The sequence below is a fragment of the Novosphingobium marinum genome (genome assembly GCF_013408095.1).
Lineage (GTDB): Bacteria > Pseudomonadota > Alphaproteobacteria > Sphingomonadales > Sphingomonadaceae > Novosphingobium > Novosphingobium marinum.
The window spans coordinates 222,181-333,515 of record NZ_JACBZF010000004.1; the positions used below are offsets into that span (position 1 = coordinate 222,181).

Consider the following 111,335-nt stretch of genomic DNA (forward strand, 5'->3'; position numbering starts at 1 on the left):
GTGCGCGTCGCGCAGGCGCGACAGCGCCTCGACCTCGATCGGGGTATGGCTGACGACCTTGAGCAAGGCCCTGTGGTCGTAGACGTCGCATTCGAGCGGCGCGACGTTGAAATCGCCGACGAGCAGCGTCGGCCGTTCGATCTCGCCAGCCCATCGGGTCATGCGGTCGAGGAAATCGAGCTTCTGGCCGAACTTGGGATTGACCTGCCGGTCGGGAACGTCGCCGCCGGCGGGGATGTAGACGTTCTCAAGGATCAGGCCCTGCCCCCTGCCGAGCAGTTCCACCCCGATGTGCCGGGCCTCGCCGTTGTCCTGCCAGTCGTGCTTCGAGAAATCGCGGAACGGGATGCGGCTTACCGTGGCCACGCCGTGATAGCCCTTTTGCCCGTGGACCGCGCGGTAGGTATAGCCCAGCGTCTCGAACGCCTCGTGCGGAAAATTCTTCTCGAGCGTCTTGATCTCCTGCAGGCACAGGACGTCGGGCTCGTGCTCGTCGACGAAGCGCGCGACCTGGTCGATGCGCAGACGGACCGAGTTGATGTTCCAGGAGGCGATCTTGACCATTCGGCGGCTTTAGGAGCGCCGCCCCCGGGCGGCAAGTCCGGCGGGATCGCCCGCACCGGGCAAAAGAAAACCCTCGTCCCGGGGGCAAGTGGGACGAGGGTTCCTTTGTGCGTTCGTCACGCGTTGTCAGAGCGGCCTACCAGGAGGCGCGGGCAACAGGGGGGAAACCCGCCTCAAAACCGCCCTGACAAGCCTCTATCTAAGACCCGGCCGATTGCTCCGGGGTGAACGGGATGGACAGGTTCGCCGCATTTCATCGCAATGGCGGAACACCCGTCGCCAGGACGTTCCGGGCCATCGACGAAATGCCTCAGCGCCTGACTCTCGGGCGCGGATCCTTCCAGCGGAAAGTGCTGTTGGGCACCGACACGCCGTAGCGGTGGTTCGAAAGCTTGATAGTCGTGCGCTTGTTCTGCGAATCGAGCGCGACCCAGCTTGCCAGGCGCAATCCGCCGGGAGCCGATCCGTCGCGAATGAAGATCAGGGTTATGACCCCGTATTCGGGGTGCTTTCGGTCGCGCACCTCGACGCTGATCACGTTCGGATTGCCGGTGGGGCGCAGCGTGCCGTATTTCGCGACGTCACGCCGCGGATCGAGCAGCGCGCCGAGCGGGCTGTTCTTGATCGGCCAGCGCTGGACCTGATTCACCTCGTAGTCGATCAGCGTCAGCGAACTGCCGTCGCCGACGATCAGCATCGGCACGCTTTCCTCGTACTGGAAGCGGATCCGACCGGGCTGCTTCATGGTCAGCACGCCGGAAACACGCTGCCCGCTGCGGTCGGTCTGGGTGAAGTCGGCCTTCAGCGTACTGATCGCACGCAGCGCACCGACGACCTCATCGAGCTTGCCCGATTCGGACTGGGCGACGGCGGGAGCCGGGGCAACAGCAATGGTGGCCGACACGCCAAGCGCGGCCAGTGCGACCGCGCTCGTGACTGTCCGGAAAGTGTTCGTAAAACGTTTCATGCTCGCGAAGCTAGTCGCGGTGGCTTGAACGCGCACTGAACTTACTTGATCTTGGCTTCCTTGAACTCGACATGCTTGCGCACGACGGGATCATACTTGCGGAAGGTCATCTTCTCGGTCTGGTTGCGCGGGTTCTTCTTCGTGACGTAGAAGAATCCGGTATCCGCAGTGGAAACCAGCCGGATCTTGACGGTTGCGGGCTTCGCCATGGCGCTATCCTAAACTCTCGAATTGCGGCCGATCCGCTGCTTTGCGTGCACCACGACCGGCAAATGCTCAAAAACGACGAGAGCGGCGAAAGCTCGCCGCCCCTTCAAGGCAGCGGCCCTTGCGGCAACGCGGTGCGAAAGTCAAGCATGGCGAGGCCCCGGCCCGCTCAGTCGAGCGGATAGGGCGCGATCGGTTCGACGATGTCGAATTCCTCGCGTGCCGGCTTTGCGCCAAGCTTGTCCATCTCGATCACCGCGGGCTCGACATATTCGTGCGGCAGCCGGTCGAGCAGGTCACGGACGAGGGTCAGCCGTCCGCGCTTCTGGTCGTTGAAATCGACGATGGTCCACGGCGCGTGCGGGGTGTGGGTCGCGGCCAGCATGGCCTCGCGCGCCCTGGTGTACTCGCGGTATTTCTCGCGCGCGGCGAGGTCCATCGGCGAAAGCTTCCAGCGCTTGAGCGGGTCGTTGAGGCGTTCCTCGAACCGCTCCTCCTGCTTTTCCTGGTCGCAGGCGAGCCAGTATTTGAGGAGAATCACGCCGTCGTCGGTAAGCTGCCGCTCGAACTGCGGAGCCTGCGAGAGGAACGACTGCACCTGCTCGTCGCTGGCGAAACCCATCACCTTTTCGACGCCGGCGCGGTTGTACCAGCTGCGGTCGAACAGCACGATCTCGCCGGCCGTGGGCAGGTGCTCGACATACCGCTGGAAGTACCACTGGCCGCGTTCGCGCTCGTCGGGTTTGCCCAGGGCGACGATGCGGCACATGCGCGGATTGAGATACCTGGAGATGGTCTTGATTACGCCGCCCTTGCCGGCGGTGTCGCGCCCCTCGAACAGCACGACGACGCGCGCGCCCGCAGTCACCACCCAGCGGGCCATGGCGACGAGCTCGCGCTCCATCGGTTCGAGCAGGTCCTCGTATCGGTCGCGCTTCAGCTTTCCCATACGGGCCATCCTAGCGCGCCGGATCGCCTAGAACCAGATCAGCAGTCCGATGCCCAGCAGCACGCGATAGACCACGAAGACGAGCATCGATGCGCGCTTCAGGAAATTCATCAGGAAGGCCATCGTCGCAAAGGCGGCGACGAACGTGAGCGCACCTGTCACGATGGCGTCCCACCGCATCTGTGCCGAAGCCTCGGCGAGGTCGAGCGCGGCGAGCAGACCCGCCCCCGCAACCGCCGGGATCGCCAGCAGGAAGGAAAAGCGCGCCGCCTCGACCCGGTGATAGCCGAGCGCGCGCGCCGCCGTCATCGTGATGCCCGAGCGGCTGGTGCCCGGAATGAGAGCCAGCGCCTGTGCCAGGCCGACGATGATCGCATCGCGCAGCGTCAGGTCCTCGTAGCGCTTTTCCTGCCGCCCGAACCTGTCCGCCGCGCCCAGCAGCAGCCCGTAGACGATGAGGTTGATTGCCACGAGATCTGTGATCCGGAAGCTCTCGAGCCAGCCGCCCAGCTTCAGGAAGAGACCGAAAGCGACCGCCGGGATCGTGCCGATCGCCACCCACCAGAACAGCCGCCGCTGTTCGGGCGCGGTGCCGATTCCGACGCTGGCGAAGCCGCCGCGCGCCAGCCCCCAGGCATCGCGCCAGAAGTAGATGACGATGGCCAGCAGCGATCCGATGTGCACCGCGACGTCGATCAGCGGACCCTGATCGGGCCAGCTGGTGACGTAGGGGATCAGGATCAGGTGGCCCGAGGAGGAAATCGGAAGGAACTCGGTGATTCCCTGGACCACCGCGATCAGCAATTGCTGGAGAAAGGTCATGTGCGCGAAGACGCCCCGCTGGTGTGTGCAAGGGCGCATCCGGCCATCCGGCCCCGCCCGGCGCGAATGCCTTCACGCCGGGCGATGGCAAGTCAAGCGGTGAGCGGCGAACCGCCCGCCTGAATCACCAGATCCGGACGCGCTCCTCGGGCGGGAGGTACAGTTCGTCCTCCGGCTTCACGCCGAAGGCCTCGTACCACTCGTCGAAGTTCCGCACGATGCCGTTGATCCGGTAGGGCGGCGGCGAGTGCGGGTCGGTGACGAGGTATTCGCGCGCCTTTTCCTCGCGAACCTTCGAGCGCCAGACCTGCGCCCACGCCATGAAGAAGCGCTGGTCGCCGGTATAGCCGTCGATCACCGGCGCTTCCTGGCCGTCGAGCGAGAGCTTGTAGGCGCGGTAGGCGAGGCTCAGCCCGCCGAGGTCGCCGATGTTCTCGCCCATTGTCAGGCTGCCGTTCACGCAGGTCTCGCCGTCGTCGAACGGGCAGTACTGGTCGTACTGCGCGCCGAGCCGGTCCTGCAGCTTCTCGAAGTTCGCCTTGTCCTGCTCGGTCCACCAGTTGCGCAGGTTGCCTTCGCCGTCGGACTTTGCGCCCTGGTCGTCGAAGCCGTGGCCCATCTCGTGCCCGATCACCGCGCCGATCGCGCCGTAGTTCACCGCCGGGTCCGCCGACAGGTTGAAGAACGGCGGCTGCAGGATCGCGGCCGGGAAGACGATCTCGTTGAAGGTCGGATTGTAGTAGGCATTCACCGTCTGCGGGAACATGAACCACTCGCTCCTGTCGACCGGGCCGCCGAGGCGGCTGATGCGATAGTCCATCTCCCAGCGCTCGGCCTCGAGCATGTTCGACAGCGGCGAGGTCGGGCTGATCGCAAGCCCCTCGTAGTCCTTGTAGGTATCGGGCTGGCCGATCTTGGGCGTGAACGCGGCCAGCTTGGCCTCGGCCTCGACGCGGGTATCGACGCCCATCCACGAGAGGTCCTGCAGGTTCGCGGCCATGGCAGTACGCAGGTTCTCGACGAGATCGTCCATCGCCTGCTGGTTCTCGGGCGGGAAGTAGCGTTCGGCGTAGATCTTGCCGAGTAGTTCGCCGATCTGGCCCTCGACCGCGTCGATCCCGCGTTTCCAGCGGGCGCGCTGCTCGGGCTGGCCGCTCAGCGTCTTGCCGAAGAACTCGAAATTGCGCTGATCGATCTCGCTCGGCAGGACCGACGCATGGTCCATGATGAAGTGCGCCGCAAGATAGGCATGCCAGGTGTTGACGTCGGTATCGCGGATCAGCTCGAGCGTTGCGGGCAGGCCGCCGCCGAATTTCGCCTCTGCCTCCGCCGCGTCGATCTCCGCCGCTTCGAATTCCTCGGCGGTCGGCGGAAGCTGCCGGACGATCGCGTACTGAGCGCCGTCCGCCCCCATCGTGTCGAGGAAGGTTTCCAGCATGCCCGCGCCGCCCAGCGAATCGAGATCGGCGCGCGCCACCTTGTTGTAGGTGAGGTCGCGGTTGCGCTGGGCGGTGCGGTCCCACATCTCCTGCGCCATGCGCGTTTCGAGCGACATGACCGCGCGCGCCGCGGTCAGGGAGTCCTGGTAGCCTGCCTTGCCGAGCACGAACGACAGGTAGTCGACGTACTTGGCGCGAATCTCGCGATAGCGCTCGCTGTCCTTGAGGTAATAGTCGCGGTCGGGAAGGCCGAGACCGCCCTGCGTGACGTAGAGAGCATAGATGTCGCTCTGCTTCGCATCGCCGTCGACCCATGCACCCACCGGGGACGCGAAGCCGGGCGTGGCGAAGATCTTCATCAGGTCTTCGGTGGTCTGCGTCGCATAGATCTTCTGGAGGTACGGATAGACCGGGCTTACGCCCTTGGCGTCGATCGCATCGGTATCCATGAAGGCGTTGTAGGCGTCGGCGATGCGCGCCTCGGCCGTGCCGGGAGCCGGGTTCGAGGCGACGAGTTCCTCGAGGATGCCGTGGATGCGCTCTTCCGAGAGGTCGCGCAGCGTGATGAATGCGCCGATCCGCGACTTGTCCGCCGGGATCTCGGTCACCTTGTTCCACTCGCCGTTGACGTACGCGTTGAAGTCGTCGCCGGGATCGACGCTCCGGTCGATCCATTGGGTCTGGACGCCGAAGCTCCCCCAGTCGCCGAGGTCGCCGACAGGGGCGGCGACGGCGGAGGCTTCGTCCTGCGCCAAGGCAGGCGAGACGGTCATGGAGAGGGCGAGGACGGGAAGAGCGGCAGATGCGGCCAGCCGGCCGAAGGTGAGACGCTGCATGTTTACTCCGTACAGGGCGCGCGAAGTGCGCCGGAAACCGGGCGATGCCCGCAATGTTGCGGAACCTAGGATGTTTTGTGGCGATTTAAAGGTGAATCGCTCTTCGGAAACGCCGCTTGCCGGGTACCCCAATCAATCCGCTGCAACCGCGCGCGGCGAATCGAACTGCAGGGCGGCAAGGCGCGCGTAGAGGCCGCCCGCATCGGCAAGGTGGTCGTGCGTGCCTTCCTCGACGATGCGGCCCTCGTCCATCACCACGATCCTGTCGGCCTTGCGCACGGTGGCGAGGCGGTGGGCGATGACGAGCGTCGTGCGATCCTGCATGAGCCGTTCGAGCGCATCCTGCACCAGCCGCTCGCTTTCGGCATCGAGCGCGCTCGTCGCCTCGTCGAGGAGCAGGATCGGCGCATCGCGCAGGAGAGCGCGGGCGATTGCGATGCGCTGGCGCTGGCCGCCCGAAAGGCGCGCGCCTTCCTCGCCGAGAAACGTGTCGAGGCCCTGCGGAAGCTCGCGCAGGAAGCGTTCGGCATTGGCTGCCTTCGCCGCTTCCCAGATCGCTTCGTCGCCTGCGTCCCAGTTGCCGTAGCGCAGGTTGTCGCGGGCAGACGCGGCGAAGAGAACACCTTCTTGCGGGACGAGGGCGATGCGACGGCGCACCTCCGCCGGATCGGCCGATTTCAGCGGAACGCCATCGACCTTCACCGAACCCGTGGCGGGATCGTAGAAGCGCTCGGCAAGCTGGAAAAGGGTCGATTTTCCCGCACCCGAGGGGCCGACGATGGCAACGGTCTCTCCCGGCTCGACGGCAAGCGTGAAGTCGGAAAGCGCCGCGACCTCCGGCCGGGTCGGATAGCGGAAGGATACCTTGTCGAAGGCGAGCTGGCCGCGCGGCGGTTCGGGCAGCGCGACCGGCCTTGCCGGCGGCGCGATCGCCGGGCGCTCGTTCAGAAGCTCATTGAGCCGCCCTGCCGCGCCAGCCCCGCGCACGAGGTTGCCGTAGACCTCGGTCAGCGATCCGAAGGATCCGGCAACGATGCCGCCGGTGATGACGAAAGCCGCGATGGTGCCGCCCGAGATGTCCCCCGCCGCGACGCCCAGCGCACCGCGCCACATGAGTAGCGTGATCGCGCCGAAGATCATGACGATAACGACCGCGGTCATCGCCGCGCGGATCGCGATCCTGCGCTTTGCCGTCTCGAAGCTGCGGCCCACGGCATCGGCGAACCGGCGGTTCTCGCGATCCTCCTGGTTGAAGGCCTGGACGATCCTCAGCCCCGCCAGCACTTCGGTCACGTTGGCGCCGATGTCGGCGATCCGGTCCTGGCTGGTGCGCGAAACGGTGCGCAGGCGCCGCCCGAACCAGGCAAGCGGGAGGATCACGACCGGAATGCCGACAACGAGGCCCAGCGTCAGCGTCGGCGCGAGCGCGAAGAGGTAGACGATACCGCCGATCGCCATGATCGAATTGCGCAGCGCGACCGAAACCGTGGTGCCGACGACCTGTTCGATGATCGCGGTATCGGCGGTCATTCGCGAGGAGATCTCCTTCGGGCTGTTCTCTTCGAAGAAGCTGGGCGACAGGCGCAGGAGGTTGTCCTGCACGGCGAGCCTGACGTCGGCCACCACGCGCTCGCCCAGCCAGGATACCGCATAGAAGCGCGTCGCCGTCCCGAGCCCGAGGACCACGACGATCATCAGCAGGTATTCGAACCATCGCCCGATGTCCTGCGGATCGCCCCCTTCGGCGAAGCCCCTGTCGATGACCAGCCGGAAGCCCGCCGGAATGGCCAGCGTCGCCAGCGCCGTGACGATCAGCGCGACGATGGCCAGCGTCAGCATCCCGGGGTAGGCGAGCGCCGCCTTCCAGATCATGCGCAGCGGGCCGAGATCGCGCTCCGAGGACTGCCCGGGAGCGTCCTCTTCCGACAATTCGGCCACGGAATTGCCTTCGGAAATTGCGTTCATGGCGCGCCCTTACAACGTGCGTCCCGCAAGGGAAAGTCGTGGCGACTTGCCATAATGACAGTTTCCGATACCCGCGCGGCTTGCTACATTGTGCATTGCACAATAGACTTTTCATCCCCACATTGCCGGGCATTTCCGAGAGTCGCGTTGCGGCGCAGCAGGAGGAGACGACATTGCTATATAACCTTTACGAACTGCAGCGCGCCTGGCTGAGCGGCGCGGCCGCATGGGCCTCGGTCGGTTCGGAAGTCCTTCAGAACCCGTCGCTGCCGTTCGGTTATACCGGTGTCGGACCGGTCATGGCGTCTGCGCTCGACGTGTTCGCCCATGCCTCCGTATCGCGCGGCAAGCCCTCTTTCGACATCGATACGGTCGAAGTCGACGGGAAAAACCACGCGGTCACCGAAGCGATCGTCAAACGCAAGCCGTTCGGCAACCTCCTGCGCTTCTCGCGCGAGGGACTGCCTGAAGACGCGCCGAAGCTGGTGATCGTCGCTCCGATGAGCGGGCACTACGCCACGCTCCTGCGCGGAACCGTGGAACGCATGGTCGAAAGCGCGGTCGTCTACATCACCGACTGGGCCGATGCGAAGATGGTCCCTTCGGAAGCGGGACGCTTCGACCTCGACGACTACATCGACTACGTTGTCGAGTTCCTCGAATTCGTCGGGCCGGGCGCGCACATGCTCGCCGTTTGCCAGCCTTCGGTGCCGGCGCTCGCGGCGACCGCGATCATGGCGAAGAACGACAACGCCTGCCGCCCGCTGACCCTCACCATGATGGGCGGCCCCATCGATACCCGCGAAGCGCCGACCAGCGTCAACGACCTTGCCATGCAGCGTCCGCTCGGCTGGTTCGAAAGCAACGTGATCGCCACCGTCCCGCTCGCCTATCCCGGCGCCGGAAGGCGTGTCTATCCGGGCTTCCTCCAGCTTGCCGGCTTCCTTTCGATGAATTTCGGAAGCCACCTCATGAGCCATTACGCCATGTTCAAGCATCTGGTGGAGGGCGACGGCGACAGCGCGGATGCGACCAAGGCGTTCTACGAGGAATACCGCAGCGTCTGCGACATGACAGCGGACTTCTACCTGCAGACGATCGAGCACGTCTTCCAGCGCCATTCGCTGCCCAGGGGCGAATTCGTCCATCGCGGCCAGCGCATCGATCTCGGAGACATCAAGGACACGGCGCTGCTGGCGATCGAGGGCGAACGCGACGACATCTCGGGCATCGGCCAGACCAAGGCATCGCTCCACCTCGCCCGCAATTTGCCCGAAGCGCGCAAGAAGTACTTCCTTGCCGAGGGCGTGGGTCACTACGGCATCTTCCACGGCTCCAAATGGCGCGGCATGATCGCGCCGGTCCTCGAAGGCTGGATGGACAATCACAATACCCGCGCCAAGCTGAAGGTCGTCGCCTGACGGGCCGCGCATCGCGGGTCTTTCAAAAAACTCCCGAGATTGCTATTTTGCGGGCATGACCGGGAGCATGAAACGCAGGGATTTCATCAGGGGCGGCGCCGCAGCGGCTGCCGCGCTCGTGCTGCCGGGCCGCGTCCTTGCAGCCGAAGCCACCGCGCTCGATCCCTACCAGCGGCGCATCATGGACATCGCCGCGCGCGAAAAGGATCGCGTCGCCGGGGACCTCTGGCGTACCGACGTCGTCGGAATAGCCGACTTCGGCCTGCCCTCGTGGGAACCGCGCCTTCACTTCGCGAACCTGGAGAACGGCAGCATCCGCTCGTTCCATACCGCGCACGGTCGCGGATCGGACCGCGAGCACGATGGCTGGCTCAAATCGTTCTCGAAGGAGCCGGGCTCGAACGCCACATCGCGCGGAGCCTACCTCACGTGCGAGTGGTATACAGGCAAGTACGGCACCTCGATCCGGCTCGAAGGACTCGATCAGAGCAACGATACCGCGCTCGAGCGCGCGATCGTGCTGCATTCGGCCTGGTACGTCGACAATTCGATGATCGACAAGTGGGGCAAGATCGGCCGCAGCGAAGGCTGCTTCGCGATGTCCGAAACCGATTTCAACGAAGCGCTCTGGCACCTTTCCGGAGGCCGGCTGCTCGTCGCCGACCGTATCGGCCGCGGGTGACGCTGGCCGCACTGGTGCTCGCCGCAGGGGCGGGCACGCGCTTCGGGGGAGACAAGCTCTCCGCCCCGTTCCTTGGCAAACCGCTTCTCCGGCATGCGATTCGCGCGGCGCGCGATGCGCCTGTCTCGTTCGTAGTCGTGGTGCATTCCCCGTCCCTGTCGCCGGGTGCCTGGCAAGGCGATCCGCCGGTCCACCCGCTCAAGGTCGCAAGCACCGCGCTGTCGGAGAGCCTGAAGGCAGGCGCGGCGGCAGCGGGCGAGGTCGAAGGGCTGTTCGTGTACCTCGGCGACATGCCGTTCGTGCCCGGCGATATCGGGCAGGCACTCGTGGCGAGCATCGGAGATGCCTTCGCTGCGCGCCCGTTCTTCCGGGGAAGGCCAGGGCACCCCGTGCTGCTTTCCAGGGCGGCATGCGCGGCAATGACGCTGCTCTCCGGAGACGAGGGCGCCGGTCGCCTGCTGCGCGGACGCGAAACGGTCGAACTGGAGTGGGACGACGAAGGCGTCTGCCTCGACGTCGATCGGCCGGAGGATATCGCGACGCTGGAAAAGCGGTTCAGGCGAGGGCCTGATCGCCCATGAGCAGCTTGCCCTCCTTCCACTTGTAGTCGAAGTGGCCAGCTCCGTCCTCGGCCTCTACCGAGTACTGGCGGATGCCCTTGAACCAGGGCTTGCGCTCCTCGTCGGTCGCCGAGCGGATGAACGAGTTGAACACGCGCGGGTCGTAGAAACGGAACAGCGAAACCGTTCCGTCGGGCAGCTTCGCCTGCATGAACTTGCGGAAATGCTTCTGCAGGTCCTCAAGCGAGAGCGAGGAGAGCAGCATCAGCCCCCAGTTGCCGCCCTTGCCATGCTCCTGCCAGGTTGCCAGCAGCGGCTCGTTCGGGTCGATGACAACAAGATAGGGCGCTACATCGGCGATCTGAGGGTCGAGATCGCCCTTGTACAGGCACATGTGCGCCCGGCAGCTGCGCACCAGCTGGCCAAGGCGCGGGTCCTGCGCGCAGTCGATGATCGCGTACCATTGCTGCGGAGCGTCGGCCACGGCGCTACCTGTTCTTCATGCACTGCTCGCAGAAGGGCTTGCCGTCCCGCGCAGCGCCGATCATCGCTTCGGCCATTTCCTTGGGATCGACGTCCCCGCCCTCGATCGGCATGTTGACCATCGTCATCGCGAAAGAACCGATGTCGGGTACCGAAACGCCGACCATGCCGATCAGCACGGTGAACGCGCCCATCATGATCGCTCCGCCGCACAGGGTGGGATCGCCCATGCGGGCTGCCGGGCGCTTGCCGACAAGCACCGTCGGCGAGCCGAAAACGATGGGAACCTGGGCCGGAACGCAGAACACGTTGTCGAGCATCCGCGCCTGCGGGCGCTTTTCGGTCAGCACCGTCACTTCGCAAGGGGGAGCGACGGGCGCGCCCGAAGGCAGGAGGGCGCAGATATGCGGATCGCCGATGCGTGCGGCTGGCTGGCTCATGACATTCCGGCCCTGTCCCGTGGAAGGTGCGGCGAAAAGACTACACCCATGCGGCGCATTCTACAACGCCGCAGCGCGCGGGCGTTCAGGCGCTGCCGGTCTGCCCGGCCAGCAGGGCGGGATCGATGCCCTCGGCCTGCCAGCAGGCGGTCCACCGGTCGAGCGGCGAGGTATCGTAGAGGATACCCTCGTGTCCTTCCGCCGCATACCAGCCGTGGCGGCGCATCTCGCTTTCGAGCTGACCCTCGCCCCAGCCGGCATAGCCGAGCGCGAATTGCCAGCGGCTAGGACCGCGCCCTTCGGCGATGGCCTTGAGCACGTCGAGCGACGCCGACAGCGCACCGAACGGCTTGACCTCGATAGTGTCGACCCCGCCCCAGTCGGTCGAATGCAGGATGAAGCCGCGTCCCGGCTCCACCGGGCCACCGTGCAGGACCTCGCGGTCCGGAGCATCGCCCGGATCGATCTCCAGCACTTCCAGCAATTCGTGAAAGCGCACGCCTTCGCGCAGGTGACCTATGCCGATGCCGAGCGCCCCGTGCTCGTCGTGCACGCACATCGCGATGACCGAGCGTTCGAAGCGGGGGTCGGCCATTCCGGGCATCGCCAGCAGGAGCCTGCCGGAAAGGTACTGCGCTTCGCTCATCGTACTTCCATTTAGGACGATGCGTTCGCGTCACAAGCTTGCGGTCTTTACGAATGCGCGTCGCAGCGACTATGCCGCCGTGCAAAACGGTGCCCGGAAGGGGCGCAGCGAGATTCTGCGGGAGAGAGCCGGAAGGCATGCAATCGATGAATTACAGGTACTTCACCGCGGTATCGCTGCTTGGCCTCGCCTGGATCGCGCAGCCCGCGCATGCACAGGATGCCGAGCCGCGCGAACCCATCGTCGTGACCGGCAAGGGCCTGCCCGACACGCCCGCGACCCCGGCCTACGGCACCCAGGTGCTCGAGCGCGAACAGGTCGTCTCGACAGGATCGGGCCGGATCGAGGACGTGCTGTCCTCCGTCGCCGGCTTCCAGCAGTTCCGCAGGTCCGACAGCCGGTCCTCGAACCCTTCGGCGCAGGGCGTGACACTGCGCGCGCTGGGCGGCAACGCCACTAGCCGCGCGCTCGTCCTGCTCGACGGCGTGCCGATGGCGCATCCCTTCTTCGGCTACATCCCGCTCAGCGCCCTCGTCCCCGAGCGCCTCGAAACGGTTCGCGTGACGCGCGGCGGCGGGTCGGGAGCGTTCGGAGCCGGTGCGGTCGCCGGCACCATCGAGCTGCTCAGCGCCGACGCCGAAACCATCGGTCCGCTTTCCGCATCGGCGCTGGTCAACGATCGCGGCGGGACCGAAGCGTCCGCCGTTGGATCGGCCAACCTCGGTCAGGGCTTCGTTGTCGCAGGCGTGCGCTGGGACCGGGGCGACGGCTTCTGGACCACGCCGCGCGCCGACCGGGTGCCGGCCAGCGCCCGCGCCGCGTTCGACAGCTGGTCGGCCTCGCTGCGCGCCGTCGCGCCGCTCAACGACACGGTCGAGCTCCAGGCCAACGCGCTGATCTTCGATGACGAGCGCACCCTGCGCTTCGAGGGCGCCGACTCGACTTCGACCGGGCAGGATGCGAGCATCCGGCTGGTCGGTCGCGGCGAATGGGCCTTCGATGCCCTCGCCTACGTCCAGGCGCGCAATTTCTCGAACGTGGTGATCAGCTCGACCCGCTTCGTGCGCGTGCTCGACCAGCGCAACACGCCTTCGACGGGCCTTGGCGGCAAGTTCGAGCTGCGTCCCCCGGTCGGCCCGGACCATGTCCTGCGCATCGGGGCGGACCTGCGGATATCGGACGGCGAATTGCGCGAGGACCCGTACAGCGCCTTCAGCGGCCAGCGCACCGCGCGCCGTTTCGCGGGCGGACGCAACACCGACCTCGGCTTTTTCATTGAGGACGACTGGACCGTCGGCGACCTCGTGCTGACGGCGGGCGCACGTGCCGACCGCTGGACCATCGAGGACGGATTCTACCGCGAATACGATGCCGACGACGCTCTCGCCATCGACGAGCGGTTCGCCGACCGGTCTGGTTGGGACGCCTCTTTCCGGGGCGGTGCGGTCTGGAACGCGGGAGGCGGCCTCTCGCTGCGCGCGGCGGCTTACAGCAACGTGCGACTTCCCACGCTCAACGAGCTTTACCGCCCCTTCGTCGTCTTCCCGGTCGTGACGAGGGCGAACGAGAACCTCGAGAACGAGGAATTGCGCGGGTTCGAGGCGGGAATCGATTTCGAACCTTCGGACAACGTCTCGCTTTCGCTCACCGCATTCGACAACGAGGTGAAGAACGCGGTCGCCAACGTCACCCTCGAACCGACGCTGCGGCAGCGGCGCAACGTCGATGCAATCCGTGCGCGCGGCCTCGAATTCGGAGCGAACCTTCGCTTCGGCACGGTGAGCCTCTACGGCTCGCTCGCCTGGACCGATGCCGAAGTGGAAGGCAGCGGCGCATCCGCCGCGCTTGACGGCATGCGTCCCTCGCAAGTGCCCGAGATCGCAGCGAGCGCCACGCTCGCCTGGACGCCTGCGCCCGACTGGCGGCTTGCGACCACGGTCAGGCATGTCGGCAAGCAGTTCGAGGACGACATGGAAACCGACGTCCTCCCGGCCGCGACGACCGTAGATGCTTATGCCGAGATTCCGCTGGCGCGCGGCATCAGCGTCGTCCTGCGCGGCGAGAACCTGACCGACGAGACGATCTTCACGCGCAACCAAGGCGGATCGATCGACCTGGGCGTGCCGCGCACCGTCTGGGCCGGATTGAAATTGCGTCTCGGCCGCTGAGGCGGGTATGCCGCAACAATGTCGCGCCTGACCGTCAACGAGCGTCCCGTCGCCTTCGACATGGACCCGCAGACACCCCTCCTGTGGGCATTGCGCGACGCGGCGAACCTGACCGGCACCAAATACGGCTGCGGAGTGGGCGATTGCGGCGCCTGCATGGTCCTCGTCGACGGGGAGGCGCTGCGCTCCTGCCTCATCACGATCGGCGAGGCTGAAGGCAGGTTCGTCACCACGATCGAGGGCCTTTCGCGCGACCGGTCGCATCCGGTGCAGCAGGCCCTGGTGGCAGAGCAGGCGATCCAGTGCGGTTTCTGCACCCCGGGCATTGCCATTGCAGCCGCCGCGCTCCTGGCGCGCAACGCCGATCCCGGCGAGGAGGAGATCGGCCAAGCCATCCCCAACCTGTGCCGCTGCGGGGTCTACCCCCGGCTCGTTCGCGCGATCCAGCGGGCCGGGCGCGTCATGCGCCGCGCCGAGACGATCAGCGCTGCCCCCGCGCCCGGCATAAGCCCCGACGACGCGGCCGAGGCCGTTCCGGCCCTGCGCACAAGCGAATGACCGATCCTGCCTGACGAAGGGAAAAGACGATGAAAGCCACGATCTGGCACAACCCGAAATGCGGTACCTCGCGCAAGACGCTCGCGATCCTCGAGGAAACGCCCGGCGTAGAGGTCAACGTCATCGAATACCTCAAGACTCCGCCGCCTGCCGAAAAGCTTGCGCAGCTTTACCGCGACGCCGGGATCGCGCCGCAGCAGGGGCTTCGCCTGCGTGGCACCGACGCAGAGGAACGCGGCCTGACGGAAGCGCAAGATGCCGTCGTTCTCGAAGCGATGTCGAACGAGCCGATCCTGATCGAGCGCCCGCTCGTCGAGACCGAGAAGGGCGTCCGCTTGTGCCGCCCGCAGGACAAGGTGCGCGAGATACTCTGACGCTTTCCTGACGGTCAGCTTGCATTGATGCGTCAAATTTGCGAACGCCCACGCTTCGCAACACCGATGCAGGCAAGGCAGGAACAGACCCGGGAATGACGAGCAGCGAGCTTGCAAGAGAACCGTTTTCGCGGCGGATGAAGACGCGGATGCGGCGGATGCTCGGCCCCTGGGGCGTGTTTTTCGAAGGTTTCGTGAAGAACCCCGTGATGGTCGGATCGGTGATCCCGTCCTCGCGCTTCACCATCGAGAAGATGCTCGGCCCCGTCAAATGGGACGAGTGCCAGCTGTTCGTCGAGTACGGACCCGGCGTGGGCACGTTCTGCCGTCCGATCCTCGACAGGCTGCGCCGCGACGGCATGCTGATCGTGATCGACACGAACCGGCTCTACATCGACTACCTCAACGCGACGATCAGCGACAGCCGTTTCGTCGCGATCCACGGCTCTGCCGCCGACGTCGAGGACATCGTTCGCGCGCACGGGCATACCCATGCCGACTACGTGCTGTCCGGCCTGCCCTTTTCGACCCTGCCCGAGGGGGTGGGCCCTGCCATCGCCGATGCCACGCACCGCGTGATCCGGCCAGGCGGGGCGTTCCTCGTCTACCAGTTCTCGGCCCGCGCGCGCGACTACATGGCGCGCAACTTCAAGCGCATCGATGAGGATTTCGTCGCGCTCAACGTGCCGCCGTGCAAGCTCTACTGGGGCTGGAAGGACACTCCGGGCGACGCCTGAGCCGGCGTCCCGGCCCTATTCGAACGGCCTGCTTTCCGCTTCGGGCGAAGGCCCGGCAAGCTGCCGGTGCGCCGCCGCGACGATCGCCACGAAATAGAGCGCCATGACCGCGCTGAGCGTGGCCGAGACCACGGTCGCGATGACTTCGCCGGTCACCTGTCCCACCAGGAGCGCGGCGATGATCCCGATGAACGCTGTCGCGATCAGGATCACCACTGTGAAGGCGACGGCGACGAGAGCGTAGAAAAGCCCGAGCCGCCAGCCGTTGCCCCTGGTCAGAAGCCACGAGCGCTTGAGCGCCTCGAGCGGATTGCGCTGCCCTTCGACAGCGATGACCGGGGCCACCAGCGAGGACTTGACCGCCGCATAGATCGCCACGCCCGCCACGACGACGAGCGCGACGCCCACGATCAGCGGAAGCCCGGTCGCGCCCGCCATGGCAAGCACGATCGCAGCGACGATCAGGATCCCGAGCCCCAGGATGATCTGGGCCAGGACATAGAATAGGAAATTGCCGAAGCCCGACTTGATCGCCTCGCCCACCGTTGGGCGGGCCTTGTCGGTCAGGAGAGTGAGCAGCGCCAGCGTACCCGCCGCCTGGAACAGCATGGCGAGTATCAGGAACGGTGAGGCAGACGCATAATAGCCGGTCATCATCGCCAGCATCGCTTCCTCGTCCATGCCCGCCGTCGGCTCGGGCGCGGGCAGGAGCAGGCCGAAGGCAAGGCCCGGCAGCAGATAGAACACGCCGGCCAGCGCCAGCAGGACGTCGCGGTTGGCGGAAATCGCCGTCGATGCCTGCTTCCAGGCCCGGTTGCTGTCGAACTTCATTACCCGCTCCTCCTCGCGCGGGGGCCTTGATAACCGCAGCGAATGGGGCCACGCAACGCGCCATGCACAGCGATTTGTCCGCAACCGTGGATTGGCCCTCCGAAATCGAACTGCGGCGCGAAACATCGCCGGTTCCCTACCGCGCCGCGCTCGACGAAATGACCGCGCGCAACGCGGCGATCGCCGCGGAAGAGGCGGGCGAACTGGTCTGGCTGCTCGAGCATCCGCCGGTCTATACCGCCGGCACCAGCGCGGCGGCGGGCGAACTGCTCGATCCGCGATTCGAGGTCGTCGAGGCGGGGCGCGGCGGGCGCTACACCTATCACGGCCCGGGTCAGCGCGTGGGTTATGTCCTGCTCGATCTCAGGCGGCGTGCCCGCGACGTGCGCGGGTTCGTGCACGCGCTGGAAGGCTGGGTGATCACGACGCTTGCGGATTTCGGCATCGAGGCGTTTCGCCGCGAGGGGCGCATCGGCATCTGGACTTTCGAGAAGGACGGCTCCGAAGCCAAGATCGGCGCTATCGGCGTTCGCATCCGGCGCTGGGTCACGATGCACGGCTTCTCGGTCAACCTCGACCCCGATCTGTCGCACTTCACCGGCATCGTGCCGTGCGGGATCGAGGAATACGGCGTTACCAGCCTTGCGCGGCTTGGTGTGAAGGTTGATCAGGCGGGCTGGGATCGGGCATTGCTGGGCCATGCCGGCGCATTTTTCGCCGCGCTCGATCGCCCGTGTCCGACGGAGGAGGTCCGATGAAGTCAGTTGCGCAACTTGCGATAACCGTGGCCCTGTTTACGGGGCTCTCCGCCTGCGAGGACCAGAAGGTGCCCGAACGGCAGGCGGGCGCGGGCGGCGAAATCCTCGAGCGCTCCGTCAGCGACGACATGCTGCCCTACGATACCGTCCGGTCGCAGCCGCCGCTGGTCAGTGAAGCGCCCGAAGACGATGCATCCGGAGACGCGGAAGCGGAAGCGGACGCGGAAGACGCCGGGGACTGAGGCGTCAGGCCGGTCGCAGGATGGGCGGGCGCCTTTGCGCCGCGCTCGCTTCGCCCAGCTCGATCAGGCCCTTGGCCACGCGAAGGCGAGACAGGTCGACCTCGCGGCGGTCCTTGGGGTAGGCGCCCGTCGGACCGTCGCCGTCGAGCGCGGACACCAGCCGTTGCGCTTCGGCGAGTTCATCGGCGCTTGGCGTGAAGGCTTCGTTGATCGCTGCGACCTGTTCGATGCGCGAGCACAGCATCCCGGTGAACCCGTCGCCGCGCGCCACCCTGGCGACCGCGAGCGCCTCGTCCGCGACTGCCGGATCGAGCCAGTCGAGCGCCGCCAGCCCGCATCCGTGCGCTGCAAGCAGGGTCTGCGCGCGGACGTAGCGAAAGGTATCGGCCCAGCCCGCGGCGGCATCGTAGGTGCGCGTCGCGCCGATCGATGCGCCGAGGCTCTCTGCGTCCCAGGCAAGCCCGGCAAGTCGCTGGTGATCGGCATCGAGGAACGCGGGAAGCGCAAGCGCCGCTCGCGGCGTATCGCCGACAAGGGCGACGATCTGCGTCGAGTTGGTCGCGATCTGCCCGCGCTGCTCGAATTCGTAGATTTCCGCGCCGATCTGGCGGATCGTGTTGGGCGAGGCAACGCCGGGAAGCAGGATGCCGTCGGGCGCGTTGCGCATCGCGGCGACAAGGTCTGGCCGCCATACGCTGGTATCGAGCGGATTGATTCGCACCCAGCGGCTGACGCGCTGTTCGGTCACCTGACGGCGGTGGGCGGCCAGCCACTCGCTCGCCAGTTCGCGCCCGCGCTGTTGCTCCGGGCCCTCAAGACCCGCGAGATCCAGCACGATGGCATCGGCTCCGCAGCCCACCGCATCGGCAAGTGAAGCCTCGCGGTTGGCCGGCACGACGAGCCAGGACCGGTTGTTCATAGTTGCGCGCCTTCCCCTTCGTTCGCAGTCGCGCGCCAGCCTAGCGGCGAAGGGTAAAGGAAGCGTGGCGTTCCGGTGAAATAGGGGCGCCAAAGGGCCGCGCCTAGAGCGCCTTCTCGTATATCGCGTATTCGCGGTTGATCGTGCTGTCGATGGTGTCGGCGATGGCGACCATCCCCTTGTTGTCGTCGAGGATCCAGCCGATTTCGCCGCGCTTGCCGTCGTAGCGCGTGATCGCCGCCTGCCGGATGTATTCGATCATCATGAAGGCCAGCTGGCTTGCAAGGCGCGAGGATTGCAGTTTCTTGCGCACGCCCATCAGCGGCACGCGCATGTCGGCGGGTCGCGGACGCCGCAGCCAGCGCAGAAGCTTGAGCCAGCCGAGCAGCGACGGGCGGCCATCGGCTCTCAGGATGCGCTTCTGTGCCTGGTTGAGGTCGGGCAGCGTCATCATGAACGCCACCGGCTCCCCTTCGTATTCGGCGATGCGGATGAGGTCGGGATGGACGAGCGGCTTCAGCTTCTTGCCGGTGTGCGCGATTTCCTCGTCGGTAAACGGCACGAACCCCCAGTTGTCCGCCCACGCATCGTTCAGGATGTCGCAAATGATCGCGGCGTCCCGGTCGAAGTGCCTCAGTTCGACCTCGCGGATCACGATCTTCGGGTTCTTCTCCCCCGAGGCGACGATGCGCCGGACGATCGGCGGGAATTCGGACCTGATGTCGAGTTCGTAGGTGTAGAGCGTCTTCACGCGTTCGTACCCCGCGCCCTCGACCCACGGCTGGTAGTGCGCGGGATGGTGGCCCATCATGACCATCGGCGCGTGGTCGTGCCCGCGCACCAGCAGGCCGGGCTCCTCCCAGACCGAAAGGTTCATCGGCGCCAGGACGCGAGTCATGCCTTCGTCGCGAAGCCACTGCTCGGCCCGGACGATGAGCGCGCGCGCCGTTTCCTCGTCCTCGGCCTCCATCGCGCCCCAGTTGCCGGTTCCCGGTCCCATGCCCTGCTCGGGTGGCTGGGCGAGCGCGATCTCGTCTATGTGAGCGGAAATCCGCCCCACCGTGCGTCCTCCCCGCCTTGCGAGGAAAAGCTGGCAGCGCGCATGTTCGAAGAACGGGTTCTTGCCGGGAGTGAACTTGGCAAGCTCCTCGATCCGCAAATTCGATACCCAGTTGGGATCCCCGGCATGCATGCGATAGGCAAGATCGACGAATTCGGCACGCGCGGCCTTGTCGGAAACGGGTTCGATGAATAGCTCGGCCGCGGCCACGTTCCTGCCTTTGTTCGGGTCTAGTTAAGTCGGGTTTCGCGAAATGCGGGCGGTCGAGACACCTTGTCAAGCGAACTCGCTTGCGCCAACGGCGCCCCGGCGAACGACCGACCACCCCGCAGCAACAGGGACTCGACCGGGACCACTTGTGGAATTGACGGCATGGCGATGCAGGAAACCTTGACCCGCGCACAGGGCACGAACGAACCGACGATCGCTCGGCCGGCCGCGAACCGCGTCGCGATCGAGGACGACAAGGCCATGCTGCGCGCAGCCGTCGAACTTACCCGCGACATTTCGGACGCGCGGCCCGCGATCTACTGGCCCGACATGCTCGGCTCGGCCTTCGTCGGCTATGCCGCGCTCGCAGGGGCGATCCTTGCAGAGGGAGCTGCGCTGACAGTCGTTTTCGCCGTGGTAGCCGTGCTCGCGCTGTACCGCGCCCTGCTGTTCATTCACGAACTGACGCACATCCATCGCGATGCGCTTCCCGGCTTCCGGTTCGCCTGGAACCTGCTCGTCGGGATCCCGCTCCTGACGCCCTCCTTCATGTACGAGAACGTGCATACGCTGCATCACGCGCGCACGCGCTACGGGACGCGGGAAGACCCGGAGTACCTCCCGCTCGCGCTGATGAAGTGGTGGTCGCTGCCGCTGTTCCTGGTGACGGCAATCCTCCTGCCGGTGGCGCTGCTGGTCCGCTCCGCCGTCCTCGTGCCGCTAGGAATCGTGCTGCCGCCTGTTCGCAGGCTGGTCTGGGAGCGGGCATCGGCGCTGGCGATCAATCCCGCCTTCCGCCGCCGCCTTCCGACAGGCGATTTCGGGCGAATGGTCTTCTGGCAGGAACTGGGGACGACGCTGTGGTCGTTCGCGCTCGTCGCCAGCATCTTCGTGATCGGCTGGATGCCGCTGGCCATCGCCTTCGGCATCATTTCCGCCGTCGCCGTGCTCAACCAGCTGCGCACTCTCGTTGCGCACCTGTGGGAGAACGAGGGCGAAGCGATGACGGTGACGGCCCAGTACCTCGATTCGGTCAACGTGCCCCCGCCCGGCGTGCTGCCTTTCCTGTGGGCGCCCGTCGGCCTTCGTTACCACGCGCTGCACCACCTGCTGCCCAGCATGCCCTATCATTCGCTGGGCGAGGCGCATCGCCGGCTTTCGGCGCACCTCGGCATGGAGACGACTTACGCGCGGGCAAGCCATCCAGGGCTGCTCCACCTGATCGGGAGGATCGCGCGCAGCACGATGCGCCCTCGCTGAGCGACCTTATTCCTCGGTCCGCACGAGCACGGTCTCGCCGACCAGCGCGAACAGCAGGAACGGCGCCCAGGCCGCGATGAGTGGAGGGTATCCGCCGAAGTTGCCCATGGCGAGCGCGGCGTTGTCGACGACGAAATAGGCGAAGCCGAGCGCCATGCCGATGATCGCGCGAACGAGCAGCTGTCCCGATCGCGCCAGCCCGAAAGCGGCGATCGCTCCCAGCAGAGGCATGAGCATGGCCGAGAGCGGCCCGGAGATCTTGTGCCACCATGCCGCTTCGAGCTGCGTCGTGCGGCGACCGGCGGCCTGCAACGCCTCGATCGAGCGCGACAGTTCCATCAGGTTCTGCGAATCGGCATCGACCGAGCTGATCGCGATCTGCGAGGGCTCTACGTCCTCTGCAAGCACCAGAGTGCCGGCCTCGCGCGTGGTGGTCTCGCGCACGTCGAAGGCGGTCGCGTTGTCGAGCCGCCAGCCGGGATTGGCGAAGGTCGCCGAATCGGCACGAATCTGCTCGACGATCGTTCCGCCGGCGTCGCGGCGATAGTAGGTGACGCCCTGCATGCGCATCGCGTTGCCGCTCCCGGACAGGGATGCGGCCAGCATGATGTTGCCCCCGTCGCGCAAGTAGACGTTGCTCCGCACGCCCGAATCCTCGGGCACGGGTCCGTAGTCGACCGCCTGCCACGCGTCGAGGGTGGCGGTGGCACGCGTCACGATCCTTTCGTTGAAGACGAAGCTGGCGAGCGAGACCAGCGCCGCCGTGAGCAGCAGCGGCGCGAGCACCTGGTGCGCGGACAGCCCCGCCGCCTTCATCGAGATGACCTCGCTGTTCTGGTTGAGCGTCGCCAGCGTGATAATCGTTGCCAGCAGCACCGAGTAGGGCAGGAATCGGGCGACGAGCTGCGGCACGCGCAGGCCGGCATACGTCCACAGCTGCGCATCGCCGTTGCCTTCTGCGGCAAGGATCTTGCCGCTCTCGCCCAGCAGGTCGAGCATCATGAGGATCAGCACGAGCATCACCAGCACCGCCAGGATGCGGGTGATGAAAAGGCGCGCCAGATAGAACGTCAGTGTCTTCGACGGGAAGAATTCGAGGTGCATGCGCGTCCTTCAGCTCACGCGGGTTGCGGATCGGGCAGGCCCGGCACGCGATGGCGCTTGAGCAGCTTCTTGACGCGCTTGGCGACGTCGGCGGCGAATTTCTCGAGCCAGCCGATCGCCTGACCGCCGGGCACGTAGGCGACACGATAGTACATCCACAGGATCAGCGCTGCGAAGACGAAGAACGGCCCCCACAGCGCCACGATCGGGTTGATCAGTCCCAGCGCCGCCACGGCTTCGCCGTACTGGTTTATCTTGTGATAGGCGACGACGAGCACGATCGAGACGAACAGCCCCAGCGCGGACGTCGATCGCTTGGGCGGAATGGCAAGCGCCACCGCAAGCAGCGGGAGCAGCAGCATCATGACCACTTCGACCATGCGGTAATTGAAGGCCGCCTGGCTGGACACGCGCGCCTCCTCCGGAGCTGCCGGGCTCCAGCCGATCCTGAGCAGTTCGGGCAGGATGTATTCGCGATCCTTGCCTCCGCGTTCGCGAAAGCGTTCGATCGTGGGCAGGTCGATGGGAAGGTCGTGACGCGTGAAGCTGAGGACCCGCGGATCGCCGCCGGTCGTGTCCTGGACGATCTGCCCGTCGAGCAGGCGCAGGATGATCGTGTCGGGTGAACCCTCCAGCGCCAGGAACTGCCCTTCGCGCGCCGAAATGGAAAGCACCTGACCCTTGTCGTTCGCAACGCGCGCGAAGATTCCGATGAGGCGCGAGCCCCCTTCGCGGCTCTCCTCGATCCGGAGGCCCATGCGGTCCTGCAGCGTGGTGAACTCGCCGACCTTGATCGACGCGCCGAGGGCACCGGACCGGAGTTCGAACTGGAGCTGCTCGTAATAGTACCGCGAAAGCGGCTGCATGTAGCCGACGATCGCGAAATTGAGAGCCGCCAGCAGCACCGTGATGATGAACGGCACGCGCAGGAGCCGGGTGTAGCTGAGCCCCACGGCGCGCATCACGTCGAGCTCGCTCGACGTCGCCAGCTTGCGGAAGGCGATAAGGATGCCGAGCATCAGGCCAAGGGGGATGGCGAGGCTGGCGTATTCGGGCAGCAGGTTCGCCAGCATCTTGAAAACGACGCCGATCGGCCCGCCCTCGGTCGCCACGAAGTCGAAGAGGCGGAGCATCTTGTCGAGAATGAGCAGCGATGCCGCGATCACGAACACGCCCAGCATCGGCATGAGCACCAGCCGGAAAATGTAGCGGTCGATGGCGGTAAGGAATTTCAAGCGGCCTGCCTGCTCGTAGCGGTCGTGCGATCCGGTTCGGCCGGACCTTCAACGCCGCCTTATCCCGCCCGAACCCCTGTGGGCAAGCCTAGGACGTGAAACGTGACGTTCGCCAGGTCGGCGCTTCGCCGCCGGAAAGGCACCGTGCGGATCAGGCCTTCTCCAGAGTGCACTGCAGCGGATGCTGGTTCTGCCGGGCGAAATCCATCACCTGATTCACCTTGGTCTCGGCTATTTCGTAGGGAAAGATGCCGCACACGCCCACACCCTTCTGGTGCACGTGGAGCATCACTCGTGTCGCCTGCTCGAGATCCATGTTGAAGAACCGCTTCAGGACCATCACGACGAATTCCATCGGTGTGTAATCGTCGTTGAGCATCAGCACCTTGAACTGGCTGGGCTTCTTCGGTTTCGCACGCGCCTTGGTAGCGATGCCGACCTGGCCCTGCCCGTCGTCTCCGTCACCCGGTCCCTCGCCTTCGCCCGCGTTGCGGACGGCGCGAAGCAGGGAATCATCAACGTTGCCGGTTGCTAGCATGTAACAAGAATATCGCATTGCGGGGGCACAGGACAAGCCGCTGGGGCTTCCAGCGGGCTCTAACGACGAACGGGCCGGACGGCAATGCCGCCCGGCCCGTGCTTGTCTGCCGGTCGCCGCAGTCATGGACGCGGCGACTATCGGGCGTTTCAGGCCGCGGTGCGGACCTTCTCGACCGCGAGGCTGACGCGGCTGGAGATCGGCGCCATGGTCTCGTTGACGAGCTTGAGCATCGCTTCGCTGTTGGCCGAGCTATAGGCAACGGCCTGGTCGAAGTTGCGCTTCATGATGTCGCTCTGGATCTTCATGAAGTCGGAGGGAGTCTTGGCCGAAGCCATTTCCTTGACGTCCGAGCTCATCGTTTCGAAAGCGGTGCGGCTTTCGGCGACGAGGTTGGTGCCCATGTCCTGCATGCCGGCGGCGAAGATCTTGCCCGATTCGACCATGGCTTCGACGTTGCCCTTGGCAAACTCGGTGTAGTCGCCGAGCATCGCGCTGCTCTTCTCGAAAGCTTCCTGCGCCTTCGACTGGGCTTCGGTCATGACTTTGCTCATGTTTTCGGAAAACTGCGGTGCCATCTGCATAGTGGTATCCTTAAGCGTGAAGTTGAACGGGGTTTTCGATGCGGTAACGGACTTCGGTGCCGGGGCCGTACTCTTGGCCGGCTCGACCTTCTTCTGAGGCGCGGGCGCGGCAGCGGGCTTTTCCGCAGCAACCGGTTTCGCGCTGGCCGCCGGCTTCGCAGCCGGGGTTTTCCTGGCCGGCTTGGCCGGAGCCTTGCGAGGCTTCGCAGCCTTCGGCGCCGCTTTGGCGCGGGCCGCGGGCTTCGCGGGAGCCTTGGCCGCCGCCTTCTTGGCAGCAGGCTTGGCCGCTGCCTTGGCAGGCTCGGCAGGCTTCGCTTCCGGCTCGGCCGTCTTCTCGACCGGCGTATCGGATGCAGCTTCCGAAGCTGCAGCGTATGCCTTCTCTGCCGAAGCTTCGGCCTTGTTGTCGTCTTTCTCGGCCATTCCCGAATGCCCTTTCGAAACTGCTTGAGCGTCAAGGGGCGAAAACACGTCTCACCCCGTATGCTGCAGTGCAATATAAGGCATGCCGGATGCGGGGTCAACCACTTTTTGTGCAGTGCAACAAAAGTGAAAAAGAAGCCACGCCGCAGTCGCGGGAATAGAGGTCCTCAGCGCGTCTTGACGTAGCGCCCCGGAGCGTCCTCGACCACCTTGTCGCCGCGCCCGCCAGGCTTGCGCTTGCCCCTGGCGTTCACTTCCGCCGGATCGTGGTCGCGCAGCCATGCCTCCCAGTGCGGCCACCAGCTGCCGGGATACTCGGTAGCGCCGGCGATGAAGTCGTCGAGCGAATCCGGGTTCGCGTCATTGACCCAGTACTGGTATTTCCCGGCGGCGGGCGGATTGACCACTCCCGCGATATGGCCGGACCCGGCCAGCAGGAAGGTCCACGGGCCGGAGAGGTACCGTGTCAGCTTCCACACGCTTTCGACCGGCGCGATATGGTCCTCGCGCCCGGCCTGGATGTAGCATGGCGTCTCGATCCGCCTGAGGTCGAGCGGCACGCCGCAGGCCTTCAGCGAATCGGGCACGACGAGCCGGTTGTCGCGGTAGAGATCGCGCAGGTACCTGCGGTGCCACTTGGCGGGCAGGTTGGTGACGTCGCCGTTCCAGTGCAGCAGGTCGAACGCGGTGGGCTCCTCGCCCATCAGGTAGTTCTTCGAGACGTAGTTCCAGAGAAGCTCGTTGCCGCGAAGCAGGTTGAACGTCGCGGCAAGATAGCGACCGTCGACGTAGCCGTCCTGCGCGAGCTGGCCGATCACTTCGATCGAGGCGTCGTCCACGAAGTTCTTGAGGTCGCCGGCATGCTCGAAATCGACCTGCGCGGTGAAGAAGGTCGCGCTCCTGACCTTGTCCGCCTCGCCCTTGCGGGCAAGGACGGCCAGAGTCGCGGCGAGCGTGGTTCCCGCCACGCAATAGCCGATCGTGTGCGCGGAGGGGACCTTCAGGCGTTCGCAGACCTTGTCGATCGCCTCGATCTGGGCGGCGATGTAATCGTCCCATTCGAGGTCCGCCATGCTCGCATCCGCCGACTTCCAGGAGACCATGAAAACGGTCAGCCCCTGATCGACGGCCCATTTGACGAAGCTTTTCCTGGGGACGAGATCGAGGATGTAGAACCGGTTGATCCACGGCGGAAAGATGACGAGCGGCGCCTCGAGCACCTTCTCCGTCGTCGGCGCGTACTGGATGAGCTGGAACAGCGGCGTCTCGTAAACCACCTTGCCGGGGGTCGCGGCGAGGTCCTTGCCCAGTTCGAAGGCCCTGGGATCCGAATGCGTCAGCTGGCCGCGCGTCAGGTCCGAAAGCAGGTTTTCAAGGCCCTTGACCAAGCTTTCGCCCTTCGTCTCGCGCACCCGCTCGAGGGCCACGGGATTGGTCAGCGGGAAGTTCGACGGGCTCAGCGCATCGAGCAGCATGCGTGTCGCGAAGACCATCTGCCGCTTCCTGGCAGGTTCGATCCCGTCGAGGTTCTCGGCGATCTGCTCGATGTTCTCGCTCAGCATCAGGTAAGCCTGGTGGACAATCGCGAAGAACGGATTTTCGCTCCAGCGCGGGTCCGAAAAGCGACGGTCCTTGCGCGGCAGCTCGGGCGCTTCGCCCCCCTTCTCCTCGGCGCGCGGGCCGATGCCGTACTGGCCGAGCACGGTCTCGAACAGCGCGAGCCCGTCCTCCCAGAGCTTCTTCTGCGTGTCGGGGTCGGACAGCGGCATCTGGCCGTACCAGCTGCTGTAGGTCGCGAACCATTTCGCCGGATCGGCATAGGGCGTCGGAGCCGCGCCGACCTTGCGCGCCTGCTCGGACTGGAAATCGATCAGCAGCTTCTGGAGCTTCTTGCCGGCCTCCGCCCACTGCGCGGCGTCGTCGGTATCCGGGACCGGGATTTCCGTGCCGGGCAGCAGCGCTTCCATCATCTGCCTCGTCGCATCCGACTGGCTCTTCAAGAGCCCCGTGAAAGCGTCGATCACCTCGTCGGGCTGCTGCTTGGGACGGTCTGCCATGTCGCTACATCTCCTAAGGCCCGATCGCGATCGCCGTACGGGCGGGCTGCGCGGCCTCGTGCTCGGCGGGCATCCTAGACCCGCACATCGCCCGTTTGCCAGACTCTCTTTATCGATTACAGGGGGCGCCGTGCGGCAATCTGGCCGCGCAACAGCAATGTCGAGAGGTCATGGAAGACGAGTTCTACCGCATCAAGCGCCTGCCGCCCTATGTCATCGCCGAAGTCAACGCGATGCGCCACGCGGCACGCCAGGCGGGTCGGGACATCATCGACCTCGGCATGGGCAACCCCGACCTGCCGCCGCCGCCGCACGTGATCGAGAAGCTGTGCGAAGTTGCGCAGAAGCCCGACGCGCATGGCTATTCGCAGTCGAAAGGCATCCCCGGCCTCAGGCGCGCGCAGGCGAACTACTACGGCCGCCGGTTCAACGTCGATCTCGATCCCGAAAGCGAAGTCGTCGTGACGATGGGGTCGAAGGAGGGCCTGGCGAGCCTTGCCACGGCGATCACCGCACCCGGCGATGTCGTGCTGGCCCCGAATCCCAGCTACCCGATCCACACCTTCGGCTTCATCATTGCCGGAGCGACCATCCGCTCGGTGCCGACGACGCCCGACGAGCACTACTGGGAATCGCTCGACCGCGCGGTGGCCTTCACGGTGCCGCGTCCATCGGTCCTGATCGTGAACTTCCCGTCGAACCCCACCGCCGAGACGGTCGACCTTGCCTTCTACGAACGGCTCGTCGCCTGGGCCAGGGAGAACCGGGTCTGGGTGCTTTCGGACCTCGCCTACTCCGAACTCTATTATGACGGATGCCCGACCCGCTCGATCCTCGAGGTTCCGGGGGCGAAGGACGTCGCGGTGGAATTCACCAGCATGTCAAAGACCTATTCGATGGCAGGCTGGCGCATTGGCTTTGCGGTAGGCAACCGCCGGATGATCTCCGCGCTGACGCGAGTGAAGAGCTATCTCGATTATGGCGCCTTCACCCCGGTACAGGCCGCCGCCTGCGCCGCGCTGAACGGTCCGCAGGACATCGTCGAGAAGAACCGGCAACTCTACCAGAAGCGGCGCGACGTGATGGTCGAGGCCTTCGGTCGCGCAGGGTGGGACATTCCCGCGCCCAAGGCATCGATGTTCGCCTGGGCGCCGCTGCCACCCGCCCTCAGGGAGATGGGAAGCCTCGAGTTCTCCAAGGAACTGCTGACCGAGGCCGAGGTCGCGGTCGCGCCTGGCGTCGGCTACGGCGAGGACGGCGAAGGCTTCGTGCGCATTGCGATGGTGGAGAACGAGCAGCGCCTCAGGCAGGCCGCGCGCAACGTCAAGCGCTACCTGGCCAGCAAGGGAGTGAACACCTCGCGGGACTGAGGTGACAAATCGTTTTGGAAGCGGCAACTTGAGCGTGTTTTCGGGCGGACGGGAAGACGATCCAATTGCGCCTTTTTCGCTGGCTGTCTCCGGGCGGGATTCCTGACTGCTACGACCTGCGCACCTGCGGCTGGAAACTCGAGCAGCGGCCCGGCCTGGCCCGCGCGGTTCCAGCACTGGCGCAGTTCGGAAACATCCCGCCGGCGCGTTGGATCGGGATCCTTGCTATGGCGAACGAGGCGCGACGCCATTCGATCATGCTCCTCGGCGTGCGAAGCGCGGCAGAGCGGGCAAGGATGCTCAGGCTCGGCTTCGGCGAAGTCGTCGGCGAGGCCATCGCCCTTCCCGAACTGGAAGCACGCGCGATGCGTCTGGGCGAAGCGATGGCGATGCTGCCTCCCCGCCGCACGATCGGCCCGCTGATGCTCGACCTGATGGCGCGCGAGGCGTTCCTGGACGATCGTCCGCTCGCCCTGCATCCGCGCGAATTCGAATTGCTCTGGCGATTGGGCGAGGAAGCGGGCGGCGCGGTCTCGAGGTCTGCGCTGCTCAGGGACGTATGGCGCCTCGAATTCGTGCCGGAGACCAACAGCCTTGCCGTCCACGTCTCGCGCTTGCGGTCCAAGCTCGAGGCGGTCGGCCTCGGAGCGATGGTGGAAACCGTTCCCGGCGGATATGCCGTTCGTCCTGCCTTCGAAAACAGTCGCGAGAGTGCGGTGCCGCTTTCCCGCGCAGGCGATCCGGGCGACCATTTGATTTCCGCGCCGATCGTCCGCGAGGGTCGCCGGATTGATTAGGTGCCGTCGCTCCGGCGTGAGAGCGCGGCGAGATCTGCGGGTGTGTTGACGTTCGCAACGGCTGCACCTTCCACCAGCCGCGCGTCGACCAGTTCGGCGAAACGCAGCATCGAATGACGCTCGCCGGGATCGGACAGCAGCGCCTCCACTACGGAGACGGCATCGACCGGCCAGAGGCCGATGACAGGCTGGCTGGCGAAGCATGCGGGTGCGGGTCCGAGGGCTTCCGGCAGGTTTTCGGGAAGCCCGACCGAATCGACCCCGCAGGTCAGAACCAGATCGTATCCCTCGTCCCGCGCAAGCCGCAGCGCCGCCGCAATGCCGGCCAGCGGCCCCATGTCGGGGCGGGGCCAGTCGGGAATGGTCGGTGCCGGGGCGGTCGGGCGCCCGGCCACGACGACATATTCGCACCAGCCCGAAAGCGCGTCGACGGCGCGGGCCAGCAGCGTGTGCCCCTCGTGCTCGGCCAGCGCCTTGTCGCTGCCGAAGCGTGTCGAGCCACCGCCTGCGAGGACCGCTCCCAACATCATGCCACAACCTCGCCCGGCATCGTCCGGGGGCACGGGTTTGCGGCAAGCCGCCGAATCCGATTGCGCGGGCCACAAACCATTGTTAGGGCCGCCTTCCCACGCGAATACGCCCGGACGGCCCGATGGCGGAGTGGTGACGCAGCGGACTGCAAATCCGTATACGCCGGTTCGATTCCGGCTCGGGCCTCCATCCTGTTCGTCCGGCAGCTCAAGGCTTCATCAGCACCCTGCCGAAGGGATGGCCCTCGGCGACGAAGGTATGCGCCTCGCGCACCTGCGAGAGCGGGAACTCGCGTTCGACCGGCATCTGCAGCTCGCCCGAGGCGACCTTGGACGTGAGATCTGCCAGCATGTCGCGCACCCGCGTCGTGTGCATGTCGCGACCGAACGATATGCCGTTCACGCGCATCGCCTTCCTGATGAGCTCGAAGAAGTTGAAGGTCGGCAACGTGCCCTCGGCGGCGCCGATCACCTGGTACCGGCCATGCGGTCGCAGCGCTTCGACCAGCTTGTCCTTGCCGCGCCCGCCCGCGAGGTCGAGCACCATGTCGACGCCCTTGCCGCCCGTGATCTCCCTGCAGCGTTCGGCGATGTCCTCGCTCGTATAGTCGATGCCGTGGTGGAGGCCGAAGGGCTCGATGCGCGCGAGGCGGTCCTTGCCCGATGCCGTGCCGATGACCGTCGCGCCCGCCTTCGCGGCAAGCTGCACCGCCGAAAGCCCGACACCGCCTGCAGCGCCCTGCACCAGCACGGTCTCGCCCGGCGCGACGTCGCCGTACTCGAACAGCGAATCGTGCGCGGTGCCGAACGGCACGGGGATCGTCGATGCCAGCCGCAGGTCGATGCCATCGGGCACGGCGTAGGCATAGTGCTCGGGAACCGCGAACAGTTCGGCGTGGCTGCCGTTCCAGTCGAACGCCATGACCCTGTCGCCCACGGCGAAGCGCGAAACTTCCGCACCGACCGCCTCGACGATGCCCGCCGCCTGATACCCCGGCACGAAAGGCTTCGTCCTCGGCGGAACGTGAATGCGGTTGAGCAGGTCGCCGCCCTCGATCGAGATCCACTCGACCCGCACGAGCACGGTCTTCGCGCCGACTTCCGGATCGGGCAGGTCTCCGTACTCGAGCACTTCGGGGCCGCCGTTCTCGGTATACCAGGCTGCTTTCATCGGGTCTTTCCGCCTCTCGTTCCGGATGGGACTTTGCGGCACCGGGCGGTGCCGATCGGGAACGCATACGACAGCGCGGACTGCTGCGGGTCAACCACCAATGCAACGAGGCGGACCGCTGGGGGAGCGGTCCGCCTCATGCTGCGGCGGTCACTTCGGGGGAAAGTGGCGGGAGATCAGCCGCCGCGGCGAACGTTGTCGATAACCTGCGCCATCTGGCTCTTGGCCTTGATCGAGGCGGCCTTGTAGCACTTCACCGATTCGGCAGAACGAAGGCGCGATCCGATGCGGGGCTCGTCGTAGCGGCAGGCCTCGCGAGCTGCGTCGTCCATGCGCTTTTCCAGTTCGACCTGGCCGGATACCGAGTTGAGGTCGAGATCGTCGTAGCGCACTTCGACGTCCTTGGCGAAGGCGGTGCCGGTGGTGAGAGCCATGCCCAGGGCGGCGGCGATTGCGAAAGTGGTCTTCATGGTGTCTTCCTCCTCATCTTGCGTTGGTGGCCGTCTTGGCCGTTGCGATGAGTGTGTTCTGACAGGAACGGTCGCCGGTCTCACCTCGTCTTCGATTGCCGCGCGATTACGCTCGACCGGCGCTGGTCGTTTCTGACGAACGACTTCGAACCTCGACGAACGACTTACCCGATACGACGAGCGTCGAGCCGATTACTGTGCGCGGAGGACTAGAGCGACGAACCGCCGTCGACGACGAATTCCGCCCCGGTCGCGAAGGCCGATTCGTCGCTGGCAAGGTAGAGGCAGATCGCCGCGATCTCGTCCGGCTTGCCGATCCGACCGACCGGGTGACCCCGCACCCATTCGTCGAACAGCGCCTCGGGCTCGTCGGACTGGGCCATGACCTTGTCGAGTATCGGTGTGTGAATCACCCCGGGGTGCACCGAATTGCAACGCATGCCGTAACCCTGGCGCGCATAGTGAAGCGCGATCGATTTCGTCATGTGCGCAACACCCGCCTTCGCTGCGTTGTAGCCCGCCAGGTAGTGCGAGGCCTTGATGCTGGCCATCGAGGCGATGTTGATCACCGAACCGCCGGTTCGCTTCATCAGCGGAATGACGTGCTTGCAGCCGAGGAATACGCCGACGAGATCGATGTCGAGCATGTGTCGGAACGCCTCGACATCAAGGTCCTCGACCGAACCGACCGTGGTGATCCCTGCGCAGTTGACGAGGACGTCGACCCGCCCGTGACGCTCACCGACCGCGCCGAAAGCGTCGATCCAGTCCTGCTCCTTCGTGACGTCGAGACCGAGCGCGCTGGCCGCCGCGCCGATTTCGGTGGCCAGCGTGCCTGCCCCCTCCTCGTCGATGTCGGCGAGCACCACCGTGGCGCCCTCCGCTGCGAAGCCCTTGGCAATCGCGGCGCCGAGTCCTGATGCCGCCCCTGTCACCAGTGCCGTCTTGCCTTCGATCCTGCCCGCCACGTTCGCATTCTCCTCGTTGAGCCCGGACGGCACTCAAGCCGTTCGCCCGCACGGGAACCACCTGCCCAAAACGCCAGTCCTCGCCGGATCGCGCGCACCGCGGCCGCGCCTCACCAAACCCCTTGCACCGGTGCCCGCCCGCCGGTAAAGGCCGCCACCTGCCCGGCGCAGGCCGCTTTAGCTCAGTTGGTAGAGCATCGCATTCGTAATGCGGGGGTCACAGGTTCGAGTCCTGTAAGCGGCACCATTTGCATCCCGTCATCATGTGAATTGCTTCGCGCACCTGCGGCCCCTAGGCTGCAGGCCATGAGTTTCGAGGTCATCTTCGCCATCGCATGGGCTGTCATTCTCGCCGGCGGGGGCGGGCTGCTGACGACGATCGACGAGTGGTACCACGACCTCGAGAAGCCGCGGTGGCAGCCGCCGGACTGGCTGTTCGGTCCGGCGTGGACGATCATCCTCGGCCTGGCCGCGTGGGCTTTCGTGCTGGCGTGGCGTGGCACTGTCAGCGAAAACGACCGGCAACTGCTGCTGACGCTCTACGGCGCGAACTTCGTCTTCCACTTCCTGTGGTCGCCGCTGTTCTTCAAGGCGCGGCGACCGGACTGGGCGCTTCTGGAAGTACCGTTCCTGTGGGTCTCGGTCCTGGCGATGTGCATCGGTATTCGGCAGTGGTCGGAGCTCGCCAGCTGGCTGATCGTGCCTTATCTGGCGTGGGTGAGTTTCGCCTCGATCCTCAACGCGCAGATCGTCCGGCTTAACAAGCCGTTTGCAAGGACGAGACCGTGATGCGGCGCGGCATCCGCCCGATGCGGTCGCCGGGCACGGCATTGCCCGCGCTTGCGCTCCTGTCTGCGTGCGCATCGCCGCCGGGAACCGTATCCACCGCTCACGAGGCGGAGCAGATAACGTCCCGGGCAGCGCAGGGACTTTCGTTTGCGCGCGAGCGCTGCGCGACCTGCCATGCGATCGAGCCGCTGCGCATCTCGCCCAACCCCGAGGCTCCGGCCTTTTCATCGATCGCCGGACGGGAGGGGCTGACCTACGAAACCCTGCAGGCGTTCCTCCAGGATTCGCACAACTATCCGGTCGCGATGGATTTCACCCTCGCCCCAGACCATGCCGAGGACCTGGCAGCCTACCTGCTGACATTGCGGGCCGACTGAGCGCGCTCAGCGCTTCCACAGCCAGTAGAGGATCGCGAGATTGACGAGCGGCGCCCCGACGCCGAGCGCGACCGAGACCAGGCCGAGCCTGTCTCCGATGATGTTCCACGGAAAACCGAGCGGCATCAGGAAGACACCGGCCAGCGGATCCTGCGCCTGTCCGAACCAGCCGAAGGTGCCGATCAGGAACAGCGCGAGCGCGAATACGTAAAGAGCAAAGAATCCCCAGAAGACCCACTTCATCGCGACAAGCCCCTTTGCTCGCAACACCCCTCACGACGCTAGGCCAAAGCCCGAATGCAATCAAATCGCGGAAGCCAACCTCGTCGCCGATATGTCATTCGCAAGAAATAACATTGCCCCGCGCATCCTGGTCGGGCACAAATTGGCTCGGAGGACGTTTACTAGCGGTCAGGCCTTAAGAGGAGGAACTTATGGGTTGGATTATTGCATTGATCGTAGGCGGTGTCGCCGGCTGGCTGGCCAGCATGGTCATGAACCGCGATGCCTCGATGGGAATTTTCTGGAATATCGTTGTCGGCTGCATCGGCTCGCTGATCGGCAACGCCGTCGCCGGACCGCTTCTCGGTATCAGCGGAAGCGTTCAGGAATTCTCTATCACCGGGCTCATCATCGCCTTCGTAGGCGCCGTGATCCTGCTCGGCATCGTGAACCTCGTCCAGCGCAAGCGCATTCGCTGACAGCCTGGAACAACGGACAGCAAGCTCCCGCCAGCTGCGAAGCCGGCGGGAGTTTTCTTATGGAGTGACCTCGGCGCCGGGCATCGGCCGCAGCAGGTCGTTTCCGTCCCAGCCTTTCGCCGCTTCGCGCACGAGCGAGAAAATGCCGAGGACGTCCTCGCGCCCCTCGATCATTTCGATGACCATGCCGTACTCCTTCCGGCAATCGACGTAAGAGAACGGGGTTCCGCCGGCCGACGTCGCAGTCGCAAGGGCGACCGGGTTGCCCAGCCGGGCCTCCGCTTCCTTCAGGTCGTCGACGACGACGCCGTAGTGGTGGAGTACGCAGCCGCCGGTCATCGCATGGCTGTAGGCCGAAGGCTTGTCGCTGTGCGGGCGGATGAATTCGATCTGCATCGGACCAAGCTGACCGACGACGAGGTCCATCGGCAGGTCCTGTGGTTCGCCGAGGTAGGTCCATTCGGGAAATTTCACGCCGGCAAGCATGAAAAACGGCCCCGCCCCCCATTCGCGATGCCATTTGGCGACGGCCGCCTCGATATCGTCGGTTACGTAGCAGATCTGGTCGATGTGGCCGATACCGGGCTGATCGTTGTTTCGCATGGTCTCTCCCGCTTTCCATCTGGCTTGAGCCAGCTTTCGCGCACACGTTATCCTATTGAGTGGATTCGTCCATCCCCGTCAGCACGAAGCGCTGCACGCGGCGGCCGGTGCCCACCTCGGTCGTGTACAGATTGCCCTCGGAATCGACATCGACGCTGTGCAGCCAGATGAACTGGCCGGGGTACCGCCCGTTGCGCCCGAACGAGCCGAGGATCTCGTGCGTTTCGCGAAGGAGGATCCAGACCTTTCCATTCATCATGTCGGCGACGTAGACGTACTTGCCGTCGGGTGAGAACGCCACGTCGGAGGCCGACCGCGTGCCGCCGGTCGACGGCGCGATCACGATGTCGCGCACGAACCGCACGCCTTCCGGCGTCTCCCGAAACAGTTGCAGGCGGTTGTTCCGCCGGTCGCACACGTACACGGTCTTGTCCGGCCCGCGCACGACGCAATGGACGATATCGCCGAAGCTGGTCGACTCAGGATCGGCGCCGCCGTCGCCGGTGGATGTCGCCTGGCTCTGGTCGAAGGCGCCCTCGCGCACCGGGGCTCGCGGTTCCGATCCGTATGCGCCCCAGGTCCGGACGAACGCCAGCGTGTCCTCGTCGAATTCGGCGATACGCTTGTTGATGTAGCCGTCGGCGACAAGGACGCTTTCGCCATCGTCGGAGATGTCGGCGGGGTTGCCGAGGCTGCGCTCGCTCATGTTACCCTCGGTCCGGCCGCGAACGCCGATCTGGCGGATGAATTCACCCCCGGCGGTAAAATTCAGGACGACGTGATCGTCGTCGCCGTTGCCGCCGATCCAGACCGTTTCTTCGTCGTCGACGTAGAGGCCGTGGACATTTGCCGGCCACTGGTTCTGCCCGTCGATTTCGGGTGCGAGCTCCGGGCCGCCCCAGGCAGAGATGAGGTTGCCGTCGCGATCAAAGCGCAGCACGTGCGGAGCGGGCCGGCAGCACGCGATGGTGATCGGCGGGTCGGCGGCAAGTCCCGTCGCCGTCGGATGGAGCGAATTCGGGCGGTGCAGGATCCAGACGGTATCCTGAGAATCGACGGCAAGGCCCGGGACCTGCCCGATGATCTGGTCGGGCGGCAGTTTCGGCCACGATGCGTCCGCCTTGAACACGGGAAGCGCATGGCCTTCCTTCAGCCGTTCGCGCTCCACGTCGACGAGTACATCGGCGAAAGCGGGAACGGGCGCGATTGCCAGCAGCGAGGCGAGCAGGAGGCTAGTTTTCATACGGGCAGGGTTACTCCGTCGAGCGTCAGGTCCTTAGGCCATCGATAACCTGCGGAAGCGCATCGGCATAGCGCCTTACGTCCTCGATATAGCCGGTGCTGACGCGCGAATGCCGCGTCCACTTTCCATACGCGCCGCGAATATGGATGCCACGGGCTGCCATTGCCGCGCGCACTGCCTCGGCATCAGGCACCTCGACGTAGACGAAGTTGGTCTGCGACGGCAGCGCGCGAAGCCCGCTTGCTGCCACGGCGGCAAGGATCATCTCCCGGCCTTCGCGAATGCGGGACAGCGAATGATACAGGAAAGCCTTATCGTCGTAGCTGGCGATCGCGGCGGCAAGCCCCGCCGAGTTTCCGCCGAAGCTCATCAGGCAGTTCCGGATGCGTTCGGCATTAAGCTCGCTCGTGATCGCGTACCCAACCCGCATCCCGGCCATCCCGTATATCTTCGAGAAGGTGCGACAGACGATCACGTCCTCGCCCGCCCGCACGAGGTCGACCATCGAATTGGCGGCAGGATCGTCGGTCAGTTCGTTATACGCCTCGTCGACAAGCAGCGTCGCCTGCGGTGTAACCCTGGCGGCGAAAGCGCGCATATCGGCGGCGTCGGTCAGCATGCCCGTCGGGTTGTTGGGGTTGCAGACATGGACGAGCGCGGTTCGTTCTTCGACGGCCGCGGCCATAGCGTCGAGATCCACGCCCATATGGGGGGCGAGCGGCACGCGGACGACCGTTGCGCCGAGGCGCTCGCCGTACTGAACGGTCGTATCCCAGAACAGGCCGGGGCAAAGGATCGATCCCTTGCGCCCCCAGGCGAGGGCGATGGCGGAGAGGATCTCGGTCGATCCCTCGCCCAGCACCACTTGCCTGGCAGAGACGCGGTGCCGCTCGGCGATCATCGCGGCGAGCCGGTCGAGACTGCGGTCGGCATAATAGCAACCCTGACCCGCGGTATCGGCAATGGCCCTGAGTGCCTCAGGCGCGGGACCATAGGGGTTCTCGTTGCGGTTTAGCTGCGCGATGCCGTGCGGCGGCCCGAAGTTCGCCGCGTCGCTCCACGATGCCTTCTCGGCGGCGGCGAGCCGTCCGGCCAGCGATAGAGCGCCGGCAGTCGCTGCGGTGCCGGACAGGAAGTGGCGACGATCAAGTGGCATCGGTTTTCCCCTTGGTGGTTCAGATCACTCCGGATTTCGCGATCATCGTCGCCCCCACGACGACGAGGTAGATTCCGAACACGCGCTTCAGCAGCGCCGGGCTGAGCCGGTGCGCCGCCGCCACGCCGAGCGGCGCGAAGAGTATGGCGGTGACGATCACCGCGAGGGCCGCGGGCAGATTGACATAGCCGAGCGATCCGAACGGCAGCCCCTGCTCGCCAAGCCCGATGACGACGAAGCCGATCACGCCGGGTACCGCGATCAGCGCGCCCATGCCCGACGCGGTGCCGATCGCGCGGTGGATCGGAGAGCCGCACATCGTCATCACCATCGTGGTGATCGTGCCCCCGCCGATGCCCAGCATGGCCGAGAAGAGGCCGAGGCCTCCCGCCAGCCCGGCGCGAACAGCACCGCCGGGCATCTCGGTCGCGACCGGCTTCACCTCGAAGCCCGGCATCAGGAAATGGATCGCCATGAGAAGCACTCCCGCCCCGAACACGCTGGCCAGCATCGCACTGGAAATCAGGTCGGCGATGGCGGCACCGCCGACGGTTCCGAGCACAACCCACGGTGCCCACGAGCGCAGCACCGAGGCGTCCACGGCCTCGCGCCGGGCATGAGCTAGGACCGAACGGAGCGAAGTGAAGATGATTGTCGCAAGCGAGGTGCCGACCGCAAGGTGGGCCAGCTGCTCGGACGGTGCGCCGATCAGCGGCAGCACCAGCATCAGCGCCGGTACGACCACGAAACCGCCGCCTATCCCGAACATCCCGCCCGCGAACCCGGCCCCTGCCCCGGCGGCAAGGAGCGCTGCGACGACGAGCGGAAGCGAAGTGTCCGGCATTGCGGGCATCACCCTATGACAACTTTCGGCTTTCGCGAACCGAAATGTTGCGGTGCAGCGACGAAGATCGGATCGTCGCGTCCGCGGCCTTGACCGTCGCCTCCCGCTTGCCCCGCCCTAGCCGTGCAGGCATTGCGAAGCCGGATCGCTAAAGGGAATTTGGAATGAAGCGGATCGATATCGAACCGGGATCGAGAAACGCCAGGATCGAAGGCGACGAGGCTACGCGCGTCGTCGGCACGAACGCGGACGAGACGGTGACGGTCGCGGCATCGGCGCACGGTGAATTCGATCCCTCGTTCAACCGCGGCGGCGACGAAATCGTGCTGGAGGGCGAGGCGGCCAGTTACGAAGGCCGCGTTGAAGGTTCGAACCTCGTCCTCGACAGCGCATCCGGCGGCGAAGTCAGCATCCCGTTCGGATCCTCCGGAACGCTACTGACTTTCGACGACGGTTCGCGGATCCTGCGGTTCGATGGCGAGGGCGTAAACCTGGGCAGCCAGCAAATGTCGGGCTTTCCCGCCGTTCTCGATTCGCTGGACGCGGCCCCGCCCTTGTCCTCAAGCGATATCCTGCTCGGATCGAATTCGACCGATTTCGGCTGAGGCCTAGCGGACCCCGGCCAGCGCCTTCTGCCGACGACGCTGGACTGAACTGCCGAGCCCGATCGCCTCGCGGTACTTGGCGACGGTTCGCCGCGCCAGGTCGAAGCCGCGCTCCTTCAGCATCTTGACGAGCGCATCGTCTGACAGGATCGCATCCGGCGCCTCGGCATCGATGAGCTGCCTGATCGCAGCCTTGACCGCTTCGGCGGATGCCGCGCCGTCGCCGCCCGACGACGCAACGCCCGAGGTGAAGAAGTACTTCAGCTCGAACGTCCCGCGCTCGCAGTTGAGGTACTTGTTCGAGGTGACGCGGCTGACCGTCGATTCGTGCATCTCGATCGCTTCCGCCACTGCCCGCAACGTCAGTGGCTTCAGGTGCGCGACGCCGTGCCGGAAGAAGCCATCCTGCTGGCGGACGATCTCGGTCGCGACCTTCAGGATCGTCTTCTGGCGCTGGTCGAGCGCCTTGATCAGCCAGTTCGCGTCCGCGAGCCTTTCGGAGAGCCACCCGCGCGACGACTTGTCGGCGCACGATCCCTTCAGTTCGACGTAGTAGCCGCGATTGACGATCAGCCGAGGCAGCGTCTCCTGGTTGAGCGCGATGTCCCAGCCGCCGTCGCTGCGCTGCTTCAGCAGGATGTCGGGCGTGACCGGCGCGCTCTCGCCCCCGCCATGGCGCAGGCCGGGCTTGGGATCGTACCCGCGCAGTTCCTGCAGCATGTCGGCGAAATCCTCGTCGTCGACGTCGCACATTCGCTTGAGCCGCGCGAACTCGCCGCGCGCGACGAGGTCGAGGTTCTCGATCAATCGCGCCATGCACGGATCGTAACGGTCGGCTTCCTGCGCCTGAAGCGCAAGGCACTCGGACAGTGACCGGGCGCCGACCCCTGTCGGATCGAGGCACTGCACGACGCGCAGGCCGGCCTCCACCTCGGCTTCCTCGATGCCGAGGTCTCCGGCGATGTCGGAGAGCGGCTGGGCAAGGTATCCCGCATCGTCGAGCTGCCCGATGATGAACGCCGCGACAGCGCGGGTGCGCATGTCCGCGCAGGCCGGCCCGAGCTGGGCCTCGAGATGTTCGGCAAGTGTTTCGCCGCCACTGCCGCGTTCCTCGATAGACGGACCGTCCTCGCCGTATCCGCCGGCCGCCACGATCGCTCCGCCCCAGTCACCTTGCGCCGCACCGTCGCCAGTATCGCGGTCGCGGTCGAGCGTCGCGGGATCGATGTCGAGCGGCTTGTCGTCGCCGCCCCGCCCTTCTCCCAGAAGCTGGTCGACCGGGGAATTCTCGAGCGTCGTCCGGCGTGCCTCGTCGCCCTCCCCCCGCGCATCGTCGGGCGTGTCGGCGGCGCCCAGTTCGAGCAACGGATTGGCGTCGAGCGCCTCGCCGATGAAAGTCTCGACCTCTAGATTTGACAGAGCCAGCAGCTTGATCGCCTGCTGCAGCTGCGGCGTCATCACCAGCGACTGGGTCTGCCTCAGGTCAAGGCGGGGGCCCAACGCCATGGCTCAGGCCTGCAGGCGGTCCCGCCTCACAGCGTGAACCCTTCACCGAGGTAGAGGCGGCGCACGTTCTCGTCCGCGACGAGGTCCGCCGGACTGCCCGCGAACAGCACCTGGCCGCCGTAGATGATGCAGGCGCGATCGACGATATCGAGCGTCTCGCGCACGTTGTGGTCGGTAATCAGCACGCCGATCCCGCGCGTCTTGAGGTCCTTCACGAGGTCGCGGATGTCGGCGATCGAAAGCGGGTCGATGCCGGCGAACGGCTCGTCGAGCAGCATGATCGAGGGCTTGGCGGCGAGCGCGCGCGCGATTTCGGCACGCCGCCGCTCGCCGCCCGAAAGTGCCATCGCCGGGCTCGCCCGCAAGCGGGTCAGCCCGAACTCGTCGAGGAGCCGTTCCAGTTCGGCTTCGCGCGTCGCCGAATCGGGCTCGTTGAGTTCAAGCACCGCACCGATGTTCTGTTCGACGGTGAGCCCGCGAAAGATCGAGGTTTCCTGCGGCAGGTAACCTAGCCCCAGGATCGCCCGGCGGTACATCGGCAGCCGGGTGATATCGATCCCGTCGAGAAGTATGCGGCCCGCATCCGGGCGCACGAGGCCCATGATCGAATAGAAGCAAGTGGTCTTGCCCGCGCCGTTCGGTCCGAGCAGTCCGAGCACTTCGCCCTTTGCGACCGAGAGCGAAATATCCGTAAGGACCGCCCGCTTGTCGTAGCTCTTTGCGATCGAGACGACTTCGAGCCCGGCCTCCGGCAGCGGCGGTGCGGCTTCGGCAGCGATCGCCTCGGGATCGGGCTCGGGCAGGCGTGTGGCGTCTGTCATCTGCCGCGCGGTTTACGCATCGGGGCCGGACGGGGCAAGACGCCAATTCTCCTGGAACGGATCGTTTGGCAAGATTCGTGCATGACCTGCATGGTCCGACCGTGGGGTGCGCCGGCTTGCAATTTGCTTAATCACCTTGCAGCGAATATGAACTATTGTTCTAAGGGAGACCACGGAGAGGAACGTGAAGGAATCCGCATGAACAAGGTATCGCAACGCGAAGACGCGACCGGCCGCACCGGCACTCGCCGCCTCGACTGGCGACGCAAGATGAGCGACAATATCGCCTACGGCCTGCTCGTCTACACCGCGTTGCAGATTTTCGTGACCGTTCACGCGCTCAAGACCGAAGGCGGCTCTCTGCTGCCCTATTTCGCCCTCGTCGTGCTGGTCGCCGGCATCATCCCGGCCTGCCGCTGGTTCGAAAAGCGCTGGAACCGGCTGAGCGACGACGAGGCGTCGGACCCGGCGCTCTCGTCCTATTTTCGCCGCGACCAGATCGCGGTGTGGCTGCTCGCCATCGGCCTGCCTTTCCTGTTCACCGCCCTGTTCAAGGGGCTTGCCGTCCTGTTCGCCTGATCCCGGCGACGCACCCGGCGTTGCCCCACGCTTCTTCAATGCCTAGATCGTCTCGCGAACGGTCTTGATGCGGCTGCGCGGCTCTCGCGCGGCGACGGGAGTACTCTATGCTCAGCCTCGATGATGCGCGCGAACGCGCGGCCTCGCTCGTCAAGCGCGCGCAGCGCGCCGGTGCCGACGCCGCCGACGCAGTGTACCAGGGCGATGCGGCAGAGAGCATCCAGATCCGGCTTGGCAAGCTCGAGGATGTCGAGCGTTCGGAGGGCGAGCATGTTTCGCTGCGCGTCTTTGTCGGCCAGCGCTCGGCCAGCATCGGCACGTCGGACCTGACCGACGCCGCGCTCGACGAACTGGCCGAACGGGCGGTCGCCATGGCGCGGGCGACACCGGTCGATACCTACGCCGGACTGGCTCCCGAAGAACTGCTCCTGCAGGGCGCGCCCCCCGAACTGGACCTCAGCGACCCCGGCGAACCTTCGCCCGAGACCTTGCGCGAAATGGCGGAGGCCTGCGAGGACGCGGCCCGCGCGGTTGCGGGCGTGACCAATTCCGAAGGCGGCGCGGCAAGCAGCGGGCGCGGCCGCGTGGCGCTGGCGACGAGCCACGGCTTCTGCAGCGGGTACGAGACGACGAGCCGCTCGCTCAGCGCATCGGTGGTCGCCGGCTCCGGCACGCGGATGCAGCGCGATTATGCCTGGCGGCGCGCGCGGCACGGTGCGGACCTGCTTTCGCCTGCCGAAATCGGCGAACTGGCCGGACGGCGCGCAGTGGCGCGGCTCGACCCGGGACGGCTCAAAAGCGGTCCGATGCCAGTGGTCCTCGACCCGCGCGTCGGCGGGACGATCATCGGGCACCTCGTAGGCGCGATGTCGGGCCTTTCGGCAGCGCGTCGCTCGACGTTCCTGCTCGATCGGCTCGAAGAGACACTTTTCGACACTTCGGTGGTGGTTGCCGACGAACCGCACCGCAAGCGCGGATTGCGGTCGCGTCCGTTCGATGGCGAGGGCCTCCCTACGACTGAGCGCAACCTGGTCGAGAACGGACGCGTGACCGGCTGGCTCATGGACAGCGCCGCCGCGAGGCAGCTGAACCTCCAGCCCACCGGCCACGCCGCCCGTGGCGGAAACGGCGCGCCCTCGGTTTCGGCGAGCAACGTCCATCTCGCCGCCGGGACGGCATCGCCCGCCGCACTGATGTCCGACATCGCAGACGGTGTCTATGTCTCCGAACTGTTCGGACACGGCGTCAACGGCGTGACCGGCGATTACAGCCGCGGGGCCTCGGGCTACCGCATCCGCAACGGCGAGATAGCGGAACCGGTCGCCGAATTCACGATCGCGGGCAACCTGCTCGGGATGTTCGGGGGGCTGACCCCCGCCGACGACCTCGAATGGCACCGCGCGATCAACGTCCCGACATTCCGCATCGACGGCATGACCGTCGCCGGAGACTGATCGCGACGGGCGATGCACGGAACCGGCCATTCAGCCAACCGTTCCGCACAGATGACCTGCATCTCGCGCTTGTGGCTGTGCCGGATCTGCGCCCTGCTCGCCCTGGCCGCATTCACGCCGGCCGTTTCCGCCCCGGTCCTGAACGAAGCGCCCGAACCGTCAGCCGCGCCGACGATCGCGGCCAGCGTCGCCGCCGGCGACGACGCGCAGATCGCCGAGCGGATACGCGGCATCTTCGCCGAGATCGAGAGCCTGCAGGACATCAGGGTTCGGGTTTCTTCGGGAGTCGTCACCCTTGCCGGCGCGGTACCCGGCGACGACATCGACCGGGCGGAAGCCATTGCCTCGCGCGTCACGGGCGTCGTGACGGTCCAGAACCAGCTTGAGCGCGACGTGGAGGTCGGTCGCAACCTCGACCCCGCGATCGGCGGGCTTTCGGAACGCTTCAACGGCGCCGTGCGCGCATTGCCCCTCGTCGCGGTCGCGATCCTGGTAGCGCTGGTCATAGCCGCATTCGGCTACCTCGTCGCCCGGTTGCCATGGTGGCGGCGGCTGAGCCCCAATGCATTCCTCACCGACCTTATCGGGACCGCGATCAGGACGCTCTTCATCGGCATCGGTATCGTCATCGCGCTCGACATCCTGGGAGCGACCGCCTTGCTGGGAGCAGTCCTGGGCGGCGCGGGCGTGATCGGCATCGCGCTCGGCTTCGCGATGCGCGACACGGTCGAGAACTACGTCGCATCGCTGATGCTGTCGGTGCGCCAGCCGTTCCGCGCGAACGACCATGTCGTGATCGACGAACTGGAAGGCCGCGTGATCCGCCTGACCAGCCGCGCGACGATCCTGATGACGCTGGACGGCAATCATTTGCGTATCCCGAACAGCACGGTCTTCAAGGCGGTCATCCTGAACTACACACGAAACCCGCAGCGGCGCTTCGAGTTCGATCTCGGCATCGATGCCGAGGATGATCCTAACGCGGCGCGCCACCTCGGTGTCGAAGTCCTGGGCAGCCTCGACTACGTGCTCGACGATCCGCCGCCGCTTGCCGTCGTGCAGGAAGTCGGCGATTCGAACATCGTCATTCGCTTCATGGGCTGGATCGACCAGCGAGACGCAGACTTCCTGAAGGCCAGGAGTCGGGCGATCCCGGCGGTGAAGTCGGCGCTCGAAGAAGCCGGGTTCGCGCTTCCCGAGCCGATCTACAGGCTCCGTTTCGACAGCGGTGCGGCGTTACCGCTCGAAACGCACGAAGCATCGGGCAAACCGCAGGCGGAGCCGCGCAAGCGCAAATCGGCACCGGTCGATGCCCCGAGAGACGTCGAGCCGGCCGACGAAATCGCCGCGATGGTCGAACGCGAGCGCCGGGCCGGAGCCGGGCGGGAAAAGGACCTGCTCGACCATGACCGGCCCGTCGAATAGCACTCGAAAGGCTCAGGCCGCGGCCTTGTCCTTCGCGCGGTCGATTGCCTCCACGACGATCCGGCGCGCCTCGTCCGCACCGCCCCAGGTGCCGATACGCACCCACTTCTCGTCCTCGAGATCCTTGTAGTGCGTGAAGAAGTGCTCGATCTGCTTGAACACGATTTCGGGCAGGTCGCCCTTCTCGCTCACCTTGGTGTAGTACGGGAACGTCGAATCCACCGGCACGCAGACCAGCTTTTCGTCGCCGCCATGCTCGTCCTCCAGGTTGAGGACCGCGATCGGGCGGGCGCGGACGACCGAACCCGGAACGAACGAGGAGCGGGCCACGACCAGCGCATCGAGCGGGTCGCCGTCGGGCGAGAGCGTATGCGGTACGAAGCCGTAGTTCGCCGGGTAGCGCATCGGGGTGTGCAGGATGCGATCGACGAAAAGCGCGCCCGACTCCTTGTCGAACTCGTACTTCACCGGCTCGCCGCCCACCGGTACCTCGATAATGACGTTCAGGCTCTCGGGAGGATTGTCGCCGATGGCGATCTTGTCGATACGCATGGTATGCCTTTGCATTGGGCACCCGGGGGATGCCTGATTGAAGGATCGCGCGCGCTTTAACCCCGGCAATGCTGCACCGCAACAGGAAGCTCCGCCGTTCGCCGCTCTTTTCCCGCGCCCGCAATGGGGCTAAGCGCGCCGGCCATGAGCAAGCCCGACAAGACACCCCAGGCAATCCGCGGAACGCAGGACATCTTCGGCGTCGAAGCAGAGGCCTTCGCACACGTCGTCGAGACATTCGAACGCGTACGACACCTGTATCGTTTCCGGCGCGTGGAAATGCCGGTGTTCGAAAAGACCGCCGTGTTCTCCCGATCGCTGGGCGAGACGACCGACGTCGTTTCCAAGGAAATGTACTCTTTCGAGGATCGCGGAGGCGAATCGCTGACGCTTCGGCCCGAGTTCACCGCCGGGATCGCGCGCGCCTTCCTGACCGGCGGCTGGCAACAGCACGCACCGCTCAAGGTGGCAACGCATGGCCCGCTGTTCCGCTACGAGCGCCCGCAGAAGGGCCGCTATCGCCAGTTCCACCAGATCGACGCCGAGATCATCGGCGCATCCGAACCGCAGGCCGACATCGAACTGCTCGTCATGGCGGACCAGATCCTGAACGAACTGGGCATCGCTGACGGCGTGACGCTCCAGCTCAACACGCTCGGCGATGCGGAAAGCCGCGAGGCTTGGCGCGCGGCGCTGGTCGAATACTTCTCCGCGCACCGCAGCGATCTGTCGGAGGATTCGCAGGACCGGCTCGATCGCAACCCCTTGCGCATCCTCGATTCGAAAGACCCGCGCGACAGGGCCTTCACCGCCGAGGCGCCGAAGATCGACGATTTCCTGTCGGGCGAGGCGCAGGACTTCTTCAGCAAGGTCACCGAAGGGCTCGACGCCGCCGGCGTCGCCTGGACGCGGATGGAATCGCTGGTGCGCGGGCTCGACTATTATCGCCACACCGCCTTCGAATTCGTCACCGACCGCCTCGGTGCTCAGGGCACCGTTCTGGGCGGAGGGCGTTACGATGGCCTGATCGAAGCGCTCGGCGGACCGCACACGCCTGCTGTCGGCTGGGCCGCCGGGATCGAGCGGCTGGCGATGCTGGTAAACGACGCCGGCATCGGGGTCGAACAGCGCCTCGAAATCGCGATCGCGGCAGAGAACCCTGACAGAGAAGCCGAAGCCGGAGCATTGGCCACAGCCATGCGGCGCGCGGGCTTTGCTACTGAGTTGTTCGCAACCGGCAGTCCCCGCAAGCGATACGACAAGGCAAAGAAGGCGGAACCGGCTGTATTGATCTCTCTGGATGTCAGAGAGGGCGTGCCAACCCACTCGTCGTCACTTCTTGACGAGAACTTCGGACGCGCAGACGAGGCTGCTCGGGTGTTCGATAGCTACAAGTTGACCTGAATGAACGTCTCCGACGAACGGCTTGACCAGATCGCGCACCGCTTCGCCGAGCTCGAGGCGCGGCTTGCCTCGGGAACGCTCGAGGGGGACGAGTTCGTTGCGGCCAGCCGCGACTATGCCGAGCTGGAGCCGGTTGCGCGAACCGCCGCCGAAGTGCGCGAAATGCGCGGCGAACTGGAAGCACTCGGCGCGATGCAGGACAGCGACCCGGAGATGCGCAAGCTGGCCGAGGAAGAGATCGCCCGCATCCGCGAAACTCTCCCCACCGCCGAAGAACGGCTCGCCATCGCGATGCTGCCGCGCGATGCCGCCGACGCGCGCCCCGCGATGCTCGAAATCCGCGCCGGCACCGGCGGCGACGAGGCCGCGCTGTTCGCATCCGACCTGTTCCGCATGTACGAACGCTTCGCCGCCGATCAGGGCTGGCGGGTGGAGGTGATCAGCGCCAGTGCTTCTGATATCGGCGGCTTCAAGGAGATCGTCGCGAACGTCTCGGGCCAGGGCGTCTTCGCCAGGCTCAAGTTCGAAAGCGGCGTGCACCGGGTTCAGCGCGTGCCCGTCACCGAAAGCGGCGGACGCATCCATACGAGCGCCGCGACCGTCGCCGTGCTTCCCGAACCAGACGAGGTCGATGTGCAGATCGACGACCAGGACCTGAAGATCGACATCTACCGGGCCTCTGGCGCGGGCGGGCAGCACGTCAACACGACCGATTCCGCCGTGCGCATCACGCACTTGCCCTCGGGCATCGTCGTCACCCAGCAGGACGAACGGTCGCAGCACAAGAACAAGTCCAAGGCCATGCAGGTCCTGCGCGCACGCCTTTACGAGAAGATGCGCGACGAGGCGCACGGCGCCGAGGCTGAGGCGCGCAAGGCGATGGTAGGTTCGGGCGACCGGTCGGAGCGCATTCGCACCTACAATTTCCCGCAGGGCCGGGTGACCGACCATCGCATCAACCTGACGCTGCATCGGCTGCCCGAGATCCTCGAGGGCCCGGGCCTGTCCGAACTCGTCGACGCGCTGACCGCCGAGGACCAGGCCAAGCGCCTCGCCGCGATGGATGGCTGACCGCACGGTAGCGACCGCGCTGCGCGACGCCGCCCTGCAACTGGGCGCAACCTGCGACACCGCGCGGCTCGATGCGGAACTGCTGATGGCGCACGCGCTGGGCGTTTCGCGCTCCGAGTTGCTCCTGCGCCATGTCCGGGAAGACGAGCCGCCCGGCTTCGCCGCGCTGGTCGAGCGGCGGCTTGGGCACGAGCCGGTTGCGTACATCGTCGGTCGGCAGGAATTCTACGGCCTTCCGTTCGAGGTCGCACGCGGCGTACTGATCCCGCGCGCTGACAGCGAAACGCTGGTCGAGGCGGCGCTGGCTGCCCGGCCGGATGCCAAACGCGTCCTCGATTGCGGCACCGGGTCGGGCGCGCTGCTGCTTGCCGTCCTAGCGAACCTGCCGGAAGCGGCGGGCGTCGGTATCGATCGCAGCGCGGATGCCCTTGCGATCGCGAAGCGCAACGCCGTGACGCTCGGACTGGCCGACAGGGCGCACTTCGTGCAGGCTGACTGGGAGGCAGCCGGATGGCGGCAGACCATCGGCGGCCCCTTCGACCTCGTCCTGGCCAATCCGCCCTACGTCGAAAGCGACGCCGACCTTGCGCGCTCGGTACGCGATCATGAGCCGGCGGAGGCCTTGTTTGCCGGACCGGAAGGCCTGGACGCCTACCGCGCCCTCGTCCCGCAGGTTCCTGGCCTGCTCGCGGCGGCGGGCCGCGCTTTCTTCGAGATCGGCGCTGCGCAGGCAACGCACGTCGGCAGGATCGCCGCCGATTCGGGACTTGACTGGCAAATCCATCGCGACCTCGGGGGACGCGACCGCGTCATCGAACTTTCGCACGCGGATTAAGTTTTTGCTTGGCAATCCGCTTTATCGTCCCTAAGCCTAAGGAGAAGCCAGCAGATGGATGGAATTTTTCCCATCGGGCGGCTTTCACTCCAGCATTTGCAGGCGGTCGTGGAAACCATCCGCGTACCCGACGCAGGTGTAGGGCCATGACGTGGGTGTGGCGTCGTGGCGGAGTGACATGCGACATGCCGCCGGAATGAACCGGCCGGGCAGTCTGGGGTTTTTGAGGAAATCATCCTTGAACAGCAATCGTGGAAATAACCGTCGGCGCGGCCGCGGTGGCAACCGTCAACAAGGCAACCAGCCGCAGAACCGGATCGACAGCCGGGCGCGCGGCAATGCCCCGCAGCTCCTCGACAAGTACAAGAAGCTTGCGCACGATGCGCACCTGAACGGCGATCGCGTACAGGAGGAATACTTCCTGCAGTTCGCGGACCACTATTTCCGGGTGATTGCCGACGGCAAGCAGCGCCAGGAAGAACAGCGCCAGCGCCGCGACGAGCGCCAGCAGTCGCAGGACGACAGCGACGACGACGGTAACGACGACCGTGGCGGTGGCAACCGCGGCGGTCGCGACGACGACGATCGCGACGACAACCGTTCGAGGCGCAAGGGCCGCGGCAACCGCTCGCGGCGCAACGACGACGACGACCGGTACGACGGTTCCGACGACAACGACGACGACGGCGATGGCGACGAGGATGACGAACGTTCGATCTTCGAGCCGGCAGAGAATCCGTTCGTTCGCGAGAAGAAGCCTTCGCGCGGGGGGACGAAGAGCGCCCGCAAGCCACGCCGCAAGTCTGACGACGAAGGCGAAGACAGCGGAAACGGCGACAAAGCCGGCCTCGATCCGTCGGCGCTTCCGCCCGCGATTTCCGACAAGGACGATGGCGAGGCCGAGGAAAAGCCCAAGCGCAAGCGCGCCACGCGCAAGACCAAGCCTTCCGACGACGCCGACGAGTCGCTGCAGACCGTGAACTGAAGGACTGGCAGGTTCCTGCCTGACGATAATCCGGCGATGCGGCGAGATTGCTTGCCATGCCTCGCCCGCGTGTCCAGAACCCGGCGCGCATGCTGACGATCCTGCAGACAGCCCGAAATGGGGTCGCGCGTCCCGCGTTCATGGCGCTTGCGCTTGGCGCCGTGGCGGCCTGCGGATTCCAGCCTCTCGCCATCTGGCCGCTGACGATACTGGCCGTTGCCGGCCTGATCGCATGCACGGCACGGGCACGCGGGACGGGCCATGCCTTCCTGATCGGCTGGGCTTTCGGGCTCGCCCACTTTTCGGTCGGCAACAACTGGATCGCGACCGCCTTTACCTACCAAGCGAACATGCCCACCTGGCTTGGCGGTGTCGCAGTCGTTCTGCTGTCGGTGTATCTGGCCGTTTACCCGGCGCTGGCCACTGCAGGCGCATGGCTGCTCGTCCACCGCCTTGGAGGTTCGGCCCGCGGCTGGCCTTTCGGAATCGCGCTGGCCGCGCTGTGGATCGTGACCGAGTGGCTGCGGGCGTGGATATTCACCGGTTTTGCCTGGAACCCGCTGGGTGTCGCGCTGCTCGGCCCATACGATGCGCAGGGACTGGCGCTGCTGCTTCCCTGGACCGGCACGTATGCGCTGTCCGGCGTGCTCGTGGTCATCGCCGAATTGCTGCGCCAGGCAGTGCTTTCGCTAACCGGCGGCGACAGGCGCAGGCGGCTCGCGCTTCTCATGGCGGCATCCGCCTCGGCTGCAGGACTCGGCGCACTGATGATCTTGCCCGCGCGATATCTGGAGCCGACCGAGGGCGCGATACGCTACACTCTCGTACAGCCCGACATCCGGCAGGAATTCATCAACGACGCACGCTTCTACGAGCGGAATTTCTGGAAGGTCGCACGCCTCAGTAGGCCGGAGAAGGAGGGCGAACGACGCGTGGTGCTATGGCCGGAATCGGGCATTCCCGACTATCTGCGCGAGGGGTACCCGCCGCATCTCTACCGCCAGTTCACTTTCGCCGGGGATCCCGCCGTTGCGCGTGAGCGTATCGGCAGGGTAGTCGGACCCTATGCGCTCGTCATGTCGGGCGTGGTAGACCTCGTCATGAGAAACGGCGACGACATCGCGGCGCGCAATACGGTCACCGCGATCGACTGGCGCGGCAACATCGTGGCCAGCTACTCCAAGGCGCACCTCGTCCCCTACGGCGAGTACCTCGCACTGCGCTGGCTGCTCGAGCCGCTGGGAGCGACACGCCTAGTTCCCGGCGCACTCGACTTCTGGGCCGGGCCGGGGCCGCTTACCTACGATCTCGGCGAGTACGGCCGCGTTGCGGTGCAGATCTGCTACGAAATCATCTTTTCGGGACAGGTCGTCGATCCGGAGCATCGGCCGGACTACATCTTCAATCCCTCCAACGACGGCTGGTTCGGAAGCTGGGGACCGCCGCAGCATCTGGCACAGGCGCGCCTTCGCGCCATCGAGGAGGGCCTCCCGGTGCTTCGCGCCACCACCACCGGCATCAGCGCCGTGATCGATGCCAACGGCATCGTACGCCACCATATCCCCCGTCACCGCGAAGGCAGGATTGATGGCCGCATCCCCCCGCCGCATGCTCCGACGCTGTTCGCACGCATCGGAAATGCGCTGCCGCTGGCGTGGGCCGTGCTGCTCCTGATGGGTTCGACGGTTGCGTTGCGCAGGCGCAAACGGTAGACGAGCACCTGACATAAAGATTCCTTTATATGACAGGATGAGCAATGCGCACCGATTATCTCTTCACGTCCGAAAGCGTCTCCGAAGGGCATCCGGACAAGGTTTCCGACCAGATTTCCGACGCAATCGTCGATCTGTTCCTGTCGAAGGATCCCGAAGCCCGCGTCGCGTGCGAAACGCTGACGACCACGGACCGCGTCGTTCTCGCCGGGGAAGTTCGCGGCAAGGGCATGATCGATACCGAGGGCAACTGGGAGCCTGGCGCGTTCGAGGAAATTGCCAATGTCGTGCGTAACGTGGTCAAGGACATCGGCTACGAGCAGACAGGCTTCCACTGGAAAAACCTGAAGTTCGAGAACCACCTGCACCCGCAGAGCGCCGACATCGCGCAGGGCGTCGATTCGGCTGGCAACAAGGACGAGGGCGCGGGCGACCAGGGCATCATGTTCGGCTATGCCAGCGACGAGACCGACGACCTGATGCCCGCGACTCTCGATTACAGCCACAAGATCCTGCACAAGATGGCCGCAGACCGCCACTCGGGCGCGGCGCCGTTCCTCGAACCCGACGCCAAGAGCCAGGTCACGCTGCGCTATCGCAATGGCAAGCCGGTCGCTGCGACGGCCATTGTCGTCTCCACGCAGCACGCCGTGGATTACTGCGAGCCCTGGCAGAAGGACGGGAAATCTGGCGGCGACACCGCGAAATACGCCGAGCTCCGCGAATACGTGAAGGGAGCGATCGCGTCCGTCATCCCGGCCGAACTGCTCAGCGACGAGACCGTCTACCACATCAACCCGACCGGCAAGTTCGAGATCGGCGGGCCGGACGGCGACGCGGGCCTCACCGGTCGCAAGATCATCGTCGATACCTATGGCGGTGCAGCACCGCACGGAGGTGGAGCGTTTTCGGGCAAGGACCCGACCAAGGTCGACCGCTCGGCCGCCTACGTCACTCGCTATATCGCGAAGAACATCGTGGCGGCAGGGCTCGCCCGGATGTGCACCATCCAGGTGTCCTACGCGATCGGCGTGTCCGAACCGCTCTCGCTCTACGTCGATACCAGCGGCACCGGGACCGTTCCCGACGAGAAGATCGAGGCGGCGATCTGGGCCGTCGCCAAGGCGCGCCTCGGCGGCCTGACCCCGCGCGGCATCCGTCTCGGCCTGGGCCTCAACAAGCCGATCTATCGGCGTTCGGCCGCTTACGGCCACTTCGGACGCACCACGGAAGGCGATTACTTCCCGTGGGAACGCACCGACCTCGTCGACGACCTGAAGGCCGCGATCAACTGAACCGTTCGGGAATCGGGTGACGCGAGGCAGCGTGCGGGTTAGGATGCTCGCGAAAACACACGGGAGAGCCTCCGCCATGTCACGTATCCGACTTCTCGAACTGTCCGAAATGGACCCCAAGATGGCGGACATCGCCGTCAACATGGAAAAGATGGTGGGTGACGGCACCGCGATGCGGGCCGTCGCGCACCGACCCGACATCGTCGAGGCCTTTGGCGAATTCTACTGGAAGCTCCAGATGGAAGGCCTGCTCGACCGCAAGCTGGTCGAGCTCGTGAGGCTCGCCATCGCCCAGATCAACCAGTGCGCCAACTGCCTGCAGTCGCGCTATCAGGATTCGATCGAGGAGGGCCTGACCGAGGAAATGATCGCCGCGCTTCCGCAAGCGCAGACATCCGACCTGTTTACCGAGCGCGAAAAGGCCGCGATCGAGTACGCGCAGAAAATGGCGTTCAATCATTTCGACGTCGGCGACGAGGACTTCACGCGCCTGCACCAACACTTCAGCGAGAAGGAAATCGTCGAGCTCTGCTTCGACGTGGCGCAATTCATCGGCATAGGCCGGATGTTCGCGGTCCTTGACGCGACCAACACCGCTTGCGCGATCCCGACCGCAGTGGCGGCCGAGTAGGATGGGCGAACGCGTCGGGCTGGCCAAGGCCGCCCTCTACTTCGATGCCACCAACGGGATCGACGCGGCGATTGATGCTGCGCAAGCGCAGGCCGACGAGCTTGCGGGCACCCTTCCCGGGGGCATAGCCCAACGACTGGCGCGCCGGGTCACCGACATGCCGCTCATCCCTCACCAGAAGGTGATGGCGGACAGTCCCAAGCCATTCGACATCGCCTACCAGCTGTCTTCGGAAAACGATGCCGATCGCGATGCGATGGTGCTTGCCGTCGCAGCGATGGCGGAAACGATCGCCGCTCATATCGACAAGGGTCATGCGGCCGTTCTCGTCGGGCGGGAGATCGCGATCACGCGGGGGGACGGTCCCATCTACAACATCATGCCGCTGCGGGCCCTGCCCGGCATGACCCACGACGAGTTCATGCACCACTGGTTCGATCGCCACGCGACGCTGGGCGAGGGTGTCGACGGCGTGCGATACCGCCAGAACCACGTCGACTATCCGCCTACCGAGGACCTCGCCGCACGGATCGGCCTTTCGTTCGAACCGATGGACGGCCTGACCGAGTCCTATTTCGACAGCGTCGATGCGGCGGTCGAAATCCTGTCGCAGGAAACGGTCGCCGTCGATGCGATCGAGGACGAAAGACGCTTCATCCATCACCCCCGGTCGCAGTTCGGCATCTACGAGACGGTGTGGCGGGCCTGACGGCCCGCCAGCGATCGGCTACTTCGCCAGTTCGGCCTCGATTGTCTGGACGAGCGCGGGATCGTCGGGCGCCACGGTCGGAGCGAAACGTGCTGCTACCGTACCGTCGCGCGCGATGACGAACTTCTCGAAGTTCCAGAGGACTTCGGGATCGAGGGTCGGAGCCATTCCGTACCCGCGCAGCTTTTCCCGGAAGCCGGCAGCATCGCCCTGCTTCAGGGGTTCGGCTTCGATCAGGGCGGCATAAAGCGGCTGCTTGCCCTCGCCGGTGACATCGGCCTTCGAGAACATCGGGAACGACACGCCGTAGTTCGCCGAACAGAATTCGGCGATCTCCTCGTTCGTCCCCGGCTCCTGCGCGCCGAAGTCGTTGGCTGGAAAGCCCAGCACTTCGAAGCCCTTGTCCTTGTACTGCCCGTAAAGCTTTTCGAGGCCTTCGTATTGCGGCGTAAGCCCGCATTGCGAAGCGACATTCACCACGAGCAGCACATTGCCCTTGTGATCGCCCAGGGTGTCGCCGGTCCCGTCGAGGCGGGTCAGCGGAATTTCGGTCATTTCGGTCATCGTCCTCTCCTTCAGCTTTCGTACCTGGCAGTCGTCTTCCCGGCGATTTCCTCGGCAGTGACGCCGGGAGCCATCTCGATCAGGCGGAAAGGCGAATCGTGGTCGGGCCGCTGGAACACGGCGAGATTCGTGATGATCATGTCGACGACGTTCGTCCCGGTCAGCGGAAGCGTGCATTCGGGAATGAACTTCGGACTTCCGTCCTTGGCGTTGTGATCCATGACGACGATGATCTTCTTGACCCCGGCGACGAGGTCCATGGCGCCGCCCATGCCCTTGATCATCTTGCCGGGAATCATCCAGTTCGCGATGTCGCCGTTCTCGGCCACCTCCATCGCGCCGAGGACGGTCAGGTCGATGTGACCGCCGCGGATCATCGAGAAGCTCGTCGCCGAATCGAAATAGGACGACTGCGGCAGCTGGCTGATGGTCTGCTTCCCGGCATTTATCAGGTCGGCATCCTCCTCGCCCTCGTAGGGGAACGGGCCGATGCCGAGCATGCCGTTTTCGGATTGCAGCGTGACCTCCATGCCGTCCGGGATGTGGTTGGCGACCAGCGTCGGAATGCCGATGCCCAGGTTCACGTAGAAACCGTCCTGCAATTCCTTCGCGGCGCGGGCGGCCATCTGGTTCCGGTCCCAGCCGGTACGTTCGGCGGACATCAGGCGGTCTCCCTTTCGCGGGTCGTGACGAATTCGATCTTCTTGTCGTAGGGCGCGCCCACGATCATGCGCTGGACGAATACGCCCGGCAGGTGGATGCAGTCGGGATCGAGCGAGCCTGTCGGCACGATTTCCTCCACCTCGACGACGCAGACCTTGCCGCAGGTGGCAGCAGGCACGTTGAAGTTGCGGGCGGTCTTGCGGAAGACGACGTTGCCCGTCTCGTCCGCCTTCCACGCCTTGACCAGCGACAGGTCGGCAAAGATCCCTCGCTCGAGGATATATTCCTCGCCGTCGAAGACCTTGGTCTCCTTGCCTTCGGCAACCTGCGTGCCGACACCTGTCTTGGTGTAGAAGCCCGGTATCCCGGCGCCGCCGGCGCGCATGCGCTCGGCCAGCGTACCCTGCGGGCAGAATTCGACCTCAAGTTCGCCTGCCAGGAACTGCCGTTCGAATTCCTTGTTCTCGCCGACATAGGAAGACAGCATCTTCCTTACCTGCCTGGTGCGCAGGAGCTTTCCGATGCCCTCGTTGTCGATACCGGCGTTGTTGGACGCGAAGGTCAGGTCCTTGACCCCGCTGTCGCGTACGGCGTCGAGCAGTCTTTCGGGGATGCCGCAGAGGCCGAAACCGCCGGCGGCGATCACGAGGCCGTCGCGCAACAGCCCGTCGAGCGCGGCAGTTGCGTCCGGGTAGAGTTTTTTCATGACTGGGAAGTCTCCCTGAGTGGCGAAAAGGAGCAGGTTGGCGAGACCTCTACCGCCTCTTGCACGAATTCGATAGGGGGCCGCTGCGGGCATGCACGAGGCCCCGCATCCGCAGGAACTTGATGTGCATCATGTGCATCGCAGTCCGAAAGTTTGATAAAAGAGCGCTGTCCCGCCTTTGAGGAGAATCACGATGCGCTCGATACTCGTTCATGCAGATCGCCATCCGGGCATGGAAAACCGGTTGGACACGGCGCTGTCGCTCGCCCGGTTCACGGGCGGCCATCTTACCGTGCTGATCGACACGCCGGTATCGCGCTACGTCGCGATGGACCCGATGGGCGGAAGCTATTTCGCCGCCGACGCGCTCGAAAAGGCGCTTGCCAACGACGATGCCGACGCCGCCGCCTTCGAAAAGCGGTTGTCGCATGACGACGTGCCGTTCGATCTGGTGCGCTCCGAATCGGAGCCGGTAGAGGCGCTCGCGCGCTGCGGGCGGCTTGCGGATGCGGTGGTAGTTTCGCGGTCGGCGGGACTGGCGGGCGAACTGGCGCTGGTCTCGCGCACTCCGGTGCTGTGCGTGCAGGACGACGAACCCTTGCGGTTCCCGCTGACCAGCGCTGCCATCGCATGGGACGGCGGCGACGAAGCCGCGCTTGCCCTGCGCTCGGCAATACCGATCCTCGGCTCGTGCGCTTCGGTCCATGTGCTGACAGTCGCCGAAAAGCCGGGCGGCTTTCCCGCGACGGACGCGGTCCGTTACCTGTCGCGATACGGGATCAAGGCCGAGCTCGACGAGATGGTTCGACGGGGCTCGACCGAGGAAACCCTTGCGGCGGCGGTCGGTCGCGCAGGAGCGGAACTGCTTGTCATGGGCGCTTTCGGCCACAGCCGCATGCGCGAATTCCTGTTCGGAGGAGTTACCCGCTATTTCCTCGAGGAACCCGACGGTCCGGCGCTGTTCCTCGCGCACTGACCCCTTCGCAGTCGCAATTCCGTTATAGTTCAACGAATTGGATGCGCCGCAGCATGATTCACGATTCAGGTTTCGTAATTCGACTTGAATCGGGCGGAAGATTTTTCAGAAAGCCATCCTACAAAGGGATATTCTGCGTCATTTCATCAGCTTAGGTCATGTAGATGCATTTATTGCAACCGGCGATGTTCATTTCGCACTTGCGAAATAAGTGGCTTTGGGCCATATCGAACCTGCCTTTCAGGCATCCTCTCCCAAACTTCCAAGGCCCGGCCGGCAACGACCGGGCCTTTTTTTGCGCAAGTGCATCGATGGGCTCGCCTCGCTCACTTGCGCGATGTCACTCCCTACGCCTCGCGGAACAAGACCAGCCGGTCAGGTTTGAATATCTGGACGGCAGTTCCTAGTTCCAGCCGGAGTGTCCTTCGCGCCGCGCGCAGGGCCGGCGCGCGAGAGGAGGGCGACGATGGCAGATGCACCGACCAAGACCGAAGACCGTTCGATAAGGCTGCAGGTTGCCGCCGCCCGGCAGGAGGAAAGCGGCCACGGCATCGCCCGCATGCCGAAATCGGCGATGGCAGCTCTCGGCGTGAGCGAAGGCGACACGCTGGAGATCGTCGGCAAGCAGAGCACCGTTGCGCAGGTCGTGGCAGCCTACCCGGAAGACGAGGGGCTGCAGGTGATTCGCCTCGACGGGCTGTTGCGCGGCAATGCCGAGGTCGGATCCGGCGAGCATGTCACCGTCAAGAAGGCCGAATCGCGCCCCGCACAGCGCGTGGTTTTCGCACCCGCCCACCGCCAGATGCGGCTCCAGGGTCCTTCGCAGGCCCTGAAGCGCAACTTCTTCGGCCGCCCGCTGGTCGCCGGAGACCTCGTTGCGACGCACGGACAGCAGCGCGTGCAGGACCTGCCGCCGCAGTTGTCGCGGATGTTCAATGTGCCCGCCTACGCGCTCACGCAGATCCGCCTTAACGTTGTCGCGACGACTCCCAAGGGCATCGTGCACATCGACGAGAACACGGAAGTCGAGATGCGCGAGGCGTTCGAGGAAGCGCAAGGGCCGCGTGCCGACATCAACTACGACGACGTCGGCGGGATGAGCGAGACCATCCGCCAGCTTCGCGAGATGGTGGAGCTGCCGCTGCGCTATCCCGAACTTTTCACCCGGCTCGGCGTGGATCCGCCCAAGGGCGTCCTGCTCCACGGCCCGCCGGGCACCGGCAAGACCCGGCTCGCACAGGCGGTCGCCAACGAAAGCGATGCCAATTTCGTCTCGATCAACGGTCCGGAGATCATGGGATCGGGCTATGGCGAGAGCGAAAAGGCGCTGCGCCAGGTGTTCGAGGAAGCGGACAAGTCGGCGCCCTCCATCATCTTCATCGACGAGATCGATTCGATCGCGCCCAAACGCCAGAACGTCCACGGAGAGGCGGAGAAGCGCCTCGTGGCGCAGCTCCTGACATTGATGGATGGTCTCAATGCCCGGTCGAACGTCGTCGTCATCGCCGCGACGAACCGCCCCGACGCGATCGACGAGGCACTCAGGCGGCCCGGTCGGTTCGATCGCGAGATCATCATCGGCGTGCCCGACGAAAGCGGCCGGCGCGAGATCCTGTCGATCCACACGCGCGGCATGCCCCTTGCCGACGACGTCGACCTCAAGGAACTGTCGCGCACGACTTATGGCTTTGTCGGCGCGGATATCGCCGCCCTCACGCGCGAAGCCGCGATCGAGGCGGTGCGGCGAATCATGCCCAAGCTCGATTTCGACGAGCGGACGATACCGGCCGAAGTCCTCGAAAGCCTTTCGGTCGGCCGCGACGATTTCGTCGAGGCCCTGAAGCGGGTGCAGCCTTCGGCGATGCGCGAGGTGATGGTCCAGATGCCCAACGTGGGCTGGGACGACATCGGCGGCCTCGGCGATGCGCAGTTGCGCCTCAAGGAAGGCGTCGAACTTCCGCTGAGGAACCCCGACGCGTTCCACCGCATGGGCATCCGGCCCGCCAAGGGCTTCCTGCTCTACGGTCCGCCGGGTACCGGCAAGACCCTGCTCGCCAAGGCCGTCGCCAAGGAAGCGGAAGCGAACTTCATCTCGATCAAGTCCTCGGACCTGCTTTCGAAGTGGTACGGCGAGAGCGAGCAGCAGATCGCCCGCCTGTTCGCGCGCGCGCGCCAGGTCGCGCCCTGCGTGGTGTTCATCGACGAGATCGATTCGCTCGTCCCCGCGCGCGGTTCGGGAGGCGGTGTGGGCGAGCCGCAAGTGACGGCAAGGGTGGTCAACACCATCCTAGCCGAAATGGACGGCATGGAGGAACTGCAGTCGATCGTCGTGATCGGCGCGACCAACCGCCCCACGCTCGTCGACTCGGCGCTGCTCAGGCCGGGCCGATTCGACGAACTCGTCTACGTCGGCACGCCCGACCTCGACGGGCGCGAGCATATCCTGAAGATCCATACCGAGCGCATGCCGCTGGCCGACGATGTCGACCTGCGCGACGTCGCGAAGCAGACCGAACGCTTTACCGGCGCGGACCTGGAAGATGTCGTACGGCGCGCGGGTCTTACCGCGATCCGGCGAGGCGGCGATGCGACCGTGCAGGTGTCGAAAGCCGATTTCACCGAGGCGCTCGAGGATTCGCGCGCGACGGTTACTGCCGAGATGGAGCGCGAGTACGAGAAGATGAAGGGCGAGCTCAAGAAGCGCGCGATGCAGGTCGAACCGATCGGATTCATCTCGCCGGGCATGCTCGAACCGACGCGCGAGAAGAAGCACGAGGACTGAGGGGCCGGGCGGTCAGCCCGCGGAGGCGGCCGCCCCCTCCGCTTCGATCCTCAGCGGCCCTGCCGGCTCGATCCGACGCCGCACGATGGCTTCGGGCAATTCACGACGCAGCCAGTCCATCATGCCTTCGCGGATGGCGCAGCGCAGGTCCCACAGGACGGAGGCATCCTTCGCGCTCATCAGCAGGCGCACCTGGATCGCGTCCGGGGTAGTGTCGGTCAGCTGCACGGCCTGCACGCGCTCGTCCCAGTTCGGGTTCCCGGTGACCTGTCGTTCGTACTCGGCGCGGATCGGCGCGAGATCGGTGGCGGGATCGAGATAGAGGAACACGGTTCCCAGAAGTTCCGAGCCGCGCTTGGTCCAGTTCTGGAATATCTCCTCGAGGAACTTGGTGGTCGGCACGATCAGCCGGCGCTCGTCCCAGACCTTGACGACCACGTAGGTGGTTCGGATATCCTCGATCTTGCCCCATTCACCGCCGATGATCACGACGTCGTCGATCGCGATGGGCTCGGTCAGCGCCATCTGGAGGCCGGCGATCAGCGACTTCAGCGCCGGTTGCGCCGCCGCGCCGACAGCAAGGCCCGCCAGACCCGCGGAGGCCACGAGCGTCACGCCGATCTCTCGCACGCCGGGAATCGACAGGAGCATCAGGCCGACGGTCACGAAAACGACCACGAAGCTGCCGATGCGGTTGAAGATTGCGAGGCGCGTGCGCCGCCTGCGTGCCTGCTGGTTGTCCGCAACGTCGATGTCCGCGCGCAATGCCATGGCATCGATGAATGCCTGCATCACTGCGAGCGCGATCCAGCCGACGAGCGCGGGCATCACGAAGCCTGCGACTTTCTGCCAGATGTCGTCGAGCATCGGGATTTCCCGCGCTGCGACTACAAGCGCCAGCGCGACGAGCGCCCACCGCGTCGGCCGGGCGAGGCGCCGCACGAGGATATTGTCCGAATCGCTCTCGCTGGCATGAGCGACGCGGCGCAGCACCCGGAAGACAACGTAGTGAACGGCAAGCGCGACCGCGATGGCGAGCGCGGCGACGACAAGTGCGATGATTGACTGGTGCAGCCAGTCGGGCCGGCTGCCCATCCATTCGGAAATCTGGTCGAACATGGCCCCTACCTTGGTGGGTATTCGCGGACCTTCAAGCACCCGTCCCGGCTTTATCCGGAATCAATGAGCCGCGCCCCAGCTCGTTCCCGACCCGATTTCTATTCCCATCGGCACGTCGATCCTGACCGAGGGCAGCGCCGCCTCGGCCATGACGCGCTCGATCACCGGACCCGCCGCCGCAACGTCGTTCTCCGGCAATTCGAAGACGAGTTCGTCGTGGACCTGCAGCAGCATGCGCACATGGCGCAGGCCGGCATCCTCGAGGGCCGGCCCCATCCGGACCATCGCGCGCTTGATGATGTCTGCGCTGGTCCCCTGGATCGGCGCGTTGATCGCCGCGCGTTCGGAACCCTGGCGCTCGGCCTGCCGCTTCGAGTTGATGCGCGGAAACCAGGTCTTCCGCCCGAACAGCGTCTCCGAGTAGCCGCAGCCGCGAACCTTCTCCAGTGTCGCCACGATATAGCGCTGGATGCCCGGAAAGCGCTCAAAATAGCGGTCTATCATCGCCTGCGCCTCGTCCGGTTCGACGCCAAGCCGTCCGGCAAGACCCCACCGGGAGATGCCATACAGAATGGCGAAGTTGATCGTCTTTGCTCGGGCTCGGGTATCGCGGTCCACGACCCCGAACATCTCGGTGGCGGTGCGTGCGTGGATGTCCTCGCCCGCGGCGAAAGCGTCTTTCAGCTCGGGCACGTCGGCCATGTGAGCGGCAAGCCGCAGCTCGATCTGGCTGTAATCGGCGGCGAGCAGCACGTTGCCGGCTTCCGAAACGAAACAATCGCGGATCTGGCGTCCGATCTCTGTGCGGATCGGGATGTTCTGAAGGTTCGGGTCGGTGGACGAAAGCCGGCCCGTCTGCGCGCCGACGAGCGAGTAGCTGGTGTGGACGCGCCCCGTATCGGGATTGATCGCGGCCTGGAGCGCCTCGGTATATGTCGAGCGAAGCTTGGAAAGCTGCCGCCAGTCGAGCACCTTGCCTGCCATCGCGACGCCCTGGGCGGCAAGGTCCTCGAGTACCGACTGGTCGGTGGAGTACTGGCCGCTCTTGCCCTTGCGTCCGCCCTTGTGGCCCATCCTGTCGAACAGGATCTCACCCAGCTGCTTGGGGCTGCCGATGGTGAAACTCTCGCCCGCCAGCCCGTGGATTTCGGCCTCGAGGGCACCGATTTCCTCGGCGAACTGCGCGGACAGCCCGGCCAGTTTTTCTCTATCGACGCGGATGCCGTGCCGCTCCATCGAGGCAACGACGGGGATCAGCGGCCGGTCGACGCGCTCGTAGATGCGGGTGCCGCCCTCGTCCGAAAGCCGGGGCTTCAGCACGCGATGCAGCCGCCAGGTCACTTCTGCGTCCTCGGCGGCGTAGCACGTGGCCCGGTCGAGCGCGACTTCGGCGAAGGAAATCGCCTTCTTGCCGGTGCCGCAGACATCCTTGAACGGAATGCACGAGTGGCCGAGGTGGCGCTCTGCCAGTTCGTCCATGCCATGCCCGCGCAGATTCTCGTCGCGCCCGGCATCGAGGCAGAAACTGACGATCATCGTATCGTCGACAGGGGCGACGGCGATCCCGTGCCGCGCAAGCACGTTGAGATCGTATTTCGCGTTCTGCCCGACCTTGAGCACCGTATCGCTTTCGAGAAGCGGCTTCAGCCGTTCGAGCGCCTTCTCGCGGTCGATCTGCTCGGGCTTTTCGGCGAACATGTCCGTCCCGCCGTGGCCAAGCGGGATGTAGCACGCATCGTTCGGCCCCAGCGCGAGGCTCACTCCGACAAGGTCGGCGCGCATCGCGTCGAGGGCGCTGGTCTCGGTATCGAACGCCACCAGCCGCGCGGCGAAGGCCCGCTCGATCCAGCGGTCGAGCGCTTCGAGGCTGGTGACGCATTCGTACGCACCGTGGTCGCAAGGCGGCATGTCGGGGAGCGGCTGGCGCGATGCGCCTTCCGCCGGAGCGGCGGCTTCCGTCTCCTGTTTCGCGGGAGAAAGTTCGGTGGTGCGGGCAGGACTGCCCGTTCCGGTATCGAGCCGCTTGCGCAGGCTGGTGAAGCCGTGCCTGTCGAGAAACGCGGCCAGCGGCCCGGGCGGAATCGCGTCGAGCTTCAGGTCGTCGAGCGCGACCGGCAACGGGCAATCCTCCTTGAGTGTGACGAGCACGCGGCTTAGCCTCGCCATGTCGGCGCCCTCGATCAGGCGCTCCTTCAGCTTCGACTTCTTCATGGCGGGCGCGGCGGCGAGCGCGCCTTCGAGGTCGCCATGTTCCTGGATCAGCTTGGTCGCGGTCTTCGGGCCGACACCGTAGATGCCGGGAATGTTGTCGACCGAATCGCCCATCAGCGCGAGCACGTCGCCGACAAGCTCGGGGGCCACGCCGAATTTCTCCTCGACCTCGGGAACGTCGATGCGCTGGTTCTTCATCGTGTCGAGCATGTCTATGCAGCCGCCCTCAACCCCGTCGTCGGGCTCGGCGCACTTGCCGACGAGCTGCATCAGGTCCTTGTCGGACGAGACAATCGTGACGTCCCATCCCTGCCGCGTCGCGGCCCGGGCATAGGATGCGATGATGTCGTCCGCCTCGACGTCGGGCTCTTCGATGCAGGGCAGCGAAAAAGCCCGCGTGGCATCGCGGATGAGCGGGAACTGCGGCACAAGGTCCTCGGGCGGTTCGGGGCGGTTCGCCTTGTACTCGGAATAGATCTCGTTGCGGAAAGACGTGCTGGCCTTGTCGAGGACCACCGCAAGGTGCGTCGGGCCATCGGCCTTGTGCAAGTCGTCGGCGAGCTTCCACAGCATCGTCGTATAACCGTAGACCGCTCCGACCGGCGTGCCTTCGGGATCGGTGAGCGGCGGAAGCCGGTGGTAGGCCCTGAAAATATAGGCCGATCCGTCGACCAGGTAGAGGTGCTGCTTGGTTGCCATCGCATTGCCGTAGCAACCGCCCGGCGCGGCGTCAGCAGCGATCTCCGTTTCGTGTGCCCGGAGCACGGAATCGCCTTGCGGATGACACATTTGGGGCATAACGCTGCCTTGCGAATGGCGCAGCGAGTCAAGCTGCGGCGCGACAAGCGCTTGCATAGACGGGCCAAGGCGATTATTTGACCGGTCGAAGTTTGCCATGGGCAGACTTTCGGCGCGGTATTTTGCCGTGCCTCGTCCACTCGCTGTTCAAGGAATTATATACACATGCGCAAGATCGTTCTCGCTGCCGCCGCCACCGTCGGCGCTCTCGCTCTTTCGGCTTGCTCGGAACAGACCGAAGATGCCGCGGCGGAAGCCGCTGATTCGGCAGTTGCCGACACTTCCGCCAACATGGAAGCTGCTGGCGACGCCATGGGCGAAGCTGCCGCCGACGCCGAATCCGCCATGGAAGACGCCGGCAACGATATGGAAGCCGCCGGCACCGAGGCCGAAGCCGAAATCGAAAACGAATCCGTTTCGGAAGCTGCTGCCGACTGATCGGCATAGCCTGACGAAAAAAGACGGGGCGGGGTCAGCGATGTCCCCGCCCTTTCTCGTTCGTTTCCGCGCGAGCGGCATAGTCCGGCCCGATTCTTCATCGGCTTGCAGCCTGCCGCGACTGTGGCTTACAAGCAGGCTCGACGGTCGACCAGGATCCGTTCGCTGTACAAGGATAGATACCCGACATGCGTAATCTCGTCGTCGCCGCCCTTGGCGCTCTCGCCCTTGCCGCCTGCTCCGACCAGGCCGCCGACACCGACGCGGAAATGACCGCGGACGACGCGGCAATGGCGGTGGACTATTCGGCTGAAGCCGAAACGGATGCGATGGAACCCGCCGAGGAGGCCGCTGCACCGGCCGCCGACGCAGCCAGCGATGCCGCAGCCGACGCCGTCTCAACTGCCGAGGACACCGCCGCTGCCGAGGCGGCAGCCGCTGCGCAGGCCGCTGCCGACGCCGAAGCTGCGATGAAGGGCCTCGAGTAAGCCGGTCGTTCAGGAAATGGCGCGGGCAGCAATACCTCGCGCCTGACCCGTAGCCCTAGACAGACTGGCCAAGAGACAGCCCTGTCCGACGATGTCGGGACGCTGGCCCTTGCATAAATGCGGATGACGCGATGCCCGCGTCCATGCATTCTACGAGAAATCCGGTTTCGTCCCCGGCCTGTTGCCCGCGGCGTCCCGGGACTTAGCGCGACGCAGTGCGCGCGTAGCCGCCGCTGGCGCGCGCCTTGCCCTCAGCCATGTGGATGTCGCGATACCCGTCGTAGATCGCCCGCGCGATCGAGGCGATGCGGTGCTCGCGATTCAGGCGCGTCCCCTGCCCGGTGACGTAGATGGCCAGCGCCACGGCGCGACCGTCGGGCGTGCTGATAATGCCGACGTCGCTCGACGTATTGAACAGGGATCCCGTCTTGTGGGCGACGATGGCGTCGTCGGGCATCTGGGCGGGAATGCGCCGGCGTCCGGTGACGCAGCGCTCCATCGCACCGAGAAGCACGCTGCGGCTTTGCGCGCTCAGCCATTTGCCTTGGTAAATGCCCGAAAGCATCTGGACCATAGCGCGCGGCGTTGCGGCATCGCGCGTTTCGATCGCCGCGGCCGGATCGATCGCGCCGTCGTCCCGCACGAGTGTGGCGATGTCGCGATTGATGCTCCATTCGGCGATACCGGCACGCCGCACCCAGTCATTGACAGCGCGCGGACCGCCCACTGCGGCGAGCAGCGCATCGGTCGCCTGGTTGTCGCTGCGCGTGATCGTCAGCTCTATCAGGCTTTGCGCCGACAGCATCCTGCCGGGACGCACGGGCGCGATCGGTCCGTCGAACTTCTTCGAGGGGACGGGAACCATGAGGGGATACTTGTCCGACAGGCTCCAGCGGCCGCGATCGACACCTTCGAGGTAGGTCGCAACGATGGCGATCTTGCTGGTGCTGGCCATCGGGAAGGGCTGATCGCCCAGAACATTGATGCTGCGGCCGGAGGAGAGGTCGATGGCGGCGACGCCGATCCGGCCCTTCGCTGCGTCGGCGAGCTGCGCGATGCGGCGCTCGAAGGCGGAATCGTAAGTTCGCGGGGCGCGAAGCTCGGTCCCGAAGGTCCGGTCGAAAGCACTTTCGACATTGGTGAGTTCGCTTGCCTGTGCGGCCGAGAGCGGCGCAAAGGATGCTGCGGCGGCAAGGCCCCAGCCCAAAATGCGGTGTAGAACGTTCTTTTTCGGTCCCGTCATAACAGGAATAACCATAAGCCCCGGATTGTTTTCGTTTGCTTAACCGATACCGCATCGGGGCCGAAACCGGAACATCGTGTCGACGAGTTGCAGCATTCATGCGGGTAAATGCGTAATTTCCGGGAACCGGTGTGAAATTTCCCGGCCCGGCCGGGCCGCAAAGCGCGTGCGGCAGCGATAAATTTGGATTCGCCGCTGCTATCCGTCGCCGCTGCCGTCGACGAGAGGCACGAAGCGAACGGGCAGGAGATCCTGTGTCTCCCACGCCTCCTCGCCAGTTCGCTCGATACGCTGGAGCGATTGCATGTCGCCGCCGCCAACGGGAATTACCAGCCTGCCGCCGACCCGAAGCTGGCGTTTCAGGGCCATGGGGACATCCGTGCTGCGTGCTGCGACAAGAATCGCATCGAAGGGCGCCTCACCGGGCAGTCCGCCGCTGCCGTCGCCAGATATGACGTGGGCATTGTCGTATCCAAGGTCCTCCAGGCGGCGACGTGCAGCCTCGGCGAGTGTGGCGTGCCGTTCGATCGCGAATACGGTTCCGGCGATGCGCGACAGGACCGCCGCAGCGTAACCCGAACCGGCTCCGACTTCGAGGACCCTGTCGCCGGCCTCCGGCGACGCCGCCTCGATCATCAATGCCACGATGTAGGGCTGCGAGATTGTCTGGCCTTCATCGATCGGCAGAGGAGAATCGTCGTAGGCGGATGCCGCCAGGGCTTCAGGCACGAAAGCCTCGCGAGGAACTTCGCGCATCGCGCGCAGGACTTGCGGATCGCAAATGCCGCGGCCCGCAAGCTGCCGCTCGACCATTGCCGCGCGCCGGATTTCCGCCTCGCGCTCCATCTGCCTGCATCCTCCTTGTGAGGCGGGAAGATGACATGCGCAGGCAAAAAGGAAAGGGCCGGGAAGCGCTTGCTCCCCGGCCCCACCTGTTTTTGCGAATGGTCGCCTGGTTCGGCTCAGAAGCCGCCCATGCCGCCCATTCCGCCCATGCCGCCCATGTCGGGCATCGCCGGGGCGGGCTTGTCATCGGGCTTCTCGCCGACCGCCGCTTCGGTGGTGATGAGAAGGCCGGCGACCGAAGCCGCGTCCTGAAGGGCGGTACGCACGACCTTGGTCGGGTCGATCACGCCGGCGTTCACGAGGTTCTCGTACGTGTCGGTCGCGGCGTTGAAGCCCATCGTGTCGTCGTTGCCGTCGGTCAGCTTGCCCGCGACGACAGCGCCGTCGAAGCCGGCATTCTCGGCGATCTGGCGAACCGGGGCCTGAAGCGCACGGCGAACGATGTCGATGCCGCGGGTCTGGTCCTCGTTGTCGCCCTTGAGACCTTCGAGCGCCTTCGTGGCGTAAAGCAGCGCGGTACCGCCGCCCGGCACGATGCCTTCCTCTACCGCGGCGCGGGTGGCGTGGAGAGCGTCGTCGACGCGGTCCTTGCGCTCCTTCACCTCGACTTCGGTGGCACCGCCGACCTTGATCACGGCAACGCCGCCGGCGAGCTTGGCGAGACGCTCCTGCAGCTTCTCGCGGTCGTAGTCGCTGGTCGTGGTCTCGATCTGCGAACGGATCTGCTCGACGCGCGCCTTGATGTCATCGGCCGAACCGGCACCGTCGACGATGGTCGTGTTGTCCTTGTCGATCGTGACCTTCTTGGCCTCGCCCAGCATGTTGAGCGTGACGTTCTCGAGCTTGATGCCGAGGTCCTCGGAGATCATCTCGCCCGAAGTCAGCGTCGCGATGTCGCCCAGCATGGCCTTGCGGCGATCGCCGAAGCCCGGAGCCTTGACCGCCGCGACCTTGAGGCCGCCGCGCAGCTTGTTGACGACGAGCGTGGCGAGCGCCTCGCCCTCGATGTCCTCGGCGATGATGAGCAGCGGACGGCCCGACTGCACCACGGCCTCGAGAATCGGCAGCATCGACTGCAGGTTCGACAGCTTCTTCTCGTGGATGAGGATGTAGGGGCTGTCGAGTTCGACGGTCATCTTGTCGGGATTGGTGACGAAGTACGGCGAGAGGTAGCCGCGGTCGAACTGCATGCCTTCGACGACGTCGAGTTCGAATTCGAGACCCTTGGCCTCCTCGACGGTGATCACGCCTTCCTTGCCGACCTTTTCCATTGCCTCGGCGATCTTCTCGCCGACTTCCTTGTCGCCGTTGGCCGAGATGATGCCGACCTGCGCGATCTCGGAGGAACCGGAGACGTCCTTCGAACGGCTCTTGAGGTTCTCGACGACCTTGGTGACGGCCTGGTCGATGCCGCGCTTCAGGTCCATCGGGTTCATGCCGGCCGAAACCGACTTCATGCCCTCGCGAACGATCGACTGCGCCAGAACCGTGGCGGTGGTGGTGCCGTCACCGGCGACGTCGTTGGTTTTCGAGGCCACTTCGCGCACCATCTGCGCGCCCATGTTCTCGAACTTGTCCTTGAGCTCGATTTCCTTGGCGACGGTGACGCCGTCCTTGGTGATGCGCGGAGCACCGAAGCTCTTCTCGATGACCACGTTGCGACCCTTGGGGCCGAGCGTGACCTTTACGGCGTTGGCCAGCGTATCGACACCGGCGAGGATGCGTTCGCGCGCGTCGCGCGAGAATTTGACGTCCTTGGCTGCCATGATTTCAGTCCTTTCGAATTAGGTTTGGGAAGGTGTTCGCGAACCGTGCTCAGGCGATGACGCCGAGGATGTCGCTTTCCTTCATGATCAGCAGGTCTTCGCCATCGACCTTGACTTCGGTGCCCGACCACTTGCCGAAAAGCACCCGGTCACCCACCTTGACGTCGAGCGCGACACGCTTGCCGGCATCGTCGCGGGCGCCTTCGCCGGCGGCGACGATCTCACCTTCGGCGGGCTTTTCCTTGGCGCTGTCGGGAATGATGATGCCGCCGGCCGTCTTTTCCTCGGCCTCGACGCGGCGCACGAGAACACGGTCGTGCAGCGGACGGAAACTCATGGATTTCTCCCTCATCCAATGAACAAAACATCTGTTGGCACTCTCATCCGGAGAGTGCCAGCGGCGCGCATATGGGTGGCTGTTCATCCGCCGTCAAGCGGCGCAGTGAGGAAAATTTTGGCGACGGGAAGCCGTCGCGTGCCAGATGCCGGCAGCCGGCCCGGCAGGTCAATAGGCGACGAGCGGAGCCGGCTCTCCGGCGGGGCGGCCCGTCAGCCCGAGGCGGTCGCGCCGCGTCCAGCGCCTTACCAGCAGAAACGCAGCGACGACGAGGCCCGTTGCCAGCCCCAGCCATATGCCGATACCCGCCAGTTCCGCGCCGAAGCCAAGGCCCATCGCGATCCCGAAGCCCGGCACCCAGTAGGAAAAGACGGCGATCCACATCGGCACGCGCGTGTCCTGCAGGCCGCGCAGCGCTCCCGCGGCCACCGCCTGCAATCCGTCGAAAAGCTGGAACGCCGCCGCAACCGTCAGGTAGCGCAGCGCGAAAACCAGAAGCGTGGCATTCTCGGGCGCATCGACATCGACGTAGATCGAAATCAGCGCCTTCGGAACGATCAGCATGGCGAGAGCCGTACACGCCATGAACAGCGTCCCGACGACGATCGCCGACCATCCCGCGCGGGCCATGCCGACCGGATCGCGCGCGCCGTAGTAATAGCCGACGCGGATCGTCGCGGCCTGCCCTATGCCGAACGGCACCTGGAACGCGAGCGCGGCGATCTGCAGGGCGACGGTATGCGCGGCCAGCTCAAGCGCGCCGAACCGGCCCATCATGAACGCGGCCGCCGAAAAGATGCCGCCCTCGGCCACGATGGTCAGTCCGATCGGCGTGCCGATGCGGATCAGGTCGACAAGGCGATCGCGGTCCGGTCGCCACCACTTGCCAAGGATGCGATAGCGCGCGAGCCGGCGATCGAGCGCAATCACGGCGACATAGGCGAGCACGGTTAGCACCGAGGTGATCAGCGTCGCCAGTCCCGCACCGACGAGGCCAAGCGCGGGCATGCCGAAATTGCCGAAGATCAGCGCGTAATTGGCAAAGGCGTTCACGAAGATCCCGCCTGCCGTGATAAGTGTCGCGAACAGTGCCCGGTCGAGCGCGGAGACGAAATTGCGCAACACGTTCGCGAGCAGCATCGGGATCAGCGACCAGACGAGAATTGCCATGTACTCGCTGCCGAGCGCGGTGATGCGCGGTTCCTGCCCCGTCAGGCGCATGAAGGGACCGGCGGTCATGCACAGTGCCATGCCGAGCGCGCCCGAAAGCACGGCCAGCCACAGCGCCATCCGGGTCGTACGCCGCACCGGGCGCAGCGCCGGCGCACGCCGCCCGAGCTCGGCCGAGATCATCGGCGCAACCGCTCCGGTCAGTCCCGAGAGTGCCCAGAAGATCAGGCCGAAATAGCTGACCGAAAGCGCCGATGCCGCCAGCGGCTCCTCCCCCAGCCGGGCGATGAAGATGACGTCGATGGCGTAGGTAAGCATCTGCAGCAGGTTCGCGAGCGCGAGCGGCCACGAAAGCCGGAGCGTCGCGCCGAACTCGCCGCGCCAGGATCGCGGCCGGGATGGAAGGATGGCTGAACGATCCATGGCAGGCCGCCGCATAGGCGAGTGCGCCATCGATAAAAACCGATGTGACGCAGTGCAGGCTCATTCGCTTCAGCTTGCGGCAAGCATGTCACAGGCAGGGCGGCCACCGTTCAGAAGGAGACCCGATGTCGCTTCGCTATTTCGCGCCGCTTGTCGCCGCCGCACTGGCCACCGCGTCCACGCCCGCTCTCGCTGACGAGATGTTCGTGGGCGTCTATGCCCATGAGGTCGATACGCCCTTCACGCTGCGTGTCGAAGAGGATGGCGTGGACATCGCCGCCGGCTATCGCTTCGAACCGGTAGATGGCCTGCGCGCGATCGGCCGTCCGGCGCCCTACGTGATCGCCTCGGTCAACACGGCGGGCGACACCTCGTTCGCGGGCGGCGGGCTGAGCTGGACCATCGGCAAGGGCCCGGTCTACGTGCGGCCGGCCATCGGCATCGTGGTGCACGACGGTGACACACATCGATACGACACGGTAACCGGCAAGGACCGGGGGCTGGGCAGCAGGGTGCTGTTCGAGCCCGAAATCGGCATCGGCTATCGCCTGAACGAGCGTGTTTCCGTGGAAGCGAGCTGGATGCACATCAGCCATGCCCGGCTGTTCGATTCCGACCAGAACCCGGGCATCGACATGATCGGGCTCCGGCTGGTCTTCCGCACCCGTTAACCGGTCCTTGCGAGCACCGAGTTGTAATAGCGCCCGTCGCCGGTGACTTCCTCGCCGAGCCATCCGGGCAAGTCGATTTCGCCGCTCCCGTCACCGTCCTCGAATTCGACTTCGGCAAGAATCAATCCTTCGAGATCGCCCTCGAACACGTCGACTTCCCAGTGCCGACCGTCCTCGCGCGGGACGATGTAGCGGCGCTTCTCGATCATGCGCCCCTCGCGAAAGCGCATCATCTCCCTCGCATCGGGAACGGGGATCGAATACTCGAATTCGCTGCGCACCTTCTCGGCGTTGCCCGACTTGACCGTCAGCCGCGCCTTTTGGCCATCGGTCACGCGTATGCGGACTTCCACGTCTTCGCGCTGCGCCAGGTAGCACTGCACGATGTGCAGGCAGTCGGTGGCCTTGTCGCGCCAGCCGTCACCGGTGACGAGGAACTTGCGTTCGATCTCGCTTGCCACGGGGTCAACCTCCCTCCAGCTTCGATGTGCCCTTGCCTTCGGAAAGCCAGACGCCCCACAGCGCACCCAGATGCGCGGCAAGGTCTTCGGGGCTCTGGGCGAGAAGGCGTTGGACGCGGGGCCAGCCCTGCTCCTCCAACGCCATCTTGCGCCCCCGCGCGAGGCCGATCGCGGTTTCGACGTTGCGCGGATCGCCATAGTCGTGCGGGTTCGCCGCAAGCTGCTCCTCGAAGACGGAAAGGTCGTGGTGGTCGCCGAATATGTCGGACAGTTCCTTTGCGAGCTTCTGGCGCTGCTCCATCATGTCGGGCCAGACGTTCTCGAGCAGGCGCGAGTGGTACCAGTGATACTTGATCCGCTTGCGAAGTTCGTGGAACGCGTCGGGTCCGGGACAGCACCGCGCCTCTTCGGCGGCATCGCGTGCGCGGCCGTAGGTCTTGGCCAGCCCGCCGGCCACCGCGTCCCATCCTTTGGCGTCGAGCGACCAGTCCCGTGACCGCTCGCGCGCCTCGAGCAGCCGGGACCGCGCCTCGTCCAGCGCGTCCCCGATATCGCCTTGGCTGACCGTCGCCTTGCGATCCATGGTAAAACGCCGCCGGATGGAGCCGAGCGCGCGGCGATCCACCTGCCCGCGAAAGTGATGCATAAGCTCGTCGTAGGTGTCCTGCATCACCTTGGCATCGCGCGCCTCGGAAATCAGGCGGGCGGTGTCGCGGAACGCCTCGTTCTCGTCGCCGTAGCCATCGAAGGCGGGGCGCACGAGACGGATCAGCCCGCGCAGCTTCTTGCAGCGCTTGCGAACGTCGTGAACGGCGTCGGGCCGGTCGAGCTTCTCGATCGAATGCAGCGCCTTGCCGATCTGTTCGCCGGCGATGCGGCGCAAGGCGTCCTGGACGGAATTGTCCTTGCTCTTGATACGGTATGCCATCGTGCGCTCCTAACGGCTCGGACGGCCAGCTTCAGCAAAAATGGCACAATTGTCACAAAAATGTAATTCGGGTGCTCCCGCACGAAAAAGGGCGGCCCGAACGGACCGCCCCTTCCCGGTGATCTGCGCCGAAGCATTCGCTCCGGGCACGATCGAGGTCTTTGCAGGCTTGCGCCCGCGCAGATTACTTGAGCTCGACGGTGCCGCCGGCTTCCTCGATCTTCTTCTTGATCTCTTCGGCTTCCGCCTTGTTCACGCCTTCCTTGACGGGCTTGGGCGCGCCTTCGACGAGCGCCTTGGCATCGGCAAGGCCGAGACCGGTGATGGCGCGGACTTCCTTGATGACCTGGATCTTCTTGCCACCGTCGCCGGTGAGGACCACGTCGAATTCGTCCTTTTCCTCGGCAGCGGCATCGCCGCCACCGGCGCCGCCAGCGGCGGGACCGGCAACCGCGACGGCGGCAGCGGCGGAAACGCCCCATGCCTCTTCGAGGGCCTTGGCGAGGTCGGCCGCCTCGAGGACGGTCAGCTGCGAAAGTTCGTCAACAAGCTTCTGGATATCAGCCATTTCAATTCACTCCTGAAAATCGGGTCCGGGACGCATCCCGGTGCATTCGTCTGAACTGTCTTATGCGGCTTCCTTGGCGCCGTAGGCACCGAAGACGCGGGCCAGCTTGGCCGCCGGAGCGGTCGAGAGCTGGGCAATCTTCGTCGCCGGGGCGTTGACGAGGCCAACAAGCTTTGCCCGCAGTTCATCGAGCGAGGGCATCGAGGCGAGCGCCTTTACCCCTGCTTCGTCGAGAACCTGCGTGCCCATCGAACCGCCGACGATCTCGAGCTTGTCGGTCGTCTTGGCGAAGTCGACCACGACTTTCGCCGCCGCCACGGGGTCGACCGAAGTCGCCAGCGCGGTGGGTCCGGTGAGCATGTCGTCGATACCGGCATAGTCGGTGTCGGCGATGGCACGCTTGGCAAGACGGTTCTTCGCTACCTTGTAGGCCGCGCCGGCTTCACGCATCTTCGTGCGCAGATCGGTGGACTGGGCCACCGACATGCCGAGGTTGCGGGTGACAACCACCACGCCGACCTCGTTGAAGACTTCGCTGAGCTGGGCGACCGATTCGGCTTTCTGCGAACGATCCATGCCTTACTCCTTCACTATGGCCACGGACTGCATGTCCGCGACCGGCTACGTTTCCCGCGCCGCGGTGGCTTTCGCCGCCGCGAAACGGATGGGTCCGCCGATGGGGAAGGAGGCCCTGCAAAACGCAGGAAAGGCACCCGCGCATCGAGAGCGAAGGAGCCAATGGAATTCTCTGTCCCCGTCTAGGCCGGAAATTAAGAGGGCCGAAGCGCCCTCACCGACTGTCTCGGACGGTCGATCGGCAAGCGAGCCTGCCGGTCCGGGCGGGCCAATGGCGAAAGCGGCGCGAAAAGTCAAGCCTCGCGCCGCTTCCGTTGCCTTACTCCGCGGCCTCGTAGGCGAGCAGGTCGCCCGGCTGGCAATCGAGTTCGCGGCAGATCGCCTCGAGCGTCGAGAAGCGGATAGCCTTGGCCTTGCCGGTCTTGAGGATCGACAGGTTGGCGAGCGTCAACCCGACACGCTCGGCCAGTTCGGTGAGCGTCATGCGGCGCTCGTAAAGCAGGTCGTCGAGTTTCACCACGATCGTGCCCTCCCTGGTTTCCGGGTCCATCACACGGTCCCTTCGAGTTCTTCACGCATTTCGGCGCCCTTGCGGAACACCCGCGCGAGGATGAAGAGGACCAGGACGAGCAGCAGCCCGTTCATGTCCACGCCGCCTTCCATGACGACCGTGTCGCCCTTGTCGCGGATCTCCTCGGTGACGTTGAGGATCCATATACCGATCCCGGCCATGGGAATTGTGATCACCTGGATCGCAAGGACCAGCCATGCCATGCTGGTCAGACGCCCGGCGTTGACCGGAACGAAGGGATCGCCCTCTCCGACAGTGTCGACGATGCGCTTGAGCAGCTGGAACACGCGGAACAGCATGGCGAGGAGGCCGGCCGCCAGCGCAAGGATCAATGTCACCGCCAGCAGGAACTGCGACGTCGGAAAGTCCGCCCCCTTCTCTGCCAGCTCGATCGCCACTTCGGACTGGAAAATCCAGATCGCCGGTATCACGACGAGGCAGACGACGGCCGCGAAGGCCATCACCGCCATCAGGAAAAGCAGCAGGCCCTTGGCGACGGCAAGGAGCGGGTCTCTGGTAATTGCATTCATGCCCCTGCTCCCGTTCACATCATCACCGGCAGCGTCGCCGATGCGACGAGTGCCGGGGCGCTTGCGGCGGGCGGTGAACGGTATGCGGTATTCGCCCCCGGCACGGCATCGAGGGTGGGAACCCAGAACGTCGCCATGACGGCGACGGCCATGACCATGGCCAGCGGGCGGTTCGAAGTCTGTGTCATTGCTCGTTCTCCGATAAGGCTGATATCGACATTCAATAAACCGATTCGCTCTTATCGTCAATCGATAATATTGAAAAACGATATGCCGCTGATCGTTTGGCGATATCCCGACCTTGCGGGATCATCAGATGTCCGCGGTTTGACAGCGACGCGGGCCGCTCCTATATCCCGCCCCGACCGGATTGCTTCGAGCAAGGCACGCCTTACGCGGGGGCGTCGCCAGGGATGGAAGCCCGGTTTCCCGTGAGACCCGAACGAAGCTGCAGTCCGGCGCCGCCACAGGTACGCGCCCACCCTGCGGCCTTTTCGCGTTTCACCTCCCGCCCATTGACGGTTTTCCCGCCGCGGCACGCCTTGCGCGCCCGGCCCGATTCGAGACGAGGCGAATTTCTCACATGGCGACCAAGGCGAAGACACCGAATTCTTCCGGCCCCCTTCCCGGCAGCAAGAAAAAGCGCATCCGCAAGATCTTCGGCGACATCCACGAAGTGGTGCAGATGCCGAACCTGATCGAGGTGCAGCGCGAATCGTACGAGCAGTTCCTGCGCTCCGATCCAGCGACCGGGTACGTCTCGGGCCTTGAAAAGACGCTGCGCTCGGTCTTCCCGATCCGCGATTTCGCCGGCACCAGCGAACTCGACTTCGTGCACTACGAGCTCGAGGATCCCAAGTACGACACGACCGAGTGTCGCCAGCGCGGCAACACCTACGCCGCGCCGATGAAGGTCACGCTGCGCCTGATCGTGTTCGAGGTCGACGCCGAAACCGAGGCGCGCTCCGTGCTCGATATCAAGGAGCAGGACGTCTACATGGGCGACATGCCGCTCATGACCGAGAACGGCACCTTCATCGTCAACGGCACCGAGCGTGTGATCGTCTCGCAGATGCACCGTTCGCCGGGCGTCCTGTTCGATCATGACCGCGGCAAGACGCACTCTTCGGGCAAGTTCCTGTTCGCCGCCCGAGTGATCCCGTATCGCGGCTCCTGGCTCGACTTCGAGTTCGACGCCAAGGACATCGTCAACGTGCGCATCGACCGCAAGCGCAAGCTGCCGGTCACCGCGCTGCTCTACGCGCTCGGCCTCGACAGCGAGCAGATTCTCGACCACTTCTACGAAACCGTCACCTGGGCACGCGGCGAAGGCGGCTGGCGCCTGCCGTTCGTTCCCGAGCAGTGGCGCGGCTCGAAGCCCGCGTTCGACATCGTCGATGCCGGCTCGGGCGAGGTGATCTTCCCCGCCGGGCAGAAGATCAGCCCGCGTGCCGCCAACAAGGCGCAGAAGGACGGCCTTGCCGAACTGCTCATCCCGACCGAGGAAATCTTCGGCCGCTATTCCGCCAAGGACCTGATCGACGAATCGACCGGCCGCATCTGGATCGAGGCCGGCGAGGAAGTGACGCCCGAAAATCTCGAGGCGCTGGACAAGGCAGGCGTCGACCGGCTCGAGCTGCTCGACATCGACCACGTCAACACCGGCCCGTGGATGCGCAACACCCTCGCCGCCGACAAGGCCGAGAACCGCGACATGGGCCTGGAGGCGATCTACAAGGTCATGCGTCCGGGCGAGCCGCCGACGAAGGAAACCGCAGAAGCGCTGTTCGAGGGGCTGTTCTTCGACGGCGAGCGCTACGACCTTTCCGCTGTCGGCCGCGTCAAGCTCAACATGCGCCTCGGCCTCGATGCCGAGGACACGGTCACCACACTGCGCACCGAGGACATCCTCGCCGTCGTCAAGGAACTGGTCGACCTCAAGGACGGCAAGGGCGAGATCGACGACATCGACAACCTGGGCAACCGGCGCGTGCGTTCGGTCGGCGAATTGCTGGAGAACCAGTACCGCGTCGGCCTGCTGCGCATGGAACGCGCGGTGAAGGAGCGGATGAGCAGCGTCGACGTGTCGACCGTCATGCCGAACGATCTTATCAACGCAAAGCCGGCAGTGGCCGCGGTGCGCGAGTTCTTCGGCTCGTCGCAGCTCTCGCAGTTCATGGACCAGACCAACCCGCTGTCCGAAGTCACTCACAAGCGCCGTGTCTCGGCGCTCGGCCCGGGCGGCCTCACGCGTGAGCGCGCGGGCTTCGAAGTCCGCGACGTCCACCCGACGCACTATGGTCGCATCTGCCCGATCGAGACGCCGGAAGGCCCGAACATCGGCCTGATCAACTCGCTCTCCACCTTCGCGCGGGTCAACAAGTACGGCTTCATCGAAACGCCGTACCGCACGCTGACCGACGGCAGGGTGTCGGGCGAGGTCAAGTACCTCTCCGCGATGGAAGAGCAGAAGCACACCGTCGCGCAGGCCTCGGCCGAGCTCGACGGCGACGGCAAGTTCGTCGAGGACCTCGTGTCGACCCGCCAGAACGGCGAGTTCACGCTGTCGCCGAGCGACCAGGTCACGCTGATGGACGTCAGCCCCAAGCAGCTGGTGTCGGTCGCGGCCTCGCTGATCCCGTTCCTGGAGAACGACGACGCCAACCGCGCGCTGATGGGCTCGAACATGCAGCGCCAGGCGGTGCCGCTGGTCAAGGCCGAGGCGCCCTTCGTCGGTACCGGCATGGAAGAGACCGTGGCTCGCGATTCGGGCGCCGCGATCGCTGCCCTGCGCGGAGGCATCATCGACCAGGTCGACGCCACGCGTATCGTCATCCGCGCTTCGGGCGATGTCGAGCCGGGCCAGTCGGGCGTCGATATCTACACGCTCCAGAAGTTCCAGCGCTCGAACCAGAACACCTGCGTCAACCAGCGTCCGCTCGTCAAGGTGGGCGACGTGGTCGAGGCGGGCGACATTATCGCCGACGGTCCCTCGACCGACATGGGCGAACTGGCGCTGGGCCGGAACAGCCTCGTCGCGTTCATGCCGTGGAACGGCTACAACTACGAGGACTCGATCCTGATCTCCGAGCGGATCGTGAAGGACGACGTCTTCACCTCGATCCATATCGAGGAATTCGAGGTCATGGCCCGCGACACCAAGCTGGGCCCCGAAGACATCACCCGCGACATCCCGAACGTCGGCGAGGAAGCCCTGCGCAACCTAGACGAAGCTGGCATCGTCTACATCGGCGCCGAAGTGCATCCGGGCGACATCCTCGTCGGCAAGATCACCCCGAAAGGCGAAAGCCCGATGACGCCGGAGGAAAAGCTCCTTCGCGCGATCTTCGGCGAGAAGGCCAGCGACGTGCGCGACACCTCGCTCCGCCTGCCGCCGGGCGTTGCCGGGACGATCGTGGAGGTGCGGGTCTTCAACCGTCACGGCATCGAGATCGACGACCGTACCCGCGCCATCCAGAACGAGGAAATCGAACGCCTTGCCAAGGACCGCGAGGACGAGCGCGCGATCCTCAACCGCGCCACCTACAACCGACTGCGCGAAATGCTGCTCGGCCAGGTGGCGACCGCCGCGCCCAAGAGCGTGAAGAAGGGCTCGGACATCACCGAGGAAGTGCTGGCCGAGGTCGAGAAGCACGAATGGTGGAAGTTCGCCGTCGCCGACGACGCGCGGCAGACCCAGCTCGAAGCGGTCAAGACGCAGTACGACGAGACCGTCAAGGCGATCCAGGACAAGTTCGAGGACCGCAAGGAAAAGCTCGAACGCGGTGACGAACTGGCGCCGGGCGTGCTCAAGATGGTCAAGGTCTTCGTCGCGGTGAAGCGCAAGCTGCAGCCGGGCGACAAGATGGCCGGCCGTCACGGCAACAAGGGCGTCATCAGCCGCATTCTCCCGGTCGAGGACATGCCGTTCCTCGAGGACGGCACCCCGGTCGACGTCGTGCTCAACCCGCTGGGCGTGCCATCGCGCATGAACGTGGGGCAGATCTTCGAGACGCACCTTGGCTGGGCCGCGCGCGGCCTCGGCCAGCAGATCGCACAGCAGCTCGAGGACTGGCGCGAGGCCAATCCCGATCCGGAAGCGGCCGCGCCGCCCGCCGCGATCGTCGAGAAGCTGAAGGACGTCTACGGCGAGAACTACCACGCCGACATCGACAGCCGCACGACCGGCGAAGTGATCGAACTGGCCGGCAACCTCGTCACCGGCGTCCCGATGGGCACCCCGGTGTTCGACGGCGCGAAGGAAGCCGATGTCACGACAATGCTCGAAAAGGCAGGCTACGATTCGAGCGGCCAGTCGACCCTGTTCGACGGACGCACCGGCGAGGCCTTCGACCGCAAGGTTACGGTGGGCATCATCTACATGCTCAAGCTGCACCACCTCGTCGACGACAAGATCCACGCCCGCTCGATCGGCCCCTACTCGCTCGTCACCCAGCAGCCGCTGGGCGGCAAGGCGCAGTTCGGCGGCCAGCGCTTCGGCGAAATGGAGGTCTGGGCGCTCCAGGCCTACGGCGCGGCATATACCTTGCAGGAAATGCTGACGGTGAAGTCCGACGACGTGGTCGGCCGCACCAAGGTCTACGAGGCGATCGTCAAGGGCGACGACACCTTCGAGGCCGGCATTCCCGAGAGCTTCAACGTGCTCGTCAAGGAAATGCGCTCGCTCGGCCTCAACGTCGAACTCTCCTCGCTCAACGAGGACGGAGACGAAGAGGATGAGGACGACGACGGCATGGCGATTGCGGCGGAGTGAGCCTCATTGTGCATCCAGATAGCGTGATCGCCAGAGCGCCGAAGCCGATCGCCATTATGGCAGGTTTTTGGCTTCTCATCATTGGCGGCCTGTTGTCATGGATTTTGAAGAACGGCGGTGGTTCGGCTTGGGTAATTATCCCACTGGCTTGCATGACCATCGTGTTTTTCGCGCTGCTGAGCTTGTCTCTGTTGCAAATCGCGATCCCCGGACGCGGCAATTAATTCACCCCTCACAGGGAATTGAAAAATGAACGACCTGACCAAATTCACCAACCAGATGGCGAAGCCCGAAACCTTCGACCAGATCCAGATCGGCCTCGCCAGCCCCGAGCGCATCCGTTCATGGTCCTTCGGCGAGATCAAGAAGCCCGAGACGATCAACTACCGCACGTTCAAGCCCGAACGCGACGGCCTGTTCTGCGCGCGCATCTTTGGTCCGGTGAAGGACTACGAGTGCCTGTGCGGCAAGTACAAGCGCATGAAGTACAAGGGCGTCGTGTGCGAGAAGTGCGGCGTCGAGGTTACCGTCACCAAGGTGCGCCGCGAGCGCATGGGCCACATCGAGCTGGCCGCGCCAGTCGCGCACATCTGGTTCCTGAAGTCGCTGCCCTCGCGTATCGGCCTCCTTCTCGACATGCAGCTCAAGCAGCTCGAGCGCGTGCTCTACTTCGAAAGCTACGTTGTCATCGAGCCGGGGCTTACCCCGCTCGAGAAGTACCAGCTGCTGACCGAGGACGAGCTTCTCGACGCGCAGGACGAGTATGGCGAGGACAGCTTCTCCGCCGGGATCGGCGCCGAGGCGGTCAAGATCATGCTCATGGACCTCGACCTCGAGCAGGAGAAGGAAGACCTGCTCAAGGAACTGGCCGAAACCAAGTCCGAGCTCAAGCCGAAGAAGATCATCAAGCGTCTCAAGGTCGTCGAGAGCTTCATCGAATCGGGCAATCGCCCCGAATGGATGATCCTCGAGGTCGTGCCGGTCATCCCGCCCGAACTGCGCCCGCTCGTCCCGCTCGACGGCGGCCGCTTCGCGACGTCGGACCTCAACGATCTCTACCGCCGCGTGATCAACCGCAACAACCGCCTCAAGCGCCTGATGGAGCTGCGTGCGCCGGACATCATCGTCCGCAACGAAAAGCGCATGCTGCAGGAAGCCGTCGACGCACTGTTCGACAACGGCCGCCGCGGCCGCGTCATCACCGGCGCCAACAAGCGTCCGCTGAAGTCGCTGTCCGACATGCTCAAGGGCAAGCAGGGCCGCTTCCGCCAGAACCTGCTCGGCAAGCGCGTCGACTATTCGGGCCGTTCGGTCATCGTGACCGGTCCGGAATTGAAGCTGCACCAGTGCGGCCTGCCGAAGAAGATGGCGCTCGAGCTGTTCAAGCCGTTCATCTACGCCCGCCTCGACGCCAAGGGTCTTTCGATGACTCTCAAGCAGGCGAAGAAATGGGTCGAGAAGGAGCGCAAGGAAGTCTGGGACATTCTCGACGAAGTCATTCGCGAGCACCCGGTACTTCTCAACCGCGCGCCGACGCTTCACCGCCTCGGCATCCAGGCTTTCGAGCCGGTCCTCATCGAAGGCAAGGCGATCCAGCTGCACCCGCTCGTCTGCTCGGCCTTCAACGCCGACTTCGACGGTGACCAGATGGCCGTCCACGTGCCGCTTTCGCTGGAAGCCCAGCTCGAAGCGCGCGTGCTGATGATGTCGACCAACAACATCCTGTCGCCCGCGAACGGCAAGCCGATCATTGTGCCTTCGCAGGACATGGTGCTGGGGCTCTACTACCTGTCGATGGACCGCGAGGGCGAGCCCGGCGAGGGCATGCTGCTCACCGACATGGCCGAGGTGCACCAGGCACTGGAAACCAAGGCCGTGACGCTTCACTCCAAGATCACGACCCGCGTCCCGCAAACCGACGAGAAGGGCAACGAATACCTCAAGCGGTTCGAGACCACGCCGGGCCGCATGCTCATCGGCGAATGCCTGCCCAAGAGCCACAAGGTGCCATTCGAGATCGTCAACAAGCTCCTTACCAAGAAGGACATCGGCGACGTCATCGACCAGGTCTACCGCCACACCGGTCAGAAGGACACGGTGCTGTTCGCCGACGCGATCATGAGCCTCGGCTTCCGCCACGCGTTCAAGGCCGGCATCTCGTTCGGCAAGGACGACATGATCATCCCCGACAGCAAGGAAGCGCTGGTCGAGGAAACCAAGGCGCTCGTGGCCGACTACGAGCAGCAGTACCAGGACGGCCTGATCACCCAGCAGGAAAAGTACAACAAGGTGATCGACGCCTGGAGCCGCTGCGGCGACCAGGTCGCGGCCGCCATGATGGACGAGATCAAGGCGACGCCGAAGGACGAGAACGGCCGTGAGGCGCCGATCAACTCGATCTACATGATGAGCCACTCGGGCGCGCGTGGTTCGCCGGCGCAGATGAAGCAGCTCGCCGGCATGCGCGGCCTGATGGCCAAGCCTTCGGGCGAGATCATCGAGACCCCGATCATCTCGAACTTCAAGGAGGGCCTGACCGTCCTCGAGTACTTCAACTCGACCCACGGCGCCCGCAAGGGCCTGGCCGACACCGCGCTGAAGACGGCGAACTCGGGCTACCTGACCCGCCGTCTCGTCGACGTGTCGCAGGACTGCGTCATCGTCGAGGAGGACTGCAAGACCGAGAACGCGCTCGAAATGCGTGCCATCATTCAGGGCGGTTCGGTCATCGCCTCGCTTTCCGAGCGCATTCTCGGCCGCACGCTGGCCGAGGACATCGTCGACAAGGACGGCAAGATGGTCATCAAGAACGGCACGCTGCTCGACGAGCCGGCCGTGAAGGCCATCGAGGACGCGGGCGTCCAGGCGACACGCATTCGCTCGCCGCTCGTCTGCGAGGCCGAGCAGGGCGTCTGCGCCAAGTGCTACGGACGTGACCTTGCCCGCGGCACGCCGGTCAACATCGGCGAAGCGGTCGGCGTCATCGCGGCGCAGTCGATCGGCGAGCCGGGCACGCAGCTCACGATGCGGACCTTCCACATCGGCGGCGCGGCGCAGCTCAACGAAACGAGCCACCTCGAATCGATCTGCGACGGTACCGTCAACTACCGCGACATGCCCACCATCATGGACAAGCGCGGTCGCCGCCTGTCGCTCGCCCGCAACGGCGAGATCGTCATCCTCGATTCCGAAGGCCGCGAGCGCGCCATGCACCGTGTGCCCTACGGCACCGTACTTCTCCACGAGGACGGCGCCGAGGTGAAGGAGAGCGAACGCCTCGCCGAATGGGACCCGTTCACGCTGCCGATCATCACCGAGACGAGCGGCGTCGTGAAGTACCAGGACCTCGAGGACGGCAAGACTCTCGAGGAACGCACCGACGAAGCGACCGGTATCGCGCAGCGCGTGGTTACCGAGAACCGCTCGACGGGCCGGAAGAAGAAGGAGGACCTGCGTCCCCGCCTGACCCTTCTTGACGAGGATTCGGGCGAGGCCGCGCGCTACATGCTGGCGCCGGGCACGACGCTTTCGGTCGAGGACGGCCAGACGGTCGAGGCGGGCGACATCCTTGCCCGTGCTTCGCGCGAGGCAGCCAAGACCCGCGACATCACCGGCGGTCTGCCGCGCGTCGCGGAACTGTTCGAGGCCCGCAAGCCCAAGGACAACGCGATCATCGCGAAGATCTCGGGCCGCGTCGAATTCGTTCGCGACTACAAGGCCAAGCGCAAGATCGCGATCGTTCCGGAAGAGGGCGATCCGGTGGAATACCTGATCCCCAAGGCCAAGGTGATCGATGTCCAGGAAGGCGACTTCGTCAAGAAGGGCGACAACCTGATTTCGGGCAGCCCCGATCCGCACGACATCCTCGAGGTGCTCGGCGTCGAGGCACTGGCCGAATACCTCGTGTCGGAGATCCAGGAAGTCTACCGCCTGCAGGGCGTGAAGATCAACGACAAGCACATCGAGGTGATCGTTCGCCAGATGCTGCAGAAGGTCGAGATCACCGATGGCGGCGACACCACGCTGCTGCCGGGCGAGCAGGTCGACTACGAGGAGATGAACGAGATCAACTCGAAGCTGGCCAAGAACCAGAAACCTGCCGAAGGCAAGCCGGTTCTTCTCGGCATCACCAAGGCCTCGCTCCAGACGCGTTCGTTCATCTCTGCCGCGTCCTTCCAGGAGACCACCCGCGTGCTCACGCAGGCGGCCGTCGAGGGCAAGCGCGACTCGCTGATCGGCCTCAAGGAGAACGTCATCGTCGGGCGGCTCATCCCGGCAGGTACCGGTGCCGGCATGAACCGCGTCCGCGTTGCCGCATCGAGCCGCGATGCCGCGCTGCGCGCCCAGTATCGCAAGATGCAGGAAGCGCTCGTGGCCGCGCAGTCCGCCGAGGAGGAGCATGAGGCCGAACTCCGGCGAGATCCCGCCGACGACCTCGGCGACGATCCGCTGGCGGCGGTCGAGGGCGAGACCCACGGCACCGATGCCGACGCCGGCGAGTACCTGAACCCCGAAGCGGCCGACGAACCCGCGACGGACGGCGACGAAGAGCAGCAGTAAGCTCGGCATCGCCGGTTGGAAAGGAAGGCCCCGCCAGAGCGATCCGGCGGGGCTTTTCTTGGGCTTTATCCCCTGGCCCTGGCGAGTTTCTCGCAGGATCGCAGCGTGAGCAGGTCGGGCCGCTCGCCGCGTCCGCGCTCGATCATCGTCGCGACCCAGCCTCTATCGAAGAGCGAGGCCAGCCCATCGGTGTCGGCTGCGGCTTCCTCGCGCGCTTCTTTCAGAGGTAATTCGCGCAAGAGACTGCCGGTGTAGTACCGGAAATTAAGGCAGTAGGCGTCCCGCTCCACGGCAACGAGCCAGAAGCCGCTCGACAGGACCAGCCGCAGGCTGCGCACGTTGTCGACGGCGATGAGTCCGCTTGCGTGCGCGAGGCCGCGCCGGCGCGCTTCGGCTTGTCGTGCCGCGATCAGACGGTCGGCCAGCCGCGCCATGCGAAAGCCGGGATCGATCACCGTCCCGTGGTTGACCAGGAGCGACTCGCCTCGCTGTCGAAGCACGTTCATGACCGGTCCCTCGCCCCGGTCGCAATCGGGCTCGATCGTGTGGAGGTTGTATCCGACGAGGCGGTCTCCCGACCACGCCCCGACCGACAGCGAGCGACCAGGATTGGCAAGCAATGCATCGAAACCATCGGCATCGCGCTCGGTCAGGAAGCCGCGCGGCACGGTCGCGACGACCTTGAGATAGAGCGCATGGGCAGCAGGAGCGTCTCCGGCGCCGAGCAGCGTGATGCGAATTCTTCCGCCGGTGGCGCTCATATCATCCATCTGCTTTCCCTGCCGAAAAACCGGCCCTAGGATTCTGACATGGCGAATCGAATGGTCCTTGCCGTTGCCCTGACGCTTGCCGCCTGCACGTCGTCGGGCGGCGGCGAGGTTTCGTCCACACCAACCCCGCCCCCGGCCGAGACGCCTTATGGCGTAACACGCGTGCTGAGTGAAACGGATGCGCGTCGCCTTCTAGAAAACAAGGGCGTGACGCTCCAGTGGATCGACTGGAATACGCGCGGCACCGCCATAGTCGAGCCCGCCGAGGACGCATACTGGCACCTGCGCGCCGCACAGTCCGAAGCGGGAGGGCCGGGCCGCGTCTTTCTCGATGGCGATATCGTCGAGATCGGCGAAGGATATTTCACCTTCGACGGGACGGTCCGCATCACCGACACGCCCGACCGCGGTCGTAACTGCGAGGCCGACAAGACCTGGCACTTCGCCGTGACGCAGAACCGCCCGTACTACCGGCTACGCGAATTCGAGTGGTGCGACGGCCTGACCGACTACGTCGACATCTATTTCTGAGGCGCCCGGAAACCGGGCTACTTGTGATGGATGACCATCCGGTCGCTGTGCATCTCCAGCTTGCCGAAGCGGCGTAGCACCGACTGGCCGAGCAGGTTGACCGTCAGCCCCTCGACCACGACAGCGGGCACATCGCGGAATTCCTGCCCGCCCACGTCGAGCCGGTCCAGCCGGATTTCCGCACCGTGCCCCACGCCCGACGCGGTCTGCATGATCGGTTGCATGTCGTTGCGGTCGAGGTAAATGCCGAGGTTGTCCGCCTCGTCCACGGTCAGTGCCACGATGTCCGCGCCGGTGTCGACAAGGAACGGGATGTCCATCCCGTTGACCTGTGCGGTCAGGGTGAACCTGCCGGCGGGATCGCGGTTGATGACAGTGTTCCATTCGCGGTCGAAGCCGTTGGCGGTCGTCGCCAGATGTACGCCCTGCTTTTCGGGCGCGTCGGCTTCGGCCGATGTGCCCGTCATCGCGACCGGATCGTCGAAGACGAAGGCAAACGCCAGAGCGCCGGCAAGGACGAGGAAAAGGTTGCGGCTCATGGGCGCGCATCCTAGCGCCCAGTCGTTACCCAATTGCCAATGTCCGACCTATTCGGCGGCTTCGGCGTGCCCCGCGTCGATCATTCCGTCCTCGATCTCGGCCGCTTTCGCCTCGACGAGCGCGACGATGTGATCGAGCATGTCCGCCGACTGCACGTGGTGGTCGGTCACGCCCGAAAGGTACACCATGTGCTTGCCGTTGCCGCCGCCGGTGATCCCGATATCGGTTTCGCGCGCCTCGCCGGGGCCGTTCACCACGCAGCCGAGCACGGACAGCGACAGCGGCGTCTTGATATGCTGCAAGCGCTCCTCGAGCGCGGTCACGGTGCGGATGACGTCGAAGCCCTGCCGTGCGCAGCTGGGGCAGGACACCACGCGCACGCCGCGCGTGCGAAGGCCGAGGCTCTTCAGTATCTCGAACCCGACGCGCACTTCCTCCTCCGGCTCCGCCGAAAGCGAAACGCGGATCGTGTCGCCGATCCCGGCCCATAGCAGGTTGCCGATCCCGATCGCGCTTTTCACCGTGCCACCGATCAGGCCGCCCGCCTCGGTAATGCCAAGGTGGAGTGGACAGTCGACCGCGTCGGCAAGGCCCTGGTAGGCAGCGACTGCGAGGAACACGTCGCTGGCCTTCACCGCCACCTTGAATTCGTGAAAGTCGTGGTCCTGCAGAAGCTTGATGTGGTCGAGTGCGGATTCGACAAGCGCTTCCGGGCACGGCTCGCCGTACTTTTCGAGAAGGTCCTTCTCGAGGCTGCCGGCGTTCACGCCGATACGGATCGCGCAACCGTTGGCCTTCGCGGCGCGGACGACTTCGGCCACGCGTTCGTCCGAACCGATGTTGCCGGGATTGATGCGCAGGCAGGCGGCACCCTTGTCCGCGGCCTCGAGCGCGCGCTTGTAGTGAAAATGGATGTCGGCAACGACCGGGATCGTCGCGGCACGCGTGATCCGGTCGAAATGCTCGGTTGCCGCCTCGGTCGGACAGGAGACGCGGACGATGTCCGCGCCCGCGTCCTCGCAGCGGCGGATCTGGTCGATCGTCGCGGCGACATCCTCGGTCGGGGTGTTGGTCATCGTCTGGACCGTGATCGGCGCATCGCCGCCAACGGGCACGGACCCGACCATGATCTGACGGCTCTTGCGGCGTTCGATATCGCGCCAGGGTCTTACGGAAGACATGGCGCGCGATATAGAGGTTCCCCGCGCTTCCGGCAACGGGCGAAGCCATACCGCCGATGACAGCGCCAGCGCTTTCCGGCAATACCTGTGCGATGGAAACCATGTCCGCAGCCGCCAACGATCCCGAGGCAGATACGCCGATGCTGTTCGGTCGCGTGCTCGACGGGCGCGGCGGCGGGCGACCGGTCACATGGGACGAGGCGCGCGAGTGGCGTCCGGGCAAGCCTGGCGAGGTGCTCTGGGTCCATCTCTGCCGCGACAGGCCCGGCGTCATGGAGTGGCTCGAGGACGAATTGCGGGTCCCCGAGCCGACCGCCGAACTGCTCACCAGCGACGAGACCCGGCCGCGCGCCTTTCGCGAAGGCAATACGCTTGTTGCGACGCTGCGGGGCATCAACTTCAATCCCGGCGCCGAGCCCGAGGACATGGTGTCGCTCCAGGTATGGTGCGACGGCAAGCGCCTCGTCACCCTGCGCCGCCACCCCCTGCAGACGCCCCGTGACACCCTGCGCTACATCGATCGCGGTGCCGGGCCCTCCGATGCCGGGGCGCTGATTACCTCGCTTACCGAGCGGATGATCGCGCGCATGAACCGCTCGATCATCGACATGAACCAGCATATCGACGAGCTGGAGGAGTCGGACCCCGAGGAGGAGGCCGAGGAGATGCTCGAAAAGATTTCGACGATCCGCCGCAACTGCCTCGCCCTCAAACGCCACATGTCCCCGCAACACGAGGCGCTGGAACGCATCTCGCGCGATTCGCCCGACTGGTTCGAGGAGCACGACCGGCGCGAGATCGCCGAGACGATCGACAGGCTGCGCCGCTATCTGGACGACATCGACATCTCGAAGGAAAGCGCCGTCGTGCTGCAGGACGAGCTGCGGGCACGCGCCGCGGCAAGTTCGGACCGAACCAGTTACCTCCTGACCATCGTCGCCGCCATTTTCCTGCCGCTCGGCTTCGTGACCGGGCTGCTCGGCATCAATGTCGGCGGGATGCCCGGTGTCGAGGACGGCGACGCGTTCTGGATCGTCGTTGCCATGTGCTTCGGGATATTCCTGATGCAGCTCGTGCTCTTCTGGCGCTGGAAGTGGCTTTGATCTGAGCGACAAAGGAAAGGGCGCGGAGCCGAGGCCCCGCGCCCTTCGCCACGCTGAGATTGCGGTCAGGCCACAGGTGGCGGCGGCGGACCGTCGCGGCTCTCCGCCTTCTTGCGCATGTCTTCGAGCAGCTTGCCGGCAGGCTCCCTGCCGCCGAGACCGAATGCGAGCGCCCCGGCAACGGCTCCGCCGATGACCAGCGCCCCGAAGGCCAGCTGAACGATATCCTCACCCACGCCCATGAACTCCAGACCCATGAAGGTGAACAGGATGATCGCCGTCCATTTGACGATGGTGCCGGCAAGCTTGGTTTCGCCGGCACCCGAGATCAGTCGTTCCAGCATGCGGGCGATCAGGAAGCCGACGATGATGACGACGGCTCCGAAGATCACCTGCGCGCCCAGTTCCAGCACCCGGTCGAGGATCATCGTCAGTTCCGGAAATCCGAGCAGGCGGGTTGCCGCTATCGCGAAGAACAGGATGATCGCGATCTGCGCGACGCGAGCGACCACGCTCGATACCGTGGTGCCGGCGGGCAGGATATCGGTTGCCGTCACCGCGCGATCGACGCCGAGCCCCGGCAGGATCTCCTTCAGGATCTGCACGACGAAGCGCGAGATCAGGTAACCGATGCCGAGCAGAAGCGCCGCGCCGATGATGCGCGGAATGGCATCGAGGATCATCGCCAGCATGTCGCTCGCCGGTGCGGACACGCTTTCGAGGTCGAGCGCGTCGAGAGCGAGGATCGCGACCGGAATGATGATCAGCACGTAGACGATCACGCCGATGGTCTTGCTGATGCGGGGATTGCCGGTGAGCGTTTCCGCGCCGCCCCGATTGACCCACTTGTCGAAGTCGACTGTCTGGAGGCTGGTGATGACGAGATCCTTCACGATCCGCGCGATCATCGCGCCGATGAAGAAGATCAGTCCCGCGCCGATGAGGTTCGGGATGAAGCCCATCACGTTGTTGAGCAGTTCCTGCACCGGCGACATCACGCCGCCGAGGTTGAATACCTGCAGGATGGCAAGCAGGCCGAAGAGCCAGATCAGGAGGGAAACGATCTTGCCGAGCGACTGGCCGACGGTCTCGCCCGAGGACGTGCTGCGCCGAAAGAATTCGACACTGTCTACGAGTTTGGCGAAAGCCCACTTGGCGGCTTTCGCGAGTAACCACGTGATGACCAGGATGACGATTGCGAGCAGAATGTTCTGCAGGATCGACATCGCCAGATCATGGTCATAGGCGTATCTTCCCATGCGCATGTATTGACTCCCCTATTTGCGGACGACGAAGGCTAACATGCCTCGGCGTGTAACCCAAACCAGCGCGGAAAGGCGTCATCCAGGGGTCGCGAAACCTTCCATCGACCGCATCGACCATGGAACGGGTACTGAAGATCGGCGCTAGGACATTCAGCCATGCTTGTCCGCCTTCCTTTGTCCCATGCGCATCCCCGCCTCGAGCCGTGCGCGAAGCTGGGTATAGTAGGCGGACAGGAACCTGCGCGCCTCGTCCGCGTCCGGGGCGGGAGAGCGTCCGATCTTTCCAGCGATGGTCTCCTGGACCTTGAGCACCGCTTCGGCGCGATTGTCGCGCAGGACCCTTTCGAGCGTCTGCAGTTCGTACTCGCCGTAGACTGCCAGTTCCTCGTCGCTGAAGCGCATGTCCGGGGACCGGTCGACTGCCGATGCCTCTTCTGCGCCCTGTACCGACATGGCCGCGGCAAGCTTGTGCCGCGGCGCTTCGACCACCCAGGTTCCCGCGATGATGTCGCCTGCGCGCAGACGGTCCCTGTTGAAAAAGGGGAAGAAGGCGAAGATCAGGAACCACAGCAGCGCCGCCACGCCCGCTGCCCCGGCGTCGCCTCCGTCGGACGCCGCCGAGATGAAGACGAGCGGCAGGAACAGTTCGATGTCGCGCAGGAGGTTGCGGGCGATGACCATTTCGGCGGTCAGCCTGCCCCCGTCGCGCGCCGCAATGCGGATGCCGGTGATCCGCTTGCCCGGCGTCGCGCCCTTTGGTCCCAGCTCGAAGTAGAGGAAGTAGGCGTTGCGGAAGAGGAACATCGCCGCGATCCACAGGATGAACAGGAACTGCAAGGCGTGGCCGAGCGCGCTCAGGTCGGAGGCGCCTTCGAGCATGTCGATCGTCCCGCCCGCAATCGTGAGCAGCGCTATCGTCGTCGCGATCATCAGGATCGAGATGAATGCGAAGTCGAGGAACAGCGCCCCCGCACGCGTCCCTCTGCCAGACAATGTGAACGGGAGAGCGATGCCCTCCGGCGTCACCAGCACCCGGTCACGATCGCTACGGCGAAGGCGCGTGGGGGCGTAGGCGCTCACGCCGCGACCTCGCTGCCGCGACCCCGACCGAAGGCGAAGAAATACGCGCACCAGAACAAGAGCATGAACCCGCCGATCGCCAGCCTTCCCCCGGTATCGTCGACGAGCTGGCGCGCGAATCCTTCGAGCATGGCCGCGATCACCAGCATGAGGATGACCCCCGCCATCACCTGCGCCGATCGGCGTCCCGCTTCGGCGGCGGCCTGCAGGATCGAGCGTTCCCCCGGAAAGGCCATCGAGCGCCCGATGTGCAGCCCCGCACCCCCGGCGAGCAGGATGGCGAACAACTCGGTGGTCCCGTGGACCGACAGCCACCCGACGAACTCCAGCGTCAGCCCGGCACCACTGTAGAGCCACAGCATAGCCCCGAGCAGCGCGAGGTTCTGGACCAGCAGCAGCAGCGACGGGACGCCGAAGGCGAAACCCAGCGCGAAGGCGAGGATCGACACCTGCGCGTTGTTGCTGAACAGGTAGGCGGCAAAAGCGCCCATGCCCGCCTGTTCCTGGTTGCCGAAAATGGTTTCTCGCAGCGTGTCGGCGCTTGCGCCGGGAACCCGCGCATCGGCAAGTCCGCCAGGAACGAGGGCGTAGTACCACTCGACATCGCTTTCGACGAGCAGCCAGCCGACGACCGTGCCCGCGACCATCACCGCGAAGGCCACGAGCAGGTCGGGCCAGATGCCGCGCACCGAAGCGCTGAGGCCCCCGCCGAGAAACTTGCGCAACCAAGACCCGAGCGACGCGCGCGGACCATAGACAACGAACCAGGCGCGCTGGACGAGCCCTTCGAGATAGGCGAGCGTCGCCGCATCGAGCGATGTTTCGCGCGCGATCGAAAGACTCGACGCGACGGTGCGGTACAGGACGGGAAGCGCCAGCAGATCCTCGTCCGATACCTTGCGCAGGCGCCCTTTCTCCATTTTCTGGACTATGGACTCGAGCCGCTTCCAGTCGGCCTCGCGTTCGAGGCGAAAGCGATCAGAACGCAGCGCCGCTGCCTCGATGGCGTCGGGGGCGCGGGTCGCCGTCGCCATCAGCCGATAGCCCCGGCGCGCTTGATGGCTAGGTAGGCATCGATCAGACGCGTCCCGATCTGGCGGTAGGGCGCCTCGATCACGTCGACACCGAGGAGCTTGAGCTTGCGCGTGACGAGCCGGCGTTCGCGCAGGAGCGAGTCCGCCGTGACCGCCATCGTCAGGTCCCGCATGTCTGCGGGTTCGCGGTCGGCGAGGACTTCGAGCTCCTCGTCCGCCATCGTCACGAACAGGACAAGGTGGCGCGAAACGAGCCGGCCGATGCTCTCGATCATAAGCTGGGCGCTGGTGGGATCGGTGAAGTCCGAAAACACGACGATCAGCGAACGACGCTTGAGACGTCCTGCCAGCGTGGCAAGCGCCAGCGTGAAATTCGGCTCCTCCGCCCTGTAGTCGAGCGCCGCCGCTGCGGTCTGGATGCGATGGAATTCCTGCGCATTGGCGATGAACGGGCTGATCACCTCGGGCTTGGCTGCGAACCCGAAGAGCGAGACCTTGTCCCCGCCCTTCAACGCGACGTAGGCTGTCGCAAGGGCCGCGGAAACGGCGCGATCGATGCGCGGTACGCCGCCGATCGGCTCGCACATCGCCTGCCCGCAGTCGAAGGCGAAGACGATCTGGTTGTTGCGCTCGGTCTCGTATTCCTTCGCGAAGAGCTGCCAGTGCCGGGCCGAGGCCTTCCAGTCGATCCGGCGACGGTCCATTCCCGGCTGGTAATCGGCCAGCGCCTCAAACTGCGTCCCCTCGCCGCGGATTCGCCGGGCGATCAGGCCGAACTGCGCGTCTTTCAGGAAAGTCTGCAACGCCGGCGAGCGAACCTCGCCGATGTTCGGCCAGATGCGGACTTCGGCATCGTTCCGGCGGGCGATCTGGCGCGCCCCGAGGCCCAGAGGGCCGGTCCAGCGCAGCCAGTCGTTCCCGATCGGTGCCGTCCCGCGCCGGCTCGGCACGGCAAGCGCCGCCCCGTGCCATTCGTCTCCATCTCGTGCCAGCCTCGCCTGGATGCGGCCGCCGGCTGCCAGCCGCGAATCGCAATCGAGAGCGACTTCCACCTGCGTACGCTGTCCGCCCGCAAAGCGCGCCCGTAACGCGATCAGGGCTTCGGAGCCGACCTCGACGTTGGCGGGAGGCTCCACCGAGAATTCGAGCAGCTTGCCAGCCGCCAGGGCATCGAGGATCGTGACGAGGACCAACGCCCCGCACAGCGATGGCGCGACGATCCATGCGCCCGGTGCCACCGCCGATACGACGAGAGCAACAGGTGCCGCCAGCGCCAGAAACAGCACCGCACGCCTCGTCGGCACGATCGGGGCGAGGCGAAACCTCATCGGGTCAGCGCGGCGCCTCCGTCTGTTCCACGAGCGTGGCGACGAGCGCCTCGACCTGCTTGCCCTCGATCTCGGCTGCGGGGCTCAGCATCAGGCGATGGCGCAGCACCGAGGTGCTGAGCGCTTTCACGTCGTCGGGCAGCACATAGTCGCGTCCGTCGAGCGCCGCCCGCGCGCGGGCCGCTCCCGCCAGCAGGACCGCAGCGCGGGGGCTGGCCCCGACGGCAATGTCCGCGCTTTCGCGAGTCGCCCTGATCAGGCGGACGACATATTCGGTCACGCTGTCGGACAACGTCACGCGCTTGACCGCCTCGGCAGCTGCGTGAAGCAGCGCGGGACTGGCAACGGCGCCTATCCCGAGTTCGGCAGGCGAGGGAAGCCCCCGGTTCGCACCGAACCGCGATACGATGCGCGCTTCTTCCTGGGCGCTGGGATAGGGAACGAGCAGCTTGAACAGGAAACGGTCGAGCTGCGCCTCGGGCAGCGGATAGACACCCTGGCTTTCGATCGGGTTCTGCGTGGCGACGACGGTGAAGTGTTCGGGCAGCGGATGCATCGCCCCGTCGAGCGTCACGCGCCGCTCCTGCATCGCCTCGAGCAGAGCAGCCTGCGTCTTGGGCGGCGTCCGGTTGATCTCGTCGGCAAGCAGCAGATCGCAGAAGATCGGGCCGCGGGTCAGCGTGAACTGGCTGGTCTGGAAGTTGAAGAGGTTCGATCCGAGGATGTCGCCCGGCATCAGGTCGGGCGTGAACTGGATACGCCCGAATTCAAGACCGAGACTGGCGGCGAACGATTGCGCAAGGAACGTCTTTGCCGTGCCCGGCGGTCCCTCGAGCAGCACGTGTCCGCGCGCCATCAGCGCGACCAGCAGGTGATCGATCGTTTCGGGCTGGCCCACGATGGCCTTGCCGACTTCTTGCCTGATGGCATCGGCCAGCACCCCGACGTCGGCGAGCGACATAGCCTGGCTGTTCATTTCGGTCATCTTGTCAGCGTCCTTTCGAGCGCGTGGAGGTCCCTGGCAGCGCGTACCATGTCGTGCGGGCGGCGGGCGGCGCGCAAGCGCCTTGCAATCGTGGAAAAAGCCTCGTTCTCCGGCGCGCGGCGTTCACCCACCCGGTCGATCGCCGCCTCGACGTCCTTGTCGGAGCCGCCGCGCGAGAGCGCAAGCGCCCTTGCAATCCGGTCGCGCACACGGGCCGCGTAAGGATCGGCGACGAGGTGCGCGCGTTTCGCTCGCGCCAGGAGCCCGGCCGCGTTGCCGACAAGCGCCCGCTTGCCGAACCCGATCGCCCGTTCAGGTATGCGCGGCGGGCCGAACCGCATGAACGCGCGCCAGCCGACAGCTATTGCCGCAAGCAGGAGGCAGATCGTCGCGGCAAGAAACGGCGGCGTGAACGCCAGGGTCAGCAGATTTGCCGAACGACCGTGCCCGTTGAGCGTCTGGTCGAAAACCACCTCAACGCCGTCTTCCCCTGCAGCCGCGCGCACCAGCGCTTCGGCGAGACGGGCGTTCTCGATGCTGGACATTCCGTAATTGTCGATAAGGTCGGGCTCGAAGACGAGGACAATGGGATGGATCCTTTCGTCCTGGCCGCCGTTGTAGGGCGATTGCAAGGCCATCGCATCCAGTTCCGGGTAGAAGCCGGCATCGTCGATGTAGCCGGCCAGGATGCGTCCGTCGGTGCCCGCGACGAGCGGGACAAGGCGCGGCCCCATGCCCGACAGCACCAGCTTCGGCTGCGGCACCCGGCCCGCGAGACCGGCCCCGCGCCAGCGACCGTCGCGCATCGGCTCGACCGCGACAGTCACGTCGTCGAGGAAGCCCTGCCAGCGCGGCGGCATCGCGCCGGCAAGCGTGACCCAGCCCTTTTCCGCCTCGGGGTCCCTCGGGTTTGCCGGCGCGGCGAGCCATTTCGGCGTGACGATAAGCGTCGGCCCGGCATAGCGGCGGCGCGAGACGATCCGCTCGATTTCCTCTCCATCGGCATGCGCCGGCGGGGTGAGCACGAGAAGGCCCGCATCGTCGAGCGCGCCTTCGCTGCGCGAGCGCCGTATGCTGAGCCCGCGCCGTTCGAGATAGTCGGCCATCGCGGCATACCCGTTGAGGCCCCTGCCGCCGACGTGCGAACCGCCGTCGTTGGTCGGCCCCGACGCCAATCCCGCCCCGATCATCCACAACAGCGCGACGAAGACGATGCCGCCGAAGACCACGAGCAGGAGCGCGGTCCGCACCGAGAACGGATTGTCGGCTGCTGAAGCATCCCCGCTCATGCCATCGCCTCCTGCACCCGGCCCGGCCGGCCGGCCGACAGATCGACGAGCGCGAATTCCGCATAGGCCTCGCGCGCCGTCCGCCAGTCCTCGGCATCGAGATCGCGCAGCGCGAAGAGGCTGCGCTCGACCCGTGCTGCGATGACACCGAAAGTTGACCGCGCGCGGTCAGAAAGCAGCGGGAAGCTGGCGATCTCGCGCGCGGTGCTGGCCGGGATCACCCAGTCGGGACGCGCGCTGGCGATATGCCCGACGCTGCGCCGGAGCAACAGGTGCACGGCTTCTGCATACCGGCCTTCGCCGGCAAGCCGGTCGGCGTCCTCAAGCAGGGCCTCGGCATCGGTCCGGTCGGGTGCCCAGTCGCCCTCCTCTTCGGGCTTGCGCGCACGCAACCTCTCGAGCGTGGGTGCGAGCAGATGCCACAGGATGTAAAGGGCGAGGACTGCGGCAAGCGCGATGAGCACGTACTGCAGGACGGGCCATGAAACGCCGAGAGCTTCGCCGACGGGTTCGAGTATCGATCGCAACCACTCGCCCAGCGTCTTCAGCCAGCCGGGCGTTTCGGGCGGCTTGAACGGCGGCAGTGGTTCGTACTGGATTTCGGTGGCGGAACGGACGGCCTCCCAGTCGTTCACGACGGAAGGCTCCGCGGTCGACCCCGCCGTGCCATCAGCCGTCTGAGCGCCCGCAACCGTCACGCGCGCTTCGTGGCACGGGCGCGGATGCAGCGCAAGCGGCGCGGTCTCAGCCGCGCGCCCGCGCTTGCCGGTAGCTGCCGAGGATGCGCACGTACTTGCAATGGAATGCCAGTTCCTCCAGCGCACGGTCGATCCGCGGATCGCCGGGAGCGCCCTCGATATCCGCGTAAAAGGTCGTCGCGGCAAAGCTGGCGCCGACCTGGTAGCTTTCGAGCTTCGTCATGTTCACGCCGTTCGTCGCGAACCCGCCCATCGCCTTGTAGAGCGCGGCGGGAATGTTCTTCACTTCGAACACGAACGTCGTCATCGCGGTATCGCCGTTGAGGACGGACGGATCCAGTTCGTCGCGCGCCAGCACCACGAACCGGGTCATGTTGTCGTCGGCATCCTCGACGCGGCGTTCGACGATCGTCAGCCCGTAAAGCTCCGCCGCCAGCGCGGGCGCGATCGCCGCCGCCCTTCGGTCGCCCTGCTCCGCCACGAAGGCCGCCGCACCCGCCGTATCGGCATAGGACATCGGCACGATGCCCCTGGACCTGAGATAGTGTCGCGACTGGCCCAGCGCCTGGGGATGGCTGTAGGCGGCAGTAAACGGCCCTTCGCCCAGGCCCATCAGGGCATGATGGATCGCCATGAAGTGTTCGCCGACGATGGCAAGACCGCTTTCGGGAAGCAGGAAATGGATATCCGCAACCCGTCCGTGCTGCGAATTCTCGATAGGGATGATGGCGCGGTCGGCGCGGCCTTCCTTCACCGCCTCCATCGCGTCCTCGAAGCTGAAGCATGGCAGGGGCAGGCAATCGGCATCGTACTCGATCGCCGCACGGTGCGAATTCGATCCGGGCGCTCCCTGCAGCGCGAGTGCGCGCGCCGGGTCGGACATTGCAGCGGCGGCCATCTCTTCGACAAGGGCGAGGGCAGGTGCGGGAAAGCTGTGCATCAGACCCGCGCGCTTAGTGCCCGGATGCGAATCCCGCAATGGGCCTTGCACTGATCGGCTTGCCTTACTAATGCGGCGCGCAACCGCCACTTGGCGTGGGATCGCACGAGGCAAATCTTCGAATGGACGACCGTTTCAATACCATAGCCGGTTGGGCTTTGTTCTCCGGCGTCGTGGCGCTGGGCCTCTCCAGCCTGTCTTCGCATTACTTCAGCGCCGACAAGCCGCATCGCCCGCACGAGATGGGCTACGAGATCGAGGGCGTCGAGGTCGAAGGCGGCGAGGAAGAGGTTCCGCTCGCTACCCTACTGGCTGCCGCCGATCCGGCTCGCGGCGAGGCAGTGTTCGCCAAGTGCGCTTCGTGCCACACGATCAACCAGGGCGGCGCCAACGGCATTGGCCCGAACCTTTACGGCGTGATGGGCGCCTCGATCGGCGGCCACGCTCCCGGCTTCGCCTATTCCGATGCGCTTACCAGCCACGGTGGATCGTGGGACTTCGCGAACATGGACGCCTGGCTGAAGAGCCCGAAGGCCTTTGCATCGGGCACGAAGATGACCTTTGCCGGTCTCTCGAAGCCTGAAGACCGTGCGAACATCATCGTCTACATGAACAACCAGGGCTCCAACCTGCCGCTTCCGCCTCCGCCCGCCGAAGATGTGGTCGAGACTGGAAACGATGGCGAACCCGGAACCGGAGACACTGCCGGCGTCGGGGCGGACCCGGGTGACGGCGCCGGGCCTGCAGGTGCCGAAACGCAGGCCGGCCCTGCAGCGGCGGGCGCGATGGCGCAGCCCGCCCCCAAGGTCGAGGGCGGTGGCGACCCGAACTGATTTGGGTTCGAGACCAGTCGAAACGGAGCGGGCCGGATTTTCCGGCCCGTTTCCTTTTGGAGCGAGGCTACCCGCCAGAGCCCTTGAAGCCCTTGGCAATCACGTACCATTCGGACGAACCCTTGCGGCTCGCCGGCGGCTTGGCATGCTTCACGCTCGCAAAGTGTTTCTTGAGCAGAGCCAGAAGCTCGGCATCGGTGCCGCCGGCCAGTACCTTGGCGACGAACGAACCGCCCTTTGCGAGGTTGGAGATCGCGAAATCGGCCGCGGTTTCGACAAGCCCCATCGTGCGCAAGTGATCGGTCTGCTTGTGGCCGACCGTGTTGGCGGCCATGTCGGAAAGCACCAGATCGGGCGCGCCGCCTAGCGCTTCGTCCAGCGCGGTCAGCGCCTCGTCCCCCATGAAGTCCATCTCGAGGATCGTCACGCCGTCGATCGGCTCGGTGGGCAGCAGATCGATTCCGACGACTTTCGCCTTCGGACAATGCTCGCGCAGCACCTGGCTCCAGCCGCCGGGCGCGATGCCGAGGTCGACAGCGCGGGTAACGCCAGCCAGCAATCCGAACCTTTCGTCCAGTTCGAGCAGCTTGTACGCGGCCCTGCTCCGGTATCCGTCCGCCTTGGCACGCTTGACGTAGGGATCGTTGATCTGCCGATTGAGCCAGCGCGCCGAACTTGCGCTGCGCTTCTTCGCCGTGCGCAGTCTCTCGCCCGGATCGCGGCCCGAGCGGCTCATCGCAGGCGGTCCGTGCAGGAATGCCCGTCGGAGGCGATCAGGCTGCGCAGGATGCCCTCGCGGATGCCCCGATCCGCTACACCGAGCCGGTGCGCGGGCCAGAGATCGAGTATCGCTTCGAGTATCGCGCAACCGGCAACGACGAGGTCGGCGCGTTCGCGACCGATGCACGGCACCTCGCGCCGGTCCTCGACCGACATCGAGGACAGCCTGCTGCTGATCGAGCGCATCGATTCGCTGGGAACGATCAGCCCGTCGACCGCGCGCCGGTCGTAGTGCGGCAGGTCGAGGTGAAGGCTGGCGAGCGTCGTCACCGTCCCGCTGGTTCCGAGCAGGCGCAGGGGCACGTCGGTCGCCATGCGTTCGCGAGCCGGCCCGATCCGCTCGGCAAACGGCGCGAAGCCCTCGGCGACAAGCGAGCGCATCTTCGCGTAGCGCGCCATCCGGTCCGCCAGCGTCGCGCCCTCCGACCCGCAGCTTTCGGTGAGCGACACGACGCCCCACGGAGCGCTTTGCCAGTCGAGGATGCGCGGCACCGTATCGGTGCTCTCGATCAGGACGAGTTCAGTCGACCCGCCGCCGATATCGAAGATCATCGCGGGACCGCGTCCAGATTCGAGGAGCACGTGGCATCCCAGAACGGCCAGCCGCGCTTCCTCGCGCGCGCTGATCACATCAAGCGCGATTCCGGTTTCGTGGCGGACACGCTCGATGAATTCCTCGCCGTTCGCGGCGCGCCGGCATGCCTCGGTCGCAACCGAACGGGCGAGATGGACGTGCCGCCGCACGAGCTTGTCTGAGCAAACCCGCAACGCCGAAAGCGCCCTGTCCATCGCAGCGTCGCTGAGCCGCCCGCTATGCGCAAGTCCTTCGCCGAGGCGCACGACACGGCTGAACGCATCGATAACGGTGAAGTTTTCGCCGGAAGGCCGTGCGATAAGCAATCGGCAGTTGTTCGTGCCAAGGTCGATCGCGGCATACGATTGCCGCCCGTAAGGCCTCCTGAAGCCATTCCCGTTTCGCTTCTGGCCTTCCTCGCGAGATTGCCCTGCGGGGTCGTACGGCCTGCCGCCGGATGAGCGGCTCCTGGGCACCTTTGGCGAGGATTCGCCGGACCTGTGGTCCCGGCGACCCTTTCCTCCGGCGGACTTGCCGCCCGGCACCTCGGCGCTCGCTGCCGGCGGAATTTGCTCCGCCATGATAAAAGCACTCTTCTGCAATTTACCCGCCGATGGCGGGAACCTGATGGCGATGCTAGCGGCCACTTCCACCGGGGGCAAGGGCGGCCCCGGCAGGCGGCTTGACGGGGATCGGAAGGCCGACTAGAGGGGCGCCCCTGTTGCCCCGTCGTCTAATGGCAAGACTACGGACTCTGACTCCGTCAATCGAGGTTCGAATCCTCGCGGGGCATCCAATCTAGCCAAATAATCTATTGATATCGTTCAAATTAGTTGGAACGATTGGATTCTGCTCCCTCATTTGCTCCCACAACGCAGGGGAGGAAATGCCCGGTGACGCGCTCCTCACGTAGGTCTGGTTGCTCTCTTGCTGAGCGCTTCGAATCGCTCCCCCACCTGCCTCCACATGGCTATCCCGTCGAAGTCACCTTCTTCCAGCAAGCGGTCCATCTGTTGCGCGATGTAGAAGTCGCCCTCGTCGCCATGGTGCTTCTCGACCCACAACGCGACGGCCCATAGCTCCTGGTCCGCAGTCAGTGTCATCAGTGCCGCCTCCGGATCGACCAGATCAATTCCATAGGCGCGGCCTTGCGAACAGGGCAAGGCGATCACTCAATCCCTGGTCTGACCTGGCAGGGTTGGCTGCGGAGATGCCCCTGCCGAATATACCTTCTTAGGTTTCTGCAGGTGCTCTCTTAGTAGCTCGACGCGATCTGCCACTAGCCATCCGAGGTCCTGCGGTAATGCCGTCAGGTCGAAGAACCTGGCTTCGAGCAGTTGCCGGCCGTTGGCGACGGGCTTGCCTTCAGCGACCCCGGTAAACAGGTGAACCGGATTGCCAGCGTGCTGGAGAACGCCGATATCAAGGCCGAGATAATCGATCCTGCCAAGTTCGCAGGAGGTCCCTTCGCGAACTTCCCTGATAATGGCCTGCAAGGCCGTTTCGTTCCGGGCAATACCGCCTGACGGGAAGTACCACCGATCGGACTCCTGGTACGAATTACGGACCAGCAGGATGCGGTCGTTCCGATCGCGCACGAGTGCCATGCAGCCGGTGATTTCCGGCTTTCGGATAAGCCACCAAAGATGGCGCAACTTTTGGAGTAGACGTAGCAACGAAAGATTCATGTCTCTTGGCAGTGTGCGATCGGGCAATCGAACCCGGCATAACCATCTGCCTCATGATCCGGCTCGGCGGCGCCAGACAGTTGATTTGTTCCACATGCAGTTTTCCTGCACCCCTCCGAACCGTCAGCGTTTCTGCGCTATTCCCGCCCTTGGGCAATCTCGTGCGACGTTTTGATCTCGACGCGCCACACTACCCAAGATCGTTCCGTTTCTGATCCAGAGCCTGGCTCCAAAAGTGGCCGGGCGCGCATGTCCATCCCATCGATGCTGCGTATTGCGAAGTTAGGATCGGTTGACCTTATGAGCGCGATCGTTAGGACAGCCACCGCACGGATAAGTGCAGCCTTTCAACAGATGCGACCCTTCTTTCCCCCGCTTCGTGCGGGGTTTTTTTAGTGTTCCAGCAGCATCCTGTCCTGCTCATACATGGGATCCGGCACATCGCCCGGGGGCTCTAGCCTGATGGCGAACAGCGGCTTGTCTTCCAGCGTCAGACCGGCGTCAGCCAATGCCTCTGCAAGTGGCTGGCCATGCCCCCACAGGAAAGGCTGGCCCCGCTCGATATCGGGCTGTTTTGCCTCCATGGCCTCCACGCGGCGCTTCAGGCGCATGACTCGGGCCTCTGGAAAATACGGACGATCAGGCACTCGTCATCCCCGAGCGGTCCGTTCTCCGCTTCATAGGCAGCACGAGCCTCCGCCTCGGTCTGACCCAGACGCACGATGATCCTGTGCCACGCCTTGAATCCGCCTGTCTCACGCTCGAGCGCTTCCACACGTCCCCTCATGCGCATGTCGGTTCCTCAGCCTGCTGCCAGACGAGCGCGAGACCATTGCCCAGTGGCCCATGCTCTGCCTCGTACCGGCGCTTTGCTTCGTTCGCGGTCTCACCGTCCTTGGACAAGATCCACACCGCTGGCCCCTTGAATGGGCTGCCGCTTCGTTGCTCAAGCATTTCGACCCTTCCTTTCAGTCGCATGGCGTACACTCCGGGCGCGGGACGCCGGTCCTGATCCAGATCACGTCCTTGCTGGCCACCGGCTCGGGATCATCAGGACCGAGCACGCGGAAGATCGGGCGACCATCAATGGCCTCCAGCGCCTCCAAACGGTTAGTCAGTCTATTCCCAGCCATGCTCTGGCCTCCTTCGACAGTCCTCTCGTATCGATCGGTTTCGGGTCTGCGGGCATATCCAAGACCTTCAATTCTGCTTCGGTCAGCGGCCACCCCAGCCACTGCTTTATCGCGGGCGAGAGATCGGTATTGCCCGTCTCCATCGCGCTGACCCTGCGTTCGAGAGCTTTCATCGTTTCGCCTCCAGTGCGGTTATGCGCGCTTCCAGATCGCCTGTTTCGACAAGAGCCTTGTGGGCCGTCAGCAGCGCCATGAGCCGTCCTGCCTCGTCGGGTGTCACTTCTCCCACTGCTACTGCCTCCAGCAGGGCCGAGGACGCTGTGACCGTATCCCCGGCAGTTCTGATCGCTGGCAGGTCGAAGCTGACAGGTGCGTCCTTCCTTGGCGGGGCAATGCGATCGAGACACAGCCGGAGAGCGACCGTGTCGCCTTCCATCGCCTTCTCGATAGCCTTGCGCGTGAGCGCCTCGTGTTCGCCTTCAAGCAGCGCTTCGACCGCTTGCGTGACCTTGTGGCGAGTGCCTGGCCGTTTGCCAGCGGGATTGCCGGACTTCCCGGGCTTGAACCGGGTGTCCTGCTTTCGACCTGATTTTGCAGGCCTGTCAGACATTCATGCCCCCCGTGCCAATAGTGTCATTAGTGCCAATTGGTCGCATCACCGCCCCGCCATCGGGTTACGCAGACCGGCTCTCCGGGCATTGCCGAGGGCTGGTGCCCCGTACCAGTTGGGAAAGACCGCATGCAGGTGATCGCCTTCGGGAAGCAGCCTCGCATCGGGCTCGACCTTGCGCACCTGATTGGCCAGCCAGCCTAGTGATCGTCCCCGCGGCGGAGTCAGGTCGAGTGCCGATCCATCGAGATGCGCACTGTTGCGCGCAGGCGTGTAGCCCCTGCGGCGCATGTCCGCCTGATATTCGGGCGTCCGGTATCCCGACGTAACCCCCAAACCCGGGATGGCCGATTGCAAGCTTCCGAGAACGTCTCGCTGCGGAGGATCGTCAAACTCGTCCCATTCATCGCTGTCACCCTCAAACTCGTCCCACTCGTCGCCATCGCTCGCTTTGTCGTCTCCGAACAGCAGGTTGCGGGCATCGGACCGAGCAGCCGCGACCACCTTCTTTGCAGCTTTGACCTTGCCCTCCTCATCGATCGCGGACCACTCCGGCGAGGTCACCAGTCCAGTAAGGCGCTGATGCGAAAGCTTGCCCGAGACTTCGAGATAGCGGTCGTACTCTTCTGGCGTCAGCTGCTTGCCGCCCACGCTCTTGCCCGGAAGGCCCGGAGCGTAATCAAGCTGCATCAGTTCGTGGTTCACGGGATCATCGAGTGCTTTCGATACCCACAGGGGTGACAGGAAGTCCGGGCCGACACCGCCCTCGTTGCTTATCTCCCGGCCCCAGACATCGCGACGCGGCAGCAAACTTTCCCGCGCACCCGGGATGCGCGAGCGCAAGCCTTCACCGATCGTTTCGGTCTGGCGGTAGGTCGGATCGATCGTGCGCGCCGTGCCGGCCACCAGGTTGGGAACGAGGAACGAGCCGACCAGCCTCTCAAGCATGTTGCCGGCATAGCGATCAGGTTCGTGGAGAGCTGATACAACGTCGGAGATGCCCGACATCCATGTTTTGCTGGCAAGGTTGCCCATGATCGAGGCGACAAGCAGCGTCGTTTTGTCGTCCTTTTGCCGTTCGCTCATTCCCTCCGGCAGGGTTGCGAGATCAGCCGCAACGCCAAGCGTCGTCGAAAACGGGTCGAGTCGTTTGTAGCTGTAATAAGTATCGCCCACGCGAACTGAGTAGGGCTTCCAGCCATCAGCATAGAGCAGACGCGCCTTCTTGGGATCGGACGGCGCCGAACCGGTAATGTGCCCTTCGGCGGCCCCCTGGTAGATCGCAGCACCCAGTCCCGTGCCCAGCATGACCTTGGATAACGCCATGTCGCGGCGAGCACCGCCAGCGGCAAAATCGTCGCGCCAGTCCTTGAGCAAGGGGGCTGCAGGTGACCGCTCGGTCGCGAACTTGAGGAGGTTGGTCGGCGTTCGGATGAACGGCAGGAACGTGCGGATCACGATGTTCTTCTGCGCAGCGTTCGACACGTCCTGCGGGAAGCCTGAGAGCGGACGCTGGAACGTCAGATACCGCCCGTAGTCGAGTGCCGCCTCGAACATCTCGTCTGTCGGATCGGCCACAAGCTCGGCGATCCGGCGTGATGCCGCATCGCCCTTCAGACCTTCCTGGTGCGCGATGCGGACTGCCTGCGCATTGATCTCCATGCGCCGCGCAATGCCCTTGAAAAACTCGTCCTCGGCAGTGAGGAAGCGCGTCGGCACCCGGATGACTTCACCGAGCGCTCCACCGATCGCCTTGTATTCTTCGCCCTCGACCTTGCTCGCAAAGTCCGATGGCTCGCCGGTTTTAAGGCCTTTGGCAAACATGCGAGCGCCTTCGCGGGCACCCTGGATCAGCCCGAATGCCCGCGCTCCCACTTCCGAACCTGTTACCCGGTCTATGCTGGCACCCGGGAAAAGCTGGCGCGCCTTGCCGATCGCAGCGCCCGCCATGTGCTCGGGAATCTGCGCGATTGCCGTCAGCGCGTTGGAGGTGACATTAACCGCGTGAGTCTGGGGCCACGACAGGAGGAAATTGACGTACCATTGGGACAGCTTGTTCTGCCACCTCGGCTTCGTCGCCTTCTCGGCAAGCGCATTGAAGACTCCCGGTGAGGCCTCAGCCGCATCGACAAGTAAGTCTGCCGCGTTCTTCAGGTTGTCCTTGCCGCCACCACCGCGCACCAACGCCGAGAGGACATCTCCGCGCACCGCCCTGCTGTCGGCGGCCATACGGAACTGCTGGAGCGCGCGTCCGGCTTCTGCCGTCATGCCGGAGACCTGTTCCTGGATCGCGACGTGCCGCATCCACTTCTGGCGGAAGTCGGCGAAGGCTTCGTCGCCGGGATCATCGAGCGCCCTGATGCGCCTTGCCGCGTTCACCAGTTCATTGCCTGACTTCGCGAGGATCTGGCGAGCAGCCAGCGCTTCTTCCGCGTTCAAAGCCTGCCCGCGCCGACGCGCAAGGAGCTTGTCAGGCGTTAGGTTCAGTTCCGACGCGAGCCGTTCCGTTTCAGCATGGCTGATCCGGTTGCGTGTCTCGGCATCGAAACCGACACGGCGCTGCGTCATGTTGAGCGCGCGGGCAATGTCTTGCGGACTCTCGAGCTTCGACAGGTTGAGGTTGCCTGCAAAGTCGGGACCGCCTGCAGGCCATTCCTCGTAAGCCTTGATCGGCGGGAAGGGTTGCTCGCCGGCAGGCACGGATCGGTCATTGAAAACCGGACCCTCTGCAAGCTGCTCCTCCAGGCTTATCCTGTCCGCACGCATGCCCTCGAACTGGGCAACTTCCGCAAGGTCGTCCGGATGGAAGAACCGCTCGGCCCCTGAATGCGTTCGCGCGATCGCATCGAGAAAGGCATTCACGTCCGGGCGTTCATCACCCGGCAGATAACCTGCTTCCCATGCCCTGAAGGCAGCGTCGTCCAGGTTCATGCCGTCATCGCGAACGAGTTGGCCGAAGCGTTGCTCGCCCCTCGCGAAGTCAAGGTCCCGGCTACGGTTGCCGATGCCCATGGCCGTCAGTTCGCCGCCCTGGTCCCTGATGCCGCCCTGCGTGCGCAGCCACGTCACTAGGTCGACCGGGCCTCGTTTTGGAAGCTCGGTGCCAGTCTGCGCTCGTACAACCCGGCTATCCAGGGCGGCCATCTCGTCCACTGGAACGGCAGGCTCGAACCGGCCTGCGTCTTTGGCGACCGCTTCGCTGATGCCCGCCACCTCGTTAGAGGCAATCGGAAGGACATCTCCGGGCGCGATGTTCTCAGCCAGCGCACGGCGCTGAGCGTCTGTCAGTGGCTGGTCAAGGCGGCCAGGACGAACAGGGCCGGACACATCGATGTAGTCGCGCTGCCGGTCACCGTTCATCCCGATGGCGCCGGGCTTATCAATTGTGTATCCTTCAGGTGGAGGGGGGATGCCATCAAACCCGACCGCGCGCTCTGGCCCCAACGACGGCGCGCGGGCTGCCTCTCCCCTCAACCGCTGCATGCCCGCCGCAGCTGCCGGATCGCCGACATGAGCGCTGGACACTGGCCCGCCGCTTGCATAGCCTTCCATCTGAGGAGGAACGCTGGCCGATTCCGCCGAAGTCGTCCCTGGGACGGGGGACTGACGATCATGCCCGTTCCTCCTCAACCCTCGCGCTACGCGGGGCGCCAGCTTCGCGATGCCTTCCAGCGCTTTTCCACCGCCAGCGCCTATCGCGCCCCCGACAGGAACACCGATCGCGCCTCCGATAGCTCGCTCACCTAGTTCCCCATCGGTCCCGAAGAACCCTTCCGCACCGCCATAAGCTGCGCCTACGCGAAACAGTTGGGGCACGGTCCGGGCCTTGGCGCCGAAGGGAACGAGCAAGCCACCGGCCAACTGGCCGCCAAGCCGGTAACCGGGGTGCGCCATGTCGTCGTGACCGATGATAGAAGCGTTCTGCTGCTGGTTATTGAACCAGATATCGGCAAGCCTGCGATCCGAGTTGAACACGTTCTCGCGTCCTGGCGTAAGGCCGATCGCATCGACTGCCGCCCCCGCTTCGTCGAGTGCACCTGCCAGAAGCCCGTCTCCGACCCCACGGATCACAGCACCTGGCCTGCCGTCACCGAGGTCGGTCAGCGGCTTGGGCTTGTCCTTGTATCCGATACGCCAGTCGACCTTTGCTCCGCCATCACGTGACGCGACGAACCTACGTGTCTCGGCCGGATCGATGGTGAACCCGTTTGCCTTCGCGTAGGCCAGAATATCATCTGCCGAGCCGGTCCTGGTGACTTCGAGATAACCGGCCTCGATTTCCGGGCGAAGTCCTGCAAACGGCGTCGGCGTATCCCAGAATTGCGCGATCGTCTCACGATCAGGAACGTGGCCGGGATCAGCGCGGTACGCTTGCGGCGTCTGCGCCAGTACACCGTGAACACCGAGCAGGTTCTGCCGCGCCCGCCGTTCGGCCTCCATGTAATCTGAGCGCCGTTCGGGATCGCCATCAAGATATTCGGGTGCTGCAAGGGCATTGCCTTGCCGAGCAAGCGTCGTACCGAGGTCAATCCCTCCGACACTAACAGGCGCGACAGGACGACCGTAGGATGACCCCACAGCCTCACCAATGGTTGTTGGCCCGCGTTGGATGGCCGTCGAAGTTGCATTGAGGGCATTCGCGCCAATCGGTACTGGCCTGCCTTGCCGGTCCCAGCCCTGCTGCTTCAGCTCAGGCGCATCGACGCCCCAGACACGGAGATTGTGCCCGGAATCGAGCTTGAACGTATCGCCATCGCGAGCAGCCACGATGCTGTTCGCTCCCAAGGAGGGCAAGGCCGTGGGGGCTGGTTGCGAAGACTTCGGCTCGGCGTCCTCGAAGTCATCCCACTCGTCTGCATCCTGAAAGGCGGCCCATGGATCGGCCATCAGCGGGCGATCTTCACGCGCCCGTCAGGCGTCTTGAACTTGGTGCCTTTCGGAAGCCTGCGCGCGTCGGCAGGCGTGCTTACAGTCGGAATATTCTCGCGTACCGTGCGGGGCGCGGGATTGGTTTGCCCATACGTCGGCACACCCCGAAGCTCTACTCGGTTGCGCTGACGCAGACCCTCGACGCTCCTGTCGTTTTGTGTGCGGTGATCATCGAGTGCAACGTCATATCCGAACGCCGTAGGTCCGCTGCCCCTCAGCATCTGGTCCTTCAGCGCCGCGAACCAGCTGGCAGTGCCGGGCTGCAATCCGAGGCTGCGGGCATACTGCTCTCCAGGCGTCATACCCTGCACCGCCGTAGAGGTGTTGCCGGTCATGGGATTGTACCGAAGTTGGTCCGTACCGTTCTCGATAAGGCGCGGAGGCTGGTAGACCGAGCCACCGGCATTGGGATTGCCGAAGACGCGGGTCTCGGTCTGGCCGACGTTGGCTGCGGCGTGATGCGACGAGAGTGCATCCGACATGTTCGTGCCCCAGCTCTTCGGATTAGCAACGTAGGCCGCCATCTCGCGCGCAGTCATACCCGGCAGCGAGGCAACCCGCATGCGGTCCTGGTAGCCCTGCATCTGGTTGTTGTATGCGTCGCGGCTGGACTGTAGCTGATCGTGGTAGTTGCGCGCGATCGAGTATCCGAGCGCATCGTTTCCGCTTGTGCGCGCACTGATCACGCCAGCAGCAGTGATCAACCCGGACAGTATCCTCCGCCTGTCCTCGGTCTTTTTGGGCTTGTCTCCCACCATCGCCAGTACCGAGGGATCGACCTGCGCAGGCTGCCGGGGCAGGCCATCGCCAAGGCGTGGCTGAGCCGATGGAGGCATCTCGTTCTGGACGGGAACGGGCAGGTTGCGCAGCGTCTCCATGACCTGCGCATGGTCCTCGGGGCCTCCTGCGAACCCGGCAATCGGCTTACGTGTCCTTGCGGCAAGTCCAAGCATCATTCGGTCTCCACGAGGCGGGCTCGGTAGAGCTTGGCCCGTTCAAGGTATTCGGCAGGTTCGCGATCGGCGTAAGCAGCCAGGAGTTGCGCTGCCGGTTCGGAGTAGGCGTTGTCGCCGTCTGCAAGCAGTTCCAGACGGGCCAGCGCTTCGCCCGTGAGGTCAGCTGCACTTTCACCAGTCGTCCAGAACGAGGCGAGCGAAAGCATGACCACGACGCGCATCTCGTCAGGTGCTTGCCCTTGCGATGCAGCCATCCGAGCGGTCATGAGGCCCTCGGAAAGCGTGACGAACGGATCGACGTTCTCCGCACCCGAAAGAGCAAGGTGCAGCGCCATGTCGGAAATTTCTCGCTGAGCCGCGATGTCGCCCTTCGCGGCGCGTGCGATCAACACAACCGGATCGACTTCCTCGCCCTCGGAATAGAAGGAACCACGGGTCGCGACCTCATAGAAGCAGGGGCCGCCCTCGCTTAACGGCTCGAAGATGGCAGCCTGTGCCACCCGCGCGCAGACATCGCTGACGGCGGTCACGAAAGGCCCACTTTCTCGCGGACAACGGCTCTCAGATATTCGGAAACGGTACACCCGGACTTGCGGGCGCGTTCGGCAAGGGCCGACACAACGGCCTCATTCGCGCGAAAGCTCACATGAGCGTCTTGCATCGGCTTCTCCACTGTCTTCGCGACGTTGAGATGTGCTTCGCCGGTAGCACGGAAGTGCCAAAAAGTCAAGGAATCTAGGGGGTTTCCACAAGCTTGTTCCGCTTGTGTTCTTGCGTCGAATCGGTCCGCTACGGCACCAGCGAGGAATGTCTTCCAAGCGCCTCGACACGATCAGCGATTACCACCGGCATGGCTATCGGTTGCGGGTGGACTGCCGGACCTGCGGACGTACCGTCGTCATCGAACCGCTTGAGATCGCCATGCTCTGCCAGCGCCGGAAGTGGTCCAGGCAGATGGCCAGCGTTGAGAAGCGACTGCGCTGTTCGAAGTGCCGGAGCCGCGATGTGCGTTGCGGGCCCGGGTTCGCCGGCTAAGCGCAAATGCGTCCTGATTTATCGAAGCACAACCAAGCACGCACAGACAGCCTGCAGCCTTTTACAGCGCAACGCCCTTTATCGTGTAATTTTCGCTTCGGCAGCGAACGCTTCGAATATTTTCAGAACTACGCGTGACGTTGTATGATTTTGTTCGATATCTCCCAGTACAACATCATTCAAAATATCACTCATGTACCGTGATGCGCCAGAATATACTAGCGCCCATCCCTTAAATTGACGAGAATTAGGCGTCGATGAACATATCGTAGTGACTAAACGGTGGCGGACGTCGGCTGATATTGATTTCCTCAGTTCAACCACGCACTCTGGAGGCCCTTCGATTAATTGCGCAAAACGTCTGCCAGCAAAAATCAGCGCACCCGTTGCACTCATATCGAAGTTTCTTCGTCTCGATACCGAGACGATCTTATCTATTTCTTCTTCGAATCTCTCAGTTGCTATGAGTGACTCACTCACGTATACCCAACGCTCAAGTTTTTCAAAGGATGACATGCCCCCGCCACCGTAATAGCACTGTATTCACACAAACCTGTCCGGAGCATCCAATTCAATTCGGATGATCGCTCCGCCGTCCCTATGGTTGCTCGCGTTGATGGTGCCTTGATTTGCATCAACCAAGGTGCGTGTGAGCGCCAATCCAACACCAAGCCCGCCGCCACTACTTGGGCTGAACTTCTCGAACAAGTCAGAAACGTCATTATCAGGGAAGCCCTTCCCAAAATCTCTGATAGCAATCTGGACCCGATTACCGCTTACCCGGTGGGAGGTCACAATGGCTTCGCGCCGCTGACAGTTCCTGGAAGCTTCAGCGGCATTCCGCAGGATGTTCAAAAAAACCTGCTCGAGCTGAATTTCCTCGGAGAGCACGTGAGTCGCGTCTGGAGAGAGCGACAGCGTTATCTTCAGGTCGTGAATACCAGTTGCCTCGAGCAAACCGATTGCTGCTCGGCTGGCCAATGCGATCGAGACCTTGCTTCTTTCCGCGACGCCGACGCGGACCAGCGAGCGAGCCCTTCCGACCACACGTCCAACCCGGGCAATTTCTTTCTGAGCATGTTCCAGCATCTCACTGGAGCCATTAGCCCCTTTGGCAAGCAGGCGGCGCGCCGTGCTAATGTAGTTCCCTGCAGCAGCGAGTGGCTGATTTAGTTCATGTGCCAATGTCATTGCCATCGTGCCCATCGCGTCGAGACGGGAGTTGTGAAGCAGCCGGTGTTGGAGACGATCAGCTTCTTTTTGCGCGAGGTGGCGTTGTGTGACGTCGTACGCCGTCAGGAGAACCCCATACACGCTGTCTGTTTCATCTCTGACCGGTTGGCAAACGAGATCCAGAATCTTCTGTTGCTCCCGTCCGCTCTCTCTCGGGTCTTGATCCAGGAAAAAATTGGAAGACCATTGGGTTCTGCCACTCGTGTAAGCTTCCTTAAGCAGCGCAAAAAGGCTCCGGTCGGACTTTGCTGCAATGGAGTTGCCAAACGCTTCACCGCGCGAACTTCTCCTCGAAAGGAGTTTTCCCGGCGATTGATTCACAAATTCGAGATTGAGATCAGGCCCGGTAAATAGCGCGATAAAGAAAGGTACCTCTGCAAAAAGCTGACTGAGCTGAGAGTTTTTGGAACGCAAGCTATTTTCCAGAAGTTGCGTTGCCGTCACATCATAGACATCGACAAGCACTCCGTCGACACGATCAATAGGTCCTTGGACTGGAGTATAACAGAGCTTGAAATAGCTATCTTGAACACCGTTTTGTTTCGACTCGAGCCGCAAAGAGCTTTCGAGCGATGGAGTGCCGCCCATCGCACTCTGCACATTTAAATGAATATGGTCCCACAGTTCCGGCTGCAACTGAGCACAGGAGCGGCCAATACACGAGGCTGTTAGCCGCATTGGCATAAGCTCGAGATAGGCCTGATTAAAGAATGCACGACTGTCATCGCCCCACAGCAGCAGTTTAGGTGCCGCAGAATTGAACATCATCACCAAGATGCGAGAAAGGCTTTCCGGCCAGTTGGCTGGGTGCCCTAGGGCGCTGTCTGACCAATCGGCACCGCTAATTGCGGCTGCACATTGATCATGTGGATGATCAATCTTCAAGGCGCAAACTTTCGAGGTAAGGCTTAAGCGTAAGCGTGGCGTGAAGACCGCAGGTCAGGCTGCTTGGGCGATTGGAGCCGTTTCTGAAGACTTCCAGTTCCATGGCATGAGCTCGTCCCAGCGC

112 protein-coding genes and 3 tRNA genes (1 of these 115 running past the window's edge) are annotated in these 111,335 nt (G+C 64.9%); 41 read left to right on the forward strand and 74 right to left on the reverse strand.

Going from position 1 to position 111,335, the window contains the following annotated elements; translation table 11 throughout:
- The 7 genes from FHS75_RS17905 to FHS75_RS12535 all read right to left on the reverse strand — a co-directional run.
- Nucleotides 1-564 carry the 5' portion of an exodeoxyribonuclease III gene (locus FHS75_RS17905; RefSeq protein WP_229735591.1) on the reverse strand. Its footprint begins 228 nt before the window's first position, so 564 of the gene's 792 nt are visible here — the first part of the coding sequence; the start codon lies at nt 562-564; its stop codon lies off the left edge, out of view.
- 310 nt (nt 565-874) lie between these two features.
- On the reverse strand, nt 875-1,531 hold the full coding sequence (locus FHS75_RS12510; RefSeq protein WP_179408019.1) for a LolA family protein: 657 nt from the start codon (nt 1,529-1,531) through the stop codon (nt 875-877).
- A 41-nt stretch (nt 1,532-1,572) separates the two neighbouring features.
- Nucleotides 1,573-1,740, reverse strand: coding sequence for a 50S ribosomal protein L33 (rpmG, locus tag FHS75_RS12515; protein WP_179408020.1), 168 nt, complete (start codon nt 1,738-1,740; stop codon nt 1,573-1,575).
- Nucleotides 1,741-1,907: 167 nt separating this feature from the next.
- Complete coding sequence (gene ppk2 / locus FHS75_RS12520) at nt 1,908-2,687, reverse strand: polyphosphate kinase 2 (RefSeq protein WP_179408021.1); 780 nt, start codon at nt 2,685-2,687, stop codon at nt 1,908-1,910.
- A 27-nt stretch (nt 2,688-2,714) separates the two neighbouring features.
- A complete protein-coding gene (locus FHS75_RS12525) occupies nt 2,715-3,509 on the reverse strand; it encodes an undecaprenyl-diphosphate phosphatase (RefSeq protein ID WP_179408022.1) in 795 nt (264 codons plus the stop codon).
- Between the two features lie 124 nt (nt 3,510-3,633).
- A complete protein-coding gene (locus FHS75_RS12530; protein ID WP_179408023.1) occupies nt 3,634-5,784 on the reverse strand; it encodes a M13 family metallopeptidase in 2,151 nt (716 codons plus the stop codon).
- A gap of 132 nt (nt 5,785-5,916) precedes the next feature.
- Complete coding sequence (locus FHS75_RS12535; RefSeq protein ID WP_179408024.1) at nt 5,917-7,749, reverse strand: ABC transporter transmembrane domain-containing protein; 1,833 nt, start codon at nt 7,747-7,749, stop codon at nt 5,917-5,919.
- A 173-nt stretch (nt 7,750-7,922) separates the two neighbouring features.
- Here FHS75_RS12535 and FHS75_RS12540 point away from each other — a divergent pair, with 173 nt between their 5' ends.
- The 3 genes from FHS75_RS12540 (at nt 7,923) to FHS75_RS12550 (ending at nt 10,433) form a co-directional block, all read left to right on the forward strand.
- A complete protein-coding gene (locus FHS75_RS12540) occupies nt 7,923-9,170 on the forward strand; it encodes a polyhydroxyalkanoate depolymerase (protein WP_179408025.1) in 1,248 nt (415 codons plus the stop codon).
- A 67-nt stretch (nt 9,171-9,237) separates the two neighbouring features.
- Nucleotides 9,238-9,852 carry a murein L,D-transpeptidase catalytic domain-containing protein gene (locus tag FHS75_RS12545; protein WP_244959076.1) on the forward strand — a complete coding sequence of 205 codons (615 nt, stop codon included), beginning with the start codon at nt 9,238-9,240 and terminating at the stop codon, nt 9,850-9,852.
- Nucleotides 9,849-10,433: a nucleotidyltransferase family protein gene (locus tag FHS75_RS12550; RefSeq protein ID WP_179408027.1), complete on the forward strand. Its 585-nt coding sequence runs from the start codon at nt 9,849-9,851 to the stop codon at nt 10,431-10,433. The genes FHS75_RS12545 and FHS75_RS12550 overlap by 4 nt, the downstream gene beginning before the upstream one ends.
- Here the strand turns inward: FHS75_RS12550 and FHS75_RS12555 are convergent.
- From FHS75_RS12555 to FHS75_RS12565, 3 genes are all read right to left on the reverse strand, one after another.
- Nucleotides 10,408-10,896 carry a DUF4123 domain-containing protein gene (locus FHS75_RS12555; RefSeq protein WP_179408028.1) on the reverse strand — a complete coding sequence of 163 codons (489 nt, stop codon included), beginning with the start codon at nt 10,894-10,896 and terminating at the stop codon, nt 10,408-10,410. The genes FHS75_RS12550 and FHS75_RS12555 overlap by 26 nt on opposite strands.
- 4 nt (nt 10,897-10,900) lie before the next feature.
- Nucleotides 10,901-11,335: a PAAR domain-containing protein gene (locus FHS75_RS12560; RefSeq protein WP_179408029.1), complete on the reverse strand. Its 435-nt coding sequence runs from the start codon at nt 11,333-11,335 to the stop codon at nt 10,901-10,903.
- 85 nt (nt 11,336-11,420) lie between these two features.
- A complete protein-coding gene (locus FHS75_RS12565; protein WP_179408030.1) occupies nt 11,421-11,981 on the reverse strand; it encodes a YqgE/AlgH family protein in 561 nt (186 codons plus the stop codon).
- Between the two features lie 146 nt (nt 11,982-12,127).
- On the opposite strand from FHS75_RS12565, the gene FHS75_RS12570 reads away from it, so the two are divergent.
- The 4 genes from FHS75_RS12570 (at nt 12,128) to FHS75_RS12585 (ending at nt 15,818) form a co-directional block, all read left to right on the forward strand.
- A complete protein-coding gene (locus FHS75_RS12570; protein ID WP_229735592.1) occupies nt 12,128-14,149 on the forward strand; it encodes a TonB-dependent receptor in 2,022 nt (673 codons plus the stop codon).
- Between the two features lie 18 nt (nt 14,150-14,167).
- Nucleotides 14,168-14,707, forward strand: a complete 540-nt coding sequence (locus FHS75_RS12575; RefSeq protein ID WP_179408032.1) for a (2Fe-2S)-binding protein — start codon at nt 14,168-14,170, stop codon at nt 14,705-14,707.
- Nucleotides 14,708-14,736: 29 nt separating this feature from the next.
- Nucleotides 14,737-15,081 carry an arsenate reductase family protein gene (locus FHS75_RS12580; RefSeq protein ID WP_179408033.1) on the forward strand — a complete coding sequence of 115 codons (345 nt, stop codon included), beginning with the start codon at nt 14,737-14,739 and terminating at the stop codon, nt 15,079-15,081.
- A 95-nt stretch (nt 15,082-15,176) separates the two neighbouring features.
- Nucleotides 15,177-15,818, forward strand: coding sequence for a class I SAM-dependent methyltransferase (locus FHS75_RS12585; RefSeq protein WP_179408034.1), 642 nt, complete (start codon nt 15,177-15,179; stop codon nt 15,816-15,818).
- 15 nt (nt 15,819-15,833) lie between these two features.
- On the opposite strand, the gene FHS75_RS12590 is transcribed toward FHS75_RS12585, so the two are convergent.
- Entirely contained in the window at nt 15,834-16,649 is an 816-nt protein-coding gene (locus FHS75_RS12590) for a DUF7847 domain-containing protein (RefSeq protein ID WP_179408035.1), read from the reverse strand.
- A 62-nt stretch (nt 16,650-16,711) separates the two neighbouring features.
- On the opposite strand from FHS75_RS12590, the gene lipB reads away from it, so the two are divergent.
- On the forward strand, nt 16,712-17,407 hold the full coding sequence (lipB, locus tag FHS75_RS12595; RefSeq protein ID WP_179408036.1) for a lipoyl(octanoyl) transferase LipB: 696 nt from the start codon (nt 16,712-16,714) through the stop codon (nt 17,405-17,407).
- Nucleotides 17,404-17,649 (forward strand): hypothetical protein, encoded by a 246-nt coding sequence (locus tag FHS75_RS12600; RefSeq protein WP_179407815.1) that lies wholly within the window; start codon nt 17,404-17,406, stop codon nt 17,647-17,649. Before lipB ends, FHS75_RS12600 begins: the two co-directional genes overlap by 4 nt.
- Nucleotides 17,650-17,653: 4 nt before the next feature.
- Here the strand turns inward: FHS75_RS12600 and FHS75_RS12605 are convergent, their stop codons facing one another.
- Nucleotides 17,654-18,568: an HpcH/HpaI aldolase/citrate lyase family protein gene (locus tag FHS75_RS12605; RefSeq protein WP_179408037.1), complete on the reverse strand. Its 915-nt coding sequence runs from the start codon at nt 18,566-18,568 to the stop codon at nt 17,654-17,656.
- Between the two features lie 103 nt (nt 18,569-18,671).
- Complete coding sequence (locus tag FHS75_RS12610; RefSeq protein WP_179408038.1) at nt 18,672-19,838, reverse strand: N-acetyltransferase; 1,167 nt, start codon at nt 19,836-19,838, stop codon at nt 18,672-18,674.
- Nucleotides 19,839-20,006: 168 nt separating this feature from the next.
- Here FHS75_RS12610 and FHS75_RS12615 point away from each other — a divergent pair, with 168 nt between their 5' ends.
- On the forward strand, nt 20,007-21,098 hold the full coding sequence (locus FHS75_RS12615) for a fatty acid desaturase family protein (protein ID WP_179408137.1): 1,092 nt from the start codon (nt 20,007-20,009) through the stop codon (nt 21,096-21,098).
- Nucleotides 21,099-21,104: 6 nt separating this feature from the next.
- Here FHS75_RS12615 and lptG read toward each other — a convergent pair whose 3' ends face one another.
- From lptG to FHS75_RS12640, 5 genes are all read right to left on the reverse strand, one after another.
- A complete protein-coding gene (lptG, locus tag FHS75_RS12620; RefSeq protein ID WP_179408039.1) occupies nt 21,105-22,202 on the reverse strand; it encodes an LPS export ABC transporter permease LptG in 1,098 nt (365 codons plus the stop codon).
- Between the two features lie 14 nt (nt 22,203-22,216).
- Nucleotides 22,217-23,437, reverse strand: a complete 1,221-nt coding sequence (lptF, locus tag FHS75_RS12625; RefSeq protein WP_179408040.1) for an LPS export ABC transporter permease LptF — start codon at nt 23,435-23,437, stop codon at nt 22,217-22,219.
- Between the two features lie 151 nt (nt 23,438-23,588).
- Nucleotides 23,589-23,975: an ATP-dependent Clp protease adapter ClpS gene (gene clpS, locus FHS75_RS12630; protein ID WP_229735594.1), complete on the reverse strand. Its 387-nt coding sequence runs from the start codon at nt 23,973-23,975 to the stop codon at nt 23,589-23,591.
- A gap of 149 nt (nt 23,976-24,124) precedes the next feature.
- On the reverse strand, nt 24,125-24,982 hold the full coding sequence (locus tag FHS75_RS12635) for a phasin family protein (RefSeq protein ID WP_179408041.1): 858 nt from the start codon (nt 24,980-24,982) through the stop codon (nt 24,125-24,127).
- 167 nt (nt 24,983-25,149) lie between these two features.
- Nucleotides 25,150-27,039, reverse strand: a complete 1,890-nt coding sequence (locus FHS75_RS12640; protein WP_373285013.1) for a PHA/PHB synthase family protein — start codon at nt 27,037-27,039, stop codon at nt 25,150-25,152.
- Between the two features lie 170 nt (nt 27,040-27,209).
- Here FHS75_RS12640 and FHS75_RS12645 point away from each other — a divergent pair, with 170 nt between their 5' ends.
- Both FHS75_RS12645 and FHS75_RS17910 read left to right on the forward strand, forming a co-directional pair.
- Complete coding sequence (locus tag FHS75_RS12645; RefSeq protein ID WP_179408042.1) at nt 27,210-28,409, forward strand: LL-diaminopimelate aminotransferase; 1,200 nt, start codon at nt 27,210-27,212, stop codon at nt 28,407-28,409.
- 65 nt (nt 28,410-28,474) lie between these two features.
- Nucleotides 28,475-29,206 carry a winged helix-turn-helix domain-containing protein gene (locus FHS75_RS17910; RefSeq protein ID WP_229735595.1) on the forward strand — a complete coding sequence of 244 codons (732 nt, stop codon included), beginning with the start codon at nt 28,475-28,477 and terminating at the stop codon, nt 29,204-29,206.
- Here FHS75_RS17910 and mobA read toward each other — a convergent pair.
- Nucleotides 29,203-29,736 (reverse strand): molybdenum cofactor guanylyltransferase, encoded by a 534-nt coding sequence (mobA, locus tag FHS75_RS12655; RefSeq protein WP_179408043.1) that lies wholly within the window; start codon nt 29,734-29,736, stop codon nt 29,203-29,205. The genes FHS75_RS17910 and mobA overlap by 4 nt on opposite strands.
- 116 nt (nt 29,737-29,852) lie before the next feature.
- Between mobA and FHS75_RS12660 the strand changes: the two genes are divergently transcribed.
- Nucleotides 29,853-29,926, forward strand: a tRNA-Cys gene (locus FHS75_RS12660).
- Nucleotides 29,927-29,944: 18 nt separating this feature from the next.
- Here FHS75_RS12660 and FHS75_RS12665 read toward each other — a convergent pair.
- The 3 genes from FHS75_RS12665 to FHS75_RS12675 form a co-directional block, all read right to left on the reverse strand.
- Complete coding sequence (locus tag FHS75_RS12665) at nt 29,945-30,907, reverse strand: quinone oxidoreductase family protein (RefSeq protein ID WP_179408044.1); 963 nt, start codon at nt 30,905-30,907, stop codon at nt 29,945-29,947.
- A 176-nt stretch (nt 30,908-31,083) separates the two neighbouring features.
- Entirely contained in the window at nt 31,084-31,377 is a 294-nt protein-coding gene (locus FHS75_RS12670; protein ID WP_179408045.1) for a UrcA family protein, read from the reverse strand.
- A 209-nt stretch (nt 31,378-31,586) separates the two neighbouring features.
- A complete protein-coding gene (locus FHS75_RS12675) occupies nt 31,587-32,378 on the reverse strand; it encodes a glucose 1-dehydrogenase (RefSeq protein WP_229735596.1) in 792 nt (263 codons plus the stop codon).
- A gap of 138 nt (nt 32,379-32,516) precedes the next feature.
- On the opposite strand from FHS75_RS12675, the gene FHS75_RS12680 reads away from it, so the two are divergent.
- From FHS75_RS12680 to FHS75_RS12690, 3 genes are all read left to right on the forward strand, one after another.
- A tRNA-Thr gene (locus FHS75_RS12680) sits at nt 32,517-32,592 on the forward strand.
- Nucleotides 32,593-32,651: 59 nt separating this feature from the next.
- Nucleotides 32,652-33,134 carry a TspO/MBR family protein gene (locus tag FHS75_RS12685; RefSeq protein ID WP_179408046.1) on the forward strand — a complete coding sequence of 161 codons (483 nt, stop codon included), beginning with the start codon at nt 32,652-32,654 and terminating at the stop codon, nt 33,132-33,134.
- Entirely contained in the window at nt 33,134-33,511 is a 378-nt protein-coding gene (locus tag FHS75_RS12690; RefSeq protein WP_179408047.1) for a c-type cytochrome, read from the forward strand. The genes FHS75_RS12685 and FHS75_RS12690 overlap by 1 nt, the downstream gene beginning before the upstream one ends.
- Before the next feature lie 6 nt (nt 33,512-33,517).
- On the opposite strand, the gene FHS75_RS12695 is transcribed toward FHS75_RS12690, so the two are convergent.
- Entirely contained in the window at nt 33,518-33,754 is a 237-nt protein-coding gene (locus FHS75_RS12695) for a hypothetical protein (RefSeq protein WP_179408048.1), read from the reverse strand.
- A 191-nt stretch (nt 33,755-33,945) separates the two neighbouring features.
- Between FHS75_RS12695 and FHS75_RS12700 the strand changes: the two genes are divergently transcribed.
- Nucleotides 33,946-34,212 carry a GlsB/YeaQ/YmgE family stress response membrane protein gene (locus FHS75_RS12700; protein ID WP_179408049.1) on the forward strand — a complete coding sequence of 89 codons (267 nt, stop codon included), beginning with the start codon at nt 33,946-33,948 and terminating at the stop codon, nt 34,210-34,212.
- Nucleotides 34,213-34,269: 57 nt separating this feature from the next.
- Here the strand turns inward: FHS75_RS12700 and FHS75_RS12705 are convergent, their stop codons facing one another.
- The 4 genes from FHS75_RS12705 to FHS75_RS12720 are packed head-to-tail and all read right to left on the reverse strand — an operon-like array spanning nt 34,270 to nt 38,058.
- On the reverse strand, nt 34,270-34,815 hold the full coding sequence (locus FHS75_RS12705) for a VOC family protein (RefSeq protein WP_179408050.1): 546 nt from the start codon (nt 34,813-34,815) through the stop codon (nt 34,270-34,272).
- A 52-nt stretch (nt 34,816-34,867) separates the two neighbouring features.
- Nucleotides 34,868-36,058, reverse strand: coding sequence for an NHL repeat-containing protein (locus FHS75_RS12710; RefSeq protein ID WP_179408051.1), 1,191 nt, complete (start codon nt 36,056-36,058; stop codon nt 34,868-34,870).
- Between the two features lie 25 nt (nt 36,059-36,083).
- Nucleotides 36,084-37,214: a pyridoxal phosphate-dependent aminotransferase gene (locus FHS75_RS12715; RefSeq protein WP_179408052.1), complete on the reverse strand. Its 1,131-nt coding sequence runs from the start codon at nt 37,212-37,214 to the stop codon at nt 36,084-36,086.
- 19 nt (nt 37,215-37,233) lie between these two features.
- Entirely contained in the window at nt 37,234-38,058 is an 825-nt protein-coding gene (locus tag FHS75_RS12720) for a sulfite exporter TauE/SafE family protein (RefSeq protein WP_179408053.1), read from the reverse strand.
- 164 nt (nt 38,059-38,222) lie between these two features.
- On the opposite strand from FHS75_RS12720, the gene FHS75_RS12725 reads away from it, so the two are divergent.
- Nucleotides 38,223-38,663: a hypothetical protein gene (locus FHS75_RS12725; RefSeq protein ID WP_179408054.1), complete on the forward strand. Its 441-nt coding sequence runs from the start codon at nt 38,223-38,225 to the stop codon at nt 38,661-38,663.
- A 3-nt stretch (nt 38,664-38,666) separates the two neighbouring features.
- On the opposite strand, the gene rpoN is transcribed toward FHS75_RS12725, so the two are convergent.
- Both rpoN and lptB read right to left on the reverse strand, forming a co-directional pair.
- Complete coding sequence (rpoN, locus tag FHS75_RS12730) at nt 38,667-40,169, reverse strand: RNA polymerase factor sigma-54 (RefSeq protein ID WP_179408055.1); 1,503 nt, start codon at nt 40,167-40,169, stop codon at nt 38,667-38,669.
- A gap of 26 nt (nt 40,170-40,195) precedes the next feature.
- Nucleotides 40,196-40,990, reverse strand: coding sequence for an LPS export ABC transporter ATP-binding protein (gene lptB / locus FHS75_RS12735; protein ID WP_179408056.1), 795 nt, complete (start codon nt 40,988-40,990; stop codon nt 40,196-40,198).
- A 198-nt stretch (nt 40,991-41,188) separates the two neighbouring features.
- Here lptB and FHS75_RS12740 point away from each other — a divergent pair, with 198 nt between their 5' ends.
- The 3 genes from FHS75_RS12740 (at nt 41,189) to FHS75_RS12750 (ending at nt 44,448) form a co-directional block, all read left to right on the forward strand.
- Nucleotides 41,189-41,569 carry a hypothetical protein gene (locus FHS75_RS12740; protein WP_179408057.1) on the forward strand — a complete coding sequence of 127 codons (381 nt, stop codon included), beginning with the start codon at nt 41,189-41,191 and terminating at the stop codon, nt 41,567-41,569.
- 107 nt (nt 41,570-41,676) lie between these two features.
- Nucleotides 41,677-43,023 (forward strand): TldD/PmbA family protein, encoded by a 1,347-nt coding sequence (locus FHS75_RS12745; RefSeq protein ID WP_179408058.1) that lies wholly within the window; start codon nt 41,677-41,679, stop codon nt 43,021-43,023.
- 12 nt (nt 43,024-43,035) lie between these two features.
- Complete coding sequence (locus FHS75_RS12750) at nt 43,036-44,448, forward strand: mechanosensitive ion channel family protein (protein ID WP_229735598.1); 1,413 nt, start codon at nt 43,036-43,038, stop codon at nt 44,446-44,448.
- A gap of 12 nt (nt 44,449-44,460) precedes the next feature.
- Here FHS75_RS12750 and ppa read toward each other — a convergent pair whose 3' ends face one another.
- Nucleotides 44,461-45,000: an inorganic diphosphatase gene (gene ppa / locus FHS75_RS12755; RefSeq protein ID WP_179408059.1), complete on the reverse strand. Its 540-nt coding sequence runs from the start codon at nt 44,998-45,000 to the stop codon at nt 44,461-44,463.
- Nucleotides 45,001-45,144: 144 nt separating this feature from the next.
- Here ppa and hisS point away from each other — a divergent pair, with 144 nt between their 5' ends.
- The 8 genes from hisS to FHS75_RS17915 all read left to right on the forward strand — a co-directional run bounded on the left by hisS (nt 45,145) and on the right by FHS75_RS17915 (nt 53,642).
- A complete protein-coding gene (gene hisS, locus FHS75_RS12760; protein ID WP_179408060.1) occupies nt 45,145-46,404 on the forward strand; it encodes a histidine--tRNA ligase in 1,260 nt (419 codons plus the stop codon).
- Nucleotides 46,405-47,475: a peptide chain release factor 1 gene (gene prfA, locus FHS75_RS12765; protein WP_179408061.1), complete on the forward strand. Its 1,071-nt coding sequence runs from the start codon at nt 46,405-46,407 to the stop codon at nt 47,473-47,475.
- Nucleotides 47,468-48,310 (forward strand): peptide chain release factor N(5)-glutamine methyltransferase, encoded by an 843-nt coding sequence (gene prmC, locus FHS75_RS12770; RefSeq protein ID WP_179408062.1) that lies wholly within the window; start codon nt 47,468-47,470, stop codon nt 48,308-48,310. The genes prfA and prmC overlap by 8 nt, the downstream gene beginning before the upstream one ends.
- 238 nt (nt 48,311-48,548) lie before the next feature.
- The gene (locus FHS75_RS12775) at nt 48,549-49,295 is read left to right on the forward strand and encodes a DUF4167 domain-containing protein (RefSeq protein WP_229735599.1); all 747 of its coding nucleotides are present in this window, start codon (nt 48,549-48,551) and stop codon (nt 49,293-49,295) included.
- Between the two features lie 56 nt (nt 49,296-49,351).
- Nucleotides 49,352-51,007 carry an apolipoprotein N-acyltransferase gene (lnt, locus tag FHS75_RS12780; RefSeq protein WP_373285016.1) on the forward strand — a complete coding sequence of 552 codons (1,656 nt, stop codon included), beginning with the start codon at nt 49,352-49,354 and terminating at the stop codon, nt 51,005-51,007.
- Between the two features lie 44 nt (nt 51,008-51,051).
- Nucleotides 51,052-52,302 (forward strand): methionine adenosyltransferase, encoded by a 1,251-nt coding sequence (gene metK / locus FHS75_RS12785; RefSeq protein WP_179408063.1) that lies wholly within the window; start codon nt 51,052-51,054, stop codon nt 52,300-52,302.
- Between the two features lie 76 nt (nt 52,303-52,378).
- Nucleotides 52,379-52,933: a carboxymuconolactone decarboxylase family protein gene (locus tag FHS75_RS12790; protein WP_229735600.1), complete on the forward strand. Its 555-nt coding sequence runs from the start codon at nt 52,379-52,381 to the stop codon at nt 52,931-52,933.
- 1 nt (nt 52,934) lies between these two features.
- On the forward strand, nt 52,935-53,642 hold the full coding sequence (locus FHS75_RS17915) for an EthD domain-containing protein (RefSeq protein ID WP_229735601.1): 708 nt from the start codon (nt 52,935-52,937) through the stop codon (nt 53,640-53,642).
- A gap of 18 nt (nt 53,643-53,660) precedes the next feature.
- Here FHS75_RS17915 and FHS75_RS12800 read toward each other — a convergent pair whose 3' ends face one another.
- Genes FHS75_RS12800 through FHS75_RS12810 form a run of 3 tightly spaced genes read right to left on the reverse strand, consistent with a single transcriptional unit; the run spans nt 53,661 to nt 55,575 of the window.
- The gene (locus tag FHS75_RS12800; RefSeq protein ID WP_179408064.1) at nt 53,661-54,206 is read right to left on the reverse strand and encodes a glutathione peroxidase; all 546 of its coding nucleotides are present in this window, start codon (nt 54,204-54,206) and stop codon (nt 53,661-53,663) included.
- An 11-nt stretch (nt 54,207-54,217) separates the two neighbouring features.
- Nucleotides 54,218-54,868 (reverse strand): CoA transferase subunit B, encoded by a 651-nt coding sequence (locus tag FHS75_RS12805; protein WP_179408065.1) that lies wholly within the window; start codon nt 54,866-54,868, stop codon nt 54,218-54,220.
- Nucleotides 54,868-55,575, reverse strand: coding sequence for a CoA transferase subunit A (locus FHS75_RS12810; protein ID WP_179408066.1), 708 nt, complete (start codon nt 55,573-55,575; stop codon nt 54,868-54,870). Before FHS75_RS12810 ends, FHS75_RS12805 begins: the two co-directional genes overlap by 1 nt.
- A 193-nt stretch (nt 55,576-55,768) precedes the next feature.
- On the opposite strand from FHS75_RS12810, the gene FHS75_RS12815 reads away from it, so the two are divergent.
- Nucleotides 55,769-56,551, forward strand: coding sequence for a universal stress protein (locus tag FHS75_RS12815; protein ID WP_179408067.1), 783 nt, complete (start codon nt 55,769-55,771; stop codon nt 56,549-56,551).
- 466 nt (nt 56,552-57,017) lie between these two features.
- Nucleotides 57,018-59,333, forward strand: coding sequence for a CDC48 family AAA ATPase (locus FHS75_RS12820; protein ID WP_179408068.1), 2,316 nt, complete (start codon nt 57,018-57,020; stop codon nt 59,331-59,333).
- A gap of 12 nt (nt 59,334-59,345) precedes the next feature.
- Here the strand turns inward: FHS75_RS12820 and FHS75_RS12825 are convergent, their stop codons facing one another.
- Both FHS75_RS12825 and polA read right to left on the reverse strand, forming a co-directional pair.
- The gene (locus FHS75_RS12825) at nt 59,346-60,452 is read right to left on the reverse strand and encodes a mechanosensitive ion channel family protein (RefSeq protein WP_179408069.1); all 1,107 of its coding nucleotides are present in this window, start codon (nt 60,450-60,452) and stop codon (nt 59,346-59,348) included.
- Between the two features lie 60 nt (nt 60,453-60,512).
- Nucleotides 60,513-63,362: a DNA polymerase I gene (polA, locus tag FHS75_RS12830; RefSeq protein WP_179408147.1), complete on the reverse strand. Its 2,850-nt coding sequence runs from the start codon at nt 63,360-63,362 to the stop codon at nt 60,513-60,515.
- 264 nt (nt 63,363-63,626) lie between these two features.
- Between polA and FHS75_RS12835 the strand changes: the two genes are divergently transcribed.
- Nucleotides 63,627-63,899 (forward strand): hypothetical protein, encoded by a 273-nt coding sequence (locus tag FHS75_RS12835; RefSeq protein ID WP_179408070.1) that lies wholly within the window; start codon nt 63,627-63,629, stop codon nt 63,897-63,899.
- Nucleotides 63,900-64,087: 188 nt separating this feature from the next.
- A complete protein-coding gene (locus tag FHS75_RS12840) occupies nt 64,088-64,387 on the forward strand; it encodes a hypothetical protein (RefSeq protein WP_179408071.1) in 300 nt (99 codons plus the stop codon).
- 202 nt (nt 64,388-64,589) lie between these two features.
- Here the strand turns inward: FHS75_RS12840 and FHS75_RS12845 are convergent, their stop codons facing one another.
- The 5 genes from FHS75_RS12845 to FHS75_RS12865 form a co-directional block, all read right to left on the reverse strand.
- Nucleotides 64,590-65,630 carry a serine hydrolase gene (locus FHS75_RS12845; protein ID WP_179408072.1) on the reverse strand — a complete coding sequence of 347 codons (1,041 nt, stop codon included), beginning with the start codon at nt 65,628-65,630 and terminating at the stop codon, nt 64,590-64,592.
- 198 nt (nt 65,631-65,828) lie between these two features.
- Entirely contained in the window at nt 65,829-66,476 is a 648-nt protein-coding gene (locus FHS75_RS12850; RefSeq protein ID WP_179408073.1) for a protein-L-isoaspartate(D-aspartate) O-methyltransferase, read from the reverse strand.
- A gap of 116 nt (nt 66,477-66,592) precedes the next feature.
- Nucleotides 66,593-68,242, reverse strand: a complete 1,650-nt coding sequence (gene groL / locus FHS75_RS12855; RefSeq protein WP_179408074.1) for a chaperonin GroEL — start codon at nt 68,240-68,242, stop codon at nt 66,593-66,595.
- Nucleotides 68,243-68,291: 49 nt separating this feature from the next.
- Nucleotides 68,292-68,579, reverse strand: coding sequence for a co-chaperone GroES (gene groES, locus FHS75_RS12860; protein WP_179408075.1), 288 nt, complete (start codon nt 68,577-68,579; stop codon nt 68,292-68,294).
- A gap of 168 nt (nt 68,580-68,747) precedes the next feature.
- Nucleotides 68,748-70,172 carry an MATE family efflux transporter gene (locus tag FHS75_RS12865; protein ID WP_179408076.1) on the reverse strand — a complete coding sequence of 475 codons (1,425 nt, stop codon included), beginning with the start codon at nt 70,170-70,172 and terminating at the stop codon, nt 68,748-68,750.
- Nucleotides 70,173-70,297: 125 nt separating this feature from the next.
- On the opposite strand from FHS75_RS12865, the gene FHS75_RS12870 reads away from it, so the two are divergent.
- Complete coding sequence (locus FHS75_RS12870; protein WP_179408077.1) at nt 70,298-70,843, forward strand: acyloxyacyl hydrolase; 546 nt, start codon at nt 70,298-70,300, stop codon at nt 70,841-70,843.
- On the opposite strand, the gene FHS75_RS12875 is transcribed toward FHS75_RS12870, so the two are convergent.
- The 7 genes from FHS75_RS12875 to FHS75_RS12905 form a co-directional block, all read right to left on the reverse strand.
- Nucleotides 70,840-71,304, reverse strand: a complete 465-nt coding sequence (locus tag FHS75_RS12875; protein ID WP_179408078.1) for a CYTH domain-containing protein — start codon at nt 71,302-71,304, stop codon at nt 70,840-70,842. The two genes, FHS75_RS12870 and FHS75_RS12875, sit on opposite strands and share 4 nt — an antisense overlap.
- A gap of 4 nt (nt 71,305-71,308) precedes the next feature.
- A complete protein-coding gene (locus FHS75_RS17920; RefSeq protein ID WP_179408079.1) occupies nt 71,309-72,232 on the reverse strand; it encodes a CHAD domain-containing protein in 924 nt (307 codons plus the stop codon).
- A gap of 184 nt (nt 72,233-72,416) precedes the next feature.
- On the reverse strand, nt 72,417-72,800 hold the full coding sequence (rplL, locus tag FHS75_RS12885) for a 50S ribosomal protein L7/L12 (RefSeq protein ID WP_179408080.1): 384 nt from the start codon (nt 72,798-72,800) through the stop codon (nt 72,417-72,419).
- A gap of 60 nt (nt 72,801-72,860) precedes the next feature.
- On the reverse strand, nt 72,861-73,376 hold the full coding sequence (rplJ, locus tag FHS75_RS12890) for a 50S ribosomal protein L10 (RefSeq protein ID WP_179408081.1): 516 nt from the start codon (nt 73,374-73,376) through the stop codon (nt 72,861-72,863).
- A gap of 319 nt (nt 73,377-73,695) precedes the next feature.
- Nucleotides 73,696-73,926 (reverse strand): helix-turn-helix domain-containing protein, encoded by a 231-nt coding sequence (locus tag FHS75_RS12895; RefSeq protein ID WP_179408082.1) that lies wholly within the window; start codon nt 73,924-73,926, stop codon nt 73,696-73,698.
- On the reverse strand, nt 73,926-74,477 hold the full coding sequence (locus FHS75_RS12900; RefSeq protein ID WP_179408083.1) for a DUF2975 domain-containing protein: 552 nt from the start codon (nt 74,475-74,477) through the stop codon (nt 73,926-73,928). Before FHS75_RS12900 ends, FHS75_RS12895 begins: the two co-directional genes overlap by 1 nt.
- 14 nt (nt 74,478-74,491) lie before the next feature.
- On the reverse strand, nt 74,492-74,665 hold the full coding sequence (locus FHS75_RS12905; protein WP_179408084.1) for a hypothetical protein: 174 nt from the start codon (nt 74,663-74,665) through the stop codon (nt 74,492-74,494).
- A gap of 395 nt (nt 74,666-75,060) precedes the next feature.
- Here FHS75_RS12905 and rpoB point away from each other — a divergent pair, with 395 nt between their 5' ends.
- From rpoB to rpoC, 3 genes are read left to right on the forward strand one after another with little or no spacing between them, the layout of a single operon-like run.
- The gene (rpoB, locus tag FHS75_RS12910) at nt 75,061-79,251 is read left to right on the forward strand and encodes a DNA-directed RNA polymerase subunit beta (RefSeq protein ID WP_179408085.1); all 4,191 of its coding nucleotides are present in this window, start codon (nt 75,061-75,063) and stop codon (nt 79,249-79,251) included.
- Nucleotides 79,248-79,475: a hypothetical protein gene (locus tag FHS75_RS12915; protein WP_179408086.1), complete on the forward strand. Its 228-nt coding sequence runs from the start codon at nt 79,248-79,250 to the stop codon at nt 79,473-79,475. The genes rpoB and FHS75_RS12915 overlap by 4 nt, the downstream gene beginning before the upstream one ends.
- Before the next feature lie 25 nt (nt 79,476-79,500).
- On the forward strand, nt 79,501-83,811 hold the full coding sequence (gene rpoC / locus FHS75_RS12920) for a DNA-directed RNA polymerase subunit beta' (protein ID WP_179408087.1): 4,311 nt from the start codon (nt 79,501-79,503) through the stop codon (nt 83,809-83,811).
- 65 nt (nt 83,812-83,876) lie between these two features.
- Here the strand turns inward: rpoC and FHS75_RS12925 are convergent, their stop codons facing one another.
- Nucleotides 83,877-84,581: a hypothetical protein gene (locus FHS75_RS12925; protein ID WP_179408088.1), complete on the reverse strand. Its 705-nt coding sequence runs from the start codon at nt 84,579-84,581 to the stop codon at nt 83,877-83,879.
- Between the two features lie 39 nt (nt 84,582-84,620).
- Between FHS75_RS12925 and FHS75_RS12930 the strand changes: the two genes are divergently transcribed.
- A complete protein-coding gene (locus FHS75_RS12930) occupies nt 84,621-85,112 on the forward strand; it encodes a hypothetical protein (RefSeq protein ID WP_179408089.1) in 492 nt (163 codons plus the stop codon).
- Nucleotides 85,113-85,129: 17 nt separating this feature from the next.
- On the opposite strand, the gene FHS75_RS12935 is transcribed toward FHS75_RS12930, so the two are convergent.
- Together FHS75_RS12935 and ispG are read right to left on the reverse strand one after the other, a co-directional pair.
- Complete coding sequence (locus tag FHS75_RS12935; RefSeq protein ID WP_179408090.1) at nt 85,130-85,651, reverse strand: retropepsin-like aspartic protease family protein; 522 nt, start codon at nt 85,649-85,651, stop codon at nt 85,130-85,132.
- Between the two features lie 48 nt (nt 85,652-85,699).
- A complete protein-coding gene (gene ispG / locus FHS75_RS12940) occupies nt 85,700-86,833 on the reverse strand; it encodes a flavodoxin-dependent (E)-4-hydroxy-3-methylbut-2-enyl-diphosphate synthase (protein WP_179408091.1) in 1,134 nt (377 codons plus the stop codon).
- A 101-nt stretch (nt 86,834-86,934) separates the two neighbouring features.
- Here ispG and FHS75_RS12945 point away from each other — a divergent pair, with 101 nt between their 5' ends.
- Nucleotides 86,935-87,936: a zinc transporter ZntB gene (locus FHS75_RS12945; RefSeq protein ID WP_179408148.1), complete on the forward strand. Its 1,002-nt coding sequence runs from the start codon at nt 86,935-86,937 to the stop codon at nt 87,934-87,936.
- A gap of 65 nt (nt 87,937-88,001) precedes the next feature.
- Here the strand turns inward: FHS75_RS12945 and FHS75_RS12950 are convergent, their stop codons facing one another.
- The 8 genes from FHS75_RS12950 to FHS75_RS12985 all read right to left on the reverse strand — a co-directional run bounded on the left by FHS75_RS12950 (nt 88,002) and on the right by FHS75_RS12985 (nt 96,555).
- Entirely contained in the window at nt 88,002-89,201 is a 1,200-nt protein-coding gene (locus FHS75_RS12950; protein WP_179408092.1) for a mechanosensitive ion channel, read from the reverse strand.
- Nucleotides 89,202-89,351: 150 nt separating this feature from the next.
- Nucleotides 89,352-90,281 carry an RDD family protein gene (locus FHS75_RS12955; RefSeq protein WP_179408093.1) on the reverse strand — a complete coding sequence of 310 codons (930 nt, stop codon included), beginning with the start codon at nt 90,279-90,281 and terminating at the stop codon, nt 89,352-89,354.
- Nucleotides 90,278-91,315, reverse strand: coding sequence for a stage II sporulation protein M (locus tag FHS75_RS12960; protein ID WP_179408094.1), 1,038 nt, complete (start codon nt 91,313-91,315; stop codon nt 90,278-90,280). The genes FHS75_RS12955 and FHS75_RS12960 overlap by 4 nt, the downstream gene beginning before the upstream one ends.
- Entirely contained in the window at nt 91,315-92,643 is a 1,329-nt protein-coding gene (locus FHS75_RS12965; RefSeq protein ID WP_179408095.1) for a DUF58 domain-containing protein, read from the reverse strand. Before FHS75_RS12965 ends, FHS75_RS12960 begins: the two co-directional genes overlap by 1 nt.
- A 4-nt stretch (nt 92,644-92,647) precedes the next feature.
- Complete coding sequence (locus FHS75_RS12970; RefSeq protein WP_373285018.1) at nt 92,648-93,604, reverse strand: AAA family ATPase; 957 nt, start codon at nt 93,602-93,604, stop codon at nt 92,648-92,650.
- A 20-nt stretch (nt 93,605-93,624) separates the two neighbouring features.
- The gene (locus FHS75_RS12975) at nt 93,625-94,917 is read right to left on the reverse strand and encodes a DUF4350 domain-containing protein (protein WP_179408097.1); all 1,293 of its coding nucleotides are present in this window, start codon (nt 94,915-94,917) and stop codon (nt 93,625-93,627) included.
- Nucleotides 94,914-95,552, reverse strand: a complete 639-nt coding sequence (locus tag FHS75_RS12980; RefSeq protein WP_179408098.1) for a hypothetical protein — start codon at nt 95,550-95,552, stop codon at nt 94,914-94,916. The genes FHS75_RS12975 and FHS75_RS12980 overlap by 4 nt, the downstream gene beginning before the upstream one ends.
- Nucleotides 95,553-95,661: 109 nt before the next feature.
- Complete coding sequence (locus FHS75_RS12985; RefSeq protein ID WP_179408099.1) at nt 95,662-96,555, reverse strand: prephenate dehydratase; 894 nt, start codon at nt 96,553-96,555, stop codon at nt 95,662-95,664.
- 122 nt (nt 96,556-96,677) lie between these two features.
- On the opposite strand from FHS75_RS12985, the gene FHS75_RS12990 reads away from it, so the two are divergent.
- Entirely contained in the window at nt 96,678-97,388 is a 711-nt protein-coding gene (locus FHS75_RS12990; RefSeq protein WP_179408100.1) for a c-type cytochrome, read from the forward strand.
- A gap of 67 nt (nt 97,389-97,455) precedes the next feature.
- Here FHS75_RS12990 and FHS75_RS12995 read toward each other — a convergent pair whose 3' ends face one another.
- Together FHS75_RS12995 and FHS75_RS13000 are read right to left on the reverse strand one after the other, a co-directional pair.
- Nucleotides 97,456-98,124 (reverse strand): RlmE family RNA methyltransferase, encoded by a 669-nt coding sequence (locus FHS75_RS12995; RefSeq protein ID WP_179408101.1) that lies wholly within the window; start codon nt 98,122-98,124, stop codon nt 97,456-97,458.
- On the reverse strand, nt 98,121-99,323 hold the full coding sequence (locus FHS75_RS13000; protein WP_179408102.1) for a Ppx/GppA phosphatase family protein: 1,203 nt from the start codon (nt 99,321-99,323) through the stop codon (nt 98,121-98,123). Before FHS75_RS13000 ends, FHS75_RS12995 begins: the two co-directional genes overlap by 4 nt.
- Before the next feature lie 141 nt (nt 99,324-99,464).
- On the opposite strand from FHS75_RS13000, the gene FHS75_RS13005 reads away from it, so the two are divergent.
- Nucleotides 99,465-99,538: transfer RNA gene (locus FHS75_RS13005), tRNA-Gln, on the forward strand.
- 109 nt (nt 99,539-99,647) lie between these two features.
- Here the strand turns inward: FHS75_RS13005 and FHS75_RS13010 are convergent.
- The 14 genes from FHS75_RS13010 to FHS75_RS13065 all read right to left on the reverse strand — a co-directional run bounded on the left by FHS75_RS13010 (nt 99,648) and on the right by FHS75_RS13065 (nt 111,211).
- The gene (locus FHS75_RS13010) at nt 99,648-99,845 is read right to left on the reverse strand and encodes a DUF6961 family protein (protein ID WP_179408103.1); all 198 of its coding nucleotides are present in this window, start codon (nt 99,843-99,845) and stop codon (nt 99,648-99,650) included.
- Nucleotides 99,846-99,914: 69 nt separating this feature from the next.
- Nucleotides 99,915-100,430, reverse strand: a complete 516-nt coding sequence (locus tag FHS75_RS13015) for an NUDIX hydrolase (RefSeq protein ID WP_179408104.1) — start codon at nt 100,428-100,430, stop codon at nt 99,915-99,917.
- Between the two features lie 392 nt (nt 100,431-100,822).
- Nucleotides 100,823-101,041, reverse strand: a complete 219-nt coding sequence (locus FHS75_RS13020; RefSeq protein WP_179408105.1) for a hypothetical protein — start codon at nt 101,039-101,041, stop codon at nt 100,823-100,825.
- A complete protein-coding gene (locus FHS75_RS13025) occupies nt 101,032-101,217 on the reverse strand; it encodes a hypothetical protein (protein WP_179408106.1) in 186 nt (61 codons plus the stop codon). Before FHS75_RS13025 ends, FHS75_RS13020 begins: the two co-directional genes overlap by 10 nt.
- On the reverse strand, nt 101,214-101,342 hold the full coding sequence (locus tag FHS75_RS18110) for a hypothetical protein (RefSeq protein WP_268234545.1): 129 nt from the start codon (nt 101,340-101,342) through the stop codon (nt 101,214-101,216). Before FHS75_RS18110 ends, FHS75_RS13025 begins: the two co-directional genes overlap by 4 nt.
- Nucleotides 101,343-101,398: 56 nt before the next feature.
- A complete protein-coding gene (locus tag FHS75_RS13030; protein ID WP_179408107.1) occupies nt 101,399-101,563 on the reverse strand; it encodes a hypothetical protein in 165 nt (54 codons plus the stop codon).
- Nucleotides 101,545-101,736: a hypothetical protein gene (locus tag FHS75_RS13035; protein ID WP_179408108.1), complete on the reverse strand. Its 192-nt coding sequence runs from the start codon at nt 101,734-101,736 to the stop codon at nt 101,545-101,547. Before FHS75_RS13035 ends, FHS75_RS13030 begins: the two co-directional genes overlap by 19 nt.
- A complete protein-coding gene (locus FHS75_RS13040) occupies nt 101,733-102,173 on the reverse strand; it encodes a DUF5681 domain-containing protein (RefSeq protein WP_179408109.1) in 441 nt (146 codons plus the stop codon). Before FHS75_RS13040 ends, FHS75_RS13035 begins: the two co-directional genes overlap by 4 nt.
- Before the next feature lie 45 nt (nt 102,174-102,218).
- A complete protein-coding gene (locus FHS75_RS13045; protein ID WP_179408110.1) occupies nt 102,219-107,060 on the reverse strand; it encodes a thermonuclease family protein in 4,842 nt (1,613 codons plus the stop codon).
- Nucleotides 107,060-108,058 (reverse strand): hypothetical protein, encoded by a 999-nt coding sequence (locus FHS75_RS13050; RefSeq protein ID WP_179408111.1) that lies wholly within the window; start codon nt 108,056-108,058, stop codon nt 107,060-107,062. The genes FHS75_RS13045 and FHS75_RS13050 overlap by 1 nt, the downstream gene beginning before the upstream one ends.
- The gene (locus FHS75_RS13055; RefSeq protein WP_179408112.1) at nt 108,055-108,588 is read right to left on the reverse strand and encodes a hypothetical protein; all 534 of its coding nucleotides are present in this window, start codon (nt 108,586-108,588) and stop codon (nt 108,055-108,057) included. Before FHS75_RS13055 ends, FHS75_RS13050 begins: the two co-directional genes overlap by 4 nt.
- Nucleotides 108,585-108,719: a plasmid mobilization protein gene (locus tag FHS75_RS18325; RefSeq protein ID WP_483406980.1), complete on the reverse strand. Its 135-nt coding sequence runs from the start codon at nt 108,717-108,719 to the stop codon at nt 108,585-108,587. Before FHS75_RS18325 ends, FHS75_RS13055 begins: the two co-directional genes overlap by 4 nt.
- A gap of 452 nt (nt 108,720-109,171) precedes the next feature.
- On the reverse strand, nt 109,172-109,609 hold the full coding sequence (locus FHS75_RS18275; RefSeq protein ID WP_179408113.1) for a BLUF domain-containing protein: 438 nt from the start codon (nt 109,607-109,609) through the stop codon (nt 109,172-109,174).
- Nucleotides 109,610-109,636: 27 nt separating this feature from the next.
- A complete protein-coding gene (locus tag FHS75_RS13065; RefSeq protein WP_179408114.1) occupies nt 109,637-111,211 on the reverse strand; it encodes a sensor histidine kinase in 1,575 nt (524 codons plus the stop codon).
- Between the last annotated feature and the right edge of the window lie 124 nt (nt 111,212-111,335).

Excerpts from the sequence above, each read along its gene's own strand:
- FHS75_RS12510 (WP_179408019.1), bottom strand. The coding sequence starts at position 1,531 with ATGAAACGTTTTACGAACACTTTCCGGACAGTCACGAGCGCGGTCGCA.
- rpmG (WP_179408020.1), bottom strand. The coding sequence starts at position 1,740 with ATGGCGAAGCCCGCAACCGTCAAGATCCGGCTGGTTTCCACTGCGGAT.
- ppk2 (WP_179408021.1), bottom strand. The coding sequence starts at position 2,687 with ATGGGAAAGCTGAAGCGCGACCGATACGAGGACCTGCTCGAACCGATG.
- FHS75_RS12525 (WP_179408022.1), bottom strand. The coding sequence starts at position 3,509 with ATGACCTTTCTCCAGCAATTGCTGATCGCGGTGGTCCAGGGAATCACC.
- FHS75_RS12530 (WP_179408023.1), bottom strand. The coding sequence starts at position 5,784 with ATGCAGCGTCTCACCTTCGGCCGGCTGGCCGCATCTGCCGCTCTTCCC.
- FHS75_RS12535 (WP_179408024.1), bottom strand. The coding sequence starts at position 7,749 with ATGAACGCAATTTCCGAAGGCAATTCCGTGGCCGAATTGTCGGAAGAG.
- FHS75_RS12545 (WP_244959076.1), top strand. The coding sequence starts at position 9,238 with ATGAAACGCAGGGATTTCATCAGGGGCGGCGCCGCAGCGGCTGCCGCG.
- FHS75_RS12560 (WP_179408029.1), bottom strand. The coding sequence starts at position 11,335 with ATGAGCCAGCCAGCCGCACGCATCGGCGATCCGCATATCTGCGCCCTC.
- FHS75_RS12565 (WP_179408030.1), bottom strand. The coding sequence starts at position 11,981 with ATGAGCGAAGCGCAGTACCTTTCCGGCAGGCTCCTGCTGGCGATGCCC.
- FHS75_RS12570 (WP_229735592.1), top strand. The coding sequence starts at position 12,128 with ATGAATTACAGGTACTTCACCGCGGTATCGCTGCTTGGCCTCGCCTGG.
- FHS75_RS12575 (WP_179408032.1), top strand. The coding sequence starts at position 14,168 with ATGTCGCGCCTGACCGTCAACGAGCGTCCCGTCGCCTTCGACATGGAC.
- FHS75_RS12580 (WP_179408033.1), top strand. The coding sequence starts at position 14,737 with ATGAAAGCCACGATCTGGCACAACCCGAAATGCGGTACCTCGCGCAAG.
- FHS75_RS12585 (WP_179408034.1), top strand. The coding sequence starts at position 15,177 with ATGACGAGCAGCGAGCTTGCAAGAGAACCGTTTTCGCGGCGGATGAAG.
- FHS75_RS12590 (WP_179408035.1), bottom strand. The coding sequence starts at position 16,649 with ATGAAGTTCGACAGCAACCGGGCCTGGAAGCAGGCATCGACGGCGATT.
- lipB (WP_179408036.1), top strand. The coding sequence starts at position 16,712 with ATGCACAGCGATTTGTCCGCAACCGTGGATTGGCCCTCCGAAATCGAA.
- FHS75_RS12600 (WP_179407815.1), top strand. The coding sequence starts at position 17,404 with ATGAAGTCAGTTGCGCAACTTGCGATAACCGTGGCCCTGTTTACGGGG.
- FHS75_RS12605 (WP_179408037.1), bottom strand. The coding sequence starts at position 18,568 with ATGAACAACCGGTCCTGGCTCGTCGTGCCGGCCAACCGCGAGGCTTCA.
- FHS75_RS12615 (WP_179408137.1), top strand. The coding sequence starts at position 20,007 with ATGCAGGAAACCTTGACCCGCGCACAGGGCACGAACGAACCGACGATC.
- lptG (WP_179408039.1), bottom strand. The coding sequence starts at position 22,202 with ATGCACCTCGAATTCTTCCCGTCGAAGACACTGACGTTCTATCTGGCG.
- clpS (WP_229735594.1), bottom strand. The coding sequence starts at position 23,975 with ATGCTAGCAACCGGCAACGTTGATGATTCCCTGCTTCGCGCCGTCCGC.
- FHS75_RS12635 (WP_179408041.1), bottom strand. The coding sequence starts at position 24,982 with ATGGCCGAGAAAGACGACAACAAGGCCGAAGCTTCGGCAGAGAAGGCA.
- FHS75_RS12640 (WP_373285013.1), bottom strand. The coding sequence starts at position 27,039 with ATGGCAGACCGTCCCAAGCAGCAGCCCGACGAGGTGATCGACGCTTTC.
- FHS75_RS12645 (WP_179408042.1), top strand. The coding sequence starts at position 27,210 with ATGGAAGACGAGTTCTACCGCATCAAGCGCCTGCCGCCCTATGTCATC.
- mobA (WP_179408043.1), bottom strand. The coding sequence starts at position 29,736 with ATGATGTTGGGAGCGGTCCTCGCAGGCGGTGGCTCGACACGCTTCGGC.
- FHS75_RS12665 (WP_179408044.1), bottom strand. The coding sequence starts at position 30,907 with ATGAAAGCAGCCTGGTATACCGAGAACGGCGGCCCCGAAGTGCTCGAG.
- FHS75_RS12670 (WP_179408045.1), bottom strand. The coding sequence starts at position 31,377 with ATGAAGACCACTTTCGCAATCGCCGCCGCCCTGGGCATGGCTCTCACC.
- FHS75_RS12685 (WP_179408046.1), top strand. The coding sequence starts at position 32,652 with ATGAGTTTCGAGGTCATCTTCGCCATCGCATGGGCTGTCATTCTCGCC.
- FHS75_RS12690 (WP_179408047.1), top strand. The coding sequence starts at position 33,134 with ATGCGGCGCGGCATCCGCCCGATGCGGTCGCCGGGCACGGCATTGCCC.
- FHS75_RS12695 (WP_179408048.1), bottom strand. The coding sequence starts at position 33,754 with ATGAAGTGGGTCTTCTGGGGATTCTTTGCTCTTTACGTATTCGCGCTC.
- FHS75_RS12700 (WP_179408049.1), top strand. The coding sequence starts at position 33,946 with ATGGGTTGGATTATTGCATTGATCGTAGGCGGTGTCGCCGGCTGGCTG.
- FHS75_RS12705 (WP_179408050.1), bottom strand. The coding sequence starts at position 34,815 with ATGCGAAACAACGATCAGCCCGGTATCGGCCACATCGACCAGATCTGC.
- FHS75_RS12710 (WP_179408051.1), bottom strand. The coding sequence starts at position 36,058 with ATGAAAACTAGCCTCCTGCTCGCCTCGCTGCTGGCAATCGCGCCCGTT.
- FHS75_RS12715 (WP_179408052.1), bottom strand. The coding sequence starts at position 37,214 with ATGCCACTTGATCGTCGCCACTTCCTGTCCGGCACCGCAGCGACTGCC.
- FHS75_RS12720 (WP_179408053.1), bottom strand. The coding sequence starts at position 38,058 with ATGCCGGACACTTCGCTTCCGCTCGTCGTCGCAGCGCTCCTTGCCGCC.
- FHS75_RS12725 (WP_179408054.1), top strand. The coding sequence starts at position 38,223 with ATGAAGCGGATCGATATCGAACCGGGATCGAGAAACGCCAGGATCGAA.
- rpoN (WP_179408055.1), bottom strand. The coding sequence starts at position 40,169 with ATGGCGTTGGGCCCCCGCCTTGACCTGAGGCAGACCCAGTCGCTGGTG.
- lptB (WP_179408056.1), bottom strand. The coding sequence starts at position 40,990 with ATGACAGACGCCACACGCCTGCCCGAGCCCGATCCCGAGGCGATCGCT.
- FHS75_RS12740 (WP_179408057.1), top strand. The coding sequence starts at position 41,189 with ATGAACAAGGTATCGCAACGCGAAGACGCGACCGGCCGCACCGGCACT.
- FHS75_RS12745 (WP_179408058.1), top strand. The coding sequence starts at position 41,677 with ATGCTCAGCCTCGATGATGCGCGCGAACGCGCGGCCTCGCTCGTCAAG.
- FHS75_RS12750 (WP_229735598.1), top strand. The coding sequence starts at position 43,036 with ATGCACGGAACCGGCCATTCAGCCAACCGTTCCGCACAGATGACCTGC.
- ppa (WP_179408059.1), bottom strand. The coding sequence starts at position 45,000 with ATGCGTATCGACAAGATCGCCATCGGCGACAATCCTCCCGAGAGCCTG.
- hisS (WP_179408060.1), top strand. The coding sequence starts at position 45,145 with ATGAGCAAGCCCGACAAGACACCCCAGGCAATCCGCGGAACGCAGGAC.
- prfA (WP_179408061.1), top strand. The coding sequence starts at position 46,405 with ATGAACGTCTCCGACGAACGGCTTGACCAGATCGCGCACCGCTTCGCC.
- prmC (WP_179408062.1), top strand. The coding sequence starts at position 47,468 with ATGGCTGACCGCACGGTAGCGACCGCGCTGCGCGACGCCGCCCTGCAA.
- lnt (WP_373285016.1), top strand. The coding sequence starts at position 49,352 with ATGCCTCGCCCGCGTGTCCAGAACCCGGCGCGCATGCTGACGATCCTG.
- metK (WP_179408063.1), top strand. The coding sequence starts at position 51,052 with ATGCGCACCGATTATCTCTTCACGTCCGAAAGCGTCTCCGAAGGGCAT.
- FHS75_RS12790 (WP_229735600.1), top strand. The coding sequence starts at position 52,379 with ATGTCACGTATCCGACTTCTCGAACTGTCCGAAATGGACCCCAAGATG.
- FHS75_RS17915 (WP_229735601.1), top strand. The coding sequence starts at position 52,935 with ATGGGCGAACGCGTCGGGCTGGCCAAGGCCGCCCTCTACTTCGATGCC.
- FHS75_RS12800 (WP_179408064.1), bottom strand. The coding sequence starts at position 54,206 with ATGACCGAAATGACCGAAATTCCGCTGACCCGCCTCGACGGGACCGGC.
- FHS75_RS12805 (WP_179408065.1), bottom strand. The coding sequence starts at position 54,868 with ATGTCCGCCGAACGTACCGGCTGGGACCGGAACCAGATGGCCGCCCGC.
- FHS75_RS12810 (WP_179408066.1), bottom strand. The coding sequence starts at position 55,575 with ATGAAAAAACTCTACCCGGACGCAACTGCCGCGCTCGACGGGCTGTTG.
- FHS75_RS12815 (WP_179408067.1), top strand. The coding sequence starts at position 55,769 with ATGCGCTCGATACTCGTTCATGCAGATCGCCATCCGGGCATGGAAAAC.
- FHS75_RS12820 (WP_179408068.1), top strand. The coding sequence starts at position 57,018 with ATGGCAGATGCACCGACCAAGACCGAAGACCGTTCGATAAGGCTGCAG.
- FHS75_RS12825 (WP_179408069.1), bottom strand. The coding sequence starts at position 60,452 with ATGTTCGACCAGATTTCCGAATGGATGGGCAGCCGGCCCGACTGGCTG.
- polA (WP_179408147.1), bottom strand. The coding sequence starts at position 63,362 with ATGGCAACCAAGCAGCACCTCTACCTGGTCGACGGATCGGCCTATATT.
- FHS75_RS12835 (WP_179408070.1), top strand. The coding sequence starts at position 63,627 with ATGCGCAAGATCGTTCTCGCTGCCGCCGCCACCGTCGGCGCTCTCGCT.
- FHS75_RS12840 (WP_179408071.1), top strand. The coding sequence starts at position 64,088 with ATGCGTAATCTCGTCGTCGCCGCCCTTGGCGCTCTCGCCCTTGCCGCC.
- FHS75_RS12845 (WP_179408072.1), bottom strand. The coding sequence starts at position 65,630 with ATGACGGGACCGAAAAAGAACGTTCTACACCGCATTTTGGGCTGGGGC.
- FHS75_RS12850 (WP_179408073.1), bottom strand. The coding sequence starts at position 66,476 with ATGGAGCGCGAGGCGGAAATCCGGCGCGCGGCAATGGTCGAGCGGCAG.
- groL (WP_179408074.1), bottom strand. The coding sequence starts at position 68,242 with ATGGCAGCCAAGGACGTCAAATTCTCGCGCGACGCGCGCGAACGCATC.
- groES (WP_179408075.1), bottom strand. The coding sequence starts at position 68,579 with ATGAGTTTCCGTCCGCTGCACGACCGTGTTCTCGTGCGCCGCGTCGAG.
- FHS75_RS12865 (WP_179408076.1), bottom strand. The coding sequence starts at position 70,172 with ATGGATCGTTCAGCCATCCTTCCATCCCGGCCGCGATCCTGGCGCGGC.
- FHS75_RS12870 (WP_179408077.1), top strand. The coding sequence starts at position 70,298 with ATGTCGCTTCGCTATTTCGCGCCGCTTGTCGCCGCCGCACTGGCCACC.
- FHS75_RS17920 (WP_179408079.1), bottom strand. The coding sequence starts at position 72,232 with ATGGCATACCGTATCAAGAGCAAGGACAATTCCGTCCAGGACGCCTTG.
- rplL (WP_179408080.1), bottom strand. The coding sequence starts at position 72,800 with ATGGCTGATATCCAGAAGCTTGTTGACGAACTTTCGCAGCTGACCGTC.
- rplJ (WP_179408081.1), bottom strand. The coding sequence starts at position 73,376 with ATGGATCGTTCGCAGAAAGCCGAATCGGTCGCCCAGCTCAGCGAAGTC.
- FHS75_RS12895 (WP_179408082.1), bottom strand. The coding sequence starts at position 73,926 with ATGGACCCGGAAACCAGGGAGGGCACGATCGTGGTGAAACTCGACGAC.
- FHS75_RS12900 (WP_179408083.1), bottom strand. The coding sequence starts at position 74,477 with ATGAATGCAATTACCAGAGACCCGCTCCTTGCCGTCGCCAAGGGCCTG.
- FHS75_RS12905 (WP_179408084.1), bottom strand. The coding sequence starts at position 74,665 with ATGACACAGACTTCGAACCGCCCGCTGGCCATGGTCATGGCCGTCGCC.
- rpoB (WP_179408085.1), top strand. The coding sequence starts at position 75,061 with ATGGCGACCAAGGCGAAGACACCGAATTCTTCCGGCCCCCTTCCCGGC.
- rpoC (WP_179408087.1), top strand. The coding sequence starts at position 79,501 with ATGAACGACCTGACCAAATTCACCAACCAGATGGCGAAGCCCGAAACC.
- FHS75_RS12925 (WP_179408088.1), bottom strand. The coding sequence starts at position 84,581 with ATGGATGATATGAGCGCCACCGGCGGAAGAATTCGCATCACGCTGCTC.
- FHS75_RS12930 (WP_179408089.1), top strand. The coding sequence starts at position 84,621 with ATGGCGAATCGAATGGTCCTTGCCGTTGCCCTGACGCTTGCCGCCTGC.
- FHS75_RS12935 (WP_179408090.1), bottom strand. The coding sequence starts at position 85,651 with ATGAGCCGCAACCTTTTCCTCGTCCTTGCCGGCGCTCTGGCGTTTGCC.
- ispG (WP_179408091.1), bottom strand. The coding sequence starts at position 86,833 with ATGTCTTCCGTAAGACCCTGGCGCGATATCGAACGCCGCAAGAGCCGT.
- FHS75_RS12945 (WP_179408148.1), top strand. The coding sequence starts at position 86,935 with ATGTCCGCAGCCGCCAACGATCCCGAGGCAGATACGCCGATGCTGTTC.
- FHS75_RS12950 (WP_179408092.1), bottom strand. The coding sequence starts at position 89,201 with ATGCGCATGGGAAGATACGCCTATGACCATGATCTGGCGATGTCGATC.
- FHS75_RS12960 (WP_179408094.1), bottom strand. The coding sequence starts at position 91,315 with ATGGCGACGGCGACCCGCGCCCCCGACGCCATCGAGGCAGCGGCGCTG.
- FHS75_RS12965 (WP_179408095.1), bottom strand. The coding sequence starts at position 92,643 with ATGAGGTTTCGCCTCGCCCCGATCGTGCCGACGAGGCGTGCGGTGCTG.
- FHS75_RS12970 (WP_373285018.1), bottom strand. The coding sequence starts at position 93,604 with ATGTCGCTCGCCGACGTCGGGGTGCTGGCCGATGCCATCAGGCAAGAA.
- FHS75_RS12975 (WP_179408097.1), bottom strand. The coding sequence starts at position 94,917 with ATGAGCGGGGATGCTTCAGCAGCCGACAATCCGTTCTCGGTGCGGACC.
- FHS75_RS12985 (WP_179408099.1), bottom strand. The coding sequence starts at position 96,555 with ATGCACAGCTTTCCCGCACCTGCCCTCGCCCTTGTCGAAGAGATGGCC.
- FHS75_RS12990 (WP_179408100.1), top strand. The coding sequence starts at position 96,678 with ATGGACGACCGTTTCAATACCATAGCCGGTTGGGCTTTGTTCTCCGGC.
- FHS75_RS12995 (WP_179408101.1), bottom strand. The coding sequence starts at position 98,124 with ATGAGCCGCTCGGGCCGCGATCCGGGCGAGAGACTGCGCACGGCGAAG.
- FHS75_RS13000 (WP_179408102.1), bottom strand. The coding sequence starts at position 99,323 with ATGGCGGAGCAAATTCCGCCGGCAGCGAGCGCCGAGGTGCCGGGCGGC.
- FHS75_RS13010 (WP_179408103.1), bottom strand. The coding sequence starts at position 99,845 with ATGACACTGACTGCGGACCAGGAGCTATGGGCCGTCGCGTTGTGGGTC.
- FHS75_RS13015 (WP_179408104.1), bottom strand. The coding sequence starts at position 100,430 with ATGAATCTTTCGTTGCTACGTCTACTCCAAAAGTTGCGCCATCTTTGG.
- FHS75_RS13020 (WP_179408105.1), bottom strand. The coding sequence starts at position 101,041 with ATGCGCCTGAAGCGCCGCGTGGAGGCCATGGAGGCAAAACAGCCCGAT.
- FHS75_RS13025 (WP_179408106.1), bottom strand. The coding sequence starts at position 101,217 with ATGAGGGGACGTGTGGAAGCGCTCGAGCGTGAGACAGGCGGATTCAAG.
- FHS75_RS13030 (WP_179408107.1), bottom strand. The coding sequence starts at position 101,563 with ATGGCTGGGAATAGACTGACTAACCGTTTGGAGGCGCTGGAGGCCATT.
- FHS75_RS13035 (WP_179408108.1), bottom strand. The coding sequence starts at position 101,736 with ATGAAAGCTCTCGAACGCAGGGTCAGCGCGATGGAGACGGGCAATACC.
- FHS75_RS13040 (WP_179408109.1), bottom strand. The coding sequence starts at position 102,173 with ATGTCTGACAGGCCTGCAAAATCAGGTCGAAAGCAGGACACCCGGTTC.
- FHS75_RS13045 (WP_179408110.1), bottom strand. The coding sequence starts at position 107,060 with ATGGCCGATCCATGGGCCGCCTTTCAGGATGCAGACGAGTGGGATGAC.
- FHS75_RS13050 (WP_179408111.1), bottom strand. The coding sequence starts at position 108,058 with ATGATGCTTGGACTTGCCGCAAGGACACGTAAGCCGATTGCCGGGTTC.
- FHS75_RS18325 (WP_483406980.1), bottom strand. The coding sequence starts at position 108,719 with ATGCAAGACGCTCATGTGAGCTTTCGCGCGAATGAGGCCGTTGTGTCG.
- FHS75_RS18275 (WP_179408113.1), bottom strand. The coding sequence starts at position 109,609 with ATGTCATCCTTTGAAAAACTTGAGCGTTGGGTATACGTGAGTGAGTCA.